Source organism: Scytonema sp. NUACC21 (genome assembly GCF_054684315.1).
Genome location: NZ_BAAFZH010000071.1, coordinates 1 through 95,290, shown reverse-complemented (window position 1 = coordinate 95,290; position 95,290 = coordinate 1). Strand labels below are relative to the sequence as shown.

Genomic DNA, 95,290 nt, shown 5'->3' with positions numbered 1-95,290 from the left:
GGGTTGAGGAACGAAACCCAACATTTACCCATGCCACTGCTGTTTGGTCAGGTTTCAGCTAACTTTGCAGGAACCTATGAAGCTTTCATCAACTGTATTCATAGTTAATTCTCAAGCTCAAATTCAGGTGAGGGATACAGGTAGAGGAATTTCCCCAGATTTTTTACCCTATGTGTTTGATTATTTTCGTCAGAGTGATAGTTCTGCAACTCGGCAATTTGGTGGTCTAGGCTTGGGGCTGGCAATTGTTCGTAAAGTGGTAGAATTACACGGGGGTACAGTGCGTGCCGAAAGCCCAGGAGAAGGTCTTGGTGCAACCTTCACTGTTCAAATACCACTATTGATAAAAGGATAGAACAATTGGGAGACGACGGGCTTTCATCTTTGAAATCGCAATTTTACTGATGATTAGTAGTAGCAGTGTCAGTTTCTAGGTTGTCAGTTACAATCGGCTGATAATTAAAACTAGAAAATGGGCGAAAATCATCATGCCATTCAGCAGTCAAGTTACATAACAAACGAAACTGAAGCGGTGTTGGAGCAGGATTAACGCGCTCAACCTGCACGTGTATAAGTTTTGGATTGTGTCGCAGCAATTTCAAAGCATCGCTTGCAATGTAACGGGGGCAATAGCCCAAGATGTAATGATCCTCTGTGTGTAGAGTTAATGCATTGGAATCATAGGAATTTTGAGCTTCATGAGCCAACCACAACACATCTCTAGGTTTTAAGCTACTGATGCGTTCAATTGAGTAAGGTGGGAGGTGCCGCAGTCCGTGTACAAAGAAGTGAATATGATATAAGCCATTCTCATCAGGTTCAGGATAGGGAAAAACTTCATAATGATCCGTTACCTTTTGCCCTCCGCTGCGAGAAAGAATAGCAATTGGATCGTCTGAGTTTTGAGGAATATTTAACCACTGAACAAAATCCTTGTATTCTGGACGAGAACGCCGCATTAATCGATTAGAAAACAAGGGGAACACTTCTACAGATGTATACACCTTGTAAAAATTTGGGAATGAAAACATTGGTTGAAACCCAGATTTAGACTGAGCTTCTAATGCACCACCAGTATAAACAAATTGATACTTCTCCCCATCAAATGTTAACCGACCGATAGGGAACCAAGCGCGGCTATTTGGATCTTGCCAAGCTAAAAATAGTGTTTTCATGGTTTGTTCCGCAGCTTTAACAGCCTACGTTTATTAATTTCCAATATTTTCTGTGCAAACTCAATTGCTGGTTGTGAGATTCTTTCTGTAGGGATACGTTGAAAGAGTTCTAACATCACGCTCGTCACCTCGGAAAAGCTGCTTTTGGAAAAATGATTCCATGCTTTCCGAGACAATAAACACCTCTCAAGATTAGATTTCCCAAGATTTGGTTGTAATCTGGGAACCTACGGAACTATAATCATTTAGATGGGCAGTACAGGACTCGAACCTGTGACATCCTGCTTGTAAGGCAGGCGCTCTACCAACTGAGCTAACCGCCCGATGCGTTTTTCACTCACAAGAATTAATGTTAGCACATAGATTTTGAAAACGCGATAGTATTTTTGAGAAAATTTTTTTTGCTTTCGCAATCCTCATTTTTATGCCCTCTGGTCGGACTCACGATCGCATTACTCTATGGGCTTTGCCGTTTGTGACTGGGGTTGCTTTCTGGCAAACCCAGAATGGCAACCTCACTCTACTGGTTGCTAGTGGGTTTCTGTTTGGAGGGCTGATGTTCGGTCCAGACTTAGATATTTACTCACGGCACTACCAACGCTGGGGCTTTTTCCGCTTTATTTGGTTACCTTATCAAAAAAGCTTGCGTCATCGGTCTTTCTTATCTCACGGTCCCATCATTGGTACAACACTCCGAGTCATCTACCTCAGCACCTTAGTAGGTCTTTTGGCAATTGTCATTTTTTTTATTGCTGAAAAGTTATGGAGAGTAGAGTTAGGTTGGCAAACTTTGGGTCAAACTGCTGTAAAAGCGTTTCTCCAATACAGCACAGAACTTCTGGCGTTATTTTTAGGGCTGGAACTGGGTGCAATGAGCCATTCTCTGAGTGATTGGAGTGGTTCAGCATATAAGCGTTTTCAAAAGCAGGGAGTTCGCGGATTACTACCACATGGGAAAATAAAGAAAAGTAAAGTGAAAAGTCGCAGTAATCATCGAGCCAAAGGGGCAAAGGTGAAGCCCTTAAGCAGGGGAAGTCAGAAGAGACAAGGAAAAGAAACTGATAATCACTAACTACTAACCACTAACTCTTAACCTATGAAAAATGCTGAAACATTAGCGGCGATGCAAGAATTGATTGATGTGGTGGCAAAATTGCGCTCGCCAGATGGCGGTTGTCCTTGGGACTTAGAGCAAACCCCCCAAACATTGACACCATATGTCATAGAAGAAGCATATGAAGTGGTAGACGCCATCAACAGTGGAGATAAGAGTGCGATCGCGGAAGAATTGGGCGACCTACTTTTACAAGTCGTCTTGCAAGCCCAAATTGCTAACGAGTACGGACAATTTTCCTTAAAGGAAGTAGCTGAAGGCATTTCACAAAAACTTATTCGTCGCCACCCTCATGTCTTTGGCGATATACAGGGTAAGAGCATTGATGAGGTAAGGCAAAACTGGGAAAAAATCAAAGCAGAGGAAAAAGGAAAACCATACCCAGACAGTCAAAAACTCAGTCATAAACTCACAGGCTATACCCGTAAGCTTCCCCCATTAATGGCAACCATGAAAATTTCCCAAAAAGCGGCTGCAATAGGATTTGAGTGGGAAAACATTAATGGGGTTTGGGACAAGTTTCATGAGGAGTTAGAGGAATTCAAAGAAGCTGTAGCCCACGAAACACCAGAAAGACAACAAGCTGAATTAGGGGATTTACTATTTTCCGTTGTTCAGCTTGCTCGTTGGTACAATCTTGATCCAAGTGAAGCTTTACAGGGTACGAATAAACGATTCATCCAGCGTATGGAAAAAATGGAGTCTGTTGCGAGTCGTCCTCTTTCTGATTACACGTTGGAAGAGTTAGAAACCTTATGGCAACAAGCTAAAGCCCAACTAGCAAAAGAGCAATAGTCAGCTGTAAAACTTTTAACTCTCATTTCACCAACAATTTATTTCTTGTGGCTTGGGTACCCCTGCTCAAGCCCACACTACTCCTTTTCTACTCTAAAATTACTGATTTTTGTAGATTTTTGTAGCTAGGCCTATGGCGCACCTTCGCTACTCGAGGGCTATACCCTAAAGTTCCGGAACTAAAAACTGGAGTTTATGTTGACGTAAAGCCCGACCTAATAATTTAAAAAACTTTGTTGATATAAAACCTTTCTGTGAAGGGACAAGTAGAATTTTTAAATTTGTCAGGCATCACCGTAAATTTACTTAAGTATTTTTTCTATATCGAATAAAACTTGTTATGGTTTTTAAATTCAATTACTTACGCTTTATATTGAATTTATAAAATTTATGGCACAATTACGTCAGTACAAATGAAAGGAAAAATATAATATTTTTATACTACAATCCTGACTTTCAAATTTATTCTAAAATCTAGAATTTTATAAGGAAAAGAATGATGAAACTGATTCAAAAACTGAGAGCATTGACGGAACTTAATGTATCCTTAAAAAAAGAAAACCCTCAAGCCACTTCATCAAAAGCTTTTACCATAAACTTTTCAGGTCAGTGACAGGATACGGACTGGATGTTTTAGGTAATCAATTTTACGGAAGCTTAAAAATTCCCCTGACTTTACAAGAACTTTACGATAAAAGTCGGTTTCACAGTATTCTGGAAACCGTAAATATTACTACTAGTGAAGGAATAATTTTACCTGTTGATGTTCGATTGTCTATCTTTAATAGCATGAATAACTATAGCTATAGTTTATTGATATCTAGTGGTGTGAGTGGGCTTTCTGCTTACTATGATATTAAAGAAAAAAAGGATATTGGTAAAGATTTTAAGATTCCTGCTTGGAAAGTACAAGGATATAATTTGTCTGTCATGGGTTTTGATTCCATGTCAGGTCATTTACTAGAATCTGTCATTAACTTTCACAATCTCTCAATACAAGTTCAACAAAAGAGGGAATTTCCAGTTTCTAAATCGTTTAAATTTGGTGGCATAAAAGTAGCAAGTGTGTGAAATACTTCGTTGGGTTTCGTTCCAAATGAGGCGAAGAAAAGGCAGAGGGCAATGTTGTGTTGGGTTTCGTTCCTCAACCCAACCTACGAACACTCTTCCACCTACTTAATTAAAAACAACCCGATCGCGTCCTCTTCTTTTTGCTTGAGTGAGTGCTTTTTCCGCAGTCATTAATAATGTAAGAGGCTCAGTATCAGCTTCTGGAATAATGCTTGCAACACCCAAACTTACAGTTAAAACATTAGCAGGAAGACCGCCGATATTAGGATAATCGCAAGGAATTTCTAATGCTTTCACTTGTGCTCGAATGTTTTCTGCAATCTCTAAAGCACGAGCAGCATCTGTTGGTATAAGAATCACAAATTCCTCGCCCCCATAACGAGCCACTAATACCGAATTCCCATCATGTGAATTTTTACTTTGGGAAGCATCTGAAATACTATTTGTCACAGCGTTAGCACTGACAATGCTATTTTGACTTAAGGAATGTTTCACGCAGTTGTGGATAACTTGAGCAATTTGCCGCAAACACTCATCCCCCAAGGTATTTCCGTAGGTTTTGTTATAAATTTTAAAGTAGTCAATGTCACACAAAATGATTGATAGGGGTGTGCGTTTGCTAACAGCTTTTTGCCACTCTATCTGGAGATGCGTGTTAAAGGCACGGCGACTTACTAGCTGAGTAAGTTCATCTAATCCAGAGAGGACGCGTAACTGCTCGTTCTCTTTTTCTAATTGTTGCATGCGGGGATCGCGATCGCCTTCTACGTTGAGCCGATTCCTAAAATACAAGCGATACAACTCACATGATGGGGTACAGCGCTCGCCTTGTATGCTTACCAAACCCATAGAATGTAATTTATATGCGACTACTGGCTCTAATTTCAAGGGATTTGTAGAACAAACAACTTCACGGAAAGCGTCTCCTAATTGGGGTTCCTCCCGGAGAATCAATAAACATTGCCTTAAATACTCGTTATAAATTCCTGCTTCCGTAGGTGCTTGTTGCAATAGCTGTCCTAAATTGCGTTCTACCCCACCCTTACCCACAAGGTGATACAAAGCCAGCCTGACTAGATATGGATGTCCCCCCACCATTGCCATCAATCTCTCAGCCTCAGAACCATGAGTCCAATCCAAGCCGTGGCGTTGTGCCAAATCCTGAACCTGTTCTTTTGTAAATTCCGGTAATTCTATCGGTAAACCAATATTAAATGGTGAGTGAGTCATCTTGAAGGGAAAAAAAATTTCCCTTGAGTAAGCCAGAACCAGACGAAGTTTTTGCCATATCTCCACCAGTTTGGCTTGTTCGTACCAAGAACGCAGTAAAGGGAGAAAGTCTTCGGCAATTTCCGGGTACTCAAACACCCAATCCACTTCGTTCAATACCAAAACAACAGGGCTTTTCAGGGCAGGCAACAAATAGTACTGAAAATAGAGAGAACAACAGACTTTACTGCCCATGTCCTCATCCCAATAATCGTTGAGTCTTGGTTCTAATCCCAACTCCCGGCTGACATTAGCGCAGAACCAACGTAAAAATTTATCTAAATTTGTCAAAACTGCCCTATCCGCCTGTTGAAAATCTAAATTAACAGTGCTATAACCAAGGTTTACTGCATGAGCAAGAATCCGTAAAATTAAGGAACTTTTTCCCATTTTTTTGGGAGCTTTGATGCAAGTAACACTTCCTGGTTCTGCTATTTCTGTGTAAGCCAGTTCTTCAATGGGTGGACGCTTAATGTAGAACCTAGAGTTAAGTGATACCAGACCATTAGGAAATTCTAGGGATGCTACTTCACCTTTACGGTTAAGTTCGCGGAGCGTCTGTTGCTGTGCCCTGCTTAGACGGCGAGGTTCCAGAACCTGACGAAAGTTGGATTTATTGATAGGTTCTTTCCAAAAGTCACTTAGTACTTGCCACAAATGAGAAGCTACTTTTCTAACCCTTTCTTCTCCGTAATGTGCCTCAACTGCTATACTGGTATAAGTTTTTCCTTCCCAAGAAGAGCGTAACACTATCTCTTGGAGTGGAGTTAAGGAGTTCGGAACGTTTGCCTTTAGTAATAATACCACTTCATCTATAGTCATTAGTCATTCGACCCGACTTGTGTACGTGAGATTTCCCCAAAAATTTTTCCTGTAAAAGTTTAATTGGTAAGGATTGGTTCCAATGTAGCCTCCGTTGTATGGAATAGAGCCAGTTTTTTGTGAAAAAGCTACAAAAAAATATTGACAATTCTGTAAAAATGTGAACCAATTATCCAGACTTGATTGTAGCTTTTTTAAACTATCCTATACAAAATCTTAACCTCTGTTTTTTGTAACTTTATATACATTGATTCTTGCCATTTTGCGATAACAACAGGACAAAATGTAGTCAATTTTTACTTGAAAGGGGTATTTTTGCCCAAAAGACAGGTTACATTATTCTGTTTACCTTTTTCTCAATTAACCCGAAATTGTTAGTAGGGATTAACGTATCTCGCAGTCAGTTACAGGGAAGTTAACAATTTAGTCATACTTTAGTACTTTTCATTTCAGCACCTTTCATGTATGTAACTTCAGGGTGCTAAGGCAGCTATTAAGCTATAGGCTATCTTCCTTATTGGATCACCAGCTATGTATATAGAAGGACTAGCTACCCATCACAGGGAAGCTCTACTCTCATCACAAAGCGCCCAAGCGTTTGCTAAGCAGGAGCAACAGCAAACAAGCCAAGCTTTCATAGAACTCTGCCAACGCTCACTTTTCAGTTTGCAAACAGCATTAGCAGTCTCTGGCTTGGGTTTGTGGGATTGGAATTTGGTGACTGACACAACCTATTACGATCCGCAGTGGAAGCAAATTTTGGGGTATGAAGTAGAAGAAATAGACAATAACCATCAATCTTTTGAGCGACTTGTACACCCAGAGGACTTACCCAGGGTGATGGCAGTCTTAAACGACTACTTGGAAGGTCGTAAACCAGTCTATGAAGCCGAATTTAGAATGTTAGCTAAATCCGGTGAGTGGAAATGGATTTTAGACCGAGGCTGCGTATTTCATTGGGATAAATCCGGTAAGCCAGTGCAGATGGTGGGAATTCACCAAGACATTACCGGGCAAAAACGGCAAGAACAAGTTTTGCAGCAGATGACAAAGCGAGAACGGTTGCTTAATAACATCCGCAAGAGCATCCATTCTGGTTCTCCACTACAGCTGATACTTGAAACAGTAGCAAAGGAAGTGCGGCAGTTTTTAGAAACTGACCGAATAGTGATTTATCGCTTTCACTCCGATAGCAACGATATGATGAGTGTTGAGTCAGTTAAGGAACAACACCAACATGATTCAGCCACCCAACTTGAAACCAAAGCCAGTCTTGTTTTTCCCATCTCTCTCAAATTAGAAGAGCATGAGAATAAAATATCCTCAATTCCATATCTCTACAGGCAGGTGATAGACCAAGAAAAAGAAGTCCTTGGCTGCTGTTGTCAGACAAACCAAAGCCCCAACCCATATCAACTATGGGGAGTGCTCATGGTCTATGACTGTTGCAGTAACCGTCAGTGGCAGGACTGGGAAATTGAACCCCTCAAACAAGTTAGTATTGAAATTGCGATCGCCATCCAGCAATGCCAACTTTTTGAACAAGTCCAAAGAGAAATTGCCACAAGGCTTTTTGTCGAAGCTCAAGAACAGAAAAAAACACAGCAGTTAGAAGAAATCCAAGACGAAATCAGAAATTACCAAGAACAGTTATTGCAGAATGAGAAAATGGCTAATCTCGGTCATCTTCTGGCAGATGTGGCTGGTGAAATTCATAATCCCATTAACTTTATCAACGCCTCCCTCCACCCCGCCAGTCACTATGCTGAGGAATTAATCCAGCTGCTAGAACTATATCAAAAGAACTATCCAAACCCCACAGCAAAAATCACTTCACAGCTTCAAAGCTTCAATTTTGATTTTGTGAAGATAGACTTTTTAAAATTGCTGTGGTCAATACGGGCGAGTTGCGACCGCGTTAAAGAACTTGTCTTTGCCTTGTGGAATTTTTCCCGGTGTGAAGATGGTCAAATGTCAAAGGCTGACATACACACAGGGCTTGATAGCGTTCTCAAGATTTTACAACATCGTCTTAAGGGACAGTCTGACAGACCTAGGATTCAAGTCATTAAAGAATTTGGGGAATTACCACTCGTCAATTGTTATCCTAGCGAGATTAACCAGGTATTCATGAATATATTAAATAATGCCATTGATGCCTTGGAAGAAAGGATGGAGCATGATGATTCCATAATTCCCAAGATTTGGATTCGCACAGAAGTTGTTAAAAGCCATTTGTCATTAGTTGGTAGTCATGATAGCCCGCCATCTAAACAACGCAAAATTCTCATTCGCATCTCCGATAATGGCAACGGTATTCTTCCCCATATTAAAAAGCACATTTTTGAACCCTTTTTTACCACTAAAACAGAGGAAACAGCGAAGGGTCTGGGGCTATCAATTAGCCACAAAATTATTGTCGAGAAACATCAAGGGAAACTGAGGTGTCACTCGCAATTAGGGAAAGGGACAGAGTTTGCGATCGAATTAATTACTAAAACCACAAGTTATGCCGACATTATACAACACGCGAATTTTTAGACTGAGTTATTGAATTTATACTTTTAATTATTCAAGCTTGGTAGCAAGAGAGCAAATTCGGAGTGGGGTTTAAACCTGCTCCTTTTTTTTGTAACATAGAAAACAACAGTACAAAAAGACTGTTCGCGTAGCGTCTCCTCTGGACTTTTACAGCTAAACCTCAGCTAATTGGTATGAATTCTACCATTCCCCCCAAACCTCGAAAGCTACCAACTCAAGCAATAGGAGCAAAGATTTTTCACTGGGTTAATATCGTCAGCCTGTTGATCATGCTTACCAGTGGGCTGCAAATTTACAATGCCAATCCCGTGTTTGGCGGACGGGCTGGTTGGCATATTCCCCCTTTATTTACACTAGGAGGTTGGCTTGCAGGGGGTAGACATTGGCATTTTGCGGCCATGTGGATCTTCTCGCTAAATCTGTTGTGGTATGGAATCTACTTTTTACTAACACGGCGCTGGCAACATCGTTTTGTTGGAGTTAATGACCTCAAGGCATTGCAAAAAAGTAAAAACTCCAAACGTTTAATCTATGCTTTTCATCGTCTTGTTTATACAGCTATTATTCCTATTTTGCTTTTAGCATTATTCACGGGCATAGGAATGTATAAACCCGCTCAGTTTTATTGGATTGTAGATATATTTGGCAGTTGGGAAGCCCTCAGGATCGTTCACTTTTCCTCTGTACCCATATTTATTTTATTTGCAGTCATTCACTGGTTACTGGGACGAGAAGCTGGCGGTTCAGAGTTGACAGAATCTATGTTTTGGTGAACGAGTTCTTGTTAAAAAACGCAGAGAAAAAGTAGAGGAAGAGGGAATGAGATAGATAAGGATAACGAGCAATAACAAATGACAATCCCGAAGATTCGGGTTATTGACACTGATGGTGCCCAGTTGGGAATTTTAACCCCACAGGAAGCACTACAACTAGCGGAGGAGAAAGAACTTGACCTCGTGCTGCTGAGCGATAAGGCTGACCCTCCTGTTTGTCGAATCATGGACTACGGGAAATACAAGTTTGAGCAAGAGAAGAAGGCGCGGGAGGCTCGGAAAAAGCAGCACACAGCGGACGTCAAAGAAGTTAAGATGCGTTACAAAATCGAAGAACATGACTATAACGTGCGCGTCAAGCAAGCAGAGCGTTTTCTGAAAGATGGTGATAAAGTCAAAGCAACCGTAATGTTCCGAGGTCGAGAAATCCAACATAGTGATATGGCAGAAGAGTTGCTCAAGCGAATGGCAACGGATCTTGACTCAGTGGGTGAAGTACAGCAAGCGCCCAAGAAAGAAGGGCGAAATATGATGATGCTCATATCCCCTAAGAAATAACCCAGTCGATTTTAAATATTAGAGCGGTCAGCTATTACTAAGAACTCCGATTGGCTGTTTGTTTCTGCCAGTCGCAAGTTTGGGATTTCAGAGGTCAGCGAAAAGTTGATAACTGATAGCTGACCGCTTATTTTTTTATTTATCTAATATACAAATTCAAAATCTGCTGATAGTCCTGAGCCCTGAGTGGGAAAACTATACTCAGTTGCTCAGGACTTTTTTTGCTATGTTGACTGTCATTTGTCCTTGGTCACTTGTCCTTGGTCATTGGTCAATTGTCAGGTACAAAGGCAATACGGTTCGGTTAAAGATTGTTTGTTTGAATGGAAAAAACGTATAGCCCGTAAATTTACGGTCTATACAAAGGTGGTTATTGGTAGATAAATTATCCTATCTGAACCTATTGGGTACAAAAAACCAAGAACAAATGGCTACTCCAACAAGTAAAATGCATGGAACTGAAAAATCAATGGCTGACTCCAAATAAAAACGTTTTATCAAGACTTCTACACTGGGTGAATCTCCGACCAGAAGAGAGCGATCGCACCTGGCTTATGTTTGCTTTTTATACAGCTACTTCAGTAGGATTGCGCTGGTCTGAAGATAGTACAGTAGCTTTATTTTTAGATAAATATGGAGCACACTACCTGCCTTGGATTTATATTGCCAGTGCAGTCAATGGAACCCTATTAGTGTATTTGTACTCTTGGCTGCAACAAATTTTCCCATTGCGCCAGGTCATAGTAGCGATCGCACCTTGTATGTTTGTGCCACTGGTTGTGTTCAACTGGGGAATGCAAATTTCATATTTGGGAGTCATCACTATATTTTTGCTAAGGCTTTGGGTAGACGCATTCTATGTGGTTAACGAGCTCAACACCTCAATAGCAGCCAATCAACTATTTAATATTAGGGAGATTAAACGTGCGTACCCACTTGTTAGTAGTGGCATTTTAGTAGCTGATGTCATTAGTGGCTTTAGTTTGCCTTTTTTATTAATTTTTGTAGGATTAGATAACGTGATCGTGCCCTTTGCTGGTGTATTTATTGCACTAGGGGCGCTTATTCTCTGGCATTTGAGTAGAAACTATCAACAAGTTTTTCCCGATGCTCCAGTAAGAGAAATTCCAGAGGTTCGTCACTCTCAAGGGCGTCGGCTTTCAGGCCCACTCAAGCAATATGCTTTACTACTGTTTGGGTTTTTTGCCCTGCTGCATATTATTGGGGTGTTAGTAGATTTTCAGTATCTCACTCAGTTAGAATCCAACTTTAAGGGTAAAGAAATCGCCAGTTTCCTGGGTGTCTTGGGTGGTATTACTGGAATATGCGAACTGGTCATGCAATTATTTATTTCCAGCAGAGTTCTCGAGCGTTTTGGGGTCTTTTTTAGCGCTGCTACTCTACCGTTAAGTGTAGGCATTCTCATGCCAATCGCGATCGCTCTGCTGAATTTCATGCCAGGGAGCGAATCACAAAAATTTTTATGGGGTTTAGTCATTCTGAAATTTTCAGATGAGCTTCTGCGCTATACCTTGGTTACCAGCAGCGGACCATTGTTATTCCAACCCATTCCAGACAAAATTCGCAGCTACGTACAGGCATTATCGGGAGGAATCGCAGAAGCCTTTGCATCAGGAATGGGAGGAGCGGTCATTTTAGCCTCCTTCTGGCTTTCGGCATGGCTCATGCCTTTAAGCAAACAAAACTCTATTTTGCTGATAGAAACTGTCATCGTTGCTTTGGTTTGCGTGGGCGTCCTTTTAGTTATGAGATCGCGCTATGTTAACTTGTTAGTTTTAAGTGCGGGGAGGGGTCAACTAAGTGGTGCAGATGTAGATTTGCGTGCATTCAAGCAGGCAGTCATCAAAGCTTTGGGAGAACAAGGTACGGAGGCAGATAAACACTCTTGTATTGAACTTCTATTTCAAATGGATTCGGTTGGGGCAGGGGATATATTAGCGCCCCTCCTTGCCAAATTACCTCCTTCACTACAAATCCACAGTTTAGAAGTGATGCTTGCAGGGGCTGCAAATCCGGCTTACTTGCCAGAAGTTCGCGCTTTATTAGATGCACCCCAAGAAATAGTCACTCCCGAAGTTTTTGCCCTAGCGCTACGTTATGTATGGATGTCAGAAACAAATCCAAATCTTGCTCAACTAGAAGAGTATTTGAAAAACCAACAAAATTTTGTGATTCAAGCAACTGCTGCTGTACTGCTGTTGCGTCATGGTACGCCAATGCAAAAAATTGCCGCAGTACATATCCTACGGCGGATGCTGACTCATAAAAATGAACGCGTGCGAGTCAATGCAGTCAAAGCACTTTCAGAAGCAGTTTATTTACAAGAACTACGGATTTACATTCCAAATTTGTTACAGGATGAATCCTTACGAGTGCGTTGTGCAGTTTTGGAAACGATCGCAGGAACTCATTTGGAAGAGTATTACTCTGCATTAATTGGTGGGCTGCATTACAAGTCAACCAGAAATACGGCAATGCAAGCTCTTGTGCGATTAGAGAATGAAGCCCTACCAAACCTCGTGAGCTTAGCTACCAATATTTACAAACCAGAAATCGTGCGGATGTACGCTTGGCGTACTATTGGTCAAATCCATACTTTGGAAGCAATGGATGCTTTATGGCAGTATTTGGAAACTTCCAAGGGAATAACTAGGCACCATATCCTTCGCACCTTACTAAAAAGAAACCAAAAAGAGGGAATTGTCAGTTTATTAGATAAGTCGCTTGAAAGTAAGGTGAAAAAATTAATTGAGAAAGAATTACGATTCCTGGGTCATATCTATGCTGCTTATATAGATTTTGAAATTCAATTGGAGATGAAAAAATTTCAATGTAATGAAGAATTGAAGATTATTTGTGATTTACTCCAACGCTCAATTATTGAATTAGAGACCGATATTAACGAGCGGTTACTATTACTATTAGAATTACTTTATTCCTCTGAAAAAATTAAAGCGGCAGCATTTAATCTTCGGTCTGAATCCACAAAGAACTGGGCTCGGGGCTTAGAGATTTTAGAGCATACTCTAAAATTACAAAATAAATCTGTATTACTTTACATTTTAGATAAGAGAACGCCAAAAGAGAAACTGCACAAACTTATCGAAAAAGGAATAGTCGAATATCAACCGATGGAATTGGGCGATCGTACCCGCAGTTTAATGCTCCTTAAGGATTCCCTTTCCGATTGGTGCTTGGCGTGCTGTTTGCATATTGCTCGGGTTGCTCGTATAAGGCTCACAAGCGAACAAGTGTTAGAGAGTTTGCGCCATCCTACAGGCTATGTCCGAGAAGCAGCAATTGCATACTTATCTATGGCTTCACACCGCGTTCTTCTGGAACTTATACCTCAGTTAAAAAACGATCCCCACCCTCTTGTTGCTGCTCAAATTAAAAAGTTTATTGCAACCACTAACTACTAACCGCTAACTCCCATGCTAACTAGTATCGATCGTTTATTATTTGTTCGCCGCGTTCCTATTTTTAAGGAATTAAGAGATGATTTTATTGTTCGTTTAGCATCGGTAATGGACGAATTATCTTTCCCAACAAATTACACAATTTTTAGGCAAGGTGAACAAGGACGTTCACTTTATATTGTTGTTTCAGGTCGAGTAAAAGTTCACATAGGTAATCAACAATTAGCCGTTTTTCCTAAAGGAGAATCTTTTGGAGAAATGGCAGTTTTTGATGCTCAACCACGTTCTGCTTCTGCTACAACCCTAGAGCCTTGTGATTGTTTGGAATTGACACAAGAGCAACTTTATGAAGCAATAGAAGAAACTCCCGAAATTGCCGTGAATATTATTGGTGTACTATCACGCCGCATTCGAGAATTAAATGAGAAAATTAACACAATTGTGGAGAAAAATTAGTCTAACTAATAGAAGCTCTTAATTCTGAAAAGCGCAACCCTTTGAACATTGTGAGAGCGATTAGCTCACAAATCACTGGGTAAATTATTCGGGTCGATACCAAGCGATCGCAAATACTGCTCTAATTGTTCTGCTCGTTGTCGTTCCTGTTCTGCTCGTTGTCGTTCCTGTTCTGCTCGTTGTCGTTCCTGTTCTGCTCGTTGTCGTTCCTGTTCTGCTTGTTCTTCTGATGTCAAATAGCGATTACCCCTGGCATCGTACCAAGACAGTAACTCGTGTGGAATGCCACCAATGATGGCTTGGTATCTTCCAATACCTAAACCAACTTCTGGCATCCAGTAAGGTTCTCCAATTTGCAATTGATAATTACCATTGACCAACTTATACACTTCAAAAGGTTGATGTTGGTCGCGTTTCCAATACTCAGGGTTGTAAATTACGTAGTAAAGCACGCCAAGTTTAGCGTAGATATCTAGCTTTTCGTCGTATTCACCACCAGGGCTATGGGAAACTATCTCTAATGTCAAAATCGGTACGACTTGGTTCTCTTCCCAAACAGCGTAACTTCTACGGAATTTTCCATCTTTTCTACGTTCTACTCCTAAACTCAAAAAGCCATCTGGCACCACAGGCACTCTAGGATTGACCCCCGTAGTATGATAAACTCCCATGTCTACACCAAAGAACCAATCCATGCGATTTGCCCAAATCGAGTTTAGTAAAAACAGTAAAACGTTAGGCAAAAAGTTTTGCTCTTCATTATCCACAGGTATATCGTCTGAACAGGGTAGCTCTTCAGTAGAAGGTAACGCTTGTTTGAGATTTGATGACATCATAGTCCGAGTCTCGATAGCGTTTAGTTCTTCTGATTATAAAACTTAATTCAAGATGTTGCTGCTGTCGTAAACTTAAGTCATTCTTTTCCCTTCTCGTTACCGCTTTGCTCTTCCTTAAGATACTCACAGATGCTGCGGATTTGTTTGCTATTTTCGGCTACGAGCTGCATAGTTTCAACGGTAACCGTCATGAGTTCAGCTAAGCGCTCGACACGTTGCTCTAGCTTGCCAAGAGTTGCAGCGTTTTCAAGGGTTTGTCTTTCAAGACGGGTCAGCATTTCATCATGCTTCGCAACCGTTTCAACAGTGCTGGTAGCTATTTGTGCAACCTGTGTCATCAGTGGAGCTAACTGATTTAGCATTTCAGCGTGGGTTGCCAGCATCTTTTCCAATCGCTCAAGTCTGTTTTGCGGTCCGTTCTGTGTCATGCTGCCTCCCCATGTCTTATAAGTTTTTAGCTTAAGCTAAAAGATGGCAAGACTTTAAAAAACGCTGCGGAATCTCTAGATGCTCTCCCCAATGCAAATGAATATACGAGGCGTATAGAGAAGGTAGACTCCATCCTTCGTATCCTGTGGAATCTTGAGAGTCGTAGCGGTAAGTTTGAAATAGTGGTTCATGGGGAGCTGAGGTTAAACGGGAACGATGAAACTCATGACCGCGAACATTTGTACTTGAGGTGACTAAAAAACTATCTTTTAAAGCAACTGCTCGACGATACCCCAAAGTAAGATGCTTGCCCATCACTGCTGTTGTGGGTAATATCCCTACCATTGACCAAGGTTTCCCTTCAAAATCAACAATTTGCTCGCACAAGTACATTAATCCCCCACACTCTGCTATTGTGGGCATTCCAGAAAGAATGGCTGTTTTTACTGTTTCACGGGCGCTGGTATTTTCTGCTAATTGTTGTGCAAAAACTTCTGGAAAGCCTCCTCCAAAATACATTCCGCTGACTCCTTCTGGTAGTTTGGAATCTTCTAGAGGGCTCCAAAAAATCAGTTCTGCACCTAATTTTTCTAGCAAATCAAAATTGTCTTGATAGTAGAAATTGAAGGCGCGATCGCGAGCAATTGCTATTCGGATTTTAGATTTTGAATAGCTGATAAACTCAAAGGAATGCTGATATTTTTTTATTGTATCTGTGTGTATACAAGTATATTTATAGTTGCTATTTTGTTGCTTTAATTTCTGAGTTTTTAACAGCGGTAATAAGTTTTCCCAGTCAAAACAAGAATCCCCTAAGTGAGCGAGGCGATCGATTAAAGCATCCATTTGAGGAAGTTCTGCTGTGGGTACTAAACCTAAATGACGATCTGGAATTGCGATATTATCTTCACGCCGCAGGACTCCAAAAATTGGTAATTGTAAAGGTTCGAGGGCATTTTTGAGAAGGTCGAGGTGGCGATCGCTTCCTACACGATTGAGTACCAATCCGGCAATTTGAATTCTGCTATCAAAGGAACGATAACCGTGGGCTATTGCTGCGACAGAACCAGATAATCGGCTGCAATCAATGACTAACACAACAGGTAAATTCAGCAGCCGTGCTATGTGGGCAGTGCTAGCAAAGTCAGTCATTTGTTCTTTTTCTTTGACAAAGGACTCTTTTCCAATAACTGAGGATGAAATTCCATCAAATAATCCCATGACACCTTCAACTACTGCATATTCACAGAGTTGAGAATGATATAAAAAGCATTCCTCTACATAACTTTCAGAAGTCAATACTGTATCTAAATTACGACAAGGACGACCAGTTACGTACTGATGAAACATGGGGTCAATATAGTCTGGACCTACTTTAAAAGATTGCACCTGAAAACCACGCCGACACAAAGACGCTAAAAAGGTGAGCACGACAGTTGTCTTGCCCACCCCACTTCGTTCTCCTGCAATAATTAAAGACATCGCTAATCGCTAATTGCTAATGGCTTATTGCTTTTTATACCATTAGCCCTACGGATTCACCAGTGCCCTACGAATGTTACCTTTCTACAGGGCTGGATTCACTATTAACTATTAGCCATTAGCCAACTTCAGTATTTGAGCGGTTACAGCAAGGCTTTCTTCAAAAAGTGCCTCACGACCCCAGCGTTGTACTTGCTGACTCAATAAAACCTCTGCCTTTTGCTCGGAAAGAGAAGTCACGTGTTGGAACAAACCTTGACTTTGGGCACCACCCTGTGTTTCTAACCGCATACAGCCACCAGTTTCAGAACAGATGAGTGTACCGCAATTAGCTTGGGCATTAGTAGAACTTAAACGCAAGGCAATGAGATCGCCTGGAATATCACCTGTATCGGCAACTGGAACTCCTGCTAATTCAGCTTGTACTTGCCTTTGCTCTGATGTTAAAAAGCTAACTTTCAAGATGTCGTAATCGCCAGTTTCTTTTTGATAAGAAACAGGACGCCATTGCAACCTGCTTGCCAACCATCCTAAAAACATCAGCGCTTGTACGGAGCTGCCTTTTTCGTAATCAATATTAACTCTATCGACTTCTGGCAAAGCAGCACGACGTTGGGGAGGATCGTAGGCTTCTGCTGTTAACTCCTGCCAACCTGAGAGACGACGCCAGTTAAGGTCAGCCAGAGGTACACCATTTTCTACCAACTCTTGCAAGTTGAGCAAATCATTCTCTGTTTCGTTAAAGTAACAGGAATCTACAATAACGTTGTTACATACAGCCGACAGTCGCTTAAATAAGCTATTGTTCAGGTCTGGTGTTCCCTTCCACCAAAGAAACTTGGGCAAACCACCAATTAACAATGCTGGAATCATCCCGCCTATTCGTTCTAGCGCAGCAGCAGTTCCAGTGAGAGTGATGTACTCACAGCAGACAAGAGTACTTGAAGACTGCTTTTGGATAGGGCAATAGGCAGAAACTTGAGCTTTGACCCCCACGTCTTCACCTGCTACCGGAGACAAGTTAATAATACGGCAAGGGTTGCGGATCGCTATTTCATCTGCAATGGTGGGACTGGAGGAATTCAGACCAGAGGAAGCTTTGTTACCACTACCATCACCAGCTGCACCATTGCTATGGCGTTTGGCAAGTTCTTGCCGCAATACGGCGACGGTTTCATCTGTAGATGTTCCAGTCTCTGCCAGCCCGTGCTGTTTTTGCACTTCCCTCAATGCTGATTGCATCTGAGGTCCAAAAATACCGTCGATAGGACCTTGGTAATAGCCCAGTGTAGCTAATAACAGCTGAGTTTCTTCTGGTTCGTACACTACCAAAGTAAATGTGGTTGCCCTTGTAGCTGCGGGAAGCGTGCCTTCCTCACCGGCTATACCATAACTTTGCCAAATTTGATTGAGTTCCGCTTCAATTTCTGTTAGCGAAACATCTTTGGGGGCTTGGAGTGAAAAGATTGTAGGAGCTTGGGAAGTCATAGTGATTTTGAGTTGTGTTGTTTGTCCTTTGTCGTTTGTCCTTTGTCATTTGTTCTTAGTACCTAATTACTATTGACTAAGGACAAATGACTAATGACTGTTTTCTAAAGTCTGCGCCAGCGACGACCATCTTGGTTGATCAACAGTTCCGCTTCGGCTGGTTCCCAAGTACCAGCTTCATACCGGGGAACTGTTGCTGGATCTGCGGGTGCATCCCATACGGAAAGTATTGGTGTTACTACCTGCCAAGCAGCTTCCACTTCATCTGCCCGTGTAAATAATGATTGGTCACCCATCATACAATCGAGCAGCAAGCGATCGTAAGCATCAGAAGTGGCTTCGATACCGAAGGAACCGTAAGTAAAATCCATATCAACGGAACGGGTACGGAATTCTGCCCCAGGCATTTTGACCTCAAAACGCAGTGAAATGCCTTCGTTGGGCTGAATCCGCATTGCTAAGATGTTGCTGCCCATTTGTTGGGCGGCAGATGGAAACATCCGGGAGGGAACTTCACGGAAGTGAATTGAAATCTCACTGACTTTTTTCGGCATCCGCTTACCAGTCCGCAGGTAGAATGGAACTCCTTGCCAGCGCCAGTTATCAACCATGAACTTGACAGCTACGTAAGTAGGTGTTGTAGACTCAGGATTAACCCCTGGTTCTTCATGATACCCTGGCACTTGTTTACCCTTCATCCATCCAGCGCTGTACTGACCGCGCACTGCGGAACGGTGCAAGTTTTGAACATCAGCTAAACGAGTCGCCTGGAGAACTTTTACCTTCTCTGTACGAAGGCTATCTGCATCCAAAGCGTTAGGTGGTTCGATCGCTGTTAAGCAGAAGAGTTGCATGAGGTGATTTTGCAACATATCCCGCAATGCACCGGAACTTTCATAGTAGCCAGCCCGATCTTCTACCCCTACTGTTTCTGCAACAGTAATCTGAACGTGGTCAACAAACCGACGATTCCACAGTGGTTCAAAAATCGCATTGGCAAAACGGAACACCAAGAGGTTCTGAACGGGTACAAGGTAGTGAACCAGAACCCTATAAAGTTTCTCTTTCCCTTGACCCGTTTAGTCACGAACAGTGGGGTTATGTGATTGAGACTATGTCTCAAAAGGCTATTTTTCCAGCAAAGCTTTTGGCAGGAGAAATGCCACAAAATATAGAAGATGTTTTTACGGCTAATGGTCTTTCTCTGTTTCCTTTCACCTTATCTGATGTCCACAGTAAATGCTCTTGTCCTGATAAGGCAAATCCTTGCAAACACGTTGCTGCTATTTACTATCAGTTAGGCGATCGCTTTAGTGAAGATCCGTTTGTTCTTTTCCAGTTAAGAGGACGTACTAAAGAGGAGATTATTAGCGATTTACGTCAGTTAAGAAATGCTAGCAATAATAATGTAGGGACTGAGGCTGCTGAATCTCCAAGAATATCTGAGGTTCAAGAATCTGTTTATACAGAACAAGTCTCTGCCAAACTGAATTCTTTTTGGCAATACAATGAGCCGCTTGAATCTTCCTTAGTTGTGATTGCGCCATCAAGCAGCGAAACAGTTTTAGATGCGTTAGGACCAATCCCTCTAGCAAAAGAAGAGGAAACAACAGCAAGTTTGACGGCTGCTGATGTGGTTATGAAGTATCTAGATACGGTGTACAAAGATGTAAGTCAAAAGGCTTTTTTAGCAGCCATGAACGTTGGAGGAGGATAAGGAGACACGAGGACACAGTAGAGAAATTTGCTACTACTTTATTTTCTCTAGGGCTCCCTTCTAGAAACTTCACGATAGCCAGATTCACGTTGCTAATGCTATAACAGCACAATAATCCACTTCAGCCAAAATGGAACTCCAAACCAAAATTATTACGGTAGAACTTTCTGATGGTACAAGTGTTCGAGTTGAAGCTACACAGATAGGCGATCGCAAAATCAACTTTCAATCGAGACCTTTTGAGGAAGTTACAACCACTATTGAATCCCTAACTAAGGAAATTGTAGAATCACTGCACAAGGTTAAGCCAGATAGGGCTAGGGTAAAATTTGGCGTAGATATTGCTGTTGAATCTGGCAAACTGACCGCATTAGTGGTAAAGGGAGCAAGTAATGCCAATCTAGAGATTACTTTGGAATGGGGTCATTAAGTAAAGGATGAAGGATGAAGGGTGAAGTGTGAAGGATAACTTTGATAGGATTAACTTTGCGATCGCGAAGCGTTGGGCGAGTGCTCTGTTTGTCAGCAGTGCGATCCGCACACTTGGAAAAATGTACTCCAGAGTGTCATTTAATAAATTATTCAACATAAGAAAAATTAATAAAAAATTAATAAAAAAATACATATTTTGATAAAAGTATTACAAATTTAGATTTGTAATAAAAATGCTAAATACTGAGCGTGGCTTGCGTAACTATGTAAGTATAAGTTGATAATACGATCTGAATATTTTGCGGCAGTTAGTATGCAAGCACTCCTTAGTGTATCACTGAAGGACGTGCAAATCTACTGTAACTATGTGAGTTTGAACTATGTTTTTTTGTGTTGATAGGCTTCAACATCAATCTTTTAATTTATTTTCATTCGTTCATAATAACTTGCGGAGGTAGGTCATGAAAACTGCATCATCGGCACCTAATTTTAATTACGGATACCCTACGCCTGGTCCCCAAAACCCAACCGGGCATGAGGTGATGAATCATGTTTTCTTTATCTCTCGCAGCGAATGGAAACACGTGCGTGAGGAAGAGCGGTTTGACTATATTGTTATTGGTACCGGATTTTGTGCCCTCGGTTTTGTTGATAGGATTTTAGACAAAAACCCTAACGCTCGTATACTCATTCTTGAGCGCGGACCTTTCTTTCTTCCAGAACATTTCCAAAACCTTCCACTTCCTTACCAGCAAACCCTTGGTGGTCTGTCAGAAACTTTTCCCTGGACTCTTTCTTCCAAGACCATCAGTGGTTGCTTCATTAAATGGCAACATGGGATGGTTCCCTTCTTTGGTGGTCGGTCAACTCTGTGGAGTGCTTGGTGTCCGAGACCAACTCGTGAGGAGATGCAGGGTTGGCCAGAACAAGTCATTAATGTGGCAAACAACTATTTCGAGCACGCGGAGAAATTACTCAACGTAGTTTCCGCTAGTGAAATAGATAAAGACAGGACTGCACCGCCATCTGAAAAACGTCCCATCTTCGGAATCTTACAGGAGAAATTAACACAGCGCTTGCAAGAACAGTTGGGCAAAATAGATTCAGCTACACGAGCTATTCCCGCGCCGCTTGCAGTGGGCTCACCACGGCTTCATGGAGTGGACTTTGATAAGTTTTCAACGCCAGGTCCACTTCTAGTGCTTATCGACAAACAAAGAAAGCGGGCTAAAAAAGGGGAGGGGGCTCCTTTAAAAATCATGACGAATTGTACTGTCAGTAAAATTTTGCAACAAGGTGGGAAAGCCACTGCTTTGGAAACAACCCAAGGTGTGGTTAACATAGGTGACAGCAAAGTTATATTGGCAATGGGCACCCTTCCTCCAACAACTCTTATCCTAAATTCGTTTCCACAGGTTAAGAATGCAGGAGAGCGATTCACAGCCCACTTTATCAGTGCGATTGTGGCTCGTGTTCCTCGTGAGGATTATGACTTTCATACAGAGATTGCCGAGCTTGAACTGGGTGCAATTTACATGGCGGGTGTAGACAAAACAACTCAGGGGCAGTATCACATCCAGCTCACAGTGCTTTCTGATAAAAACCCGGAGGAAAATGCCGAGACGGCAGCTCGTCATATGCCAGATGTTGTCGCCACCGCCACGCCCGAGCAAATGTGTACGTCGAAAGATTATGTACTGTTTGTTTGTGCGGTTTTAGGCGAACTGGACTATCGAAATAAGAACAATTGGTTTCGTAAAACCGATGACGGCGACCCCACCACTAACGTGATGCTGCAAGTCATTGAAAATGCGAACGATTTTTCTGTTTGGAACACAATGGATGAAGCCGCGTTTCAAGCCCTGGAGAGAGTTTTCTCGCCAAAGGGAGAGAGTCGAGTGGAATACTGGCATTCTGAGTCTGACGGTTCGGGGAATTGGTCACCAAGTCGTCCGCCCCTAGAACAAATTAGAGTACCGGGACTGGTTCATGAAGGTTCCACAATGTGGATTGGGGATGATGATGATGCTGTTGTAGGGCTAGATTATCGACCTAAGGGAGTGGAAAACGTGTATATTACGGGTGCTTCTCTCTGGCCTACCGGTGCATCATGGAATCCTACTATGACAATGGTTGGGCTGGCACAACATCTGGCTGATACTTTAACAGAACAGCCGACGAAACCTGAAGTACTCGGAGACAGATCGCTAGAAGCTACTCAAACTTTTTCTGCCCTGACTTGAGTATTGCCAAACTTTGCCTCCAGTGCTTTTGCAAGGGATATAGCGCTTCTCACTTGAATCACATACAGCGCGATAGCTTCGCTCCTGCCCTCTGGGCAGATCGACACAATGTAGGGGCGTTAGCGTAGCTTGCCGACAGGCATACGGTTGAGAGCCCTCCAAGGTGTATTGCAGGGGATAGTAAGCGGTGGGCAGTGCCCACCCTACAATTACATTGTGACGATGTAGGGGCGTTAGCGTAGCTTGCCGACAGGCATACGGTTGAGAGCCCTCCAAGGTGTATTGCAGCCCCCCATTTGTACAGGACGGGCGGGGACGCCCGTACTACAACATTTCTACTGAATCAAACGTTAAAAATACTGCTTGAGTGTATAAGCGATCGCCGCAGAAAAAGGCGTGTATCGTCCGTTTGAATCTCGTTTTTCATAGGCTTGAGCAAGTAACTGTATTTCTGCACCCGTTAAACCATCGGTAGCTAACAATACTGCATCAATAGCTGCACGCCTCAACTTCCTTAACTTATTAATATCAAGTGCCAGTTTTTGAATGGTTGTTTTTGCAGCTGCTTGCTTACCTGGGTTATCTGTTGGGAGAATTTCTCCAAATCCAGAGTACTTAAAATAATCAGTACAATTTGGATCTAAGGGAGAAATCATCAGTTCCTCGTCAAACCAGGCTTGTTTTTTGTGTCCGCAATGGACTGGTACGCGGGGTCTATCTTCATCTTCCCCTTGGCACGAAGCTATGAGATTTGTGTACTCAAAGGTGAGATGTTTGTAGACGCTTTTGGGTCTAAAATGTTCTATATGGCATTCCTTTCTAGAAATCGGTCTTCCACAGTAGCAACAAATATAACCTTGCTCTTGAAGAAGGGAGTAATACACATCATCTTTCACACCTTTAGAGAAAGATTTCCAGTCAGGTATTCTACTCCCAAGCTTCTGTTTCCATTTCGTTAAGCTATCTGGTTCTCTGCTTTTTTGAATGTGTTTCATCTGTTTAGAACTTCCTTGCGTCGGATAAGTACATCTGCTCGTACAAACTCCGGATCGTCTTCTCCAATTTCGTCTGCCAAGTTTTGGCGTAACTGTTTGGCACTGTCGAGATTCCCTTGGTCGATTAATCTAAAAAGATGCACCAGACTGTCTTTAATTTGTTGGGGTCTTTCAGATACACCCATAATGTCTTCTAGAATAGTGTTGCTATCCCTGCCAAAAGAACTTTCGGGTTGTTGGGCAACGATACCATCAGGTCTTGCTTCTAAAACAAAGATGTTATCAGCTTGAACATGGCTGATAACTTGTGGCGAGTGGGTAGTGACAATAAATTGACAATTGGGGAATGTTCTGTTTAAAGCAGGAATAATTTCCCGTTGCCATTTTGGGTGTAGGTGGAGTTCAATTTCATCTATTAAAACAACACCGTTTCCGTGTAGGGGATTTTCTAAACTTGGGTTGGCAATTGCCAAACGCCTTCCTAAATCTCCTACTAATGCTAGTAAGCATTTTTCGCCATCAGATAATTGATTGACGATGAATTCCCGTCCTTGTTTTTTGACAGTCATTCTTTGAGGCAATCGCTCAACGCGCAAGTCAGAAAAATCTGGTTGCATTGAGGAAACTGCACTTCTAACTGCTTCTAACTGTTTGTCTCGGTGGTTGGGATTATCCCGTCGCAATTCATTTTCCAAGTCTTCTCGATTTCTGAACCATTCAAAGAAGCCTTTGAAGTCAATTCTTCCACCAGTTAGGGCTTGGTCGTAAGCATTTTTTTGCTGAAAGGTAAATTCCTCAGCAATCTCCAAGGGCATATCAAGAACAGCACGATTGACCGGGTAATAAATTGCCAAAGGTATGTTGGTATTGTCGTTTGTTGCCAACTGATTTCTGATTTCGTTAGCTGCTTTTTCTAAATCTTTTAAAGAGTCTTCGCTTGTCTCGTCTCCTTCTATTTGATTAAACTCTTCTAATAGCGATTCCAGCGCAAGTTTTAGGCTTTTCTGTCCCGGACGTCGTCCTGAGGGTTGTTCTCTTTTATCCAATAAAGCTTTGATTTCTTCCAATCGCCTTGCTGCTGAACTTTCAGGAGATTGGTCTTGTGTTTTGATTTCACTCAAAGACCATGTTAAATCCTGCCCTTCTTCTAGGGAAATTGTGACTTCAATCTGTGTTTGTTCGCTGCCATTGGTGATGTCTTCTTCGCTGAGAGAACGAATAAATTCTAGAGAATCTTGAATCCTTCCTGTGAATTGAGACAAGAGAATAGCGAGACAATCAAGGATACTGGATTTTCCAACACCATTGACACCGATAAGTACAGTTGAACCCGTTTCACAGAAATCCAACGTTAGATCGTGGATTCCACGGAAAGAGGTCATTTTTAGATGCTTGACTTTCATAAGAATTAAATTGATTTAAGTGGAATAATACCTTTATCAAAAATGCGGTTATCGGTGCCGATACCACTTATTTCTATTCTATCTGTATAAACTTCGTAGGCAGCAAAACTCAACTTCTGGGCAGAATGTTCCGTCCATTCCGAACGTCCTACGGGTCGCGTTCCCGCACCACCACCACAGATTAAATAAGTTGTTCCATTTATAGGACGAGTGCGCTCGTAATGATGTTCGTGACCGTTGATATAAAGTTGAACGCCGTATTTTTGAAACAGTGGGGTAAAGATTTTAATAAAGTTTGAATCGCTGCCATAAACACCCGATGCATAAACCGGATGGTGACCGTATACAATTTTCCAAGGCGCATTAGAGCGGCTTAATTCTTTCTCTAACCATATTAGCTGATTTTCCCAATCAGCATTGGAGTTAGTGTCTAAGGCAAAAAATTGTATGCGATCGCGACGAAATGTGTAGAAGCGCCCTAACATATTAAAGTTAACATATTTCATTTGGGGATAGCCATTATCACTGCGAATATCGTGATTTCCCAAAACAGCTTGAAACTTCACACCTTGCTTGAGCAAAGATGCATAGGGACGCTCAAAAACTTCATTAATTTTTTCTATTTCACCGTTGGTATATATGTTATCTCCTGCTAGCAGAACTAAATCATATGGGTTTTGGTTATAATAGGTAGTCATTGCCTTAGCCACAGCATACTGACCTCTATCTCCCGTCCCTGTATCTGCAACAGAGACAAAACGCATTATCCAATCTTTTTTGACTGGGTTAGCAGCTACGACTGTATTTGCCACAGCAGCTGTATAAGTACTTTTTCCAGCTTGACGGCTTAACAGACCCAGAAGACCTACACCAATAGTGCCCAGACTACCAAAGAATAAAAATTGACGGCGTTTTAGTTTCATAAACTATCGAATATAACATATGAGAAGTTTAGCTCAAGCCATTCTGTCTGTTTAATGGCTTGTACTGAGTAAAAGTTCTACAACTTGAAACTCTGAAGATTTTAATTCAAATCAACATCTTCAAATTCATTGAATTTTCTATTCAGCCCGGAAATTAAATAATACTAATTCAAAAAATGTTTGCGGCGTATAGGGTATTCAAGATAAAGCTTTACCTCTTTTCTCTCTAAAATTAACGATTTTTGTAGGGTGGGCACTGCCCACCAGCAACCAACGTGCGGCATAGTGAGCTACTAAAATGACAAATTGTTGTAGGGTGGGCATTGCCCTCCTTTGGCTACTGTGCGGCACTGCCCACCCCACTTTTCGTGGAAACTGAAGGTAGGGACAGTTGCTGCAACTCCTTAACCAGGTGCTACTGGCTACTAAAATGACAAATTTTTGTAGGTAGAGCTATGTCGCACGTTGGCTATTAGTGGGCAGTGCCCACCCTACGTCTCCTTTCCTGCTAGAAGATGATCTATTTAAATGAACCGCAAAGACGCTAAGGACACAAAGAAAGAGGAAACGAAGCTCGGTAATCTTACATCAAGTGCGGTATAGAGGTAGGTTGGGTTGAGGAACGAAACCCAACAATAAGGGTTCAATGTTGGATTCAGGGCACTGCCCACCCCAGGTTTACTACTATCGGTTTGCGGACAACCCAAACATAGAGCTTGTAGCAACATCTGTAGAAAATTTTTCTACACCAATAGGATAACCTAACCTGAAAATCAGACTATCATTTTGAAGATAAACGATGATATCTGAATATGTGTCAAAGTTGTCAGCAGGTTATAGAAAAGCTAGCTATTAATATTGAACTTTTCTTACAGAATTTAAATAATTCTGTCAATAAAAAGAAACTTAGTGAATTAGATCGACTCATTATTTGTCACTCTTTGTTGGGATTCTCCCGACAACAAATAGCTAATATAGCTGAATTATCTGACCAAAAAATTAGGGACAGACTGACGAATAATATTTATCCGAGAATAGCAGATATAATGTGCCTTGGACAAGAGGAAATAGCAGGCAATTGGGTAAAAATTATAAATTTTTTACTCAATCCACAGGAAGGTTACAGGTTAAATCCTGCTCCTCAATTAAATAGTGATAATTTTCAAGGAAGTTTTGGGAGACAAATTTTTCTTTATCCACCCAATCAAGAAATTGTTAAATGTCAGATTGAAGGAACAAAATTCTATCAAAAAGGGCTGTACTATCAAGCTTTTAAGTGTTTTTTAATTGCTTGGAATAAGGAATGCAGTATTTATAGAATTGGCAATCCAGAAGTGTTAATTTATATTAATAACTGCTTGATTGAATATAAAAAATCTCTTTTTAAAGAACAAGATATTAAAATTTATACTCTAGCAGTAGTTGTGCCATTTCATCACAATCAAGGTTATGTTGCTGCTGAAATTCTACGAGGAATTGCTCAAATACAATTACAAGTTAATCTGTCAAGCTTTGACAAAATTTCTTTAGGTACAGAGATAAATTTAGATGATATCAGACCCAAGACCTACTTGACTTTAATACACAGTCACATAGCTTTACAAATTCTTGTTGTTAATGACCCTAATAATTTATATACACCCTATAACCAGACAGCAGAGAAGTTGGCTGACTTAGCACCACAATTAAATCCGATCGCTATTCTTGGTCATTATTCAAGCGAAATGACCAAAAATGCATTGCACTTCTATAGCCAAAAAGGATTAACTTTAGTTAATTCTAGTAGTACATCTAATGACCTTTCTAATTTATCTGTAGGTGAAAGCTTATCTTTTTTTAGATTAACAACTTCCGACGATATTAATGCTAAAAAAATGGCTGATTATTTGATAGTAAAATTTTCTTGCCAAACTCCAAAAAAAGTAGCGATTGTATTCAATCAAAATAGCAGTTACAGTATTTCCTACAGAAATAGTATTAAAAAATATCTAGAACAATTTCAAGATAAATTTGTTTTTCTACCTGAATGTAATTATATTAGTGAAAATTATTATAAACTGCAAAAATATATAGAAAGTATTAAGAAACATGATGTTGATATTATTATTGTAATTCCAGACGGTGGTATTGAACCGAATTCCCTTGATAATGCTGGGCTAATTAGCAGATTAAATCTCAACAACTGTTTAATAGCAGGCTCAGCTACTTTTTATCATGATAATGTTTTACATTGGATTCACGAGCAAAATCCCTATAATACCATAAATCAAAATAAGCGTCAAATTATAGCTTGTATTCCTTGGCATTGGCAGAGTCAAGAAAATGGGTGTGAAAGTTCTAATTTTCTAGCACGAAGTTTTTGTCAAATAGGGGCTCAATTATGGGGAACAGAAAACTTAACATGGCGCAGTGCAACAGCTTTTGATTCAGTGTTAATCATTTTAAAAGTTATAGAAGAATATCAAAGTCAAACTAGCGAAGCTTTACTTACACATATGAATCAATATTTTAAAGACAAGAGAAAACGGGTAAAGGGAGTGACTGGATTTATTCAATTTGATAGCAATGGCGATCGCGTCAATCCTCCCACAGAAATAGTAACCGTAAAATGGAATGAAGAACAACAAAAATGGCAATGGAAAATATAAACTATCCACACCCGTTGTTAAAATTTTCCACACATGAAGTAGAAAACTTCTAATCCTGTTGTTACTCTACTTCTATACCATTAAGGAAGTTGATAAATGTTAAAAGTATTTGCCGATCGCGGCGGGACATTCACAGATATTATTGCTGTAACGAATAATCAGGCAATTATAGACAGGCTCTCAAGACATACAGAACGTTTTTTGATTGTTCCTCTTCCCAATCAAGAACTCTCCTACTGGTGAAATCATCTTCGGTGGTGAAACCATGCGCTTCTGGGATTTCCGTGGTCCTTGGCTTGAGCCCCTACGCGGACCAAACGGTCTTGATTTGGACAAGGTCAAGAACGATATTCAGCCCTGGCAAGCTCGCCGTGCTGCTGAGTACATGACTCACGCTCCTCTGGGTTCTTTGAACTCTGTAGGTGGTGTGGCTACGGAGATTAACTCCTTCAACTACGTATCTCCTCGTGCTTGGTTGGCGACTTCTCACTTCGTATTGGGCTTCTTCTTCTTGATCGGTCACCTATGGCACGCCGGTCGCGCTCGCGCTGCTGCTGGTGGTTTCGAGAAGGGTATTGACCGTCGGAACGAGCCTGCATTGTCTATGAAGGATCTCGACTAATAAGTTTCTTTCATCACTGATAATCAAATCGTCAAAGCTTCTGTGTAAAAGCAGGAGCTTTTTCATTTTGGATGGGAGTTTATGAAAACTTTACAATGATTTCATGACTTAGTACTTAACAATTACAGACAGTTTATAGGTGAGTCGGTTAGACTAAATGGCGTATTTTCACATGGATGAATTGTAGCTTTTGAATCGTGTGCTATAAGTTTTGTAAATAGAATTCATAATTCTATAATTCATAATTTTTCTTACTAATTGCCTGGATATGTTCAAGAAATTTTTAGCAAGTGTAGGGATTGGGGCAGCAAAAGTTGATACACGGTTGTTCAATGATTCTGTTGTTCCCGGTGAAGTACTGGAGGGAGAAGTCCAGATTGTTGGCGGAGATGTCGCGCAGAATATTGATGATATCTACTTAAAATTAGCCACTGAATACAAGCGCGAAACAGATGACTCGACTTACTATGAAGAATGCGTGATGGTGAACTATCGCTTAACGGAGCGATTTACCATTCAGCCAAAAGAGGAAATAGTTGTGCCGTTTTCATTCCAACTTCCCTATGAAATGCCACTGACTCTTGGCGGTACTCCTGCTTACGTCAGAACGGGATTAGACATTAAAACTGCTGTCAATCCCAAAGACAAAGATGCTTTGGAAGTTAAACCACACCCTTTAATGCATAGAGTACTGGAAGCAGTGGAGAAGTTGGGCTTTCACTTGCATAAGGTCGATTGCGAGTACACTCATCATTTTGGTGGGACATATCCCTTTGTGCAAGAGTTCGAGTTTCGTCCTGTAGGGGAGTACAGAAATTATCTAGATGAGTTGGAAATTATTTTCAACTTAAGCCCCCATGAATTAGAAGTTTTGATGGAGATAGACAAAAGGGCGCGTGGTTTTAAGGGTTGGTTGGATGAAGCCTTGGATGTGGATGAACGCTACGCACGTTTTTATCTGACAGAGTCCGATCTCTATGACATGGATGTAGAAGCGATGATTGATGATATTATTCAAAGTCATCTACATTAATTTCTTGTTATGATAACCGTCTTTTGTTCTTTCTCCTGAATCATTTGTCATACAAATAACGGAGAACTGATGACAAAGGACGCCCCTACTACTTGCACTTAAGAGAGTTAAAGATATTATCAGCTTTTTGTGTTGTATTCTCACCTACAGTACTTAGAATAAGTATATATTTTCTATCACCTAAATTTGTACTAGCTTTATAAGTAAGTGCAACCTCAGGTTGAGGAGTCTCGGGGATTATCAGTTGTGATTCTTGAATTGTCACGGGAGTGTTGAAATGACAAAAATTCCTGTCTTCGACTCGGGAAGCAACGATATTTACCTCTTCTGCCATCTGCGACGTTAAGATATTATCCAAAATTTCCTCTATCTGGCTTCGATCTCTTTGTTGATTTACTGGAACTTTGGCAACCAAAAGCCAGGTATCTGGAATGGCACTTTTACCACTGGCAATAAGTGCAAATTTTAGACCTGCAGTATTTACTCCAAGCATACCTCGGGGATTACCAGGAATGGTATAGTCCATGATGTGGTGTGCGATCGCCTCTGCTCTGTAAGGATTAAATGTATTTTTCATGAACTTAATCGCAAGCCCAATCGCTCCGAGTGATGCGATCCAAAGCACACCTACAATCACAGCAATAACTTCCCCGACAGTCACTCTGTATTGTGTAATTTTAGTTGGTGAAGATTCTCTCATAGATAGAGACTTTTGATGGTCAACAGTTAAGTAGGTCGGTAAAAATAAAGTGGTTATGGCTGGGTAATTTACTAACTCAAATCCACACCAAGAAAGCGGTCTAAAAATCTTGTACGCCACATTAAACGCACAATCAAACACCACTCCAAAGCAATTAAACCCAAAAATAAACAATTAACAATTCCTAACGACGATAGCTCAAAAAATTCACGCAGAGGTTGTACAAATAAAATCAGCAAATATACAACTAATGAAACTGCTGCCACGATGGAGTAACGCCAATCACCGCTAAGTGGTTCACCTCCCACCCAAGCCGAGGTTGGGGGCTTCAAAAACGGGATTAAAAGCAGTTGGCAAAATACTAGAATGGTAACCAATGCTGTACGAGGAAGACCAAAGTCCATTTGGGCAACTTCAACATTGGGAGGAATATCCAGAATCGCACTAATAAGATAGAAGAGGTAGACGAGTAGAGAAACTACAGTGATGGTTAGGGTGGCAGGTATGACAAAGTGCAACATAGAACGAATTATGCTCTGCCTGGGTTGTTCTCCTGGTTTTGCCCACAGGGGAATAAACGTAGTAGGAAACCCAACACCAATGAGAGTGACAATCGCGCTATGTCTGTTCATAAGTGGGAAACTGTCCGTAGCAAGCGCCGTTGCAAAAATTAACAATGTCACACAAGACAAGCGCACCATAAACAGCTTCAATACATCCCTGATTCCGTTCCGAATACATTGCCCTTCCAAAAAAGCATGGGGTAATGCTTCAAAGGAATCATTGAGCAATACAATATCAGCAACACCTCGTGTTGCTTGACTGCCGCTTTCCATCGCAATGCCTAAATTTGCTTGTTTCAGTGCCAAAACATCATTAACCCCATCCCCAGTCATTGCCACATAATGTCCCGCATCCCGAAGTGACTTGACGAGTTTAGCTTTCTGTTCTGGCGTGATGCGCCCAAACACATTATGTTTTTGAGCTGCTTGGGTAAAATTGACAGCACTCAACCCTTCGAGATCTATACCCGATATCATTTTAATTTCATCAGCGAACCCTGCCTGTTTTGCTAACGATACAACGGTTTCGGGGTTATCACCAGAGATAATTTTGAGTGAAATTCCTGCCTTCGCAAAACCTTGTAACGTTTCATAGGCTGCAGGACGCAACACATCACTGAAACTAAGAATTCCGATAGGAACCAAACCAGAGGGTAGCTTGGCAGAAAATCCATCTTCAACGGGAATCAACTCCGGGCTATGGGCAAACAGAACAACCCGCAAACCCTTCTGAACTTCCTGCTGAAGATAGTTACTTGCATCTCCATCTAAAGATATATTAGCTAATAGGATTTCTGGAGCACCGAGAACATAAGTCCCTGGTTTGGCGCGATCGTCGAATGCGATTGCACTCCACTTACGAGCAGAGGAGAAAGGAATTTCCAAGACAGTAGGTGTCCTGTAGCCAGAACAAGCAGCAAGGATTGCTTCACTGGTACGGTTACTTGTTGAGACAGTAGCAGCGTAATCCCCTAATAAATTACGCAATTTTGCTTCGGGTATTGCGATGGGATATACTGCCTGTAAGTTGAGCTGGTTGCTGGTTAGGGTTCCAGTTTTATCTAGGCAAAGCACATCAACATGACTTAATGACTCGACAGCATTGGTTTGTTGAATCAAGACATTTTGTCCCAACATCCGCACCGCACCCATTCCATAGGCAAGTGTAATTGCAATGAGAAGCCCTGCAGGAATTAACCCGGCGATGACTGCAGCTCTCTGAACCAGTTCATTCAATGGTTGGGATCGGCTAATAAAACTGATGCTAATTAAAAGCCATAGAAAGGAAGCTAGTAGCAATAGAACCCGAATCACCAAATTAATTTCCATTTGCAGGGGTGTATAAACTTGGCGAAAAGTTCGTGCTCCAATGGTAATTTTATAAGCAGTTGTTTCAGTACCGACTTTTTCTGCCTCATAGCAAGCACTGCCACTGACACAAAAACTACCCGAGTAAACGGGCTGTCCGACAACTTTGGAAATCAAATTGGATTCCCCTGTTAAAAGCGACTCATCGACTTCAATTCGTCCTTCACCTATGACCTTTCCATCTACTAAGATTTGCTCACCCGGACGGAGTAGGAGAATATCTCCCAAAACAATCTCCTCAGGACGGATTGTTTGCTCTTGACCATCACGGATAACGATCGCGTGAGGTCGGGTCAGCAGTGCAATCTTGTCTAGCTTCCGTTTTGCCCAAATTTCTTGGTAAATACTAATAATAACACCACTGAAGATGACTACTGCTACAAAAACGGCATCGCTAGGACGCCGCAGTAGCAAAAATACACTACTGATAATAAAGAAAACTGCGTTAACAAAGGTAAAGAGGTTTTCACTTAAAATCTGAGCGTAGGAACGACTAGTAGGAAGTTTGACATTGTTGCTTTGCCCGGTGGTTTGTCGAGCTTTGACTTCAATCTCACTTAATCCCCATAGCTTTGCCATTGATGTAACTCTATATATCACGTTATCCTGAGTTATACAGCAAGGTTAACCTACCCACAGGCAAAACTTTTGCTCTTAAACCAACGGCAGCGAAAATCGAAATGTACTTCCCTTGTCTATCTCACTTTCTACTTGGATCTCGCCTCCCTGTAACTCAACAAGATGACGCGAGATAGCTAAACCAATTCCAGTACCCCCAGGGCTGCGGGCACGGGAACGTTCCGATCGCCAAAATCGGTCAAAGACAAAGGGTAAATCCTCCTTTTTAATGCCATGACCTGTATCAACAACCGCAATCCAGAGCTTAGGAGGTTCGACCCAAACTTTTACCGTGATTGAACCCTTTGCAGTATAGCGCAACGCATTACCCAGTAGGTTGACCAGAATTTGTTCAACTCGTTCTGGATCGGCAGACACCAGAGGAAAATTGGGTGGGCACTGCAGACGCAAAACCGGACCTTCCTCCAGTAATTGCTCGGAGAACCGTTCGATTAGGGACAGTAGGAGTGGATATAGGTTAACGGGTTGAGTGTTAATCGGTAAATTTCCCGCTTCTACCTTAGAAAGTTCTTGTGTATCGCTAACCAATCGACGCAAGCGAGTTGTTTCTCTGGCTAATCTCTGAAATACTTCTGGCGAAGGCTCGATTGTACCATCCGCTAGACCCTCCAAATAACCTTCCAAAATTGTCAATGGTGTACGTAGCTCATGGGTTAAGTCTCCTATCAGTTCTCGACGGCGCAGTTCCACACCTTCAAGGTTTGATGCCATTCGGTTAAAACTGATGGCAAGACGGTTCAACTCGGGAAATTCGCTCTTAGGGATGCGTGCTTTCAAATCGCCCTGAGCAAACTGCTGAGTGATTTTCTCCATCTCCAAAAGAGGTTGTACAATACGCTTGGCTACTAGGTAACTCAAACCCCCTGCTACAGTTGCACCCACTAGTATTGAACACCAAGCTCCCCGAGTCCAAGCTGCCTCAAACTCCTCAATCAGCTCGTAGCGAGTTTCACCCAGGTCAAACCCTCGTCCTTCTAAGGACTTTAAATGAAATCCAAACAAGTGGGGCGCAAAGAACCTGCCCACTATGACTAGGGTACTCAACCCCACTAGCATCACAATAATGTGGGACAACAGCAATCGCGTTCGCAGGCTTAGCTTACTCACTATTTGTTCTCGATACTCTGAGTTTTCACATTTATAACCCAATACGCTTCAGATCGCAGCAAAACCGTTATCTGAAAGGCAATGGAAAGACAGACTGTTGGAAACATCTGGAGACATTACCCAACCTCAGTAACAATGTTTAACTAAGCTCTATTGATTTCTTATTAGTTTCATCACATTTTTAACATACATTAAAATATATGAATATCAAATGTTGCACCATTTCTCACAATATCTAAAGAATCAGGATTTTGAAGAAAAATCAAAATTCCCTCTCTTGAGAACTATTCTAACAAACTCAGTTTTGGGAGTGGTGCAAGAGCAGCTAATGTAAATATTGCACTACCATCAGAAGATTTTTGGTTCAAATTATTTTGTGTTGCCAACCCATGAAGGATGATTCTCAGAAGTTAGTATGTAACGCTAAATGCATAACAGCTTATGTAGAGTTTCCTATCCTCATACAATCTTAAAAAATAGAAAACAGACAGGTTTATAAAAACTTTACTTAACCCAGAACTCTCCACATTAAAAATTTAACTAAAAAAACATGGTGTTATGGTTTCACAAGGTTGTATAAATGAGAAAAATCAACCGGAAAAAATGTAGTAAGTTTGTCACGTTTTTGCCATAGAATTTACATATGGTTGTTATAAAAAAAGTGTAAATTCACATATAGCAACTGAGAATTTACGTAAAAATTCCTGGTAAGACTAACTAGAGATTAGCTTGCAGTTGCCAGAACGCCTCCTTTGTTTTCTGTTTAATGGAGAGAGCAACTTGCATCTATCTTTGGGTAGAAAATGCAAAATAAATTATTTCCGACTGTCAATACTGTGAGGAATATGAAGAAATTACTTACTATCGCTATCCCCACTTACAACCGTGCTGAATTACTAGATCGGCAGTTGGCATGGGTTGCACAAGCTATAAAAGGTTTTGAATCTGATTGCGAAATTTTTGTTTCAGATAATTGTTCAACTGACAATACTCAAGAAATCATTGAAAAGTGGCAAAAAAAGCTCATTCATGTCACATTTAAACAAAATCGAAACCCAAAAAATCTTGGGGTCATGCCAAATATTATAAATTGCTTAAAGTCAGCAACGACAAAATATGTTTGGGCAATTGGCGATGATGATCCCATTCAAGAACAAGCAGTATCTTATATTATTGAAAATATTAAAAAGCATGAGGATTTATCACTATTATTTCTCAATTTTTCCGGTCGTAACAAAGTCACTGGTGAACCCGTGCATCCACCAACAATAATCGGTAATCGTTGGTTTGATGTTGATAGCGAAGACGGTTATGGTGACTCTAAAGCTATATTTGAGCACTGTTTTTCAAAAAGTGTAGGCGCAGTCATTTTTCTAACTGCTTCTATATACCGGACTGACCTAGTACAAGAAGCTCTTCAAAATTGGGAAGATGCTGCAAGCAATTGGATATCTTTGGCATACTTAGCAGGTTATTGTGCTGCTCGTGGCAGAATTATTGTCACTCAAAAAACTTATGTAGAATGTATTGTTGGTGTAAGTTATTGGCAGAAAGAGCAAAAATCAGCACTATTAATGCAATACAAACACATAACGGAAGTTTTGATGAAATTAGAAGAAAGCGGCTATTCTAAGAAATTTTGCAGGCGGATGGTTTTGAAGAACTTCCAAGAAGCTAACTTAAAAGTTTTCTTAGGCGCATTGAGAAGATGGCCAATTTTCACCATAAAGACGGTTGTTCCCTTCCTAACTTTAGTTGCTGCGTCTGTTTTTGATGTCATCGCTACTTACGAATTCAATATGGCAGAAACACGAAAAGTTTCCGCTCAAAATTTCCAAAAATATGAGGCATAATTAGCCGGAAAAATCCTCAACAGTACTCAAATTTATCTAGAAAATTATTCCATGCTTAACGTCATTGCTAACAAAATTTCTGAATTAAAATCTGAGTTAAGCTATAGAGCAGATCTCTTTAAACACGCACCAAAACTGCCAGCTTTAGAAAGCAGCGATCGCAAAATTGTTGATACTCTTAAAAAAGAGGGCGTTTACGTAACATCTCTCAAAGAGTTGGGACTGAGTTCTACTGCCAATCTTCTCCAAGCAGCCCAGACTTACCTATCGACAATGGCAAGGGTAAACAACAATTATGAAGCTGAAAAATTACCACAAATTTATACAGTAACAGATTTACCAGAATTTTTTCACTGGGGAAGAGAGCCAAAACTACTCTCAATTGTAGAGAATTATATTGGTCTTCCTATCACCTTTCATGGGGTACATCTACGCAAAGATCTTCCCAATAAAAATCAGTTTGGGACACTTCTATGGCACAAAGACTCCGAAGATCGCCGTATTATCAAGATAATTGTTTATTTAAGTGATGTAGAAGAGCATCACGGTCCTTTTGAATACGTACCCCTACCTTTAACCTCACCATCGAGCTTGAGTTATTACCGAATTTATCACAAGCTTTGGCAATCTGGTTATTTAGGCATTAATAACGAGCAGTTGAAGGAAATTATTCCCAAAGAAAACTGGAAATCGTGCCTCGGACCCGCAGGAACCGTCATTTTTGTCGATACCAAAAATGTTTTGCATCATGGAACTTTGAAGACAGAAGAAAGGTCAGCCCTCTTTTTTGTTTACACTGCCAACCCGCCGAAACGACCCGAACTTTGTACTCAATACTGGGATGATACTTTTGCGAAACCAGAAATCCTGTGTAAAACCTAAAAGTGAGCAATGCCCAGCTAGCTTTCTCTAGATGGCTTAAAAACCAGGCTAGTTCTATGTGAATTTTCCATATCCTACCTTTGCGTCTTTAGGGTTCAAAAAATCTTTTTAAACCCTAAAGACGCAAAGGTCGCTAAGAAAATAATTATTTTTTAATCATCAGTTTATGATGGTTAAGAGATGTTGGGGTGGGCACTGCCGCTCGCAATCCTTCAGTACGTTTTCGCAAGTCCTCTATCTAAGCGAAAGTTATTGGACTACTGCGATTTATAGCCAAGATTCAAGCAGAAAAGATTGTGCTTGTTGAATTCGGACAAAATCGCTGTCAACAGAAACAAGGATGAGATTGTGCTGAATTGCTGTTGCCGCAATCCAGAGGTCATGGTCATCAAATCCCAAATCTCCAACACTTGTACTCCGACGTTTACTTTTATCTTTAGGGGCAAACTGATTAAAAACTGCTGCTTTGAGTTGACTGTAAAAAATAGCAGTTTCTTCATCAATCAAAACAAAAATCAAAACTGGGCTTTAGAACGGGTTTCGTAGACAGAACGAAGACACTCTTCCAAATCATTGCCTTCCCAGGTTCCACCAAATTTCAGCAGATCCCCCGCCTTCTTTCCTCGTTTAATTGGAGCTAGCCGACGAAGCGGAGGTTGACTAATAGTACTTTTGTTAGTCAGGGAATCCAGGAAGTTGCTGACTAGGGGGAGTTGATCGGGTGGCAATTGAGCTAGTTGTTGTTCGATTTTTTGGCGCAGTTCCGGGTGAGTCATTAGCACCTCTTTATTTCAATTGCCTATTTCCTCGACTTCTTAATTTTACAATCTTAAAGCCCTACATTGGGTAGGGCTTCATAATAGCCCCACCTTATCAAGGTGAGGCATTATTTTATACTTGAATTAATAAGCATCCATTGGCAGACAAGAGCAAACAAAATTCCTGTCGCCAAAGGCTGCATCAATACGACCTACACTGGGCCAGAATTTATGTTCATTGAGGATGGTGCCTCTAACTGGGATACCTTTAGAGAGAAAGCTACCAAACTCATCGCTCAAGATAAAGTTCTTGTTGTATTTGGTTGTTGGACTTCTGCAAGTCGTAAAAATGTCAAATCAGTATTTGAAAGTAAAGACCATATGCTCTGGTATCCAGTGCAGTATGAAGGTCAAGAATGTTCCAAAAATATATTTTACACTGGCGCTGCCCCCAATCAACAAATCGAACCATCTATTGATTGGTTGCTAAAAAATAAGGGGAAACAATTCTTCTTAGTTGGCTCTGACTACGTTTTTCCCCGTACAGCCAACACAATTATTAAAGCCCAACTAGAAGCACTTGGTGGTAAAACAGTTGGAGAAGATTACTTACCGCTGGGTAACACAGAAGTTACACCTATCATTACCAAAATTAAGCAAGCCTTACCAAATGGTGGAGTCATTTACAACACGCTAAATGGTGATAGCAATGTCGCATTTTTCAAACAATTAAAAGCAGCAGGATTAACAGCAGATAAATATCCCTCCATGTCTGTAAGTATTGCCGAAGAAGAAGTAAAGGCAATTGGTGTGCAATATCTTAAAGGACATTACGCAGCATGGAACTACTTCCAAACAGTAGACACTCCTGCAAACAAGAAATTTGTTGAAGCTTTTAAGAAAGAATACGGTGCAGAACGGGTGACAAATGACCCAATGGAAGCAGCTTACACTGGTGTTTATTTGTGGAAACAAGCAGTAGAAAAAGCAGGGACGACCGATTTAGCTAAGGTACGTATAGCAGCATACGGTCAAACTTTTGACGCTCCTGAAGGCAAAGTCACCATGAATGCCAATCATCACCTATCAAAGATTGTGCGGATAGGTCAAGTAAGAGATGATGGTTTGTTTGATATTGTCTATGCTACTCCCACTCCTGTTGAACCCATTCCTTGGAATCAATTTGTGAAAGAAACCAAAGGATTTTCTTGTGATTGGTCAGACTCCACAAAAGGCGGCAAGTATAAAGTATGAAGGATAAAGGATGAAGGATGAAGTAAGAGATAGAGACGTAGGATTGTTAGTAGTTAGTAGTTAGTAGTTAGTTTGCTCTTGTAAGACTATGGGTTTGTAAGAAGTAGGGTGGGCACTGGCCACCGTTTGCTCTTGTAAGACTATAGGTTTGTAAGAAGTAGGGTGGGCACTGCCCACCGTTTGCTCTTGTAAGAAGTAGCCCTACCTACAAAAATCTAAAAGCGGTAAGTATAAAAAAGTTTAAATAGTTAGTAGTTACAAATTTCCACTAACCACCAATCACCAACCACTAACTCCCAACTACTAACCATTAAGGAGGGAAAAGTGTTAGCAGGTTTTCTGGAAGCCGTATTTAATGGCATTAGTATTGGTGCTGTATTATTAATTGCAGCGCTAGGGCTAGCCATTGTATTTGGACTCATGGGCGTCATCAACATGGCACATGGCGAGTTGATGATGTTGGGAGCATACACAACATTTGTAGTGCAAAATGTTTGCAAACAACTGGGCGGAGTCTGGTTTGAAAGTTATATCTTTTTTGCCCTGATTATCGCTTTTTTGCTAACCGCTGCTGTGGGATGGCTGCTAGAACGGGGGGTGATTCGATATCTCTACGGGCGTCCCCTAGAAACTCTGCTGGCAACTTGGGGCGTGAGTTTAATTTTGCAGCAGTTTGTCCGGAGTGTAAATTCGGTGCTGGTTATTGGCATCGCCCTGTTTCTGTTGTTGTTTTTTGGTAGTTTGTGGATTTTAAAAAGGCGAATTGACTTTGGCAGAATTCGCAACTGGGTTGTAGCAGTGATATTGTTACTCTCAGTGGGGGTGGCAATAGCAACGGGTCAGTTTTTGAGCCAAACTTATCAGTTAGCAATTACCCAACCCTGGTTTGGTGCTCAAAATGTAGATGTCACTGCTCCTAGTTGGTTGCAAGATGGAATATCTGTAGGTGGTGTGCAATTGCCTTATCCCAGATTATTTATTATTGCTTTAACAATTCTTTGTGTAACGGGAATTTACCTATTTTTGCAACGCTCTCATTGGGGATTAAGGATTCGCGCTGTCACGCAAAATCGCAGTATGAGTGCTTGTTTGGGCATCCCAACTCAAAAGGTTGATGCAATCACTTTTGCTCTGGGTTCGGGATTGGCTGGTGTAGCTGGTTGTGCGATTAGTTTACTCGGTTCTGTGGGACCAAATACCGGACAAAACTACATTATCGATACTTTTATGGTTGTTGTTGTGGGTGGTGTGGGCAACCTAATCGGTAGTATTGTGGCAGCGTTGGGAATTGGCACGGTAAATTACTTGATTGGTTCTGGAACTTTGGCTTCGTTGTTGTCTCCTGTTAAGCCATTGGCAGATTTGTTGACGTTCTTTGCAACAACAAGTATGGCAAAGGCGTTGGTTTTTGCGCTGATTATTGCGTTTTTACAGGTGAAGCCAGGGGGAATTTTTCCACAAAAAGGTCGTACTGTTGATGTTTAGGACAACCACCAAGGATGCCAAGTTATGAGAAGCAAGGGAGGAAGGTTCATCTTAATTGAGGTGGGGGTGGTGGTGGCGATCGCACTCATCCTCATTTTGATTGTACCGATGATGCTTTCGGGGTTTCGATTGAATTTGTTGGGGAGGTTTTTATCGCTAGCTATTGTTGCTTTGGGGATTGATTTAATTTGGGGTTACACTGGGTTGCTCAGTTTGGGACACGGGATTTTCTTTGGCTTGGGTGGGTATGCGATCGCCATGCATCTGAAATTGCAAGTTCCGCCAGGGGAGTTACCTGATTTTATGGGGCTTTATGGGGTGACGGAGCTTCCCTGGTTTTGGACACCTTTTTATTCGTTCCCTTTTGCAGTCATAGCTGTTGCGATCGCTCCGGCAATACTAGCAGGATTGCTGGGATACTTGGTATTCCGCAACCGAATTCGCGGAGTGTATTTTTCTATACTAACTCAAGCCGCAACGATAGTATTTTTTAACTTCTTTAACGGTCAACAAGGGCTGTTCAACGGTACAAATGGGTTAATCGATTTCACGACTTTATTTGGAGCAACAGTTAGCGATTCAAAAACCCAATTTGTTTTCTACAGCCTCACGGTATTGTTTCTCGCAGCAACCTATGGACTCTGTCGTTGGCTGACAAGCGGGCGGTTTGGAAGGTTGTTAATAGCCATTCGAGATGACGAAAGTCGGGTGCGTTTTTCCGGCTACGATCCCACAGATTTTAAAGTGTTAGTGTTTGCAGTTTCAGGTGCGATCGCGGGAATAGCAGGAGCATTTTATACATTACAAAGCGCTTCTGTTTCACCAAGAGCAATGGACATTGCCTTTTCCATTGAAATGGTGATTTGGGTTGCTGTAGGAGGACGCGCCACCTTAATCGGAGCCATCTTAGGAACCTTATTAGTCAACTATGCCCGTGCTTTTTTCAGCGAACAATTTGCCGAATTTTGGCTATTTTTCCAAGGAGCACTGTTTTTGATAGTCGTCACAGTCCTTCCCGATGGCGTAGTGGGATGGTTCCGCACTCAAGGAATTCAGCTTCTCAAACCCCGTCAGCCAATTGCCACTTATCCCAGCCTAGAAGAAAACCCCGAGGTGCCGCATGAACGCCAAAATCTTAGAAACTAGAAACCTCACAGTTAGTTTTGACGGCTTTAAGGCACTCAACAAGCTCAACTTCAGCATGGATGCAGGTGAGTTGCGGGTTGTCATTGGACCCAATGGCGCGGGAAAAACAACATTTCTTGATGTCATTACAGGTAAAGTGAAACCAACCGAAGGAAGAGTTCTTTTCAAAGGCAAAAGCCTGCACTCTCTATCAGAACACCAAATTGCCAGACGGGGAATTGGGCGTAAATTCCAAACTCCTCGAATCTACCTCAACCTAACACCCCGCGAGAACTTAGAACTTAGCAGTAACCGCAATAAAAATGTCTTGTCTACTTTGTTTGGACGTTCCAGTACTGCTGAAAAGAAGAATATTACAGAGTTAATAGAAACCATAGGCTTAATTGATAAAGCAGACAGACAAGCGAGTTCTCTTTCTCATGGAGAAAAGCAACGCTTAGAAATAGGGATGTTAGTAGCGCAGTCTCCCGATGTGTTACTTGTTGACGAACCTGTTGCCGGATTAACAGACGAAGAAACCTACAACATAGGGGAACTACTTTTAGCACTAGCACAAAATCATTCCATTTTAGTCATCGAACATGACATGGAATTCGTCCGACAAATCGCCCGAAAAGTCACAGTTTTGCACGAAGGTTCAGTGTTGTGTGAAGGCACTATCGAAGAAGTACAAAACGACAAGCGCGTCGTAGAAGTTTATTTAGGACAGACAAAAAAGGATGAAGTATAAAAGCGTATCGCAATGCCAAGACGAGTAACAATCGAGCCACATCTGAGCCTAGAAGAACTGGAAAGAGGTTACCAATAAGCCAAGGAAATGTTAATTGGCGTTTTAAATAGTTGTGGCTTTATGGGTTTGTTCACCCACAGTCGGTGCGGAATGTGGGTTTTAACTTGTCATCAATGCTGACTAGTACAATTCCTTCAACCAACGCAAAAATTAAACCTAAGTAAGAAAAGCGATACCCTATTAATTTATAAAGCATCAAGAGCTTTGCTTAGCTTATCCAAATGGTCTATCAATATGTCATCTTCATGACAACAACAGACACGAATCCAAGGGTCTTCACGAACACTGAATAAACAACCAGGAACAACATTAATTCCCTGTGCTAATAATTCTTTAAAAAGAAACCAGCTATTCTTGGAATAATTTATTTTAAGAAAAATATAAAAACAAGCCTCTGGTTCTATAAATTCGGTAATTGAAGAACATTTTGAAAATCTATGCGAAGCAAGTTTAACCTTATTACGAAATATCTGTGAAATAAATGACATCAGGTGAGGCGTATTGAGATATTTCATAATTGCTTTATTCGCAATTAGAGGCGCATTCCCGTCAGAAAATGAATAAGTGTTTGAAAATGTCTCGATTAGTTCCGGGTGGGCAACTATATATCCAAGTCGAAAGCCTGCTAGTAGATACGTTTTTGATAAACTTAAAATACGTATTACTACTGGACTATCTAAGTAAAATTTTTGATGATAATTTAAGTTGAAAGGAATATCACACGCTTCATCAAGAATAATATATGCTCCAACTTCTTCACAGGTAGCTATTATCTTAAATAAAACATTATCTGGAATATAAATTCCAGTTGGATTATTAGGGTTTGTTAAATAGATTACGGAGTCAGATTTGATATGCGGTAGAACTTCATCAAGCGTTATTTGAAAAGTTTTAGTGTCTTTAGGGATAATAGTAGTGAGTGTACCTCCTAATCTTTCTAAAACATTACGTACTTGACCCGCCAGAAGAGGATAGGTAGGGACGATTTCAATAATATGAGTTTTTTTTCTTGTCAAACAATCTAAAACCAATGAGAAACCACGAAGCGCCCCTGATACAATCATAACATTCTCAACTGTGTAAGAAATTCCTGTTCGCTGTTTTTCAAGCTGAGAGAATGCTTCTCTAAGATTTTTATCTCCTGCCTGTTGTTGATAGTCTGCTTGCCATAACTGCCTGCCCTCAACAAATTCATTTTGAGCTTCCAACTCAGAACCAAATATACTAGGAGAAGGCATACCCATTCCCATATCAATACAATTTGGATATTCCTCTATTGCTTTCCAGTATCTTAGAAATAAACTTTGAATATTTACATTTTTTGTATCTTCCGAATCTATAGTAGATAAATGTAGAATTGTGTTATTCATTATTTATGTTATTAGTTTATTGTACTTTAAGTAGATATTTTAATATAAATAATTTGAGAATTTCCGTCAACTATTTGTTGTTGTAGGTTTAAGCCTCGCTGCTCGTATTTTCTCAGAATTAGCTTAATTGCTTTGTTTTTTTCGTCTAAATCGTGCAGTATACTACACGTCCCTTGATTAATACTCTGTCTTGCAAAGCTAACTGACACTTGTTTTAGTTGGCCTCCTTGTTGCTGCAAAGCAGAAATAAAATTATTAGAATTACAAAGTGCGTATAGAGAGTTTCTACTATTATTGTCTCCATAAACGTAGTAAAATTCTCTATCTTCAGGTTGAGTAAGTTTATTCTGAGTAGGCTCTATTTCAACCTGCAGCAGAAATGTAATAGCAATAATTTGAGGTTCGCTAGTTATATATTTATTCATATCTTCTTCTTTCCAAAAGTATCTTTTTATAATTTCCTCCTTCTTTTTTCCTCTTTCATCGTCTCCTACATTATTTAATTTTTGCGATTTTTCATATTCAAATACTGCATCATAACAGTTTTCTTCAATTTCAACGGAAATTAGTTGGTCTTGACTCAACGTGAAAAGATTAGATAAGCTCCCGGCTTGAGACTTTTGAGGAACTGCATAGATAGATTGTCTTTTACTATTTTTTTTATACACATAGTAACACGCTATTTCAGTGTTACCTTGCTCTTTAATTTTTAGTTTCATATATGAATTTAGATAGATTCCTGAATCTTTATTCCACAACTCTTCAAATTTTTTTACACAGTATCTACCAAATGTAGTCACTGTAGAGAGTTTAAGATTAGGGGCTTCATCAGAACGTCTATTTACAGGAAAAAAACTGACATATGCTTCTTTACCCCAACTATGCATTGCTATTGTTGGATTAGCATCATATAGCTTAATTTGCAATTTATTAGGGTTATTAATTTCTGTCTCTAATTGATAAAAACGAGCTAGTGTTTTCTCAATCGATTCTGGAACATTGACAGGAGGATTTACTTTACTAAGTTCATCAGCACGTTGTCTTGCAGCATCTGAGTCAGGATGGATGAAAAGTAACTGCACCTTTGACCCATCTTTTAAAGCTTTTTTAATTGCTTCAGAAAATTCCCAAAAAAGTTTGTCTTCAGTAGCTAACTTTGTAAATGTTTCTAATATGTAAATATTCTTAGCTTGAGCAGATTTGATATCTTGAATAAATTGCTCAAGGGGCAGATCTGGAATTTCGGATATACCAAATACTTGTTTAATAGTTTCATCAAGAACCCAGTAAACACCAATAGAGCCTACAATTCCAGGTATTAAGTCAGACAATATTTTATTAGGTACAGTAGTTAAATAAATTTTTGTAAAAGGAATTTTAAAAGAAACTTTGTTGTTAGAATCAACAGTTAAAAAAATACTAAAAATACAACCAATAAACAAGGACAACATTGCTAATAACAAGCTTTTCTTCAACTTATAAAGCAGTTCTGTAAATCTCATTTACTATTGGCTCCTTAATTTACACTTCCAGAAATCGTAAGAAAAGTTTCACATTATATAAATTAAACTAGTAGTAGGTCAGGATATTTATTAAATAAGTTAAACCACATTTAATTTGCTCCTGAAAATTTCCTGTATCTTCGGCTAGCTGACACCTGAGTATCATATAAAATAACCCTTACCTGGAACTACATGGGGAAACTATTAATTCCCGAATTTCGGTGAAATAATTCCGCTTGTGGAGGCTCTAGCCTATCCTTCCGCAACTGAATTAACTCTGTAAACGGGCTGTAGACAACCAAGCAACTACTCTTGTAGTCTATAAACAAGGTATACAAGCTGTCTACGAAATGGCAAGCAAAGTAATTTCATTCCGCTTTGGCTCGGCTGAACTTGAGGCATTGCAAGCGCTACAACTTCCAGAAGATGAATCGATAAATCAAACAGCTGCAATATTACTCAGGGGTCTAATTGACACGTCTACGGTAGTGTCTACAAGTGTAGACATCAAAGAATTGGTGAGGCAGGAAGTGTTAGCAACGATCGCTCCTTTTCGCCGTGAGGTAGAGGTAGGTTGGGTTTCGTTCCTCAACCCAACAATTCAATTCAATGTTGGATTCAGCAATACCAATCAAGAGGAGCGATCTGGTGGGCATTGCCCACCCTACACAATACATTTGGCGATTTAAGATTTACTTTATAAATGACCTCTTAAACTTGATACTCAAAACCTTTCGATGTTGCAAATCTCTGACCTTAACGTTTACTACGGCGAAAGCCACATTCTACGTAATGTAGATTTGAGCGTTCAAATGGGGCAAATGGTATGCCTTATTGGACGCAATGGTGTAGGTAAAACAACCCTCCTCAAAACAATAATGGGGTTACTCAAACCCCGCAGTGGTACAATAACCTTTGCCGGAGGAGCGATAAATTCAAAATCTCCAGACCGAAGGGCAAAACTGGGAATTGGTTACGTTCCCCAAGGACGAGAAATTATTTCCCGTTTGACAGTAAAAGAAAATCTCCTGTTGGGACTAGAAGCAAGACCCAGTAGGAGAAAAAATCCAGAAATTCCCGAGGAAATTTTTAGCCTATTTCCCGTGTTGAAATCGATGCTTTCGCGGATGGGTGGCGACTTAAGTGGTGGACAGCAACAACAACTCGCTATTGCTCGTGCTTTGATGGGGCAACCCCAATTACTCTTATTAGATGAGCCTACCGAAGGTATCCAACCTTCAATTATCTTGGAAATTGAAGCTGCAGTCCGTGGCATAGTTGCTACCACTGGTATTTCTGTTTTGTTAGTAGAGCAACATTTACATTTTGTCCGCCAAGCTGATTACTATTACGCAATGCAAAAAGGCGGTATTGTAGCTTGTGGTTCCACCAATGAACTGAGCCAGGATGTGATTCAAAGGTTTTTAGCTGTTTGATGGAATTATCATATTGTGGAAGGTCAGTGTCGATTTGGCAACACCACCCGCCTGATTAAACAGGGCAATAATGCGGCATTGCTTGTCTGAAGTTAACACTGGCTTTCGTTCCATTAAGATACGTTAACGTTGGGTCAACCGACTCGGTTTTAGTTCCCAGTTTATTGAAGTGTATCAGATGAAGAGAAGTTCTAGGGGAGGAGAGGAGAGCGAACCTCAAACCTTATCTGCCTAAATTAAAATACAGTTAGCACAGTTGGGGTTTAGTTTAGAGGAGCTTAATTGATGAATTTACAAGAAATTATTAATTATATTAATAGTTTACCCACAGAAGAGCAAGACTATTTATTTGAGTTTCTGCGAAAAAAAAAGGAGGAATCTAGAGGAGATAAATTTTGGCAGGGATTACAAAAATTTAGAAAGGCAATCCAAAGTGAGAAGATTATTTTTACCGATGAGGATTTCGCTGATTTACGAGATACTAGTGTAGGCAGAGAAATTAATTTATGAGTTTGAAATTCTTATTGGATACCAATATTCTCTCTGAGCTAGCCCGACCTATTCCTAATGCCAATGTTTTACACAAACTAGATATTCATAAGTCTGAAATTGCTGTTTCTAGTGTTGTTGTTCATGAAATTCTACATGGGTGTTTGCGGTTGCCAGAATCTAAGCGACGAGAGTATCTTAGGAATTATATTTATGAGTCAGTATTAAATTTACCAGTATTTGATTATGATTTAAAGGCAGCGCCAACTCAACACCCTCTCTGGGCATAATAGTTCTGTCAGAAGCGTAGCGTGGAGTGCTGATGGCAAACAGCTTGCTTCCGGCAGTGATGACAAAACTATCAAAATCTGGGATGTGGCAACGGGCAAAGAACTCAAAACCCTCTCTGAGCATAGCCGTTCTGTCTGGGGCGTAGCGTGGAGTGCTGATGGCAAACAGCTTGCTTCCGGCAGTGATGACAACACCATCAAAATCTGGAATGTGGCAACGGGCAAAGAACTCAAAACCCTCATTGGGCATGGCTATTATGTCTATAGCGTAGCGTGGAGTGCTGATGGCAAACAGCTTGCTTCCGGCAGTGATGACAACACCATCAAAATCTGGGATGTGGCAACGGGCAAAGAATTCAAAACCCTCTCTGGGCATAGCAGTAATGTCAATAGCGTAGCGTGGAGTGCTGATGGCAAACAGCTTGCTTCTGGCAGTGATGACAAAAACACCAAACTCTGGGACGCGGCAACGGGCAAACAACTTAAAACCCTCATTGGGCATAGCCGTTCTGTTAATAGTGTGGCATGGAGTGCTGATGGCAAACAGCTTGCTTCCGGCAGTTCAGACAACACCGTGATTTTATGGGATTTGGATTTAGATAATTTAATTGGAGATGCTTGCAATTTGCTCAATAATTATCTAATTGCCAATCCTGAAACATTGGAAGAATTAGAAAAATGTCAAACTCCTTCTTTACGAGAGAAAGCAGCTGAGGTGTTGGTTATACAAGGTGAAAAACTGGCGCGACAAGATAGTATCGACACTGCTGTTAAGAAGTTCCGCAAAGCACAACAGTGGAACTCTAGCTTAAAATTTGACGTAGAGGCAAAAGCAAAAGAGTTTGCCAACAAAGGACAGGCTGAAAATTTGGTTGACAATGGACGGCAGTTAGCAAAAGAAGGAAAAGTCAAGGATGCTATTGCAGCTTACAATAAAGCGCAGCAACTCGATTCAAAGATTGCAATCGATGCAGAATCTTGGGTATCGCTCTGTTGGGATGGTAGCTTACATCGTCGTGCAGCTGATGTCATGTTTGCCTGTGAAAAAGCTGTAAAACTTGACCCTAAAAATGGATATATTCTTAATAGCCGTGGTCTTGCTAGGGCACTTACAGGAAATGCTCGAGGAGCGATCGAGGATTTTGAGGTATGCATTGCCCAACTTGAAGATAAGGAGTTAAAATCGCAACGGCAACAGTGGGTAAAAGCTTTACGTGCTGGTCAAAATCCTTTTACAGATGCAGAACTGAAGAAGTTATTGGGTTATTAGAGTATTGGTAAAGCTATGCCTATGGTTCAAGTAAGATGAATGGTTGGTTGGGTTGAATGGCAGCTAAACTGAACAAATAACCGATTATGTTGGGTTTCGTTCCTCAACCCAACCTACGGTTGTTGATGCTGCCAATCGATTGTGTTGGGTTTCGTTCCTCAACCCAACCTACGGTTGTTGGTGCTGCCTACCGATTGTGTTGCCTATCCCACAAGTAACTCAAAACTGCTAGTATGTTAAAGTCGCTGCTCAAATCCTTGCTGTAGATGAACCTACCATTAGATGAAGCGCTTTCCAAAGAAATAGCCCAAAGTATAAAAAGCAAGGCGAAAACTCCCTTTGATAATGCTTACAAAGCAGCCTTGGCAACTGAAGGAGCAACATACGTGCAAGGTTTTCTGGCTTTTGCTGGCAAACCTTACAAACCCATAGAACACGCTTGGATTGAATTGGGCGATCGCATTGTTGACCCCACACTACCCCATCTCAAGCAAAGTAGCGAAGGGCTTTGCTACTTTCCAGCACAGCGACTGACCGTAAAGAAACTGAAAGCGATAATAGAAGAATCTGAAGAAGATTATCCAGAGGACGACCCCCTCCCCATCTATGGCGATCCTCCCTACGACTATTACGGAGACGTGATGCTTGGTGGTAAAGATTACCAAGCAGCTTATCAAGCAGCAGAGGCGAAGTGTAAAGAACTCAACCAACGCAAAGCCGAAAGTAATTAGATTCTGGATTGTATACTGTTTCTCATTTGTATCAAATATCCCCGATTGTAAGGGCGCAATGCCTTGCGCCCCTACATTTACATTGCATCCATTCGAGAATCGCGATAAACTTCGGATCTATGATGCTCTTGTGGGATGGGCGTCTCGCTTGTCCTTGCGCGATCGCAGAGAAATTTAATAATATAAATCAATTTGATTTCCCATCGCTACCAAAGTACTCGCGATAGCTGCAAATTTTATCTCCACGGATATCAAAAGAAACAGCAACCCGATTTTTGTAAGTTTCTCCAAATAACTCACCCTCATCCCGAAATTCAAACACGACCGTTGTCTCATTGCTGGTAACTCGGTCTAGAGTCACAGCAAGCCCGTCTTTGACAGCTTCAGAAACATATTGAAAAAACTCTCTTGCTTTTTCTTTCCCGGTATGAAATCCGTGATATTTCCCCATTGGAAACCAAAAGCTAAAATCTTCGGTAACCATATCTAAAAACTGGCTCCAATCCCCTGTAGCTAGACCATGCTTAAAGTGTTCAAATGCTTGATACGCAACTTTTAAAGTATTTTCCGAATTGTCTGTCATTTTATAAGTGTAAGGCAATTCTTGCTTGCTAAAATCCAACAACAACTTTACCGCAATTCTGACCGCTCAAGAGATATTCAACCGCAGATGGTACAGATTCTACACCATGAAACTGGGTTGGATCGACGGCGACTTTTAGTTTGTTGGTGTAAAACAGGTTTAACAATCGCTCTCGTGCTTCAACCATATATTCTTGATAATGGGGCATTAAAAATCCCCTCACCGAAGCCGCTTTCCAAAACAACTTTTGATAAATTCGCGGTTGCGTTACTTGTTCTATATTCTTGGCATACTCGGAAATAAAGCCAACTACAACCAAGCGTCCCCGAACTGCCAAATTATCCACGCAAGTATCGAAAACCTGTTTCCCAACACAATCAAAAACGAGGTTAACACCATTAGGGTATTCTTGCTTGAGAACTTGATTGAGGTCTTCTCTACGATAGTTGATAATGCGATCGCAGCCCAGTTCTCTGAGTAACTCCCCTTTAGCATCGGAACCGTAAGTCCCAATCACGTGGTTTCCCGCCAGCTTCGCCAACTGCACGGCAATATGACCGGTTCCACCACCTGCGGCTGTCACGAGAACAACCTCGTGGGTGTTCATTTCCCCCGCTTGTTCCAAAGCAACCAAAGCTGATACACCAGTAGGCATCAAGGTGAGAACCTCTGGTGTTGCAGCACGGACTTTAAAAGCAAGATTGGCATTGATTGCTTGGTACTCGCGATATCCTCCACCACGTATGGTGGTAACAACAGCATCACCGATTTGAAAATCTTGGACACCATCTCCCACCGCGACAACTTCTCCCACCGCTTCTACACCCAAATCAAAAGGAGGAGTTAAGTTAACATAGGGAACTTCGCCACGGCAAAGTAAAGTATCAAACCCAGCGTTGACACCTGCAAATTTGTTGCGAATGACAATTTCGTGAGATGCAGGTTCGGGAATGGGAAGTTCTATAATTTCAATTGCCAAGCTAAAATCTTGAGCAAACTGTTTGGCGACTAGCTTTTTATAGGTCTTTGAAATCATACATCTTCAGGTGCATACGACAAAACTGTTCCAACCTTTGATAAATCCCTATCAACCCTAATGAAGAATAAGCAGCCATCATCTGTTCTGTGCCAAGGAGAGGTGGTAAAGCTAGGGACATAGCCAAAATAATCCTTCACAAATCGGTGCGTTCCTATGTCACAGTAGCCAGCTAGGCAATACCCTTCCTCGTTATAACATTGTATTTCTGGGTATCTGCCGTCATAATGTGGCAAGATAGCAAGCAACCATGTTCCACCCCCGTTATCATCTTTCCTTAGATATTTCTTTTTTGCTACCTCAAATTGAACTGTCTCTGTCTTACCCCACGGTAACAACTTACTGTCCAATGCTGGAATAAAGTCACCAAGCCTAGCATTTGCAAAATCTTTTTGTACGTTTTTATACTGAAAAGGAACAGAACCGTTCTCCATCCAAAGTATTTCTGCTTCTTTATCACCTAGCACTTTCCAAGGTCCAACTTTGACTCCTGCGGGGATAAAGGAGTAACCGTGCTTGGTGAGTTGCCAATCGCCCAGTTGGATTGCACCCTGAAGCACGAAAATCTCCAAATCTGCTGTAAATATGCCAGACGGTGCTTCAAACTGGGACGGAAGCACTACTCTTGAAGTAGATGCACCACAGTTGTGCCAAGTTAGCAATCTACGTTTTCCAGGTATCACGTTTTCTGGCATTCCAACTATATGCCAGCCATCTTCTTCTGGAACTGCATTTGTGTCAAAGTATTGGTACTGACGGGGTACGTACTCCTTAGAAATAGCTGTGCGCCTTCCTGATAAATTCATACGCCCTCTACCGTCTCCACCCCAGTCCTCTCGCATGGGGGCTACGTGCAAAAAGTCATCTTCCTCTGTCTTGGGTGCGGGATTTTGTTGATTTTCCATTTAGCTAAAGACTTACACGTTCAAGGTTAAATGCTATGGGTTTTTCTTCACTGCTTTACAGGAGACAAACAATGAGAGACGCAAAATTTCACGTCTCTACATAATATATAAATTTAAGAATCCAATCTACGTTTAATCTCCTCAGCTAAACTTTCCAGAGGAACTTCTATTTGCTCTCTTGTTTTCAAATCCTTAAGAGATGCCTTTTGTGCTGCTGCTTCATCAGAACCAATAATGACACAAAATTGAATTCCTTGCTTTTCAGCCCATTGGAATTGTTTGCCTAAAGGTCGCTGCTCAAAATTGGTAACAACATTAATTCCTGCTTTCCGCAACTTTTGAGACACCTTCAAATAAACCGGCATCAAATCATCTTGCATATTCACCACTACCACCTGGGTTGGAGTAGCAGCAAGTGGGTTTAAAATACCAGCTTTTAATAAACGACTGATTAAGCGAGTCAAGCCAATGGAAATACCCACTCCCGGCATTTTCTCACCTAAAAAGACCCCGACTAATTCCTCATATCTTCCACCAGAACAAATACTTCCCAGTGCTTCATGTCCGACTAAACTGGTTTCGTAAACTGTCCCTGTATAGTAATCAAGACCGCGAGCAATTGATAAATCAATACAGAAACGATTTTCACTAACTCCCAAATTGCGAACGCCAGAAATCACCGTTTCTAATTCCGTAATTCCCAAACCAAATTCTTCAGCTTCTGGTTTAGTTTGAACCAAGTACTTGAGTTTATAAAGCACTTCATTTACGGTGCCTTTAATATTAATAAAGTCGATAATTTTTTGAGTTTGTTCTGCTAAGATTCCCTCTTTTTCTAATTCTTGCTTAACCTTAGCTTCACCAACTTTTTCCAAAGTATCAATAATTCCAATACAAGACTTAATTTTCTCTGCCTCTACCCCCACCGATTTAAAGAAACCCGTAAGAATTTTACGATTATTGATGCGAATCAGGAAATCACCAATGTTAACAGCTTCAAATATCTCCGAAATGATAGCAGGCATCTGAGCATCGTAAAGTAAGCTGAGTTCGCGACGCCCTACCACATCAATATCACATTGCCTGAACTGGCGGAAACGACCATCTTTTGCCCTTTCGCCACGAAATACAATGTCCATCTGGTAGCGGGCAAAGGGAAAGGTCAAATCATTTAAGTGACGGGCAATATATGCTGCCAAGGGAACTGTTTGGTCAAATTTTAACGCTCTTGCTTCCGAACCCGTTTCACCAGCTTTATCTTTTTCTGCTTGGCGATTTGGCGGCAAGATGGGGTTAATTCCATATATAATATTATCACCTTGATTGCCTTTTGCCTGCAAAACTTCCAATCTTTCTACTGCGGGCGTTTCTATGGGTGTAAAACCATAGCTTTCATAAACCTTCCGGATAATATCAAGTAAATAGACCTCTAAACGTTTTTCACTAGGAAGAAATTCAGGAAACCCGCTAGGAGTAGAGAAGTTTATTTTGTCACTTTTTGCCATGTCTTGACCTTAAAATAGATTTTCGATTGAGATTAAACAATATATAGCTATCTTAAATCATTCTGGCATTTCTAAATAACGTGGGCAGGGCTATACTTTACAAAAACTAGATATGGTGGGCAGTGCCCACCCTACGTGTTTTTCAAAAATCAAATAAGGTTATTATATAATAGGTAATAATCGTAAAGCTTTCCAGTTATTAGAGTGCCAATACAGTAGTCAAAAGAGGAGCACAAAATACATTTTCTCTCTGCTGTCACCTTTGATATGTCGTGAATGTAGAGACGGGCTATGGCGCATCTCTACAAAAAACTAGGCTGTTTATGATTTATATACCGATGCTCTAAGAATATATATATAGGATTTTTCAGGTCATTGCAGTAGGGGCGAACGGTTGTTCGCCCTGACAACAATCTGTACTTATTAAGTTGCAATTTGCTATAAATTTTATTCTCCCAAGGTTAACAATCCCGACGGCATATCTACTACCAAACGTCGATTTTTTAGCCATTGACGCCCAAGTAACACTTCCGTTAATCCTTCACCAACATGAACGGGAATATCAAATGCCTGTCCGTCTATCCGCACCTTTCCGGCGTAAATATCAAATGTGGCTTCTCCCTTTGCCATGAGCATATCTCGCTTACCTAAATAAAGCCATTCAAGACCGTCTAAATCTTGCTTGTCAATTGCTAACCAGCCTGAAAAACCAGTATCAAGCATTGCATCAACAGGAAGTTCTACGTCACCAGTAATTAAATGAATTTCACAGAATAACTCCTCTCCACTACCAAACCAGCCCTCAATCATATTGTTCCCGATACCCCTGTTTCATTGATCCTAAAGAGGAAGAAGGGGGCATTCGGGTGCTTCTGCCGCGACATATTCATCACAGTTATTTCATCTTTGTCGATGAAGTAGTCTCCACTCTCCGGTTCAACTACCATATACCAGTTGTAGTGTGTTTTGATTAACTCTGGCTGAACTCGGTCAAAAATGACTTTGCATCGTTGATGAAATGCTTGCTTTTCGGCTCTCCATTGGGCTATTTGTTCTTCTGTCCACTGAATTTCAGGGAATATTCTTCCCCTGCGTGCTGTGCGAGTGGGTTTAGCTTCTGTCATAGCTACTTCGACCTTTAACTAAAAGGAACTATTGTTTGATTGTTGCGTATTTCCCCACTTTTTGCACGCTTAATGGGGAAAGGTTTTACGAGTTTTACCGCAACCGTTCTTCTTGAATTAGAGTGCGCTGGAAGAGTTGATAGTTCTTAAACCATTGCCAAACACGGGAACGATAGTTATTGCAGGGACTGAGATTAATCATTTCATATAAGTACATATCCGGAGCACCCTTATATGAAAACCACAAAATCACTGTTGCGTCGTCAATTTCCCAGGCTTTTCCATTAATGCGTTCCGTATCAAACCACAGCGTTTTGTCTCGATAAGTTCCAGGAAATTGGTGTTCTTCCTGTTTACCATTAGACCATTTATAACGATTAATTTGATAGTAGGGATAAGAACCATCTTCTGGAAACTGACAGGTCAAATGGGACTCATGCTTGTCTGTAATGTTTCCATGTACATCAACGACTGTATAAGTCCCCACCCAGTCTCCTTCATGGCGGGCAAGCACAGGCATTTCTTCTCGAATAACAGACATGACAACACTCCTTTGACTTGAAATTGTAGATTGTGAAATTGTTTTACCAACCACCAACCACTCACTACCAACAACTAGCTACTAACCACTAACCACTAACCACCAACCACCAACCCCTATTTTTTATCAAACCACCAAGGATCGCTACTAGAATCTGTTTTCACCAAAAATGCTTTTTTCCGCATAAATCGTGTCAGCCCTGCCAGTCCCATGCGCGATCCACCTAAACCAGAGTACTTGAAGGAATTTTTCTCCCCTTCATGCATCACAGCCGTAAGAGCCGCATCATTAATACTAATAGCACCTGCCTCTATTTGACGGGCAACGTCGATCGCTTCTGCTTCCGACCCTGCAAAAACTGCTGCACTTAACCCATAAATAGAGTCGTTTGCCAAAGTAATTGCTGCTTCCACTGTAGCAAAGGACATGACGGGCATGATGGGACCAAATGTTTCTTCAGTCATAACTTTCATAGAATGGTTGACTTGAGTGAGAACTGTAGGCAGGCACCACCAACCTCCACCATGATTCTCAATTTCACCGCCACAGTGAAGCATTGCTCCTAGTTCTGCTGCATCTAACAGATGGTCGCTGATTATTGCTGCTTGTCGTTCTGCAATAATAGGCCCAATTTCTCCACTGTCTGCGGTAGGATAAGCTAACCTAAGACGTTGCGCTTTGTCTACAAGTTGTTTGACGAAGGGTTCTACAATCGCTTCGGCTACATAAATCCGCTCTATTGAGAGACATGACTGTCCGGTGTTTACCACAGAACCCCATAAAATTGCTGATGTTGCCAAGTCCAAATCGGCAGATTCCAGAACAATGGCTGGGTCTTTTCCTCCCAATTCCAAGAAAGCGGGTATAAAGCGTTTAGCTGCAGCTTCGGCGACTTTGCGTCCTGTGGCTACGCTCCCGGTAAAGCATATCAAGTCTACATTTTCTATCAGGGCTGCTCCTGTTTCTCCGGCTCCCTCTACAAAAGTTAATACGTCTCGTAATTTTGGAATGTTGTTCAGCGCTGCTAAAAGTGGTGCGGTAAACCGAGGCGCAATTTCGCTGGGTTTGACAATGACAGCGCAACCCGCTAGCAATGCAGGAATGGTATCAATTGTTGAGAGCAATAGGGGGAAATTCCACGGGCTAATGACACCTACTAAAGGATAGGGAACTGCTGTTTGTTGGAGGTGGATAAAAGGAATTGCCGTATTTTTTTGGGATTCTTGGAGCAAATCTGGTGCTATTTTACACCAACGGTCAAGACCGGAAAGAAATGAGTCAATTTCCATGATTGATATTGATAATCGTCCCGTATCATTGACCAAGGCTTCAGTCAGTTTCTCCCGCCCGGATATTATCGCTTGCTTCCACTCCTGCAGGGCTTCAATTCTGCCTTCTATACCAAGCTGTTGCCAAATTTTTTGCGATCGCCGCAAGCGACTGCATTGTTGTGCGAGTAGCTTTGGTGGTGGCGGTATAATCACATAATCAAATTTACCAGTCCGGGGGTTGCGGACTTCTATAGGTTTGGACATAAATGAATTTAGCTAATTGCTAGTTGCTAATTGCTGATTGACAATTGCCATTAGCATACGTTAGATAACTCCCAGTTTAGCCAAGCGCTCTATAGTTTCTTGCTGTGTCTGGATAAAATGTTTGCGGTCTACCTCTTTATCCAGCATGGTGTTTGCTGGGTAGAAGTGCGACTGACAATAACTTTGTGCGTAGAGTTCCAAGCGCTGGCGGGAAAGTAAATTATTTAACCCTGGGCGACGGCGCGTCTCTTCACACGTGATTTTTTACACATTAACCTTAACTGAACTGTATTGCATCTTGTACCTTCTCAATAAGGCTAATGACCAATGACAAATGACTAAGGACGACCCTCACCAGTTACTTTTTGTCTTACCGACCTACTTACCAAATTTTTGTAAATTGACTGTCATCTTTGAGAAAACTCAAAAATTTTTCTGTTTCTGAAGATTTATCGGGGAAAATAGTGAGCAATTCTACATAACCTTCTCCCCTGACTTTTTCACCCTTATCATTAGTTACAAAATGCGGATACATTCTTTTATTAATTAATAGTGATGTCGCTCCTTGTCCCTTGAGCTTAATTTGCAATAGTTGATTAGTGCGATCGCTAACCTCGACATTTTGAAAATGTCCGTAACCAGCACTGACTCTAGAACCAAGTCCATTGGCTAATGCTCTTTTCCAAATTGTTTTAATTTTCTCCCATTCTGAATAATCTAACTCTTGGATACTGGAAATCCCGAATTGTAAGGTAGTTTGATAAAGAGATAAATCCAGTTGCGACACACTGAGAGAATATTTTGCCAAGCTGTTAATAATACCTCCCGTGTCATCTCTTCGGTAAAATTACCTTTAATTAAAATCCGGTTCGGCATTCCTTTTTGTACATTGATGTTAGCAGGGGAAATGACTTGGACATCAGCTAGGTTATCTGCTGCTAGGACTATCTGCTGGCTGAGATAGGACAAAATTAACGACGCACCAAACAAGTCCCTCAACTTCCGCGATTTCTCGATAAATGTTTGCACGGGTGCAAAGGTAATTGCCGTATAGATTGCTTCATCAGTCATACTCTTAACTTAAATTGGTAAATCACCTGAAGTTATATCCAGCACAAAAATTGTATAATGAGTAACTTGAAAGCTACCCAAAAATACTTATTTCCTTTATCTGTGTAACGATACGTAAATGGAGTTGGTCTTCAGCCTATGGGCTTGTAGTACTTAGTATTGCAGAAATGACTGCAACTGAACCCGTTAGTTATGCGAATGACGAAAAATCTTTGTTGGTTGGGCTTTGTAATCGTGGCTTGAAGAAGAGCTTGACATTTTGCACTTTCTCAATCAGGAGTGGTGGGCAGTGCCCACCCAGCATTCTCACAATCCATCTGCACCACACAATTTCTCCCTTGTGCCTTCGCCTGGTAAAGTCCCTGGTCAGCAGCAGCAATTAAGGTTGCGCTTGATGATTGGCTGTGAGGAATAATGGTAGCCACGCCAAGACTGAGGGTGATGAATTGACTGACCGGAGAATTTGGATAAGACAGTTGCAATGCACTCATATTAGTTTGAATCTCTCTTGCAACTGCAATTGCCTCTTCGATACCAGTATTCGGCAAAATGACTGCGAACTCTTCTCCACCATACCGAGCAACTAAATCAGCAGGGTGTTTAACTGTCTGAGAGATTGCTTTAGCAACCTGTCTGAGTGCATCATCTCCTGCTAGATGTCCATAGGTATCGTTGTAAAGCTTAAAGCAATCAACATCACACAAAATCAAAGATAGGGAGCCTTGTTCTCGTGCCAACCTTTGCCACTCTGCTTTAAGTATGTCATCAAAGCAGCGCCGATTTGCCACTTGGGTTAAACCATCCGACGAAGCAAGGCGCTGTAATTCCTGGTTTGCTTGCTGTAGTTTGTGGTAAAGTTCCGATTGGTGAATGGCGATCGCCGCTTGAGCTGCGAGTTGGTTAAACAAGTTAATTTCCGATTGCTGCCATTGTCTGCTGTGACTGCATTGATGGGCGATTAATAGTCCCCACAAACGCTCTTGCTGCAAGATGGGTACTATCAGGTTTGCCCGGACATGCAAACCCCGGAGGAGTTCAACATGACACGGCGCTAGTCTCGCAGTTTCAATGTCTTCAATTGCTCTACTATTACCTTGTTGGTAGTAATCTGCATGGGTAGATTGAAAGCACGTGTCCATCACGTGGAATCCAAGAATCGATATGCAATCTTTTGCTAGGGATTCTACAGCGACAAACCCACTCCAGTCTGGCTCAAACTGATAGATTACCACTCGGTCTACCTCAAACAGTTGCCGTACCTCATCTGCCGTAGTTTGCAGGATATCGTCTAACTCCAATGATTGTCGGATGCGCTGTGTTACAGCAGCTACAATTCGCTCAGACTCGCTTTGGTGTTGGACGCGATGTTCAATCGGCTTACAAGATACCGATGCTACAGTTAAAGAGATGGTCTCAAAGTGAGGAGTTGCGGTAGCAGGCACTTCACTGGGTTTAGCAATCAAATAACCTTGAGCAAAGGTTGCTCCTCGTTCTCGCAGCCAGTTGAGTTCTTCAATGCACTCAATCCCTTCAGCGACAGTCCGAATATTTAACTTTTGAGTAATTTCTAAAAGCTTCTCGGTAATTGAGGCTTTGTACAGGTCTTGATGCACGTCTCGAATTAACCCCATGTCTAACTTAATAAAGTCTGGTCGTAACTGATGGAGCAAATTCAAGCTAGAATAACCAGAACCGAGGTCATCAAGAGCAATTAAAAAACCAGCATCTCGGTAGTACTGAAGTACTCCTTTCAGGTGGTCTAAATCTTGAGGATTGTCTGACTCCAAAACTTCAAAGACAATCCGCTCATGGGAAATGCCTGCTCGATCGATTGCATCTACTGTAGTACGCAGGCAAGAAACCGGGTCATAAAGCGCCGTTGGCGAACAATTGATGAAGATTTGTCCCCGCACCTGATGGCGGCTGGCTTGCGAGATCGCACTCAGGCGAGCAATTCGGTCGAGTTGTGGCAAAAGACCAGACTCCGTTGCTAACTCCAGGATTTGTCCCGGCAGTACTAAATTGCCTTGTTCGTCTAGTCCCCGCAAAAGGGATTCGTAACCATAAATTTGGGATGTATCGTGAATAGAGACGATTGGTTGAAAGTGACTGGTGAACCTTTCTGTTGCCAGCATATCAACCAGCCAGTCGGACTGGCTCAACTTAATAAAGCGTTGCAGTGAGGCGATGTCACTAAAGTCCTGAAGTTGAGGTTGGATAGCACCTCGAATGAAAAGAACTTGTGTCTCTCTTAATTCTCTCGGTGCAAGTAGTTGAGCCAGGTTACGAGCAATTTCTTGGGTCTGTCCTGCTCTACACTCCAAACTCAGACCCGGTCGCTCGTGCATCAGTTCATACTCAAGTTTCAATTGCTGGAGATAGGAGGTGACTTTTTTCAGAGTATGTGGGACGGGGAACCAGAGAAAGAGCCTGCCTGCTTCCTTTCGGCAGCGTACAACATTCTTACAACGACAAGTCTTGAATATAGGAGATGTTTGCTCCATAAATAGTTACCTTGCTCAACCCGATTTACTTTAGTATTCCCCCCAATCTTCTTGTAATAAATAAACTCCTCTTTAAATATATAAAGATTTGATGATTCCAGGAAACTAGGCTTACCAACATATGCTAAATTTTAAGTTTTGGAATCGTCTCAGTTTACTCCAGATGTCAGAATTGATGAACGCTGGGAAAAATGCAGATTTTCCGTTTGTCGGTAGAGGAGCCGCTTGTGATGCAATGGAGCAATATTTGAATTAGCGTTATATAATGTGGGGTGGCGATCGCGAAGCTAATAGCCTGGAATTGAGCTACAGAGATACAGAAGATACCACAGAAAGCATCTCTGTGCTTCCCGAACTTTGCAGAAGAAGATAGAGGTTACAATCAAGGTCATGAAACCAATGCCTGTAGGACTCAATAACTATGAGAATTAAACAAATTTCCGTCAAAGGCTTATTTGGCATTTTTGACCATGTCATTCCATTGAACATGCATGAACGTATCACTATCATTCATGGTCCAAATGGTTTTGGAAAAACCGCAATATTAAGAATTCTAAATTGTTTCTTTAACTCCCGATATTCAGAAATAAAAAAAATTGCGTTTAGAAGTTTTAAAGTTGAGTTTGATGATAGCAGTAGCGTAGAAATTATAAAAAACTCAGATGGTGAAAAAGATGGAGATACGAATAATATTGTTTTCTATTTCGAGCGGCATAATTTAGAAAAAGAGGAATTTTATCCTAACTCACTAAAGATTCGTTCTGACATAGACATTCCTATTAGTAGTATTTTAGATGATTTGATACCAGGATTAGAACGTATAAGCCCACGCAAATGGTTATATATTTCTACAGAAGAAACACTTTCTTTAGAAGAAGTTATAGATCGTTTTGAAAATTTCTTGCCTTCAGATTATAAAGAATCACGAGAAGAGCCTGAGTGGTTAGAAAAAATAAAGAGCAATATTCATATTCGCCTTATTGAATCACAACGTTTGCTTAACTTTGTTCCTAAACGTTCTTCCAGAATAAATCGTACAACACATCCAATGTTATCAACTGTAGCAGCCTATTCTGATGAACTTGCTAAGCTGATGCAAGATAAATTTAAGGAATATGGTACAATATCTCAATCTCTTGATAGAACTTTTCCTGTACGAGTAGTGAAGCAACAGCCATCTTCAGATTTAACAGATGAACAGCTTCGTTATCAACTAAACAGTCTTGAGGAAACGCGCTCTCATCTTATAGAAGTAGGTCTTTTAGATAAGGATGAAGATTCAGAATTTCAAATCCAGCCTCAAGATATCGATGAAAGCACGAAAAATGCTTTGTCGGTATATGTTGAGGATGTTGAAAAAAAGCTGAGTGTTTTTGCTGAAATAGCTGATAAAATTGAGTTATTAAGGACAATTATTAATAACAAATTTGCTTATTCCTACAAAGAGATAAGCTTTAGTAAGGATAAGGGATTTGTTTTTGCAACACATTATAACTCCCCATTATCCAATACAAAAACTCTTTCGCCGACCCATTTATCATCTGGCGAGCAACATGAGTTAGTCCTTCTCTATGAACTGTTATTTAAAGTCCAACCTAACTCTCTAGTCTTGATTGATGAACCCGAGCTATCTCTTCATGTAGGATGGCAAATTCAGTTTCTAAAAGACTTACAAGAAATTATAAAGCTTACAGATTTAGATGTTCTAATGGCTACTCATTCACCAGATATCATTCAAGACCGCTGGGATTTAACGGTTGAACTCAAAGGGCTACAGATGAGCTTAAACTAATTCGAGAGGTGAAAAATAAATCTCAAGCCTTCTCGTTAAAAGATGAATATCTGCAACAACGGTTAATGAGCCAGAAAAACAACAGCCATGACCCCTGGCAAGTTTGCTGCGGTCATGACCTCGTCGAACTTCTATCACTCGGCTTACGCAAAGCGATTGGCTCTAATAAATCTGTTGACATTGAACCTAACAGTCTTGAGCGTAATTTACGGCTTGCCTATGAAGAAGTTTACTTTTGTAGGACAAATCTCTACTTAGATATCTGCGCCTGGGAAAGTAATAATCAGCCATTGAGAGTTTTACGCAATGAGGTTTAACGCTGGTTTGGATAGCATCTTGACGGATTTGGCATTCTCCCCACCCTGGTTTACGCCTGAGGAACGCTAATTTTTAGCTGAATACAAGGGTACTGAAGTACTACAAACTATCCCCATTCACGCTCGAAATAGTTTGTTTGCTGTAGCTTGCTGTGTTAGTTACTCCTGGTACGCCTTTAAAATAAGTATGTGCGCGGGTTATGTTGGACTGTAATCCAGTGGTCGGTAGTAAACTCCTGGATAATCCAATCGCCGCCAAAGCGTCCTACACCACTATTCTTCTCGCCACCAAAGGGAGCGTTCGGTAGGTCATTTACCGTTTGATCGTTAATATGCGTCATCCCTACTTGCATCTGCATTGCAAAGCGCAGTCCACGTCCCTCATCGCGGCTAAACACCGCACTCGATAAGCCGTACTCGGTGTCGTTCGCCACTTGTAATGCTTCCGCTTCATTGCGAACTTTAATAATTGGAGCAACGGGTCCGAATAACTCCTCACGCGCAACTGACATCTGATTGTTGACATCCACAAAGACGTGGGGTGGTAGCATCAGTCCATCGGGTTCACCACCAAGCAGTTGACGAGCACCTTCTTGACGCGCTTCTTGAATGTGCTTGAGCAGTGACTTTAACTGAGCTTCATTGATGATGGGACCTATAATCGTATCCGGGTCATTGGGGTCACCTATTTTCAGATGGCGAACGCGATCGACAAACCGATCCACAAACTCGTCATGGACACGCTCATCAACAATCAAGCGATTTGTACCCATGCAAATTTGACCTTGGTTTAAGAACTTGCCAAATACGGCAGCGTTTACAGCCAGGTCGAGGTCGGCGTCATCTAAAACGACAAGGGGGCTATTACCGCCTAGTTCTAAGGAAACACGTTTCATCATGGGGCTGGACATCGCCAGCTCACCAATATGCCGACCAGCCTTGGTCGATCCTGTAAAGGTAATGACACGCGGTATGGGGTGGCTCACAAAGGCATCCCCGATCTCACGGGCAGGACCCGCAACAACGCTAAGTACGCCGGGTGGAAGCCCTGCTTCCTCATATATTTTGGCAAGTAACAAACCTCCAGAAATGGGGGTATTGGAGGGTGGTTTCAAGACAACCGCGTTTCCCAACGCAAGGGCAGGAGCAACCGAACGATTGGCAAGATGCAGTGCAAAGTCCCAAGGACTAACCACGCCCACTACACCCACTGGGCGTCGATAGACCCTACTTTCTTTACCCGGTATGTCGGACGGGAGCAGGCGACCCTCGGCGCGATAGGGAGCAGAAACGACCTGTTCCATCAAATCGCGAGCTGCTTTCCATTCCACTATCGCCTTGGCACGCGGGCTACCTGCTTCACGAATTAACCACAAGATAATTTCTTCCCGACGGGCTTCCATGATTTCAACCCCACGGCGCATGACAGTTGCTCGCTCACTGGGCAATGCCCCTGCCCACGCCACTTGAGCACGCTGGGCTTCTTGATAAGCTGTTTCGATGTCACGCATATCCGCTGCCGGAATTTCTGCGATCGCGGTTTGGCGGTACGGATCGATGGGGCGCAGTTTATGTTCAGAGCGACCTGTGACCCAATGCCCACCAATAAATAGCCTATCGAATCCCGTGTAGGGAGCAGGTGGATTGGGAGCTGAGTTAGTCCTTCGGCTTGGGATTGTTGTCGTCATAGAAAAAGCCTCTTTATGGGTTTGAGTTTGGGTCCTGCTTGTATAAGTTTGTACTCAATCCAAGGTATCTTGTGGTAACATAATCAGCTATGGTTTGTTCTTGTAGCTGCGATCGCTGTTCGCAATGCTCAATGCAATATCCATCAGTACCATCAGACAACAGATGTTGCAAGCCACCAGATAGCTATGCCCAGACTAGCTACAGTCACAGTTGTAAGAAGTGGGTGCTTCGTTGCCTTCACATATAAGCTATTCGAGCGAATCCATCCCTGATGCGTTCCTCTCTCGTGCATGCCATAGCCAGCCCGATAGAGTGCATTGTCCTCTCGGTCTCGCGAGGGGCGATCGGACTGCTGGGAAGGAAACATCCATATCTCCATCAACTTGTCCATCAAGCGTGGAGATATACCACCCAGCACGGCGAAGAACTTAGCCTGAAAGCCAACAAACATATCCCGTTTTGGATGCTCTGCTGAGTACAAAATTGCTTCAGCTACTGCCTCCGGTGGATATATCATGCCGCGATGGGCGGGTTGCTTGGGCATATAGCTGCGGGCGTGCTCGTTATAGGGAGTGTCAATCCGTCCGGGGTGAATCAACGTTACTGAGATAGGAGCCTTTTGTGCCTCTAGCTCCATCCGAAGAGCATCCGTCCAGCCGTGAAGTGCGTGTTTTGAAGCTGAATAGGTTGACTGAACTGGTGTTGCCCGGTCTCCAAAAAAGCTGCCGATGTTGATAAGTGCCCCGGTACCTCCCCGCTCTTTAAAGTGCTTGACGGCAACACGCGAGCCGTAAACGGTTCCCCAAAAGTTGGTATCGAACATCCGCTTCATGTCCGGTATCGAAACGTCTTGGCAAAGACCGAAGATAGATACACCCGCGTTGTTGACCCAGGTATCAAAACTTCCAAAAGAGGCGATCGCTGCCTCAGCAATACGATTAACGTCTTCTTCGCACCCTACATCAGCAACGACATAAATAGCCTGTCCACCTTTGCTATTAATCTCGTCTACAAGTTGACGGAGGGCGTCCTCATTACGAGCCGCAAGGACAAGCTTTGCATTTTTTTGTGCTGCCATTCTAGCGGTCACTAAGCCAATTCCGCTGGAGGCACCGGTAATGACAATGACTTGGTTTTGGAGGGGTTTGAGTGAAATAGACATGATTTCTAAACTTTAAACAAAATTGCAACCTACAAACAGAGCCGTTGTAGAAATATCAATTAACGCGAGCCAGATGCCGTCGGTGTGAATTGTGCAAATAGATTCAACATTTCCCTATTGAATGCAGGGAGGTCATCTGGTTGACGACTCGTGACCCAATTTCCATCTACGACCACTTCCCGATCTACCCAGTTACCGCCTGCGTTACGAATGTCATCTTGAATCGTGAAATAACTGGTTAAAGTACGTCCTTGAACCAAGTTAGCAGATACCAATTCCCATGCAGCGTGACAAATGACAGCGAAGGGTTTACCTGCTTGCTGCATTTGCTGTAGGAAGAATTGCACTTTTGGTTCCATTCTTAGGGTATCGGCATTCAGTGCGCCACCAGGTAACAACACTGCATCGTATTCGTTTGGTTGTGCTTCATCAAGAACGCGATCGACACTTACGGCCGTTCCTTTATCGTGATGCCTAAACGCTTGGATTTGTCCCGATTTGGTTGAGAGAATTTCAACCCTTGCGCCGGCTTCTTTGAGTACCCGCACGGGTTCTGTGAGTTCGGATTCTTCAAACCCATCTGTTGCCAATACTGCAACTCGTAAATTTGATAAGTTAGGCATGATAATCTCCTCCTTTTGATTGATGAATGAGCCAATGTAAAATGAGATGCTCTCAAGAGCAATTATTTTGTTTCGCTAAAATTGTTTGTTAATTTCCAAGATGGAATCAATGCGAGCTTTCATTGTGGTTTGTGCTGATTCAGTGATGCCTTGAGCAGATGAATACAGACCCCTTTAGCTTATGGTTTGCTTTCTTGTTTCAACCTTTGTCCTAAGGCAGATATTCTAGTTTAGTTATTATTGATAATGTTATTTAGATGACAATGATTTGGAGTTATAGTTTCACTCTCTTTTAGAGATAAGTGTCTTTAGGAAGAGATTGCCAACTATTTTTTGTGTTTGAATTGGCTCATGGCTATGTGTACTGAAGCAGTAGCTGGCATATAAGGAGAAACAATGTCAGGAAGTACGTCAAACTCAGAAATGCAATACCGAGTTCTTGGGAGTACAGGAGAGAGAGTTTCTGCCATCGGGCTGGGTGGTTGGCACATCGGCTTGAAGCACGTTGATGAGGAATTGGGTATACGTATTGTTCGCACAGCCATCGATCGCGGCATCACCTTTATGGATAACAGAGAAATGGGTGCTTTTGTGCGTAATGTGCCCCTCAAACCGCTTAAAGATAAGATATTTACTATGTTTCCCAAACTAGGCAGCCGCCGCCACCAAAGAGCTGGAACCCTCTCAGGTGGGGAACGTCAAATGTTAGCAATGGGCAAAGCCTTGATGTTAGAACCCAGTTTGTTACTACTTGATGAACCGTCTGCTGCTTTGTCTCCCATCCTTGTCACACAGGTGTTTGAGCAGATTAAAGAAATCAATCGCTCTGGGACGGCAATTGTACTTGTAGAGCAAAATGCCCGTAAAGCTTTGGAAATGGCACATCGGGGTTATGTACTGGAGTCCGGGCGCGATGCTATCTCCGGTCCTGGTTTGGAATTGTTGAACGATCCCAAAGTCGGCGAACTTTATCTGGGGGCAGGCAAGGGGCACTAACCACCAACCACTAACTACTAACCACTAATCACTAACAATTAACAATTCTTTAAACCGTAAGACGCTAACTCTCGCATCCTTTCAGAATCTGGTATGTTCCAGCCAACAGCCAAACTGTTGTGAGTTGGATTCATTTACTGAGAGAGATTGATGAGTCGAATAAATGGATTTGTAGGGCGTCGTAATTTTTTGCTGGGTGTGGCTGGCTTTGCCACTAGCGGTAGTTTACTTTGGTACCAACGACAAACTTCTTTGCTACAAGCAGAGGCTGCAGGTACAAATCCAGTCAATCCCAATCCAGTTAATCCTCAGCAAGCTTTAAAACGATTGCTGGATGGAAATAAACGATTTGTAAATCAAAAACGTAAGTATCCCGACCAATCGCTAAAGCGTTTACAGTCGCTAGCAAAGGGTCAGTATCCTTTTGCATCAATATTGGGCTGTGCAGATTCTAGGGTACCAGCAGAAATTATCTTTGACCAAGGGCTTGGAAATTTGTTTGTTGTGAGAGTTGCAGGTAACGTCGCCAGTGATATGGCTATCGGAAGCTTGGAATATGCGACATCGGTTTTGGGTTCCCAGCTTATAATCGTTTTAGGTCACAGAAAATGCGGCGCAGTTCTAGAGGCGCTTAAAGAAAAGCCAGCACCTGGTAGGATTGGCTTGATTGTTGAGGGTATTAGACCGGGTGTCGAAAAGGTGAGGTTAAGCAAGGGTAATGTTCAAGAGAATGCGATCGCAGCTAACATCAAATATCAAGGAAACAAATTGCAAAGCAAGTCAGTGATTTTGGCTAGACTTATCCAACAGGGAAAACTACAAATTGTAGGTGCTTGTTACGACATTGATACGGGTAAAGTCTCTATTGTTGCTTGATTGGCAGCTTGTGTAGCGGATGTAGCGGCTAAGATATTCATGTGCCGTCAAGTCCGTTCTCTCATCATTACCCAATGATTCAACTTAGCCCACAACAGCTGCAAACCATCTACTCACACGCTGAAAGCACTTACCCAGAAGAGTGCTGCGGTCTACTGTTAGGTTCTCTAGCAGGGGAAGCAAAAACCGTTGTAGAAGTCATACCAACAGAAAATGCTTGGGGTTCAGAGGCAGCCGACCCTTTTGGGGATAGTACAGCAAGTAAACGGCACAGATATACAATCGCTCCCCAAGTCATGTTACAAGTACAAAAACAGGCACGCGATCGCCAACTCAATATTATAGGTATTTATCACTCCCATACCGAAAATCCGGCGATTCCCTCAGAATTTGACCGTGAGTACGCTTGGCAAGAGTACTCATATATCATTGTTTCTGTAAAAGGAAGCAAAGCTACTGACGTGAAAAGTTGGGTTTTGGACGACCACCATCAATTTCAGCAAGAAGGTCTTGAACTAGTACACCAAGGATGAAGGATGAAGGATGAAGGCTCAAGGATGAAAGTGACAGCCTTCCACTGGAAGCTCGATCGGGATTTACAATGATAGCCTTATTTCTGCCGATGCGTACTAGATAGTGGGGAACAGAAAATAGAAAAAAATAAGAATATAAGTCTAACATTGAAAAGCTCAATAGATAATTATCAATTTGTAATGTTTTATTCACCACTCGCCATTCACGACTCCCCAATGCTCCACAATTTTCGGTAGGATAATAAATCCGCGCTTCCTCATCAAACTGCTATGCTCAATCCCAATCTGGATGAAATCCAGCTGACAAGAGAAGAATACGAAAGGTACTCCCGCCACCTCATTTTGCCAGAAGTGGGGCTGGAGGGACAGAAACGCCTAAAAGCTGCTAGTGTGTTGTGTATCGGTACTGGTGGTTTGGGTTCGCCACTGCTTCTGTATTTAGCAGCAGCAGGTATCGGACGCATCGGTATTGTAGATTTCGATGTTGTTGATACCTCTAACCTACAACGCCAAGTCATTCACGGCACTTCCTGGGTAGGCAAACCCAAGATTGAGTCTGCAAAAAATCGCATTCACGAAATCAATCCTCACTGTCAGGTTGATTTATACGAAACTCGGCTGACTTCGGAAAACGCTCTCGATATTATCAGACCCTACGATATTGTGGTGGATGGGACTGATAACTTCCCCACACGGTATTTGGTCAATGATGCCTGCGTATTGCTAGACAAGCCCAACGTCTACGGTTCTATTTTCCGTTTTGAAGGGCAAGCGACAGTGTTTAACTACGAAGGCGGACCCAATTATCGCGACCTTTACCCCGAACCACCACCACCAGGAATGGTTCCTTCCTGTGCAGAAGGTGGTGTACTGGGAATTTTGCCAGGGATTATTGGAGTCATCCAGGCTACCGAAACTGTGAAAATTATTCTTGGCAATGGGACAACCTTAAGCGGGCGATTGCTGCTTTACAATGCTCTAGATATGAAGTTCCGGGAATTAAAACTGCGCCCCAACCCAGTTCGCCCGGTGATTGAAAAGCTCATAGACTACGAACAATTCTGCGGTATCCCACAAGCCAAAGCACAAGAGGAGAAACAGCAGATGGAAATTCAAGAAATGACGGTGCAAGAGTTGAAGGAATTGCTCGATAGCGGTGCAAAAGATTTTGTGTTGCTAGATGTCCGCAATCCTCATGAGTACGAGATTGCTAAGATTCCTGGTTCCGTTTTGATACCGTTACCGGATATTGAAAACGGTGATGGAGTGACTAAGGTGCGGGAATTGGTCAACGGTCATCGATTGATTGCCCATTGTAAGATGGGTGGACGTTCTGCAAAAGCTCTCAACATTCTTAAAGAAGCTGGAATTGAGGGTATCAATGTGAAGGGTGGAATCCAAGCTTGGAGTAAGGAAATCGATCCATCAGTGCCAAGTTACTAAGCAACAAATTTGGCAATGGATAACATAACGGATGTAACGGATAAGTTACTTGTAAGACTCACAAATTAACAATCCGCTATATCCGTTAGAAAACTCGACAAAACAAATATTTACTAAATTATAGTAATTCTGTGTTTTTATATACTTGCAATTAACTGGAAAGTGCGATCTGCCGAAGGCAGTAGCGAAGCTATCGCAGTAATTTTACGTAAGGTAAATATAAAATTAGTATAAAACAAGTATAAAAGTGTAGATACAAGACTAGTTTTGTAGAAAAATATACTATAAACAAAGCTTAAAAAATGGGTTTTGGTAAATAACCTATGCTTAACTGGAAAACAAGGTTTCTTAGTATCAGTTCTTTGTGCCTACTTTTATTACCTCATGCTGTTCTTCCTGTAGAGGCTAAACCTGCCACACAGAAAAAACCTGCAACAACAAGCACAGGCGTATACGAGCGAGCAAAAAAGGAGCTTCCTCCAGACTTTTACGCTCTTTACCGCATTGTAGAGCGGATTGCACGTGCTAATGGAATGGATAATAGTCCTTGGCGCATTGTTGCAGTTCCCAAGTATGATATCAATGCCTTTGCTACCGATGTAAATTTAATTGCTATTTACGACGGTATTCTTGACCAATTAGCTGGTGATTCCTCTGCATTGGCTTGTGTCGTTGGACATGAGATGGGACATCATGTTAAACGTCACATTGCTGTTGGCGAAGCTAGAAAAGCTGAATTGATTGCAAAAATCAAGGAAGAAGCCGAGAAAGAGGTTTTAGGTGAAAAGAGGGCTGCAACCTCAGAGGCTACAGCAACAGCAGTTGGAGGTGTGGTTGCAGATAGTGTAATACCTGGATCTGTTGGTAACGTTGTTGGCAATATTTTAGGAAATCAAAGTCAAAACAGGGTACGAAAAGCTCAAAAACGTATCAATGAAATTGTAGCTAAAAAAACGCAAGAGTTAGAGCAACGCCTTGCACTGCAAAACCGAGAACAAGAATTTGAAGCTGATGAATTGGGCTATATAACTTCTGTTAAGGCAGGTTTTGAACCAGAAGGATGCATAAGAGCGATGGAGGTTCTTGCAAGAACTCCTGGTGCTGAATTTGATACCACTCATCCAGCAGTACCCAAGCGAATTGAAGCGCTAAAAACTTTAACTGCAAAATACCCACCTCAGACTTTAGTACGAGAGGGTGAAGCTAACATATCTAAAACGTCCCCTTTGACCTACGACCTTTCTAGGGATAAGGCATCTTTACGGATTAACTCCCGCCGTGGAGGTTCAGTTGTTGATGATATAGATAGAAGATTTGGAAAATAATTAACTAGGGAACGCTTAATATAGCAATCCTAAGTTATTCGTGAAAAACTCTAAGTACTCTAGGTAGGGCTAAAGCCCATCAACAGTTTGATATGGTGGGCATTACTTACTTTATATGGATTTCAAAAATGAAATAAGATTCTTATTTTTACGTAATAACACTCATTTTGCTGATGATAACTAAATCCATATACGCTTAATTATCAATAATATCTAGTAACAGCTAAATTTATAGAGAATTTTTCAATTGTGTAATTTTATTTACGGGAATTTCTTTGTCTAAGAGTATAAAAGAAATGTCGCTGAGGCATTCTTGTTATTTATTATGCTTACTTGGAAAACTAAATTTCTCACTATTAGTTCCTTATGCTTACTTTTATTTTCCAGTCATCTGCCAGTTCAGGCGCAAACGGATGCTGAGAAGAAGCCAATCCCAACAGATGGTATCTACCAACAAGCAAAAGACAAGCTACCTTCGGACTTGTATGCTATTTACCGTATTGTCGATAGAATTGCTCGCGCTAATGAAATTGACAATCGTCCTTGGCAAGTGAAGATTGTTGCGAAATATGGCACCAGTGGCTTGGCTAATGAAGAGAATCTCATAACTATTCATAATGGGGTTTTGAACCAATTGGTTGGTGATTCCTCTGCACTGGCTTGTCTGGTTGGTCATGAGGTGGGTCATTCTGTAAAGCGCCATACCTTTGTTGGGGAGGCTCAAAAATCTCAATTGATTGCCAAAATTAAAGAGGAAGTAGAACAGGAAGTTTTGGGAAATAGGAAAGCTTCCACCACGGAATCAACAGTGACTCAGGTTGGAGGTGCGATCGCAAACCATGTATTGCCTGGGTTTATTGGTAACTTGATCAACGGTGTTTTGGAAAGACGAAATACAAACCGAGTGCAACAAGCGGAGAAACGTGTCAACGACCTTGTTGCTCAAAAGGCAGAAGATTTGGAGAAACGCCTTGCAGAACAAAGTAAAGAACAAGAATTAGAAGCCGATCGAATGGGCTATATAACCTCTGTCCGTGCGGGTTTTGAGCCAGAAGGATGTTTGCGGGCGATGGATATTCTTGCTAAAACCCCTGGATTTGAATTTGATTCCAATTATCTACCTGCATCGACAAGGATTGAGGCATTAAAAGATTTTATGAAAAAATACCCTCCTCAGACTTTGGCACAGGAGGGCGAAACTCGAATCTCTGCAACTCAACCTTTAACCTACGATCTTTCTCCGAATGGGGAGTTACTAAAAATTAACTCCCGTCATGGTGCTTCAGTCGCAGATGATATTGATGCTAGGTTTGGGAAATGAGAGTGGTTAGTGGTTAGTGGTTAGTGGTTAATGGTTGGGGGTTGCGGGTTAGTTCTTTTCTGCTCTAAGTATATTTTTGTAGGTAGGGTTATGGCGCACAACAGCTAACTAACGGTGGGCACTGCCCACCCTACTACTAACTACTAACCATTAACACTTCACTTTTACAGAGCACAATTTAATTCACCAGCTTTTTGGGTAAAGCGGCTGTTTTCCCGATAGTCTACGCGGCAATCTATGACAGCGGGTACATCTTGCATGAGGGCGTCTTTAAGCATGGGAACCAAATCCGTAGTGCTTTCAACGCGGTAGCCTTTCAGTCCCATGCTTTCTGCAAATTTGACAAAGTCGGGATTGCCAAAATGTACAAAGGATGAACGACCTTTGCCAAAGTGGTTTTCTTGCTTCCACTCTATTAACCCGTAGCCACCATCATTAAAGATGAGGGTGACAAAGGGTGTCCCAACGCGTAATGCAGTTTCCAGTTCCTGACAGTTCATCATAAAGCCACCATCGCCGGTTGCCGCAACAACTTTGCGATCGGGATAGACGAGTTTTGCGGCTAATGCACCGGGAATCGCAATACCCATTGCGGCAAAGCCATTGGAAATAATGCAAGTGTTGGGGCTGTAGCAGTGATAGTGGCGGGCTATCCACATTTTGTGTGCGCCAACATCAGAGATGACAATATCTTCTGGCCCCATGACTTGCCGCAAATCATAAATTAACATTTGTGGCTTAATGGGGAATGCATCATCATTTGCATACTGTTCGTAATCAGCACGAATATTTGTCCGCAAGCTGATAGCGTAAGGATTGGGTTTACCCTGCCTATCTGCGACTTTTAATATTTCTAAAAGTGAATCAGAAATATCCCCTACAACTTCTACCTTAGATGCATAACTACTATCAATTTCTGCAGGAGTTGTTGCAATGTGAACAACGGGAATTTTGCCATCAGGGTTCCATTTCTTAGGGGAGAATTCTATTAAATCGTAGCCGATGGCAATCACGAGATCGGTATTGGAAAAGCCACAGGTAATGAAATCTCGCTGCTGCAATCCTACTGCCCACAGTGCCAGGGGATGGGTATAGGGAATAACGCCTTTGCCCATGAATGTATTGGCAACAGGTATGTTTAACTGGGTGGCAAATTGCGTGACTGCATCGCTGGCTTGAGCGCGAATTGCCCCATTTCCTACTAGAATTATGGGATTAACTGCTTGGGAAATAATGGCTGCTGCTGCTCTAATACTGGCAAAAGATGCAAAGGTTTTTTCTATTTTGTCTTTATGCAATGGTTTACCATCTACAGGCATAGCAGCTATGTTTTCCGGCAAATCAATGTGTACTGCACCTGGTTTTTCACTTTGTGCCCGCTTAAACGCTTTTCGCACTAGTTCTGGTGTAATACTTGGTCGTACAATTTGTTTGCTCCATTTTGTAACGGGGGCGAACATCGCTACCAAGTCCAGGTATTGATGGGATTCAATGTGCATTCTATCTGTTCCCACCTGTCCGGTGATGGCAACTAATGGCGCACCATCTAGGTTAGCATCTGCTACCCCTGTCATTAAGTTTGTTGCCCCAGGACCGAGGGTAGAAAGGCACACACCGGCTTTTCCTGTTAAACGTCCGTAGACATCTGCCATAAAAGCCGCACCCTGTTCGTGACGGGTTGTAATAAATTGAATTGAAGAATGTTTGAGGGCTTCTAAAACGTGCAGGTTTTCTTCCCCAGGGAGTCCAAAAACATATTGCACTCCTTCATTTTCCAAACATTGTACTAATAGTTCAGCCGTGTTCATATTTTTATTATTCCTCTGGGTTATGCAGCGCTCGGTGACGGTAACTAGTTATCAGCGATTGGTTACTGATGAATGACTTGGTAACTTGTGACTGTTAACTGGTGGCTGGTCACTGTTCGTTGATTATGAGTGGTTTGTTATTTGACCCACACAGTTTTAACATTGACAAACTCATGTATACCTTGGATACTCAGTTCCCTGCCATATCCAGAACGCTTGATACCACCAAAGGGCAATCGGGGGTCAGACTTTACCATTCCGTTGATAAAGACCGAACCTGCTTCGATTTCCTCTATAAGGCGATCGCGTTCTTTAGAATTGGTTGTCCATGCACTGGCACCTAAGCCAAACGGTATATTATTTGCTACCTTAATTGCGGCATCAATATCCGCTACTCGGAATAGCATTGCCACCGGGCCAAAAAACTCTTCCTTTGCCATCGGATTCTCTAGAGAAACATCCGTCAGCACCGTGGGAGGGTAGTAGTTACCAGGTCTATCTAATAAAGGATGCCCACCTATGAGAACTTTTGCTCCGTTTTTAACACAAGCATGCACTTGTTGATCTAAATCCTGAAGAATATCGGGGGTTGCTAAAGGTCCCAAATCGGTATCTGGTTCCATTGGGTCGCCCACTTTCAACGCTTGGAATTTGTCTAGCACCAACTTTTCAAACTTATCTGCTACTGCTTCGGCAACAATAAAGCGTTTCGCTGCAATGCAGGATTGCCCGTTATTTAACATCCGTGCTGAAGTTGCTGTGGTGGCTGCTGCTTCTAGGTCTGCACTTTCTAAAACAATAAATGGATCGCTCCCTCCGAGTTCCAGAACTGTTTTTTTAATTTGTTTTCCTGATGCGACAGCTAAACTTGCCCCTGCGGGTTCGCTGCCGGTTAATGTCGCTGCTTTGATGCGATCGTCTGCCATTAAGTCAGCTACTTTAGCAGCACCTATCAGCAGAGTTTGAAACACTCCTTTTGGGAATCCTGCCCGTTGTATAATTTCTTCTATAGCTAAAGCACACTGTGGTACGTTAGAAGCATGTTTGAGTAGCCCCACATTCCCTGCCATTAAAGCGGGTGCAGCAAATCGGAAGACTTGCCAAAAGGGAAAATTCCAGGGCATGACGGCAAGTATTATACCTAAAGGTTGGTAACGTACAAAACTGTGACTGGCATCGGTTTTGACAGTGACGTCAGCCAGGAATTGGGCAGCATGTTCGGCATAGTAGCGACAGACAAGAGCGCATTTTTCTGTTTCTGCGATCGCTGCAGTGAAAGGCTTGCCCATTTCTAGCGTCATCAGTTTGGCATATTCTGCTTTTTCTTGCTCTAGAATGTCAGCAGCTTTTTGCATCCAAGATGCTCGTTCTTGAAAACTAGTCTTCCGGTACTGCTCAAAAGCTTGTTGTGCCAAATCTAGTTTTGTGGCGATTTCTACATCGTTTATTGGCTCAAAAGTTTTGACCAACTCCCCTGTTGCGGGATTAATGGTGGCAATAGCCATGACCTGACCTCCCGTTAAAAATTTACTTGAGGTAGCACCGCTGTATTACATATATCAATTGCGGGACTTATGAATAATTGTAGTCTTTCAATAAATACTCATTTTGCTTATATTAAAATTTCGCAATTAAAATTGAAACAAATTATACATAAGTAATGTGTACTTATGCCTACAAACCTCAAGAAGTAAATGTGCATTTCATTTTAATTGTCATTTGTCATTGGTCATTTGTCCTTTGTCATTGGTCATTTGTCCTTTGTAGTTTCATATTTTTGGCAGCCATCAAGAAACTGCTGCTTTAAATAGTTTGGCTTTCATTCGCCGCAGCCAAGAAAATCAACCTCGTCCCAGACGGTTTTTGTTTACTTCAGCAACACCAAAAGCCGATTTTATCGAACAACTACGCAAAGCTGGTTTTAAGGTGGCTTCGGTTGAGGGGGTTTATGCCAGTGAGGAAACGCCTGGGTTTCGACAAATTCTGCAGGCTGTAGAGTTAGAGTTTGTGGAATTACCAAAAGACAAAGACACCTTGACCTGGTTAGAGGAAATGGTTCCAACTCTTCAGCAAATTCTGAATGGGGAGTCAAAAGCGAGGGGCTTGATTATTGTCAATTCGGTGGCAAAAGCCGGTCAGGTCACTCGTTTACTACAAGCTTTATTACCGGGGGTGATTGTTCGAGAAATTAGCGGACGTGTTGACCGTCAACAAAGATTGCAGGTGCAAAATGACTTGAAAGATTCCAGCCAACCAGTTCTCGTAGTCGGTACTTCTGCTGTTGATGTTGGCGTTGATTTTAAGATTCACCTGTTGATTTTTGAAAGTAGCGACTCTGCAACAGTGATGCAGCGTTTGGGACGTTTGGGGAGACATCGCGGTTTTAATAAGTACGCGGCATTTATTTTGATTCCCGGTCATACTCCTTGGATTGTGGCACGACTGCAAGAAAAACTGACTCCCGAGCAAACAGTCACGCGGGATACTTTAGCAGATGCGATCGCTTATGCATTTGACCCACCCAAGGAATTTCAAAAATATCGCAAGCATTGGGGTACATTGCAAGCCCAGGGAATGTTTTCGCGAATGACTCAAGAGAATCGGAAAGTCAGCGAACAGGTGCGCGATCGCATGACCGAAGATTTGCAGCGCATTTACTCCCAAGATTTTGCGTCAGCATACAAACAATGGTTTGCGATGCAAAATAATCCTGTTGGTAAAGCAACCCAAAAAGAACTTCTACGCTTCAGAGGAGGTTCAACCCTACAAGCCGCCGTTTGGGATGGCAATAATTTTTACACTTATGACCTGCTGCGACTCTTACCCCATGCACGAGTTGAAATTATTAACCGCGAGACATTTTTAAACGGAGTTCTTCAATCTGGACGGGGGGAAGAAGAATTTCCTGATGAATTTATCAATGTTTATCTTCACATTCAGGAATGGTTGGATAAGCGAGTGGACAATCTTAGCTTGCACTGCAACCGAAACAGCAGCGAGTTACCAATTGGCGAACTTTATTTAATAGATAAGTTAAGTTTAGTTGGCGATTTGCAAGCTGATGTCGTTAAGTGCTTGCACCACAAGAAATTACTCACCTTTTTAGTTCCAGTTAATAAAACTAAACTCAGCAGTCATTGGGAAGTCAGCCGCACTCTTAACCTCAGCCCTTTATTTGGTTTGTATCGCTTGGTTGATGCTAGCGAACAAGCTTATGCCTGTGCTTTTAATCAAGATGCTTTACTTTTAGAAGCTTTAAAGTGGCATTTGAAAAAATTTACCAGCACCCGATTTGAATCTTCCATCTTTTGATTTTTACCACCAATATGTACGGGCGCAAGGCATTGCACCCCTACCAACCACTAATCACTAACAACCTTTTCATGTCTACGCTTCTGCAAACACTGCTCATCGAAACTTTACCAGAAGATACAGACCCAATTTTGCGTTTGTATATCGAGAAGTTACTACCACAACTAGAACGGGAATTTAGTTTCATTTCAGCTTTAGGCGGTTCTTATGAAGCACATTACCAATTATTATCTCAGCTTGGTGACTCCTTTGCTCAAGAAAACGCTCAAAAGTGGTCGAATCGTGCAGACCAAAATTTATTGGTTCACGTTCTTAATGGCTTACTCACCGCTTGGAACATTAGTAAATATTTACCTCAACCCTTATCAGATGTTGAAAAATATTTACTTTGTTTGGGATTAACCCTGCACGACTACAACAAGTATTGTAACGGACAAGGAGAAGCAACACCGAAAAATTGGCAAGTCGAAGAAATTATTAATGTCTGCCGAGATTTAGGAGAAAAACTTGAATTTCAATTATTTTGGTCGGAATGGCAAGACTATTTACCAGAAATTGCTTACTTAGCACAAAACACTCAAAACAAAGCCAGTACAAATATTTACCCTGCCAACTGGCCTGTTCCTAAAATTAAAGACCGCCGACGTTTAGAAATTCCCTTGCGTCGTCTGCTTGCTTTTGGCGATATTGCAGTGCATTTCAGCGACCCAGCAGATATAGATACTCAAACCGGAGGACAACGACTGCGGGAACAACTGCGATTTTTAAATATTAACAAAAATTTGGTTTATCATCGCTTGCGAGATACTGTAGGTATTCTCAGCAATGGTATTCATAATGCTACTATTCAGTTTGCTCAAAAACTTGGCTGGGAACCCATTTTGTTCTTTGCTCAGGGTGCCATCTATTTAGCACCAATGGATAATGAAACTCCAGATATTAACAAACTTCAAGAATTTATTTGGGGTCAAGTCAGTGGAATCTTAGCTCATAAAATGATGGGAGGAGATATTGGCTTTAAGCGAGACGGAAAAGGCTTAAAAGTTGCACCACAAACCTTAGAATTATTTTCTCCAGCAGAACTTATTCCCAAACTACCACGAGTTATTGAAGTTAAAGTTGCAAATAGTAAAGATCCTGCAACACCCAAACGTTTGGAGAAGTTACCTTTAACTGAAACTGAAAGAGAATTTCTCAGCAAAGGTGCAGATATCCGTGCCGATAAGATTGCCGAATTTATTTTTCTAACCCAAAAAGAGTTTTTTGGGGAGTCCCCAGAATATATAAACTGGATGCTCAATACTTTGGGTATAAGCGACAAAATATCACCAGAACAAACACAAGTACAATCGGGAGGCGTAAATTATGGATGGTATCATGCTGCAGCTTACTATATTGCGACTCATGCCACTTTAAAACCAGAAGATTTATCGGAATCTCTTGAAAAATGGGCAGAAGATTTAGCAAATTGGGCAAGTGAGAATAACTTACTTTCCTCACATTCAAGCCCTATCCGGGATATTTTCTACGATTACTTAACTCAATATCTAGAAGTCAAAGGATGGGAAAGCACTTCCACCTCATTTGATACTGAATTTACAGCTTATGCCAATGCAAAAACTAAGGTAGCGAAACAACCTATCTGTTCCTTAAGTTCTGGCGAATTTACCTCAGAAGACCAAATGGATTCGGTGGTTTTATTTAAGCCACAGCAATATAGCAATAAAAATCCTCTTGGAGGCAGACAAATCAAACGCGGTATTTCCAAAATATGGGCTTTGGAAATGCTAATGCGACAAGCTTTTTGGTCAGTTCCAGCAGGAAAATTAGAAGAACAACAGCCTGTCTTTTTATATATCTTTCCTGCTTATGTTTATTCTCCTCAAACTGCTGCTGCTATTAAATTGTTAGTCTTCAATATGAAGTTGATAAATTTGTGGGATGTCCGCAAGCAGTGGCTGGAGAATAAGATGAGTATTCATGCTTTGCAATCCGTTCCTTGGTTGAGTGATGAAGCAGAAATAGGACGATTTCAAAGGGATAAATATGCGAAAGAAGACTTGCCTTTTATGGCAATGAGCTACACAACAACACGAGGCAAAACAATCACTGATGCATGGGTACAACCTGCTTTTCTCGCTTTATCGCTTCCCATATTACTGGGAGTTAAGGTCATAGCAACTAGTAGTTCCGTTCCGCTTTATAACAGTGATAGTGATTTTAAAGAGTCAATAGTTCTCGATGCACCCGCGTCATTTTGGAATTTACTTGGGTTATCTAATTCATTGCGAATTCAGGATTTTCAAAATGCAATGCAGCGGCTTTTGATTGCATACAGCCTCCATTTGGAAACTCGTAGTTCTCCACCAGATGCCAAATGGCGAGATTTGATTAAAACAGTTCGGGAGGTGACAACAAATGTACTCAATATTTTTTGTTTGGCAGCAGAAGGTTTACGACGCGATAAACGCGATATACCCAGCCAGGAAGAAGTTAGAAGGTATTGGCAATATGCCCAAACCTGGGTAGGAAGTCATAGCAAATTACAAGAGAATTCAAAGCAAAATGGAGGCATTTATCTCATGAAGTTAATTGAAAAGCTGGTACAGCAATACCGCGTGTTTTATCAAGCCAGTCTCAGTGAATCCAGTCATACGATTTTACTTCCTTTATCTAAAGCTTTGGAAATGATTTTGTCAGTTCCCCAGCAAGTTGATGTTGATGATTTAATTTTGCAAGCTTCGGGACAAATTCAAGATGCTTTAGAGCGTCAAGAAGTTTATAAACGTCCTCTAATGATGGATAAATCATTGGATAAAGCCACAAGACAAGAGCGAGAATTAACAGCAATTCATGCTTTTATGACGACTTGTGTACGCGAACTTTTTCTTGACCTTTATAAAGGCGATCGCGCTTTATTACAAGAAAATCGCAACCGCATTAAATCTGGAGCAGAATTTGCCTATCGTTGGTTAGTTTTGCAAGAAAAATCTGCTAAAGCGTCCTAATTTTCCAAGTCACAATTCAAAATACTAGAGAGCAAAATCATGAGCATTCTAACAACCTTAAAATCCGAATTTCAATCTACATTCCCCCGCTTGGCGTCTGGAAAGTATATCCATTTTATCTTGTTGCGTCACAGCCAATCATTCCCCGTATTTCAAACAGATGGAATTCTGAACACCGCACGCACCCAAGCAGGTTTGGGGAATACCGATGCAAGCAAAAAACAGATTAGTCGTTTGGTAATGTTTAAGCGCAAACAAACCACTCCTGAAAGACTTGCAGGAAGAGAATTACTCCGTGGTTTAAATCTCACCACTGCAGATGATGCGAATAAGGATAAATACTGTGAATACAATGGCGAGAAATCCTGCAAAAAGTGCCCGGATTGTATTATTTATGGATTTGCTATTGGTGACAGCGGTTCCGAACGTTCTAAAGTCTATTCTGACTCGGCTTTTTCCCTGAGTGCTTACGAAGAGTCCCATCGCAGCTTTACATTTAATGCACCTTTTGAAGGGGGAACGATGAGCGAAGCTGGGGAGATGAGAAGCAGTATCAACGAATTGGATCATGTGATTCCAGAGGTAACATTTCCCACAGTAGAAACGCTGCGCGACTCTACCTATGAAGGCTTTATCTACGTTTTGGGCAACTTACTACGTACTAAAAGATACGGCGCTCAAGAATCTCGCACGGGAACAATGCGGAATTACATTGCTGGAATTGTTTTTGGCGATGGTGAAATCTTTAGCAATCTACATTTCACTCAAGCACTGTACGATGCTTTAAAAGGGGATGTAGATACTCCTATTAGTGATGTTTTACAGCAGGTAGAAAAAGTGGCGAAGAATTTACTGAATGACGAACCTGTACGCCAAACCAAGTCGATTTTTGGTTCCCAATTAGAGGATTTAGTCGGTGAAATTAATGCTTTGTACCAAGATGAGACTCGTTTGGTGGAGACTATGACTGCATTATATGGGCAAACTAAAGCTTATGCAGAGTCTTTTGGAGCATTGAAAAAGAAAGGTAAGTAAGAAGGATGAAGTGTGAAGGATGAAGGATGAAGTATCTCATTGATAAATTTGGGTGATAGAAATCGGCTTTGAGCTTTCTTCTCTTCTATCAAGAAATTTTAGCTTGGCGGGGCTGTAAAGTTTAAAATGTCTACTTCTTTTGAACCGGATGATTATCTATTAAAAAACCGCCAAGACGCCAAGAACGCCAAGGTTTAAGATAGGTAATTTTGTATCGAGAGGTGAGTAAGTATCCCTTTTAAACGCGAAAGAATTTTTCATCCTTTACACTTCATACTTCATACTTTTTTTCATCCTTTACACTTCATATTTCATCCTTTTTTTATGGCTTTATATCACTGTACGTTGACACTCCACGATAATGTTTTCTTCGCTACAAGGGAAATGGGAATTCTCTATGAAACTGAAAAATATTTGCATAATTGGGGGCTAAGTTTTGCACTTTTTTCCATTCATTACATTCCCCAACCCTATCGGCTGCAAGGGGAACTGGCACAAAAACCTACATATTTAGATGCTAGTGCCGAACAAAACCTTCTGCATCTCAATCAAGCTGGAATTTATGTGTTTCCCGCTCAACCTATCAATTGGTCGTATCAAATTAACACCTTTAAAGCTGCTCAAGTTTCCTATTATGGCAAGTCAAAACAGTTTGGTGATAAAGGTGCGGATAAAAATTACCCGATTAATTACGGGAGGGCTAAAGAGTTGGCTGTTGGCAGCAAATATCGGACTTATATTGTTGCCCCAGAAACTATTAAAATTCCTCGTTGGATACGTTTGGGAAAATGGGCGGCAAAAATCAGAGTTGAAACAATCAAACTTCCCGAACAAATCATGGTAAGGAAATCTGGCGATTATACCTGTTTGCATCCTTTAAACCCCTTGGATTTACCAAGTGATACTCGGATGCTACTTTATAACCGTATTGTTATGCCTCCTGTAAGTTTGGTTAGTCAAGCACAGTTACGCGGTGAGTATTTATTTGCTAAGAAAAATGATGAACGTAAAGAGAAGGAGTGGGATGCTTTTAAAGCAACATTAACACCAGGACAATATCAACAATTACCTGAGGAATTTTATCTACCAAAGGATATGTTTTATGGAGCAGGAAATGTCGTTGCAACAGCATAAGTTTACTACGTTGCACTCTATTGTTATCGAACTTGCAGCCGCAGATGTAGGAGAGATTCCCCCTACTTTATCTCGTGCATTGCACGCGTTGGTACTCAAGTGGTTAGCAGCAGCAAATCCATCTGTTGCTGAAGTTGTCCATGCAAGTCAAAATTCACCATTGACTATTTCGGGGTTGTTGGGAAATCGCCGTCAGGGCGGGGTGCGTATAGGAGATTACTTTTATTTTCGGATTGGTTTATTGGATGGTGGTTTGGTTGAACCATTGATGCGGGGATTTGAACTGTCAGAGAACCAATCTTTGGTGTTGGGAGATTTCCCATTTGTACTGCGGAATATGTACGCTTTACCGGGAACACATCACCTAGCTGGTGCGGCTGATTATGCGATGCTGTCACACCCAGCACCAGTTTTGACTGATATCGAAATGCATTTTCTGTCTCCCACTAGCTTTAAGCAAAATCAAGGTGTTCAGACTTTTCCGCTACCTGAATTGGTGTTTAACTCGCTGCATCGACGGTGGAATGCTTTTGCACCAGAACAATACCAGCTTCCGGTTTGTGAATGGAATGCTACGGTGACGGGTTACGAACTGAAAACCTACGCACTCAAGATGGAAGGGGGTACGGAAGTTGGGGCGCAGGGCTGGGTACGCTATCGATTTAATTGTGCTGCTACGGCGCGAATTGCAACGATTTTGGCAAATTTTGCTTTCTTTGCGGGTGTGGGGCGTAAAACCGCTATGGGAATGGGACAGACGCAACTGGGCAATTCACAATTCAAAATTCAAAGTTCAAAAACTCAAAATTATAAAAAACCTCGCAGAAAAGGTTTTGAGGCTAACGCGAAATGAACGAACAATTCTATCTTCCCCTTGCTTATCTAAATGCTTGGGAATACTGTCCGCGCCGCTTTTTTCTGGAATACGAACTGGGAGAAAATGCTGACAACGAGCATATTATCATCGGTCGTCACTTGCACCGCAATGTTGATGATGAGGGTAAGTCTGTTGAAGGCGACAAGGTGGTTTATCGTCATCAGTGGGTGTGGAGCGATCGCTTACTCATCAATGGCATTATCGACGCAGTTGAGGAAAAAGACAACCAGCTAGTGCCTTTGGAATTTAAAAAAGGACGGATGGCAAACCATTTGAGCGACCATTTTCAACTGTGTGGGGCGGCTTTGTGTTTGGAGGAACGCATTGGAAGTTCCATTCCTTACGGAGAAATTTTTTACTACGCTAACCGCCGTCGGGAACGTGTCAATTTTACACCCGCATTGCGACTGGCGACAGAACAAGCAATTCAGGCAGCAAGATTAGCGATTGGAGGTGCAATGCCACCACCTATTGACAATGGGAAAAAGTGTCGGGATTGCAGCTTACAGAAAATTTGTTTGCCAAAAGAAATCAAAAAACTACGCCTTGAGGTATAAATTATGTCAATTCTCTACGTTACTCAACCGGATGCAGTTTTAAGCAAAGCTGCGGAAGCTTTTAAAGTTGCCCTCAAACAAGAAGACGGCAACTGGGAGAAAAAATCCGTTCCCGCCCAAACTGTAGAACAAGTCGTCTTGATGGGAAATCCCCAGATTACAGGCGATGCTCTAGTCTATGCTTTAGAACTGGGAATGCCCGTACATTACCTTTCTGGGTTTGGTAAATACTTGGGTTCGGCGCTTCCTGCCTATTCTCGTAACGGTCAGTTGCGGTTGGCACAGTATGCGGCTTACTGCGATGCAGCCCATCGTCTGGAGATTGTCAAAACAATTGTGACTGGCAAAATCCACAATCAACACGCTGTTTTATATCGCCACGACCAAAAAGACAATTCCCTGAAATCTCGCAAACAGCTAGTCAAAGAACAAACAAGCTTGAACGAGTTGCGAGGTGTTGAAGGATTGGCTGCACGGGAATATTTTGCAGCTTGGTCAAAGATGCTGGAGGAAGAATGGTCATTTAACGGTAGAAATCGCCGCCCTCCCACCGATGCAGTCAATGCATTATTGGGTTTTGCCTACGGGCTTCTGCAAGTGCAGGTAACGGCTGCAGTCCATATGGCTGGTTTGGACCCCTACGTGGGTTATTTACATGAGGCGACCAGAGGACAGCCTGCTATGGTTCTCGATTTGATGGAGGAATTTCGCCCGTTGATTGCTGATAATTTGATTCTTTCAGTCATCAGCCACAAAGAAATTAAACCCGATGATTTTACCGATAATCTTGGTGCCTATCGACTGTCGGAAAGTGGACGCAAACAGTTTTTGCAGGCATGGGAACGAAAAATGAACGACGAGTTTAAGCATCCTACCTTTGGTTATCAATGTAGCTATCGGCGTGCGATCGAATTGCAAGCACGATTATTAAGTCGGCATTTACAAGAAGGAGTTCCTTATAAACCACTGACACTACGATGAGTACTTTGTTTTACCTCGTCATTTACGACTTGCCAGACAGTAAAGCAGCAAATAAGCGGCGCACAAAATTACACAAAATGCTCTCTGGCTATGGGACATGGACGCAGTACAGCGTGTTTGAATGTTTTTTGACTGCCATGCAGTTTGCCAAACTCAGGGTGCAAGTGGAAAACTTGATCAAACCTACCGAAGATTCAGTACGTATCTATGTTTTAGACGCTGGGTCGGTACGCAAGACGATTACCTACGGTTCCGAGCAACCTCGACAGCAAGAAATAATAATATTATGATGTTAGGGTAGTTTTGCAACTTTTTTGGCAGGGCAAAGCACGGGCGAAAACCGTTTAAGAGTCTGAAAAAATTTTTTGAGTTAGTAGATAGTAGTTAATGGTTAGTAGTACTGTGTTACAATAACCTACTAACCAATAACCAAATATTTATTTACCCATACCTAGCTGTTGAGCTTTTTGATAGACCTTGCCTTCAGTTAGCAAAGAGGGAGCAATGATGACTTCAACCTGCTGCATTTCTTTGAGGTTTTTGGCTCCCAAGGTGCCCATGCTCGTTTTTAAGGCTCCTAACAGGTTGTGCGTCCCATCATCAAGTTGTGCGGGTCCTCTGAGGATTTGTTCTAATGTACCGGTAGTGCCTACCTTAATGCGCGTGCCCCGAGGTAGGACTGGGCTGGGCGTCGCCATACCCCAGTGATATCCCCGCCCTGGAGCCTCAGCACACCGGGCAAAAGGAGAACCAATCATGACACCATCTGCACCGCAAGCAATGCACTTACAGATGTCGCCACCCGTGATTAAACCACCGTCGGCAATGACAGGGACGTATTTACCTGTTTGTTGGTAGTAATCATCACGAGCAGCAGCACAGTCCGCGATCGCAGTTGCTTGAGGAACACCCACACCCAAAACACCACGCGAGGTACAAGCTGCACCGGGACCAATTCCCACCAGTACTGCTGCGGCTCCTGCTTTCATCAGATTGAGGGTAACATCGTAAGTAACACAGTTGCCCAAAATCACGGGTATGGGCATTTCCTCGCAGAATTTCCCCAAGTCCAGAGGAACAACCGACTCAGGGGAGAGGTGTGCTGTAGAGACGACTGTCGCTTGCACAAAAAAGAAATCTGCTCCTGCTTGTGCTACCACCGAGCCATATTTGCTAGCCCCCGCTGGGGTAGCACTCACAGCAGCAATGCCACCTTGTTGTTTAATTTCCTTTATTCGTTGTTCTATAAGTTCTGGCTTAATAGGTTCAGCATACAGTTCTTGCATCAGGGTAACAAATTCCTCTTTACCCACGGAAGCAATGCGGTCTAAAATGGGCTCTGGGTCAGCGTAGCGAGTTTGGATACCTTCTAAATTTAGAACTCCCAACGCTCCTAACTGTGACAAAAGCACAGCCATGCGAACGTCCACTACGCCATCCATAGCACTGGCAATAATCGGAATTTCCCGTTCTATATTACCAATGCGCCATTTTGTATCTGCCAAACTTGGATCTAGTGTTCTATTACCAGGGACAAGTGCAATTTCATCTATACCGTAGGCTCTGCGAGCTGTCTTTCCCCGCCCAATTTGAATATCCACGCTTCTGATGTTCCCAAATCTATTTAAGCTAGGGTATCAAAATTGGAGAAAAGTTGCAGAGTTTTTTTCATGAATCAATTTGCTCTGGGGTTGTTTCTACAGAAGTGATACCAGATGTGTCATTTGCCACCTGATTGTTGTTACGTACCATTTGACTGATTTGGGATAACAATGCGCCTAGTTTGCCTTCATCAAGTAGAGTATTGATTAAAGCCAGACCGCTAGTAGACAGTAGCAACTTGTTGATGTCTTGAGCGCTATTGTTACCATTACCTCCGGGGAAAGAATAAATACGAGTGTCTCCCAAAACTCCCGGTTGCGGAGCTAAAGCAGTGATAATTTCTGGCAGTTTCTCCGATAGTTGTGGCCAAATCGCCAAGATGGTTTTGGCACTAAGATTGGCATTGCTAATAATGTTTTCAGCAGCTATTTTTGCTCTCGTGCTTTCAGCCTCTGCTAGGGCTTTGTCACGATTTGCATCTGCAAGAATACGAATTGCTTCGGCTTCAAGTTCTGCAGCTTGTTGGGCAATTTCTGCTTGTCGGCGACGGCGAAAAACATCAATTTCTACAATATTGCGATCGCCAATACTTTTTTCTTGAGCTTCTTTTTCCGCAGCAATTATAGATAAGTTTTTGCTCCGTTCGGCTTTTTCAATTTCACTAGCCGTGCGGACTGATTCCTCAGCCCTTGCTTGTTCGGCTTGGGCGAGAAACGAATCGCGTTTTTTATTGGCAATTGCGATCGCTACGTCTTCCTGAGCTAGTCTTGCCAGTCTTTCTGACTCTACAACCTGCACTTGTGCTTGCAACTTACCAGATTCTACTGTTTGTTGTCGCGTAATATCTGCTAGTTCAGCTTCTTGCTTTTGTAAAGCCTGTGCCACTTTCAGTTGTTTATTACGTTCCTCCAATGCAATATCGGCTTCTATTTGGCTTTGCTGCACTGCTAGTTTTTTGCGAATTTCTTCTTCTTCTACTGATTTATCCTGCAAAATTTTTGTACGCCGTATTGTAGCAGCTTCTCTATCTTTAGCTTCTTGAATTTCTCGTTCTCGTTGAGCTTTCAGTGCTTCTACTTGTAATTGTTGCTCTAATTTAGCACTTTCTTTGTCTTGGACAATTTGCAGCGATCGCTTCTCCGCATCCAGTTCTTTCTGTTCTATTGCCACTAGAGTTGTTAACTCAACTTCCCGTTTTTGCTGAATTGAACGTTGAATTGTTTCCGTCCGCAACCGCACACCTTGAGCATCGAAAAAATTATTTGTATCGTAGGTATCGCTTTCTTCAATTTCTGAAATTGCAATGTTATTTAGGGTTAAACCCACTTTCTTTAAATCTGGCTGAGTTAAGTTCAACACCTCATCAGCAAAACCCAACTTGTCTGAGTCAATCTCTGCCAAACTTTTTCTTTTAGCCGCCGCACGAATAGCGTCGTCAGCACGTTTTTCTAAAGCTTCTTTGATATCTTCTGGTGTAATTCTACCTTGTCGGGAAAGTCTAGCAGCAGCAATTAATACATCCTCGTCACAGGCATTTATACACACGTAAAAAGTCACCCGCATATTGGCTCGCAGGTAGTCTTGGGTGCGAACCGCTAATTTCCCAGTACGTTCAACATCAATAGAAATTTCTCGTAATGGAACGCGGGTTAATTCGTGAAAACCTGGCAAAACAACACAACCACCGTTAAGAATGACAGTTTTCCTTTTAATAAAAATGCCCCCAGTTCTTACAAACGCTTCGTTAGTGGGAGTAATTACATAAACTCGCGTGTAAGCCCAGATACTTAATAGTAGTAGGACAACTATGGCTGCAATAATTCCTGGGAAAACAATTTCTCCTCTTAGTCCATCTAACATGAGTTGTAAAAAAACTAATTGAGAAATATTGCTTTTTAAATGTATTAAGTTTGCCAGTAAGTAGTTCATTTTTTTTGATTATTCAAATTTCTTTCTTGATATTTATTTAAAACGTGTAATGCACAACCTATTAAAAAAAAATCAAATATTTAATATTTTTCTGAAATTCTAAAAATCAGAAGGATTGTTAGCTTGAGCTAGAAGTAGGTTGGGAGAGCCCATTTAACCAATTTTCTTGATCCAAGCTATCTTTGGCAACAATGAAATATGTATCCAAACGCTTATCAATGACAATAACTTGTGCTCCTCTTTGAGGAATTATTGTTGCCCATTCTGGTACGGTTGCATTAATACTCAAAAGATTCCGCTCTGAATCTGTAACATCTACTTGACCAATTCTTTTTTGATTGGCAACGGGAATGAACGCCGAAGTGACAATACCCGTACAACCAATTAAGCGATCGCCACTTGCATCTTCACTAAAATCAGCAAAAATTTTGCCTATTGGACGTGCAATCCAACTGCCTATAAGAACGCCGATCGTTAGCGAACACAATAAAATTATGCTGCTAAAAAAACTATTTGGAAGAGCAATAATGCTACCAATCCAAACATTCAACATCCATCCCACTACACCCCATAAGCTCAAATCTGTTGCTAGTAACAAGATAAGAGGAGCTTGCCCAATACCAGCCCATCCAAGCAACTGCCCAAAGTTTAAGTCACCATCAGCATCTGTGTTTATTTCTGCATCAACATCAATATCAACATCTTCACCCCCACCACCAAAACAAATCACAAATAAAAACAACAAAACTCCCATACCCAAAAAAATCCAATAGGGCAGGTTTAAAGGGCTAAACAGCATAAAAAGCAGGTGGATGTTTTTGAATACACAGATTTCTCAACCCCAATTTAGTGCAATCAAAGTCAAAATGTAAATAGTGGAAATGCTTATAGCTGGCTATTCTCTTCTAAGTAGCACAAGACGCTGAGCAGAAAATATACACTTTAATCCGTGCTTTACCGAAATGTATGCCGATAGAGTAATCCAACCACCTAGGGCAAACTACTAACTTAGCGTGAAGGGCAAGGATATTTTTTTGTGGTAAACCGCAAAATAGGAATTACAGGTACAAATTCGTGTATTCCGTACTCCCTGACAGCCATAAATTAAGCGACAATAGTTTTGTTACCATAAATTCACAATCATTCAGATTAGAAACCCTTGATCCAATCTGAAACTTTAGAACTACTTGAATGGCCTCGCCTCTGCCAGCATTTGTCTACCTTTGCCGCAACAAAGCTGGGAGTTATAGCTGCACGTCATTTAACAATTCCTGAGTCTCAAGCCCAAAGCGAGCAGTTGTTGGCTCAAACTAAGGAAGTCTACGAACTGGAAAGCCGACTGAGTGCAGGACTCTCATTTGATGGAATTCAAGATATTGGCGATTCACTAGAACGCGCTGAGTTGCAAGGAATACTGGCAGGAGATGAGCTGCTGGCTATTGCCACGACTCTAGCCGGTGCAAGAAATTTACGCCGCGTCATTGACAACCACTCAGATTTACCGATATTGAATGAATTGGTTGCTGATTTACGGACTTACCCGGAATTAGAGCAAGAAATTCATAGATGTATAGATGAGAGAGGACAGGTTACCGACCGCGCCAGCCAAAAACTGGGTGAAATTCGCACTTCTTTGCGACAAACACGCAGTCAAATTATTCAAAAGCTGCAAAATATTATACAAGTAAAATCGAATGCAGTTCAAGAACAGGTCATCACACAAAGAGGCGATCGCTTTGTCATTCCTGTAAAAGCGCCCCAAAAAGATGCCATTCAGGGTATTGTTCACGATACCTCAAGCAGTGGCGCAACGTTATACGTGGAACCAAATTCCATAGTGCCCCTGGGGAACCAATGGCGGCAACTGTTGAGGAGAGAACAATCAGAAGAAGAAGCTATCCGCCGCACCTTAACTCAACAGGTGGGAGCAGTAAAACCAGATTTGGAAAGGCTGTTGGCAATTGCGACTATCCTAGACCTAGCGGTTGCCAAATCACGTTACAGTTTCTGGCTCAAAGCAAATCCTCCCCGCTTTATCAATCGTGAGGAAAAGGAAACTATTACCCTGCGGCAGTTGCACCATCCACTTCTACTATGGCAGTATCACCACGAACAAGGATATCCCGTCATCCCCGTTGATTTGCTGATTCAACCCTCCATTCGGGTCGTAACTATTACCGGACCAAATACTGGTGGCAAAACAGTAACCCTGAAAACTTTGGGTTTAGCAGCTTTAATGGCAAAAGTGGGTTTGTTTGTGCCTGCTCGCGAACCAGTAGAAATACCTTGGTTCAGCCAGGTACTATCAGATATTGGTGATGAACAGTCACTACAACAGAACTTATCTACCTTTTCCGGTCACATCCGCCGTATAAGTCGGATTTTAGAAGCGCTAGACGAAGGCAGGGAGACAGGGGAACAAGGACTTGAGGAAGACAAGGAAGACACGGGGGACGGGGAAGATTCTTCTTTCTCACAGCCCCCTACCGTAGAGGCGGCTCCTCTCCCCCCTTCCTGCCTAGTACTGTTGGACGAAGTTGGTGCGGGCACAGATCCAGCAGAGGGAAGTGCATTGGCGATCGCATTATTGCAACATTTAGCCGACCATGCCCTGCTAACTGTAGCTACCACTCACTTTGGAGAGTTGAAAGCGCTGAAATACCAAGATGAGAGGTTTGAAAATGCTTCTGTAGAATTTGATGAAGGCACCCTTTCTCCGACGTATCGTCTTCTGTGGGGAATACCGGGACGTTCTAACGCCTTAACCATTGCCCGTCGCTTGGGATTGAAACCAGAAGTTGTAGAACAGGCAAAAACACACCTCGGGGGTGCAACTGACGAGGTGAATCAAGTGATTGCGGGGTTGGAAGCACAACGTCGCCGTCAAGAAACCAAAGCTTCCCAAGCACAGGATTTGTTGCAGCAAGCAGAACGTTTGTACAAAGAAGTAGCCGAAAAATCTCGGAATTTACAAGCCAGAGAACAGGCTTTGCGTGCTTCACAAGAGATGGCAGTGCAACAGGCAATTGCTCAAGCAAGAGGTGAAATAGCTCAAATCATCCGACGCTTGCAGCAAGGTAAACCAACAGCACAAGATGCCCAACAAGCAACAAACGCACTGAATGCAATTGCTGAAAAACATACACCAGCACCACCACCAAAACCAAAAGTCGGATTTATTCCCAAGGTGGGCGATCGCATCCGCATACCCAAGTTAGGGCAAACAGCGGAAGTTTTAACAGCGCCCGACGATGATGGGGAATTAACTGTCCGCTTTGGATTGATGAAGATGACGGTGAAATTGGAAGACGTGGAATCCCTGGATGGTCAAAAAGCTGAACCAGCCGTCAAACCGAAACCAGCACCGATATCAACACCTGCACCACAACCTACCCTAGCCGTTCGTACATCGAAAAATACCGTAGATTTACGCGGACGCAGGGTATCTGATGCAGAAATCATATTAGACAAAGCCATTTCAGAAGCTAACGGGCCAATATGGATTATTCACGGACACGGAACTGGTAAACTGCGACAAGGAGTTCATGCCTTTTTGCAGCAGCATCCCAGAGTCAGCCGCCACGAAGCTGCCGAACAAGGTGATGGTGGCACTGGTGTTACAGTTGCTTACGTTGAATAGTAGAATCCCCGACCCTGCGTGGGCGGGGAGTATAAATCATTCCAAGCCAGTTAACTTTCGCCAGCTGATTCTATTATTTTTAATAATTTAGGAATGTCGTATGGTTTAGAAATAAAATGAGAAATTCCCAAGGATGAGGCTAGTTCTTCCAGAGAGTCGTAGGCTGTAGCTAATATCACTGTTAGTTTAATACCTTCTTCCTGGAGTTGTTGATACACCTCAGTTCCTGTTAATTCTGGCATCCTATTATCTAAAATCAATAAATCTGGTTGCTCCTTAATGACTTTTTCTAGAGCTTCTTTGCCATTCTTTGCTTCGTTTACCTCCCAACCTTCCTCCTCCAAGAGAAACGCGAGCATCACTCTACTATCGTCGTCATCATCTGCAATGAGTACTTTGCCCTTTGCTGTATTCTTATTGTTCATCTTTAATTCTTTTTATTGGTAGATAAAAAAACTGTGAGTTTGGCGCTTGTGGAAAGGAATTAACGACTGAAATTGTTGTGAAACTAACTTGTACTAATTCAAAATTTGAGATTTCATTGACTGCCACTTTGACTATTCCACCTTTACCCGCACTATCGAAGGCTTGGAGAAAATAACGCAGCAGCTGACGTAAAAGGCTTCTGGCATCGGCAATTACTGTAATTGCCTCGTCCCATTCAGTCATGACTTCCACCTGACGGATAGCTGCTTCCGTCGAGAGAAGATCTCTTAAATCGGATATCTTATCTGTAAGTGACACGGGTTGAGGGCTGCCAATTTCAAAGGATGCCAGATTGCGCCAAATTTCTGCACGGCGACGAAACATTTGAATTGATTGTTCAGCCTGTTGCAGCAATTGTCTCGCGTACTCTAAGCGGTTAGCTGCTATCATCCGCGAAACAACTTCAAGTTTTAAGCGTGCTGCTTGATGTGCTTGGATGATATCCTGACGCAAGTCTTCTAATGGCTGATATTCATTGGGATTGGATTCCAATACACGACGAACATCTTTTTCTAACTTCGCTATCAATAAATCTGCTTCAATTCCGTGAGATGCACACAGCAATATTTCTTTCAGGCGTTGTCCGGCATCTGCACGACGCAGGGAGATACTCAACACGCCAAGAATTTCTTGTTTGTCATCGCGTAGAGGAATTCCTTGGCATGTGAACGGATGAAACCCCTCAATAAAATGCTCTGCGCTAATAATTTCTACATAATCTGCTTCTGCTAGTGGCGTACCCACACCGTTAGCGCCAGCTACACATTCTGATAACAAAGAACCAGATTTAGGGAAAGATTCTGTCCCTTGTACGGTTTGCTTATCACCTACTACATCCAAGACGATCGCTTGTTTATTAGCTAACATAACTGCATGACGATCTGTGCCAGCCGCCTGTGAGAGTATGCGGATGTAAGGACTAGCCATTTGAATGAGATCGCTATTTTTCGCTATTAAACGCTCCGTATCTGAGCTTGATAGTTTTTCTGCTTGGAGTGCATAGGGGTTAGCGCCTTGCAAATGCGATCGTTCCCAAGCACGATAGATTGTTGAGCGCAACATCTGAGCAGGAATTGCTCCAAGAGATTTGTATATGCGTCCTGCTTCCAGTACATTAATTTCTGAAACTTTAACATCTCTTAGTCGATCCATGTTATGTGGATTTGTTAATATTAAGTTTTATAACTAATTTTTTATACTTAGTAACTGCTATTGTAATAGCAAAATATTGTATGTCACTTCTTCTCTGACAGGGGTGTCGTCTTGGTAGACATATATTTAGAAGTAAGAAGTTTTCAAGCTAAAAACCACTAACCACTATCCACGCGTATACATAAATTATTATGTTTAAACACCCCAAGTCTATTAGCATAAATTATAGTTTTGTGAAAATAGCGTTTCGTCTTAGAGTAAAACAAAGACATTTGCTGTTGTCCTAAGTGAAAAAAGCTGTAGCTGTCGTTGCAGTATATCGTGCATGGAAACCATTATTACCCCATGCGAGTCTGGTTTCAAAATGGGTAACAGCAACAGCCCCTACCAGCCCGATCACCTATGCTGAAAGTTATGCACACTGCCGCCAATTCACCCACCCCAAATTCTCAGTGGGAGGATTTAATCAAAATTGGTGCCCCGAACTCCGTTCACTGGGACAATATCAAGACCCAGCTGGATTTGGTGCTGTTGGCGCTAGAAACATTGACTGGCATTGGCTCAGAAGCCATGCTACAAGCGGCAGTTAATCTGAATTTAGAGTCAAGAGTACCAGACCGAGTGGCGTTGTGGCGACTGAGACAATCAAATCCACTGCGTAGAGGTCAAGGAGGGCGAAAAAAACTAGATGTAGAAGAAGCTAGAGCACTTGTTCTCATTATTTGTTACCTAGCAAAACAGCACCAAGAGTTGATTCGCCGTGCTGTTGGTCTTTTGGAACAAATGGCGGAAACTAACCGCGAACCACATCAAGCTGCTTTACTAGGAGATTACATTGATGCTTTCTGCAACACTTACCAAGAGCGAATGGAGGAAGACGAGACAGTTTCCACAGATGAACTCACTCACCTAGCACTAAAACTGCTGATAGATATGCTTTTTTATAGTGGACCTGGTGGTCATCGCCGTCTGTGGCTTGCACTGATAGAC

At 41.9% G+C, this 95,290-nt stretch carries 80 protein-coding genes, 1 tRNA gene and 8 pseudogenes; 48 read left to right on the top strand and 41 right to left on the bottom strand.

Annotated elements, in window-relative coordinates; genetic code table 11:
* Positions 1-103 precede the first annotated feature (103 nt).
* Positions 104-343, top strand: a pseudogene (locus ACYRY3_RS13655) (ATP-binding protein); the annotation flags it as partial.
* Between the two features lie 55 nt (positions 344-398).
* Here ACYRY3_RS13655 and ACYRY3_RS13650 read toward each other — a convergent pair.
* Positions 399-1,175, bottom strand: coding sequence for an HIRAN domain-containing protein (locus ACYRY3_RS13650; protein WP_460202191.1), 777 nt, complete (start codon positions 1,173-1,175; stop codon positions 399-401).
* A gap of 250 nt (positions 1,176-1,425) precedes the next feature.
* Positions 1,426-1,498: transfer RNA gene (locus ACYRY3_RS13645), tRNA-Val, on the bottom strand.
* A gap of 101 nt (positions 1,499-1,599) precedes the next feature.
* Between ACYRY3_RS13645 and ACYRY3_RS13640 the strand changes: the two genes are divergently transcribed.
* The 3 genes from ACYRY3_RS13640 to ACYRY3_RS13630 all read left to right on the top strand — a co-directional run bounded on the left by ACYRY3_RS13640 (position 1,600) and on the right by ACYRY3_RS13630 (position 4,155).
* The gene (locus tag ACYRY3_RS13640; protein WP_460202190.1) at positions 1,600-2,247 is read left to right on the top strand and encodes a metal-binding protein; all 648 of its coding nucleotides are present in this window, start codon (positions 1,600-1,602) and stop codon (positions 2,245-2,247) included.
* Positions 2,248-2,271: 24 nt separating this feature from the next.
* Positions 2,272-3,084, top strand: coding sequence for a nucleoside triphosphate pyrophosphohydrolase (gene mazG, locus ACYRY3_RS13635; protein ID WP_460202189.1), 813 nt, complete (start codon positions 2,272-2,274; stop codon positions 3,082-3,084).
* Positions 3,085-3,693: 609 nt separating this feature from the next.
* Positions 3,694-4,155, top strand: coding sequence for a hypothetical protein (locus tag ACYRY3_RS13630; protein WP_460202188.1), 462 nt, complete (start codon positions 3,694-3,696; stop codon positions 4,153-4,155).
* Positions 4,156-4,260: 105 nt separating this feature from the next.
* Here ACYRY3_RS13630 and ACYRY3_RS13625 read toward each other — a convergent pair whose 3' ends face one another.
* Positions 4,261-6,246 carry an AAA-like domain-containing protein gene (locus ACYRY3_RS13625; protein ID WP_460202187.1) on the bottom strand — a complete coding sequence of 662 codons (1,986 nt, stop codon included), beginning with the start codon at positions 6,244-6,246 and terminating at the stop codon, positions 4,261-4,263.
* 531 nt (positions 6,247-6,777) lie between these two features.
* Between ACYRY3_RS13625 and ACYRY3_RS13620 the strand changes: the two genes are divergently transcribed.
* From ACYRY3_RS13620 to ACYRY3_RS13600, 5 genes are all read left to right on the top strand, one after another.
* Positions 6,778-8,787, top strand: a complete 2,010-nt coding sequence (locus ACYRY3_RS13620) for a PAS domain-containing protein (protein WP_460202186.1) — start codon at positions 6,778-6,780, stop codon at positions 8,785-8,787.
* A gap of 173 nt (positions 8,788-8,960) precedes the next feature.
* Positions 8,961-9,560: a cytochrome b/b6 domain-containing protein gene (locus tag ACYRY3_RS13615; protein WP_460202185.1), complete on the top strand. Its 600-nt coding sequence runs from the start codon at positions 8,961-8,963 to the stop codon at positions 9,558-9,560.
* 78 nt (positions 9,561-9,638) lie between these two features.
* Positions 9,639-10,118, top strand: a complete 480-nt coding sequence (gene infC, locus ACYRY3_RS13610; RefSeq protein ID WP_460202184.1) for a translation initiation factor IF-3 — start codon at positions 9,639-9,641, stop codon at positions 10,116-10,118.
* Between the two features lie 452 nt (positions 10,119-10,570).
* Positions 10,571-13,561, top strand: coding sequence for an MFS transporter (locus ACYRY3_RS13605; protein WP_460202183.1), 2,991 nt, complete (start codon positions 10,571-10,573; stop codon positions 13,559-13,561).
* Positions 13,562-13,573: 12 nt separating this feature from the next.
* The gene (locus tag ACYRY3_RS13600; RefSeq protein ID WP_460202182.1) at positions 13,574-14,014 is read left to right on the top strand and encodes a Crp/Fnr family transcriptional regulator; all 441 of its coding nucleotides are present in this window, start codon (positions 13,574-13,576) and stop codon (positions 14,012-14,014) included.
* 65 nt (positions 14,015-14,079) lie between these two features.
* On the opposite strand, the gene ACYRY3_RS13595 is transcribed toward ACYRY3_RS13600, so the two are convergent.
* The 5 genes and pseudogenes from ACYRY3_RS13595 to zwf all read right to left on the bottom strand — a co-directional run.
* Positions 14,080-14,850, bottom strand: a complete 771-nt coding sequence (locus ACYRY3_RS13595; RefSeq protein WP_460202181.1) for a Uma2 family endonuclease — start codon at positions 14,848-14,850, stop codon at positions 14,080-14,082.
* 77 nt (positions 14,851-14,927) lie between these two features.
* Complete coding sequence (locus tag ACYRY3_RS13590; RefSeq protein ID WP_460202180.1) at positions 14,928-15,278, bottom strand: hypothetical protein; 351 nt, start codon at positions 15,276-15,278, stop codon at positions 14,928-14,930.
* A gap of 31 nt (positions 15,279-15,309) precedes the next feature.
* A complete protein-coding gene (locus tag ACYRY3_RS13585; RefSeq protein WP_460202179.1) occupies positions 15,310-16,761 on the bottom strand; it encodes a cobyrinate a,c-diamide synthase in 1,452 nt (483 codons plus the stop codon).
* A 111-nt stretch (positions 16,762-16,872) separates the two neighbouring features.
* A complete protein-coding gene (gene opcA / locus ACYRY3_RS13580) occupies positions 16,873-18,249 on the bottom strand; it encodes a glucose-6-phosphate dehydrogenase assembly protein OpcA (RefSeq protein WP_460202178.1) in 1,377 nt (458 codons plus the stop codon).
* A gap of 104 nt (positions 18,250-18,353) precedes the next feature.
* A pseudogene (gene zwf / locus ACYRY3_RS13575) lies at positions 18,354-19,304 on the bottom strand (glucose-6-phosphate dehydrogenase); the annotation flags it as partial.
* Here zwf and ACYRY3_RS13570 point away from each other — a divergent pair.
* The 3 genes and pseudogenes from ACYRY3_RS13570 to ACYRY3_RS13560 all read left to right on the top strand — a co-directional run.
* A pseudogene (locus ACYRY3_RS13570) lies at positions 19,274-19,966 on the top strand (SWIM zinc finger family protein); the annotation flags it as partial. The pseudogenes zwf and ACYRY3_RS13570 sit on opposite strands and share 31 nt — an antisense overlap.
* A 130-nt stretch (positions 19,967-20,096) precedes the next feature.
* Positions 20,097-20,396, top strand: coding sequence for a CU044_2847 family protein (locus ACYRY3_RS13565; protein ID WP_460202177.1), 300 nt, complete (start codon positions 20,097-20,099; stop codon positions 20,394-20,396).
* Between the two features lie 463 nt (positions 20,397-20,859).
* On the top strand, positions 20,860-22,641 hold the full coding sequence (locus ACYRY3_RS13560; RefSeq protein WP_460202176.1) for a GMC oxidoreductase: 1,782 nt from the start codon (positions 20,860-20,862) through the stop codon (positions 22,639-22,641).
* A gap of 350 nt (positions 22,642-22,991) precedes the next feature.
* Here the strand turns inward: ACYRY3_RS13560 and ACYRY3_RS13555 are convergent, their stop codons facing one another.
* The 4 genes from ACYRY3_RS13555 to ACYRY3_RS13540 form a co-directional block, all read right to left on the bottom strand.
* Positions 22,992-23,636 (bottom strand): retron system putative HNH endonuclease, encoded by a 645-nt coding sequence (locus ACYRY3_RS13555; protein WP_460202175.1) that lies wholly within the window; start codon positions 23,634-23,636, stop codon positions 22,992-22,994.
* Positions 23,633-25,039 carry an AAA family ATPase gene (locus ACYRY3_RS13550; RefSeq protein WP_460202174.1) on the bottom strand — a complete coding sequence of 469 codons (1,407 nt, stop codon included), beginning with the start codon at positions 25,037-25,039 and terminating at the stop codon, positions 23,633-23,635. The genes ACYRY3_RS13555 and ACYRY3_RS13550 overlap by 4 nt, the downstream gene beginning before the upstream one ends.
* Positions 25,040-25,044: 5 nt before the next feature.
* Positions 25,045-25,962 (bottom strand): metallophosphoesterase family protein, encoded by a 918-nt coding sequence (locus ACYRY3_RS13545; RefSeq protein WP_460202173.1) that lies wholly within the window; start codon positions 25,960-25,962, stop codon positions 25,045-25,047.
* A 198-nt stretch (positions 25,963-26,160) separates the two neighbouring features.
* The gene (locus ACYRY3_RS13540; RefSeq protein ID WP_460202172.1) at positions 26,161-26,286 is read right to left on the bottom strand and encodes a hypothetical protein; all 126 of its coding nucleotides are present in this window, start codon (positions 26,284-26,286) and stop codon (positions 26,161-26,163) included.
* A 488-nt stretch (positions 26,287-26,774) separates the two neighbouring features.
* On the opposite strand from ACYRY3_RS13540, the gene ACYRY3_RS13535 reads away from it, so the two are divergent.
* The 4 genes and pseudogenes from ACYRY3_RS13535 (at position 26,775) to ACYRY3_RS13520 (ending at position 30,265) form a co-directional block, all read left to right on the top strand.
* Complete coding sequence (locus ACYRY3_RS13535) at positions 26,775-28,610, top strand: ABC transporter substrate-binding protein (protein ID WP_460202171.1); 1,836 nt, start codon at positions 26,775-26,777, stop codon at positions 28,608-28,610.
* A gap of 96 nt (positions 28,611-28,706) precedes the next feature.
* Positions 28,707-28,853, top strand: coding sequence for a hypothetical protein (locus tag ACYRY3_RS13530; RefSeq protein ID WP_460202195.1), 147 nt, complete (start codon positions 28,707-28,709; stop codon positions 28,851-28,853).
* Positions 28,831-29,232, top strand: a pseudogene (locus ACYRY3_RS13525) (photosystem II reaction center protein CP43); the annotation flags it as partial. The gene ACYRY3_RS13530 and the pseudogene ACYRY3_RS13525, both read left to right, overlap by 23 nt.
* Before the next feature lie 268 nt (positions 29,233-29,500).
* Positions 29,501-30,265: a sporulation protein gene (locus ACYRY3_RS13520; protein ID WP_460202170.1), complete on the top strand. Its 765-nt coding sequence runs from the start codon at positions 29,501-29,503 to the stop codon at positions 30,263-30,265.
* A gap of 88 nt (positions 30,266-30,353) precedes the next feature.
* Here the strand turns inward: ACYRY3_RS13520 and ACYRY3_RS13515 are convergent, their stop codons facing one another.
* The 3 genes from ACYRY3_RS13515 to ACYRY3_RS13505 form a co-directional block, all read right to left on the bottom strand.
* Entirely contained in the window at positions 30,354-30,965 is a 612-nt protein-coding gene (locus tag ACYRY3_RS13515; protein ID WP_460202169.1) for a hypothetical protein, read from the bottom strand.
* Between the two features lie 71 nt (positions 30,966-31,036).
* Positions 31,037-33,475: an HAD-IC family P-type ATPase gene (locus tag ACYRY3_RS13510; RefSeq protein WP_460202168.1), complete on the bottom strand. Its 2,439-nt coding sequence runs from the start codon at positions 33,473-33,475 to the stop codon at positions 31,037-31,039.
* Positions 33,476-33,550: 75 nt separating this feature from the next.
* Complete coding sequence (locus ACYRY3_RS13505; protein ID WP_460202194.1) at positions 33,551-34,591, bottom strand: sensor histidine kinase; 1,041 nt, start codon at positions 34,589-34,591, stop codon at positions 33,551-33,553.
* An 896-nt stretch (positions 34,592-35,487) separates the two neighbouring features.
* On the opposite strand from ACYRY3_RS13505, the gene ACYRY3_RS13500 reads away from it, so the two are divergent.
* The gene (locus ACYRY3_RS13500) at positions 35,488-36,495 is read left to right on the top strand and encodes a glycosyltransferase family 2 protein (RefSeq protein ID WP_460202167.1); all 1,008 of its coding nucleotides are present in this window, start codon (positions 35,488-35,490) and stop codon (positions 36,493-36,495) included.
* A 51-nt stretch (positions 36,496-36,546) separates the two neighbouring features.
* The gene (locus ACYRY3_RS13495; RefSeq protein WP_460202166.1) at positions 36,547-37,377 is read left to right on the top strand and encodes a phytanoyl-CoA dioxygenase family protein; all 831 of its coding nucleotides are present in this window, start codon (positions 36,547-36,549) and stop codon (positions 37,375-37,377) included.
* A 267-nt stretch (positions 37,378-37,644) separates the two neighbouring features.
* Here ACYRY3_RS13495 and ACYRY3_RS13490 read toward each other — a convergent pair whose 3' ends face one another.
* Together ACYRY3_RS13490 and ACYRY3_RS13485 are read right to left on the bottom strand one after the other, a co-directional pair.
* Positions 37,645-37,896, bottom strand: coding sequence for a PIN domain-containing protein (locus ACYRY3_RS13490; RefSeq protein WP_460202165.1), 252 nt, complete (start codon positions 37,894-37,896; stop codon positions 37,645-37,647).
* The gene (locus tag ACYRY3_RS13485; protein ID WP_460202164.1) at positions 37,893-38,153 is read right to left on the bottom strand and encodes a hypothetical protein; all 261 of its coding nucleotides are present in this window, start codon (positions 38,151-38,153) and stop codon (positions 37,893-37,895) included. The genes ACYRY3_RS13490 and ACYRY3_RS13485 overlap by 4 nt, the downstream gene beginning before the upstream one ends.
* Positions 38,154-38,366: 213 nt before the next feature.
* Here ACYRY3_RS13485 and urtA point away from each other — a divergent pair, with 213 nt between their 5' ends.
* The 4 genes from urtA to urtD all read left to right on the top strand — a co-directional run bounded on the left by urtA (position 38,367) and on the right by urtD (position 42,750).
* The gene (urtA, locus tag ACYRY3_RS13480; protein ID WP_460202163.1) at positions 38,367-39,389 is read left to right on the top strand and encodes an urea ABC transporter substrate-binding protein; all 1,023 of its coding nucleotides are present in this window, start codon (positions 38,367-38,369) and stop codon (positions 39,387-39,389) included.
* A gap of 324 nt (positions 39,390-39,713) precedes the next feature.
* Positions 39,714-40,874: an ABC transporter permease gene (locus tag ACYRY3_RS13475; protein ID WP_460202162.1), complete on the top strand. Its 1,161-nt coding sequence runs from the start codon at positions 39,714-39,716 to the stop codon at positions 40,872-40,874.
* A 24-nt stretch (positions 40,875-40,898) separates the two neighbouring features.
* On the top strand, positions 40,899-42,020 hold the full coding sequence (gene urtC / locus ACYRY3_RS13470) for an urea ABC transporter permease subunit UrtC (RefSeq protein WP_460202161.1): 1,122 nt from the start codon (positions 40,899-40,901) through the stop codon (positions 42,018-42,020).
* The gene (urtD, locus tag ACYRY3_RS13465; RefSeq protein WP_460202159.1) at positions 41,995-42,750 is read left to right on the top strand and encodes an urea ABC transporter ATP-binding protein UrtD; all 756 of its coding nucleotides are present in this window, start codon (positions 41,995-41,997) and stop codon (positions 42,748-42,750) included. Before urtC ends, urtD begins: the two co-directional genes overlap by 26 nt.
* A gap of 245 nt (positions 42,751-42,995) precedes the next feature.
* Here the strand turns inward: urtD and ACYRY3_RS13460 are convergent, their stop codons facing one another.
* Positions 42,996-44,180, bottom strand: coding sequence for a pyridoxal phosphate-dependent aminotransferase (locus tag ACYRY3_RS13460; RefSeq protein WP_460202158.1), 1,185 nt, complete (start codon positions 44,178-44,180; stop codon positions 42,996-42,998).
* 26 nt (positions 44,181-44,206) lie between these two features.
* Positions 44,207-45,682, bottom strand: coding sequence for a hypothetical protein (locus tag ACYRY3_RS13455; protein ID WP_460202157.1), 1,476 nt, complete (start codon positions 45,680-45,682; stop codon positions 44,207-44,209).
* 350 nt (positions 45,683-46,032) lie between these two features.
* Between ACYRY3_RS13455 and ACYRY3_RS13450 the strand changes: the two genes are divergently transcribed.
* From ACYRY3_RS13450 to ACYRY3_RS13420, 7 genes and pseudogenes are all read left to right on the top strand, one after another.
* A complete protein-coding gene (locus ACYRY3_RS13450) occupies positions 46,033-46,371 on the top strand; it encodes a hypothetical protein (protein WP_460202156.1) in 339 nt (112 codons plus the stop codon).
* 48 nt (positions 46,372-46,419) lie between these two features.
* Positions 46,420-47,118, top strand: coding sequence for an urea ABC transporter ATP-binding subunit UrtE (gene urtE, locus ACYRY3_RS13445; RefSeq protein WP_460202155.1), 699 nt, complete (start codon positions 46,420-46,422; stop codon positions 47,116-47,118).
* A 285-nt stretch (positions 47,119-47,403) separates the two neighbouring features.
* A complete protein-coding gene (locus ACYRY3_RS13440; RefSeq protein WP_460202154.1) occupies positions 47,404-47,628 on the top strand; it encodes a hypothetical protein in 225 nt (74 codons plus the stop codon).
* Positions 47,625-47,897: a PIN domain-containing protein gene (locus ACYRY3_RS13435; protein ID WP_460202153.1), complete on the top strand. Its 273-nt coding sequence runs from the start codon at positions 47,625-47,627 to the stop codon at positions 47,895-47,897. The genes ACYRY3_RS13440 and ACYRY3_RS13435 overlap by 4 nt, the downstream gene beginning before the upstream one ends.
* Positions 47,898-47,922: 25 nt before the next feature.
* A pseudogene (locus tag ACYRY3_RS13430) lies at positions 47,923-47,967 on the top strand (hypothetical protein); the annotation flags it as partial.
* Between the two features lie 15 nt (positions 47,968-47,982).
* Positions 47,983-49,167, top strand: a complete 1,185-nt coding sequence (locus ACYRY3_RS13425) for a WD40 domain-containing protein (RefSeq protein ID WP_460202152.1) — start codon at positions 47,983-47,985, stop codon at positions 49,165-49,167.
* Between the two features lie 266 nt (positions 49,168-49,433).
* Positions 49,434-49,898: a hypothetical protein gene (locus ACYRY3_RS13420; protein ID WP_460202151.1), complete on the top strand. Its 465-nt coding sequence runs from the start codon at positions 49,434-49,436 to the stop codon at positions 49,896-49,898.
* A gap of 187 nt (positions 49,899-50,085) precedes the next feature.
* Here the strand turns inward: ACYRY3_RS13420 and ACYRY3_RS13415 are convergent, their stop codons facing one another.
* The 12 genes and pseudogenes from ACYRY3_RS13415 to ACYRY3_RS13360 form a co-directional block, all read right to left on the bottom strand.
* Complete coding sequence (locus ACYRY3_RS13415; RefSeq protein ID WP_460202150.1) at positions 50,086-50,481, bottom strand: nuclear transport factor 2 family protein; 396 nt, start codon at positions 50,479-50,481, stop codon at positions 50,086-50,088.
* Positions 50,482-50,509: 28 nt separating this feature from the next.
* The gene (locus tag ACYRY3_RS13410) at positions 50,510-51,517 is read right to left on the bottom strand and encodes a zinc-binding dehydrogenase (RefSeq protein ID WP_460202149.1); all 1,008 of its coding nucleotides are present in this window, start codon (positions 51,515-51,517) and stop codon (positions 50,510-50,512) included.
* Complete coding sequence (locus ACYRY3_RS13405; RefSeq protein WP_460202148.1) at positions 51,514-52,422, bottom strand: DUF4437 domain-containing protein; 909 nt, start codon at positions 52,420-52,422, stop codon at positions 51,514-51,516. Before ACYRY3_RS13405 ends, ACYRY3_RS13410 begins: the two co-directional genes overlap by 4 nt.
* A gap of 113 nt (positions 52,423-52,535) precedes the next feature.
* Positions 52,536-53,927, bottom strand: a complete 1,392-nt coding sequence (hisS, locus tag ACYRY3_RS13400) for a histidine--tRNA ligase (RefSeq protein ID WP_460202147.1) — start codon at positions 53,925-53,927, stop codon at positions 52,536-52,538.
* Positions 53,928-54,374: 447 nt separating this feature from the next.
* On the bottom strand, positions 54,375-54,737 hold the full coding sequence (locus ACYRY3_RS13395; protein ID WP_460202146.1) for an aspartyl protease: 363 nt from the start codon (positions 54,735-54,737) through the stop codon (positions 54,375-54,377).
* Entirely contained in the window at positions 54,734-55,051 is a 318-nt protein-coding gene (locus tag ACYRY3_RS13390; RefSeq protein WP_460202145.1) for a hypothetical protein, read from the bottom strand. Before ACYRY3_RS13390 ends, ACYRY3_RS13395 begins: the two co-directional genes overlap by 4 nt.
* Positions 55,052-55,145: 94 nt before the next feature.
* Positions 55,146-55,592, bottom strand: coding sequence for a DUF3598 family protein (locus tag ACYRY3_RS13385; RefSeq protein ID WP_460202144.1), 447 nt, complete (start codon positions 55,590-55,592; stop codon positions 55,146-55,148).
* 116 nt (positions 55,593-55,708) lie between these two features.
* Positions 55,709-57,127: an aldehyde dehydrogenase family protein gene (locus ACYRY3_RS13380; RefSeq protein WP_460202143.1), complete on the bottom strand. Its 1,419-nt coding sequence runs from the start codon at positions 57,125-57,127 to the stop codon at positions 55,709-55,711.
* Positions 57,128-57,187: 60 nt separating this feature from the next.
* A pseudogene (locus tag ACYRY3_RS13375) lies at positions 57,188-57,370 on the bottom strand (nitrilase-related carbon-nitrogen hydrolase); the annotation flags it as partial.
* Between the two features lie 139 nt (positions 57,371-57,509).
* Positions 57,510-57,914: a hypothetical protein gene (locus tag ACYRY3_RS13370; RefSeq protein WP_460202142.1), complete on the bottom strand. Its 405-nt coding sequence runs from the start codon at positions 57,912-57,914 to the stop codon at positions 57,510-57,512.
* Positions 57,899-58,198, bottom strand: a pseudogene (locus ACYRY3_RS13365) (type III-B CRISPR-associated protein Cas10/Cmr2); the annotation flags it as partial. The pseudogene ACYRY3_RS13365 and the gene ACYRY3_RS13370, both read right to left, overlap by 16 nt.
* Positions 58,199-58,467: 269 nt before the next feature.
* Positions 58,468-60,702: an EAL domain-containing protein gene (locus tag ACYRY3_RS13360; RefSeq protein WP_460202141.1), complete on the bottom strand. Its 2,235-nt coding sequence runs from the start codon at positions 60,700-60,702 to the stop codon at positions 58,468-58,470.
* Between the two features lie 121 nt (positions 60,703-60,823).
* Between ACYRY3_RS13360 and ACYRY3_RS13355 the strand changes: the two genes are divergently transcribed.
* The 3 genes from ACYRY3_RS13355 to ACYRY3_RS13345 all read left to right on the top strand — a co-directional run bounded on the left by ACYRY3_RS13355 (position 60,824) and on the right by ACYRY3_RS13345 (position 62,811).
* Positions 60,824-60,958: a hypothetical protein gene (locus ACYRY3_RS13355; protein WP_460202140.1), complete on the top strand. Its 135-nt coding sequence runs from the start codon at positions 60,824-60,826 to the stop codon at positions 60,956-60,958.
* Between the two features lie 165 nt (positions 60,959-61,123).
* Positions 61,124-62,494: an AAA family ATPase gene (locus ACYRY3_RS13350; RefSeq protein ID WP_460202139.1), complete on the top strand. Its 1,371-nt coding sequence runs from the start codon at positions 61,124-61,126 to the stop codon at positions 62,492-62,494.
* Positions 62,495-62,502: 8 nt separating this feature from the next.
* Positions 62,503-62,811, top strand: coding sequence for a hypothetical protein (locus ACYRY3_RS13345; RefSeq protein WP_460202138.1), 309 nt, complete (start codon positions 62,503-62,505; stop codon positions 62,809-62,811).
* 176 nt (positions 62,812-62,987) lie between these two features.
* Here ACYRY3_RS13345 and ACYRY3_RS13340 read toward each other — a convergent pair whose 3' ends face one another.
* The 3 genes from ACYRY3_RS13340 to ACYRY3_RS13330 all read right to left on the bottom strand — a co-directional run bounded on the left by ACYRY3_RS13340 (position 62,988) and on the right by ACYRY3_RS13330 (position 66,285).
* Complete coding sequence (locus ACYRY3_RS13340) at positions 62,988-64,499, bottom strand: aldehyde dehydrogenase family protein (protein WP_460202137.1); 1,512 nt, start codon at positions 64,497-64,499, stop codon at positions 62,988-62,990.
* Between the two features lie 152 nt (positions 64,500-64,651).
* Positions 64,652-65,662, bottom strand: a complete 1,011-nt coding sequence (locus ACYRY3_RS13335) for an SDR family oxidoreductase (RefSeq protein ID WP_460202136.1) — start codon at positions 65,660-65,662, stop codon at positions 64,652-64,654.
* A 59-nt stretch (positions 65,663-65,721) separates the two neighbouring features.
* Positions 65,722-66,285: a type 1 glutamine amidotransferase domain-containing protein gene (locus tag ACYRY3_RS13330; protein ID WP_460202135.1), complete on the bottom strand. Its 564-nt coding sequence runs from the start codon at positions 66,283-66,285 to the stop codon at positions 65,722-65,724.
* A gap of 567 nt (positions 66,286-66,852) precedes the next feature.
* On the opposite strand from ACYRY3_RS13330, the pseudogene ACYRY3_RS13325 reads away from it, so the two are divergent.
* From ACYRY3_RS13325 to ACYRY3_RS13300, 6 genes and pseudogenes are all read left to right on the top strand, one after another.
* Positions 66,853-67,281 (top strand): annotated as a pseudogene (locus ACYRY3_RS13325) (ATP-binding cassette domain-containing protein); the annotation flags it as partial.
* 150 nt (positions 67,282-67,431) lie between these two features.
* Positions 67,432-68,157, top strand: coding sequence for a carbonic anhydrase (locus ACYRY3_RS13320; protein ID WP_460202134.1), 726 nt, complete (start codon positions 67,432-67,434; stop codon positions 68,155-68,157).
* Between the two features lie 74 nt (positions 68,158-68,231).
* Complete coding sequence (locus tag ACYRY3_RS13315) at positions 68,232-68,690, top strand: M67 family metallopeptidase (RefSeq protein WP_460202133.1); 459 nt, start codon at positions 68,232-68,234, stop codon at positions 68,688-68,690.
* 270 nt (positions 68,691-68,960) lie between these two features.
* A complete protein-coding gene (moeB, locus tag ACYRY3_RS13310; protein ID WP_460202132.1) occupies positions 68,961-70,133 on the top strand; it encodes a molybdopterin-synthase adenylyltransferase MoeB in 1,173 nt (390 codons plus the stop codon).
* 323 nt (positions 70,134-70,456) lie between these two features.
* Positions 70,457-71,458, top strand: coding sequence for a M48 family metallopeptidase (locus ACYRY3_RS13305; RefSeq protein WP_460202131.1), 1,002 nt, complete (start codon positions 70,457-70,459; stop codon positions 71,456-71,458).
* Positions 71,459-71,783: 325 nt separating this feature from the next.
* Positions 71,784-72,779, top strand: a complete 996-nt coding sequence (locus ACYRY3_RS13300; protein WP_460202130.1) for a M48 family metalloprotease — start codon at positions 71,784-71,786, stop codon at positions 72,777-72,779.
* A gap of 164 nt (positions 72,780-72,943) precedes the next feature.
* Here the strand turns inward: ACYRY3_RS13300 and ACYRY3_RS13295 are convergent, their stop codons facing one another.
* Complete coding sequence (locus ACYRY3_RS13295) at positions 72,944-74,611, bottom strand: acetolactate synthase large subunit (RefSeq protein ID WP_460202193.1); 1,668 nt, start codon at positions 74,609-74,611, stop codon at positions 72,944-72,946.
* Between the two features lie 113 nt (positions 74,612-74,724).
* A complete protein-coding gene (locus ACYRY3_RS13290; protein WP_460202129.1) occupies positions 74,725-76,092 on the bottom strand; it encodes an NAD-dependent succinate-semialdehyde dehydrogenase in 1,368 nt (455 codons plus the stop codon).
* A 268-nt stretch (positions 76,093-76,360) separates the two neighbouring features.
* Here ACYRY3_RS13290 and cas3 point away from each other — a divergent pair, with 268 nt between their 5' ends.
* The 8 genes from cas3 to cas2 all read left to right on the top strand — a co-directional run bounded on the left by cas3 (position 76,361) and on the right by cas2 (position 85,781).
* Positions 76,361-77,899 (top strand): type I-D CRISPR-associated helicase Cas3', encoded by a 1,539-nt coding sequence (gene cas3 / locus ACYRY3_RS13285; protein ID WP_460202192.1) that lies wholly within the window; start codon positions 76,361-76,363, stop codon positions 77,897-77,899.
* Between the two features lie 71 nt (positions 77,900-77,970).
* On the top strand, positions 77,971-80,907 hold the full coding sequence (gene cas10d, locus ACYRY3_RS13280) for a type I-D CRISPR-associated protein Cas10d/Csc3 (RefSeq protein WP_460202128.1): 2,937 nt from the start codon (positions 77,971-77,973) through the stop codon (positions 80,905-80,907).
* A gap of 39 nt (positions 80,908-80,946) precedes the next feature.
* Positions 80,947-81,942, top strand: a complete 996-nt coding sequence (gene cas7d / locus ACYRY3_RS13275; RefSeq protein ID WP_460202127.1) for a type I-D CRISPR-associated protein Cas7/Csc2 — start codon at positions 80,947-80,949, stop codon at positions 81,940-81,942.
* A 324-nt stretch (positions 81,943-82,266) separates the two neighbouring features.
* Positions 82,267-83,076 carry a type I-D CRISPR-associated protein Cas5/Csc1 gene (gene cas5d, locus ACYRY3_RS13270; protein WP_460202126.1) on the top strand — a complete coding sequence of 270 codons (810 nt, stop codon included), beginning with the start codon at positions 82,267-82,269 and terminating at the stop codon, positions 83,074-83,076.
* The gene (gene cas6, locus ACYRY3_RS13265; protein ID WP_460202125.1) at positions 83,045-83,929 is read left to right on the top strand and encodes a CRISPR system precrRNA processing endoribonuclease RAMP protein Cas6; all 885 of its coding nucleotides are present in this window, start codon (positions 83,045-83,047) and stop codon (positions 83,927-83,929) included. The genes cas5d and cas6 overlap by 32 nt, the downstream gene beginning before the upstream one ends.
* Entirely contained in the window at positions 83,926-84,510 is a 585-nt protein-coding gene (gene cas4, locus ACYRY3_RS13260; RefSeq protein ID WP_460202124.1) for a CRISPR-associated protein Cas4, read from the top strand. The genes cas6 and cas4 overlap by 4 nt, the downstream gene beginning before the upstream one ends.
* A gap of 3 nt (positions 84,511-84,513) precedes the next feature.
* Positions 84,514-85,491 carry a type I-D CRISPR-associated endonuclease Cas1d gene (gene cas1d / locus ACYRY3_RS13255; RefSeq protein WP_460202123.1) on the top strand — a complete coding sequence of 326 codons (978 nt, stop codon included), beginning with the start codon at positions 84,514-84,516 and terminating at the stop codon, positions 85,489-85,491.
* A complete protein-coding gene (gene cas2, locus ACYRY3_RS13250; protein WP_460202121.1) occupies positions 85,488-85,781 on the top strand; it encodes a CRISPR-associated endonuclease Cas2 in 294 nt (97 codons plus the stop codon). The genes cas1d and cas2 overlap by 4 nt, the downstream gene beginning before the upstream one ends.
* Before the next feature lie 147 nt (positions 85,782-85,928).
* Here the strand turns inward: cas2 and ACYRY3_RS13245 are convergent, their stop codons facing one another.
* The 3 genes from ACYRY3_RS13245 to ACYRY3_RS13235 form a co-directional block, all read right to left on the bottom strand.
* Entirely contained in the window at positions 85,929-87,092 is a 1,164-nt protein-coding gene (locus ACYRY3_RS13245) for a GuaB3 family IMP dehydrogenase-related protein (protein WP_460202120.1), read from the bottom strand.
* A 67-nt stretch (positions 87,093-87,159) separates the two neighbouring features.
* Entirely contained in the window at positions 87,160-89,022 is a 1,863-nt protein-coding gene (locus tag ACYRY3_RS13240; RefSeq protein WP_460202119.1) for a flotillin family protein, read from the bottom strand.
* A gap of 118 nt (positions 89,023-89,140) precedes the next feature.
* Positions 89,141-89,821, bottom strand: a complete 681-nt coding sequence (locus tag ACYRY3_RS13235) for a DUF1449 domain-containing protein (protein ID WP_460202118.1) — start codon at positions 89,819-89,821, stop codon at positions 89,141-89,143.
* A 360-nt stretch (positions 89,822-90,181) separates the two neighbouring features.
* Here ACYRY3_RS13235 and ACYRY3_RS13230 point away from each other — a divergent pair, with 360 nt between their 5' ends.
* Positions 90,182-92,662, top strand: a complete 2,481-nt coding sequence (locus ACYRY3_RS13230; protein WP_460202117.1) for an endonuclease MutS2 — start codon at positions 90,182-90,184, stop codon at positions 92,660-92,662.
* 50 nt (positions 92,663-92,712) lie between these two features.
* Here ACYRY3_RS13230 and ACYRY3_RS13225 read toward each other — a convergent pair whose 3' ends face one another.
* Positions 92,713-93,087, bottom strand: a complete 375-nt coding sequence (locus ACYRY3_RS13225) for a response regulator (RefSeq protein ID WP_460202116.1) — start codon at positions 93,085-93,087, stop codon at positions 92,713-92,715.
* The gene (locus tag ACYRY3_RS13220; protein ID WP_460202115.1) at positions 93,077-94,300 is read right to left on the bottom strand and encodes a GAF domain-containing protein; all 1,224 of its coding nucleotides are present in this window, start codon (positions 94,298-94,300) and stop codon (positions 93,077-93,079) included. The genes ACYRY3_RS13225 and ACYRY3_RS13220 overlap by 11 nt, the downstream gene beginning before the upstream one ends.
* Before the next feature lie 402 nt (positions 94,301-94,702).
* Here ACYRY3_RS13220 and ACYRY3_RS13215 point away from each other — a divergent pair.
* Positions 94,703-95,290: DUF3038 domain-containing protein (locus ACYRY3_RS13215; protein ID WP_460202114.1), on the top strand; the 588-nt coding region annotated here is incomplete at its 3' end.

What these genes read in the sequence shown, in the direction of transcription:
- ACYRY3_RS13500 (WP_460202167.1), top strand. Translation starts at nt 35,488, where the DNA reads ATGAAGAAATTACTTACTATCGCTATCCCCACTTACAACCGTGCTGAA.
- ACYRY3_RS13420 (WP_460202151.1), top strand. Translation starts at nt 49,434, where the DNA reads ATGAACCTACCATTAGATGAAGCGCTTTCCAAAGAAATAGCCCAAAGT.
- ACYRY3_RS13315 (WP_460202133.1), top strand. Translation starts at nt 68,232, where the DNA reads ATGATTCAACTTAGCCCACAACAGCTGCAAACCATCTACTCACACGCT.
- ACYRY3_RS13600 (WP_460202182.1), top strand. Translation starts at nt 13,574, where the DNA reads ATGCTAACTAGTATCGATCGTTTATTATTTGTTCGCCGCGTTCCTATT.
- cas10d (WP_460202128.1), top strand. Translation starts at nt 77,971, where the DNA reads ATGTCTACGCTTCTGCAAACACTGCTCATCGAAACTTTACCAGAAGAT.
- ACYRY3_RS13520 (WP_460202170.1), top strand. Translation starts at nt 29,501, where the DNA reads ATGTTCAAGAAATTTTTAGCAAGTGTAGGGATTGGGGCAGCAAAAGTT.
- urtD (WP_460202159.1), top strand. Translation starts at nt 41,995, where the DNA reads ATGAACGCCAAAATCTTAGAAACTAGAAACCTCACAGTTAGTTTTGAC.
- mazG (WP_460202189.1), top strand. Translation starts at nt 2,272, where the DNA reads ATGAAAAATGCTGAAACATTAGCGGCGATGCAAGAATTGATTGATGTG.
- ACYRY3_RS13560 (WP_460202176.1), top strand. Translation starts at nt 20,860, where the DNA reads ATGAAAACTGCATCATCGGCACCTAATTTTAATTACGGATACCCTACG.
- ACYRY3_RS13585 (WP_460202179.1), bottom strand. Translation starts at nt 16,761, where the DNA reads ATGTCTTTAATTATTGCAGGAGAACGAAGTGGGGTGGGCAAGACAACT.
- ACYRY3_RS13235 (WP_460202118.1), bottom strand. Translation starts at nt 89,821, where the DNA reads ATGCTGTTTAGCCCTTTAAACCTGCCCTATTGGATTTTTTTGGGTATG.
- ACYRY3_RS13455 (WP_460202157.1), bottom strand. Translation starts at nt 45,682, where the DNA reads ATGAGATTTACAGAACTGCTTTATAAGTTGAAGAAAAGCTTGTTATTA.
- ACYRY3_RS13415 (WP_460202150.1), bottom strand. Translation starts at nt 50,481, where the DNA reads ATGACAGACAATTCGGAAAATACTTTAAAAGTTGCGTATCAAGCATTT.
- ACYRY3_RS13545 (WP_460202173.1), bottom strand. Translation starts at nt 25,962, where the DNA reads ATGAAACTAAAACGCCGTCAATTTTTATTCTTTGGTAGTCTGGGCACT.
- ACYRY3_RS13505 (WP_460202194.1), bottom strand. Translation starts at nt 34,591, where the DNA reads ATGCTAGTGGGGTTGAGTACCCTAGTCATAGTGGGCAGGTTCTTTGCG.
- ACYRY3_RS13395 (WP_460202146.1), bottom strand. Translation starts at nt 54,737, where the DNA reads ATGATTGAGGGCTGGTTTGGTAGTGGAGAGGAGTTATTCTGTGAAATT.
- ACYRY3_RS13530 (WP_460202195.1), top strand. Translation starts at nt 28,707, where the DNA reads ATGTTAAAAGTATTTGCCGATCGCGGCGGGACATTCACAGATATTATT.
- ACYRY3_RS13640 (WP_460202190.1), top strand. Translation starts at nt 1,600, where the DNA reads ATGCCCTCTGGTCGGACTCACGATCGCATTACTCTATGGGCTTTGCCG.
- ACYRY3_RS13460 (WP_460202158.1), bottom strand. Translation starts at nt 44,180, where the DNA reads ATGAATAACACAATTCTACATTTATCTACTATAGATTCGGAAGATACA.
- ACYRY3_RS13485 (WP_460202164.1), bottom strand. Translation starts at nt 38,153, where the DNA reads ATGACTCACCCGGAACTGCGCCAAAAAATCGAACAACAACTAGCTCAA.
- ACYRY3_RS13450 (WP_460202156.1), top strand. Translation starts at nt 46,033, where the DNA reads ATGGCAAGCAAAGTAATTTCATTCCGCTTTGGCTCGGCTGAACTTGAG.
- ACYRY3_RS13650 (WP_460202191.1), bottom strand. Translation starts at nt 1,175, where the DNA reads ATGAAAACACTATTTTTAGCTTGGCAAGATCCAAATAGCCGCGCTTGG.
- urtA (WP_460202163.1), top strand. Translation starts at nt 38,367, where the DNA reads ATGTTCATTGAGGATGGTGCCTCTAACTGGGATACCTTTAGAGAGAAA.
- ACYRY3_RS13355 (WP_460202140.1), top strand. Translation starts at nt 60,824, where the DNA reads ATGCTAAATTTTAAGTTTTGGAATCGTCTCAGTTTACTCCAGATGTCA.
- ACYRY3_RS13440 (WP_460202154.1), top strand. Translation starts at nt 47,404, where the DNA reads ATGAATTTACAAGAAATTATTAATTATATTAATAGTTTACCCACAGAA.
- ACYRY3_RS13225 (WP_460202116.1), bottom strand. Translation starts at nt 93,087, where the DNA reads ATGAACAATAAGAATACAGCAAAGGGCAAAGTACTCATTGCAGATGAT.
- opcA (WP_460202178.1), bottom strand. Translation starts at nt 18,249, where the DNA reads ATGACTTCCCAAGCTCCTACAATCTTTTCACTCCAAGCCCCCAAAGAT.
- ACYRY3_RS13615 (WP_460202185.1), top strand. Translation starts at nt 8,961, where the DNA reads ATGAATTCTACCATTCCCCCCAAACCTCGAAAGCTACCAACTCAAGCA.
- urtE (WP_460202155.1), top strand. Translation starts at nt 46,420, where the DNA reads ATGTTGCAAATCTCTGACCTTAACGTTTACTACGGCGAAAGCCACATT.
- ACYRY3_RS13220 (WP_460202115.1), bottom strand. Translation starts at nt 94,300, where the DNA reads ATGGATCGACTAAGAGATGTTAAAGTTTCAGAAATTAATGTACTGGAA.
- ACYRY3_RS13305 (WP_460202131.1), top strand. Translation starts at nt 70,457, where the DNA reads ATGCTTAACTGGAAAACAAGGTTTCTTAGTATCAGTTCTTTGTGCCTA.
- ACYRY3_RS13515 (WP_460202169.1), bottom strand. Translation starts at nt 30,965, where the DNA reads ATGAGAGAATCTTCACCAACTAAAATTACACAATACAGAGTGACTGTC.
- ACYRY3_RS13300 (WP_460202130.1), top strand. Translation starts at nt 71,784, where the DNA reads ATGCTTACTTGGAAAACTAAATTTCTCACTATTAGTTCCTTATGCTTA.
- ACYRY3_RS13360 (WP_460202141.1), bottom strand. Translation starts at nt 60,702, where the DNA reads ATGGAGCAAACATCTCCTATATTCAAGACTTGTCGTTGTAAGAATGTT.
- ACYRY3_RS13240 (WP_460202119.1), bottom strand. Translation starts at nt 89,022, where the DNA reads ATGAACTACTTACTGGCAAACTTAATACATTTAAAAAGCAATATTTCT.
- ACYRY3_RS13390 (WP_460202145.1), bottom strand. Translation starts at nt 55,051, where the DNA reads ATGACAGAAGCTAAACCCACTCGCACAGCACGCAGGGGAAGAATATTC.
- ACYRY3_RS13290 (WP_460202129.1), bottom strand. Translation starts at nt 76,092, where the DNA reads ATGGCTATTGCCACCATTAATCCCGCAACAGGGGAGTTGGTCAAAACT.
- cas5d (WP_460202126.1), top strand. Translation starts at nt 82,267, where the DNA reads ATGGCTTTATATCACTGTACGTTGACACTCCACGATAATGTTTTCTTC.
- moeB (WP_460202132.1), top strand. Translation starts at nt 68,961, where the DNA reads ATGCTCAATCCCAATCTGGATGAAATCCAGCTGACAAGAGAAGAATAC.
- ACYRY3_RS13410 (WP_460202149.1), bottom strand. Translation starts at nt 51,517, where the DNA reads ATGATTTCAAAGACCTATAAAAAGCTAGTCGCCAAACAGTTTGCTCAA.
- cas4 (WP_460202124.1), top strand. Translation starts at nt 83,926, where the DNA reads ATGAACGAACAATTCTATCTTCCCCTTGCTTATCTAAATGCTTGGGAA.
- ACYRY3_RS13555 (WP_460202175.1), bottom strand. Translation starts at nt 23,636, where the DNA reads ATGAAACACATTCAAAAAAGCAGAGAACCAGATAGCTTAACGAAATGG.
- ACYRY3_RS13550 (WP_460202174.1), bottom strand. Translation starts at nt 25,039, where the DNA reads ATGAAAGTCAAGCATCTAAAAATGACCTCTTTCCGTGGAATCCACGAT.
- ACYRY3_RS13405 (WP_460202148.1), bottom strand. Translation starts at nt 52,422, where the DNA reads ATGGAAAATCAACAAAATCCCGCACCCAAGACAGAGGAAGATGACTTT.
- cas2 (WP_460202121.1), top strand. Translation starts at nt 85,488, where the DNA reads ATGAGTACTTTGTTTTACCTCGTCATTTACGACTTGCCAGACAGTAAA.
- ACYRY3_RS13625 (WP_460202187.1), bottom strand. Translation starts at nt 6,246, where the DNA reads ATGACTATAGATGAAGTGGTATTATTACTAAAGGCAAACGTTCCGAAC.
- ACYRY3_RS13605 (WP_460202183.1), top strand. Translation starts at nt 10,571, where the DNA reads ATGGAACTGAAAAATCAATGGCTGACTCCAAATAAAAACGTTTTATCA.
- ACYRY3_RS13620 (WP_460202186.1), top strand. Translation starts at nt 6,778, where the DNA reads ATGTATATAGAAGGACTAGCTACCCATCACAGGGAAGCTCTACTCTCA.
- ACYRY3_RS13320 (WP_460202134.1), top strand. Translation starts at nt 67,432, where the DNA reads ATGAGTCGAATAAATGGATTTGTAGGGCGTCGTAATTTTTTGCTGGGT.
- ACYRY3_RS13335 (WP_460202136.1), bottom strand. Translation starts at nt 65,662, where the DNA reads ATGTCTATTTCACTCAAACCCCTCCAAAACCAAGTCATTGTCATTACC.
- ACYRY3_RS13535 (WP_460202171.1), top strand. Translation starts at nt 26,775, where the DNA reads ATGTGTCAAAGTTGTCAGCAGGTTATAGAAAAGCTAGCTATTAATATT.
- ACYRY3_RS13330 (WP_460202135.1), bottom strand. Translation starts at nt 66,285, where the DNA reads ATGCCTAACTTATCAAATTTACGAGTTGCAGTATTGGCAACAGATGGG.
- ACYRY3_RS13350 (WP_460202139.1), top strand. Translation starts at nt 61,124, where the DNA reads ATGAGAATTAAACAAATTTCCGTCAAAGGCTTATTTGGCATTTTTGAC.
- cas1d (WP_460202123.1), top strand. Translation starts at nt 84,514, where the DNA reads ATGTCAATTCTCTACGTTACTCAACCGGATGCAGTTTTAAGCAAAGCT.
- cas6 (WP_460202125.1), top strand. Translation starts at nt 83,045, where the DNA reads ATGGAGCAGGAAATGTCGTTGCAACAGCATAAGTTTACTACGTTGCAC.
- ACYRY3_RS13595 (WP_460202181.1), bottom strand. Translation starts at nt 14,850, where the DNA reads ATGATGTCATCAAATCTCAAACAAGCGTTACCTTCTACTGAAGAGCTA.
- cas7d (WP_460202127.1), top strand. Translation starts at nt 80,947, where the DNA reads ATGAGCATTCTAACAACCTTAAAATCCGAATTTCAATCTACATTCCCC.
- ACYRY3_RS13435 (WP_460202153.1), top strand. Translation starts at nt 47,625, where the DNA reads ATGAGTTTGAAATTCTTATTGGATACCAATATTCTCTCTGAGCTAGCC.
- ACYRY3_RS13565 (WP_460202177.1), top strand. Translation starts at nt 20,097, where the DNA reads ATGGAACTCCAAACCAAAATTATTACGGTAGAACTTTCTGATGGTACA.
- hisS (WP_460202147.1), bottom strand. Translation starts at nt 53,927, where the DNA reads ATGGCAAAAAGTGACAAAATAAACTTCTCTACTCCTAGCGGGTTTCCT.
- ACYRY3_RS13340 (WP_460202137.1), bottom strand. Translation starts at nt 64,499, where the DNA reads ATGACGACAACAATCCCAAGCCGAAGGACTAACTCAGCTCCCAATCCA.
- infC (WP_460202184.1), top strand. Translation starts at nt 9,639, where the DNA reads ATGACAATCCCGAAGATTCGGGTTATTGACACTGATGGTGCCCAGTTG.
- ACYRY3_RS13380 (WP_460202143.1), bottom strand. Translation starts at nt 57,127, where the DNA reads ATGTCCAAACCTATAGAAGTCCGCAACCCCCGGACTGGTAAATTTGAT.
- ACYRY3_RS13590 (WP_460202180.1), bottom strand. Translation starts at nt 15,278, where the DNA reads ATGACACAGAACGGACCGCAAAACAGACTTGAGCGATTGGAAAAGATG.
- urtC (WP_460202161.1), top strand. Translation starts at nt 40,899, where the DNA reads ATGAGAAGCAAGGGAGGAAGGTTCATCTTAATTGAGGTGGGGGTGGTG.
- ACYRY3_RS13510 (WP_460202168.1), bottom strand. Translation starts at nt 33,475, where the DNA reads ATGGCAAAGCTATGGGGATTAAGTGAGATTGAAGTCAAAGCTCGACAA.
- ACYRY3_RS13385 (WP_460202144.1), bottom strand. Translation starts at nt 55,592, where the DNA reads ATGTCTGTTATTCGAGAAGAAATGCCTGTGCTTGCCCGCCATGAAGGA.
- ACYRY3_RS13540 (WP_460202172.1), bottom strand. Translation starts at nt 26,286, where the DNA reads ATGCCCACCCTACAACAATTTGTCATTTTAGTAGCTCACTATGCCGCA.
- ACYRY3_RS13495 (WP_460202166.1), top strand. Translation starts at nt 36,547, where the DNA reads ATGCTTAACGTCATTGCTAACAAAATTTCTGAATTAAAATCTGAGTTA.